The 109,597-nt window shown below is 54.3% G+C and carries 129 protein-coding genes and 2 pseudogenes (2 of these 131 cut by a window edge); 55 read left to right on the top strand and 76 right to left on the bottom strand.

The genetic code is table 11. The features are described from left to right. Together OXR04_RS03245 and OXR04_RS03240 are read right to left on the bottom strand one after the other, a co-directional pair. A protein-coding gene (locus OXR04_RS03245) for an ATP-dependent DNA helicase (protein WP_267369264.1) crosses the window boundary here: on the bottom strand, positions 1-570 show its 5' end (the start). 1,347 nt of this gene lie to the left of the window's left edge; only the first 570 of its 1,917 coding nucleotides appear in the window; the start codon lies at positions 568-570; the stop codon falls past the left edge of the window. A 653-nt stretch (positions 571-1,223) separates the two neighbouring features. Continuing rightward, complete coding sequence (locus tag OXR04_RS03240) at positions 1,224-1,391, bottom strand: hypothetical protein (protein ID WP_009089835.1); 168 nt, start codon at positions 1,389-1,391, stop codon at positions 1,224-1,226. A gap of 317 nt (positions 1,392-1,708) precedes the next feature. Here OXR04_RS03240 and OXR04_RS03235 point away from each other — a divergent pair, with 317 nt between their 5' ends. Further along, positions 1,709-2,068, top strand: coding sequence for a hypothetical protein (locus OXR04_RS03235; protein ID WP_009089833.1), 360 nt, complete (start codon positions 1,709-1,711; stop codon positions 2,066-2,068). A gap of 228 nt (positions 2,069-2,296) precedes the next feature. Here OXR04_RS03235 and OXR04_RS03230 read toward each other — a convergent pair whose 3' ends face one another. The 12 genes from OXR04_RS03230 to yecR all read right to left on the bottom strand — a co-directional run bounded on the left by OXR04_RS03230 (position 2,297) and on the right by yecR (position 15,716). Continuing rightward, positions 2,297-2,620: a phage repressor protein gene (locus OXR04_RS03230; RefSeq protein WP_267369263.1), complete on the bottom strand. Its 324-nt coding sequence runs from the start codon at positions 2,618-2,620 to the stop codon at positions 2,297-2,299. A gap of 2 nt (positions 2,621-2,622) precedes the next feature. Further along, positions 2,623-2,862 carry a hypothetical protein gene (locus tag OXR04_RS03225; protein WP_267369262.1) on the bottom strand — a complete coding sequence of 80 codons (240 nt, stop codon included), beginning with the start codon at positions 2,860-2,862 and terminating at the stop codon, positions 2,623-2,625. Positions 2,863-3,638: 776 nt separating this feature from the next. Continuing rightward, positions 3,639-4,859 (bottom strand): tail fiber domain-containing protein, encoded by a 1,221-nt coding sequence (locus OXR04_RS03220; RefSeq protein ID WP_267369261.1) that lies wholly within the window; start codon positions 4,857-4,859, stop codon positions 3,639-3,641. A 241-nt stretch (positions 4,860-5,100) separates the two neighbouring features. Continuing rightward, a complete protein-coding gene (locus OXR04_RS03215) occupies positions 5,101-6,060 on the bottom strand; it encodes a hypothetical protein (RefSeq protein ID WP_267369260.1) in 960 nt (319 codons plus the stop codon). Continuing rightward, complete coding sequence (locus OXR04_RS03210) at positions 6,060-9,194, bottom strand: phage tail protein (RefSeq protein WP_267369259.1); 3,135 nt, start codon at positions 9,192-9,194, stop codon at positions 6,060-6,062. The genes OXR04_RS03215 and OXR04_RS03210 overlap by 1 nt, the downstream gene beginning before the upstream one ends. Positions 9,195-9,203: 9 nt before the next feature. Further along, positions 9,204-9,728, bottom strand: a complete 525-nt coding sequence (locus OXR04_RS03205; protein WP_267369258.1) for a tail assembly protein — start codon at positions 9,726-9,728, stop codon at positions 9,204-9,206. Further along, positions 9,671-10,399 carry a C40 family peptidase gene (locus OXR04_RS03200; RefSeq protein WP_267369257.1) on the bottom strand — a complete coding sequence of 243 codons (729 nt, stop codon included), beginning with the start codon at positions 10,397-10,399 and terminating at the stop codon, positions 9,671-9,673. The genes OXR04_RS03205 and OXR04_RS03200 overlap by 58 nt, the downstream gene beginning before the upstream one ends. Continuing rightward, the gene (locus tag OXR04_RS03195; RefSeq protein ID WP_267369256.1) at positions 10,396-11,100 is read right to left on the bottom strand and encodes a phage minor tail protein L; all 705 of its coding nucleotides are present in this window, start codon (positions 11,098-11,100) and stop codon (positions 10,396-10,398) included. Before OXR04_RS03195 ends, OXR04_RS03200 begins: the two co-directional genes overlap by 4 nt. Continuing rightward, complete coding sequence (locus OXR04_RS03190) at positions 11,097-11,450, bottom strand: phage tail protein (RefSeq protein ID WP_267369255.1); 354 nt, start codon at positions 11,448-11,450, stop codon at positions 11,097-11,099. Before OXR04_RS03190 ends, OXR04_RS03195 begins: the two co-directional genes overlap by 4 nt. 11 nt (positions 11,451-11,461) lie before the next feature. Next, positions 11,462-14,833 (bottom strand): tape measure protein, encoded by a 3,372-nt coding sequence (locus OXR04_RS03185; protein WP_267369254.1) that lies wholly within the window; start codon positions 14,831-14,833, stop codon positions 11,462-11,464. A gap of 56 nt (positions 14,834-14,889) precedes the next feature. Further along, positions 14,890-15,288, bottom strand: a complete 399-nt coding sequence (locus OXR04_RS03180) for a hypothetical protein (protein ID WP_267369253.1) — start codon at positions 15,286-15,288, stop codon at positions 14,890-14,892. 104 nt (positions 15,289-15,392) lie between these two features. After that, a complete protein-coding gene (gene yecR, locus OXR04_RS03175; protein WP_267369252.1) occupies positions 15,393-15,716 on the bottom strand; it encodes a YecR family lipoprotein in 324 nt (107 codons plus the stop codon). 365 nt (positions 15,717-16,081) lie between these two features. On the opposite strand from yecR, the gene OXR04_RS03170 reads away from it, so the two are divergent. After that, positions 16,082-16,393, top strand: coding sequence for a DUF4236 domain-containing protein (locus OXR04_RS03170; RefSeq protein ID WP_267369251.1), 312 nt, complete (start codon positions 16,082-16,084; stop codon positions 16,391-16,393). Between the two features lie 91 nt (positions 16,394-16,484). Here the strand turns inward: OXR04_RS03170 and OXR04_RS03165 are convergent, their stop codons facing one another. Genes OXR04_RS03165 through OXR04_RS03095 form a run of 15 tightly spaced genes read right to left on the bottom strand, consistent with a single transcriptional unit; the run spans position 16,485 to position 27,278 of the window. Continuing rightward, positions 16,485-17,156 carry a DUF6246 family protein gene (locus OXR04_RS03165; RefSeq protein ID WP_267369250.1) on the bottom strand — a complete coding sequence of 224 codons (672 nt, stop codon included), beginning with the start codon at positions 17,154-17,156 and terminating at the stop codon, positions 16,485-16,487. Between the two features lie 49 nt (positions 17,157-17,205). After that, positions 17,206-17,949, bottom strand: coding sequence for an Ig-like domain-containing protein (locus tag OXR04_RS03160; RefSeq protein WP_267369249.1), 744 nt, complete (start codon positions 17,947-17,949; stop codon positions 17,206-17,208). A gap of 24 nt (positions 17,950-17,973) precedes the next feature. Then, positions 17,974-18,357 (bottom strand): hypothetical protein, encoded by a 384-nt coding sequence (locus OXR04_RS03155; RefSeq protein ID WP_267369248.1) that lies wholly within the window; start codon positions 18,355-18,357, stop codon positions 17,974-17,976. Continuing rightward, complete coding sequence (locus OXR04_RS03150; RefSeq protein ID WP_267369247.1) at positions 18,354-18,818, bottom strand: HK97 gp10 family phage protein; 465 nt, start codon at positions 18,816-18,818, stop codon at positions 18,354-18,356. The genes OXR04_RS03155 and OXR04_RS03150 overlap by 4 nt, the downstream gene beginning before the upstream one ends. 1 nt (position 18,819) lies before the next feature. Next, positions 18,820-19,170, bottom strand: coding sequence for a hypothetical protein (locus tag OXR04_RS03145; protein ID WP_267369246.1), 351 nt, complete (start codon positions 19,168-19,170; stop codon positions 18,820-18,822). Between the two features lie 3 nt (positions 19,171-19,173). Next, on the bottom strand, positions 19,174-19,344 hold the full coding sequence (locus OXR04_RS03140) for a hypothetical protein (RefSeq protein ID WP_267369245.1): 171 nt from the start codon (positions 19,342-19,344) through the stop codon (positions 19,174-19,176). Further along, complete coding sequence (locus OXR04_RS03135) at positions 19,344-19,742, bottom strand: hypothetical protein (RefSeq protein ID WP_267369244.1); 399 nt, start codon at positions 19,740-19,742, stop codon at positions 19,344-19,346. Before OXR04_RS03135 ends, OXR04_RS03140 begins: the two co-directional genes overlap by 1 nt. 59 nt (positions 19,743-19,801) lie before the next feature. Further along, complete coding sequence (locus tag OXR04_RS03130) at positions 19,802-20,098, bottom strand: hypothetical protein (protein ID WP_267369243.1); 297 nt, start codon at positions 20,096-20,098, stop codon at positions 19,802-19,804. A 9-nt stretch (positions 20,099-20,107) separates the two neighbouring features. Continuing rightward, complete coding sequence (locus tag OXR04_RS03125; protein WP_267369242.1) at positions 20,108-21,205, bottom strand: major capsid protein; 1,098 nt, start codon at positions 21,203-21,205, stop codon at positions 20,108-20,110. A 14-nt stretch (positions 21,206-21,219) separates the two neighbouring features. Beyond that, the gene (locus OXR04_RS03120; RefSeq protein WP_267369241.1) at positions 21,220-21,672 is read right to left on the bottom strand and encodes a hypothetical protein; all 453 of its coding nucleotides are present in this window, start codon (positions 21,670-21,672) and stop codon (positions 21,220-21,222) included. Then, positions 21,672-22,946 carry a hypothetical protein gene (locus OXR04_RS03115; protein ID WP_267369240.1) on the bottom strand — a complete coding sequence of 425 codons (1,275 nt, stop codon included), beginning with the start codon at positions 22,944-22,946 and terminating at the stop codon, positions 21,672-21,674. The genes OXR04_RS03120 and OXR04_RS03115 overlap by 1 nt, the downstream gene beginning before the upstream one ends. A 13-nt stretch (positions 22,947-22,959) precedes the next feature. Then, the gene (locus tag OXR04_RS03110) at positions 22,960-23,925 is read right to left on the bottom strand and encodes a phage minor head protein (protein ID WP_267369239.1); all 966 of its coding nucleotides are present in this window, start codon (positions 23,923-23,925) and stop codon (positions 22,960-22,962) included. Next, positions 23,876-25,219, bottom strand: coding sequence for a DUF1073 domain-containing protein (locus OXR04_RS03105; protein ID WP_267369238.1), 1,344 nt, complete (start codon positions 25,217-25,219; stop codon positions 23,876-23,878). Before OXR04_RS03105 ends, OXR04_RS03110 begins: the two co-directional genes overlap by 50 nt. An 18-nt stretch (positions 25,220-25,237) precedes the next feature. Next, positions 25,238-26,722 (bottom strand): DNA-packaging protein, encoded by a 1,485-nt coding sequence (locus OXR04_RS03100; RefSeq protein WP_267369237.1) that lies wholly within the window; start codon positions 26,720-26,722, stop codon positions 25,238-25,240. After that, positions 26,709-27,278 (bottom strand): terminase small subunit, encoded by a 570-nt coding sequence (locus OXR04_RS03095; protein ID WP_267369236.1) that lies wholly within the window; start codon positions 27,276-27,278, stop codon positions 26,709-26,711. The genes OXR04_RS03100 and OXR04_RS03095 overlap by 14 nt, the downstream gene beginning before the upstream one ends. A 23-nt stretch (positions 27,279-27,301) precedes the next feature. Here OXR04_RS03095 and OXR04_RS03090 point away from each other — a divergent pair, with 23 nt between their 5' ends. Continuing rightward, complete coding sequence (locus OXR04_RS03090) at positions 27,302-27,493, top strand: DUF2158 domain-containing protein (protein ID WP_267369235.1); 192 nt, start codon at positions 27,302-27,304, stop codon at positions 27,491-27,493. Then, positions 27,483-27,755 (top strand): hypothetical protein, encoded by a 273-nt coding sequence (locus OXR04_RS03085; protein ID WP_267369234.1) that lies wholly within the window; start codon positions 27,483-27,485, stop codon positions 27,753-27,755. Before OXR04_RS03090 ends, OXR04_RS03085 begins: the two co-directional genes overlap by 11 nt. Before the next feature lie 67 nt (positions 27,756-27,822). Here the strand turns inward: OXR04_RS03085 and OXR04_RS03080 are convergent, their stop codons facing one another. The 12 genes from OXR04_RS03080 to OXR04_RS03025 form a co-directional block, all read right to left on the bottom strand. Beyond that, positions 27,823-28,128 carry a hypothetical protein gene (locus OXR04_RS03080; RefSeq protein WP_267369233.1) on the bottom strand — a complete coding sequence of 102 codons (306 nt, stop codon included), beginning with the start codon at positions 28,126-28,128 and terminating at the stop codon, positions 27,823-27,825. A gap of 180 nt (positions 28,129-28,308) precedes the next feature. Then, on the bottom strand, positions 28,309-28,779 hold the full coding sequence (locus OXR04_RS03075; protein ID WP_267369232.1) for a lysis protein: 471 nt from the start codon (positions 28,777-28,779) through the stop codon (positions 28,309-28,311). After that, a complete protein-coding gene (locus tag OXR04_RS03070; RefSeq protein WP_276046963.1) occupies positions 28,763-29,272 on the bottom strand; it encodes a lysozyme in 510 nt (169 codons plus the stop codon). Before OXR04_RS03070 ends, OXR04_RS03075 begins: the two co-directional genes overlap by 17 nt. 3 nt (positions 29,273-29,275) lie before the next feature. Further along, positions 29,276-29,518, bottom strand: coding sequence for a phage holin (locus tag OXR04_RS03065; protein WP_267369231.1), 243 nt, complete (start codon positions 29,516-29,518; stop codon positions 29,276-29,278). 371 nt (positions 29,519-29,889) lie between these two features. Beyond that, complete coding sequence (locus OXR04_RS03060) at positions 29,890-30,513, bottom strand: hypothetical protein (protein ID WP_267369230.1); 624 nt, start codon at positions 30,511-30,513, stop codon at positions 29,890-29,892. Further along, positions 30,503-30,628, bottom strand: a complete 126-nt coding sequence (locus OXR04_RS03055; protein ID WP_154927763.1) for a YlcG family protein — start codon at positions 30,626-30,628, stop codon at positions 30,503-30,505. The genes OXR04_RS03060 and OXR04_RS03055 overlap by 11 nt, the downstream gene beginning before the upstream one ends. Then, positions 30,625-31,461, bottom strand: coding sequence for a phosphoadenosine phosphosulfate reductase family protein (locus OXR04_RS03050; protein WP_267369229.1), 837 nt, complete (start codon positions 31,459-31,461; stop codon positions 30,625-30,627). Before OXR04_RS03050 ends, OXR04_RS03055 begins: the two co-directional genes overlap by 4 nt. Further along, positions 31,458-32,036: a recombination protein NinG gene (locus tag OXR04_RS03045; protein ID WP_267369228.1), complete on the bottom strand. Its 579-nt coding sequence runs from the start codon at positions 32,034-32,036 to the stop codon at positions 31,458-31,460. Before OXR04_RS03045 ends, OXR04_RS03050 begins: the two co-directional genes overlap by 4 nt. Then, positions 32,029-32,214 (bottom strand): protein NinF, encoded by a 186-nt coding sequence (locus tag OXR04_RS03040; RefSeq protein ID WP_154927760.1) that lies wholly within the window; start codon positions 32,212-32,214, stop codon positions 32,029-32,031. Before OXR04_RS03040 ends, OXR04_RS03045 begins: the two co-directional genes overlap by 8 nt. 89 nt (positions 32,215-32,303) lie before the next feature. After that, positions 32,304-32,624 carry a phage protein NinX family protein gene (locus tag OXR04_RS03035; protein ID WP_267369227.1) on the bottom strand — a complete coding sequence of 107 codons (321 nt, stop codon included), beginning with the start codon at positions 32,622-32,624 and terminating at the stop codon, positions 32,304-32,306. A gap of 153 nt (positions 32,625-32,777) precedes the next feature. Next, a complete protein-coding gene (locus tag OXR04_RS03030; protein ID WP_267369226.1) occupies positions 32,778-33,071 on the bottom strand; it encodes a hypothetical protein in 294 nt (97 codons plus the stop codon). Then, complete coding sequence (locus OXR04_RS03025; RefSeq protein ID WP_267369225.1) at positions 33,064-33,519, bottom strand: YbcN family protein; 456 nt, start codon at positions 33,517-33,519, stop codon at positions 33,064-33,066. Before OXR04_RS03025 ends, OXR04_RS03030 begins: the two co-directional genes overlap by 8 nt. A gap of 119 nt (positions 33,520-33,638) precedes the next feature. Here OXR04_RS03025 and OXR04_RS03020 point away from each other — a divergent pair, with 119 nt between their 5' ends. Together OXR04_RS03020 and OXR04_RS03015 are read left to right on the top strand one after the other, a co-directional pair. After that, on the top strand, positions 33,639-34,256 hold the full coding sequence (locus OXR04_RS03020) for a hypothetical protein (RefSeq protein ID WP_267369224.1): 618 nt from the start codon (positions 33,639-33,641) through the stop codon (positions 34,254-34,256). Then, the gene (locus OXR04_RS03015) at positions 34,249-34,734 is read left to right on the top strand and encodes an NUDIX domain-containing protein (protein ID WP_267369223.1); all 486 of its coding nucleotides are present in this window, start codon (positions 34,249-34,251) and stop codon (positions 34,732-34,734) included. The genes OXR04_RS03020 and OXR04_RS03015 overlap by 8 nt, the downstream gene beginning before the upstream one ends. 94 nt (positions 34,735-34,828) lie before the next feature. Here OXR04_RS03015 and OXR04_RS03010 read toward each other — a convergent pair whose 3' ends face one another. The 7 genes from OXR04_RS03010 to OXR04_RS02980 all read right to left on the bottom strand — a co-directional run bounded on the left by OXR04_RS03010 (position 34,829) and on the right by OXR04_RS02980 (position 38,005). Continuing rightward, positions 34,829-35,053 carry a hypothetical protein gene (locus OXR04_RS03010; RefSeq protein WP_267369222.1) on the bottom strand — a complete coding sequence of 75 codons (225 nt, stop codon included), beginning with the start codon at positions 35,051-35,053 and terminating at the stop codon, positions 34,829-34,831. Further along, positions 35,050-35,202, bottom strand: a complete 153-nt coding sequence (locus OXR04_RS03005) for a hypothetical protein (protein ID WP_158001807.1) — start codon at positions 35,200-35,202, stop codon at positions 35,050-35,052. The genes OXR04_RS03010 and OXR04_RS03005 overlap by 4 nt, the downstream gene beginning before the upstream one ends. Beyond that, the gene (locus OXR04_RS03000; RefSeq protein WP_267369221.1) at positions 35,195-35,899 is read right to left on the bottom strand and encodes a replication protein P; all 705 of its coding nucleotides are present in this window, start codon (positions 35,897-35,899) and stop codon (positions 35,195-35,197) included. The genes OXR04_RS03005 and OXR04_RS03000 overlap by 8 nt, the downstream gene beginning before the upstream one ends. After that, positions 35,896-36,750: a replication protein gene (locus tag OXR04_RS02995; protein WP_267369220.1), complete on the bottom strand. Its 855-nt coding sequence runs from the start codon at positions 36,748-36,750 to the stop codon at positions 35,896-35,898. Before OXR04_RS02995 ends, OXR04_RS03000 begins: the two co-directional genes overlap by 4 nt. Then, a complete protein-coding gene (locus tag OXR04_RS02990) occupies positions 36,747-37,352 on the bottom strand; it encodes a GIY-YIG nuclease family protein (protein ID WP_267369219.1) in 606 nt (201 codons plus the stop codon). The genes OXR04_RS02995 and OXR04_RS02990 overlap by 4 nt, the downstream gene beginning before the upstream one ends. 34 nt (positions 37,353-37,386) lie before the next feature. Beyond that, positions 37,387-37,656: a CII family transcriptional regulator gene (locus tag OXR04_RS02985; RefSeq protein WP_267369218.1), complete on the bottom strand. Its 270-nt coding sequence runs from the start codon at positions 37,654-37,656 to the stop codon at positions 37,387-37,389. A 115-nt stretch (positions 37,657-37,771) separates the two neighbouring features. Further along, the gene (locus OXR04_RS02980; protein ID WP_110330457.1) at positions 37,772-38,005 is read right to left on the bottom strand and encodes a transcriptional regulator; all 234 of its coding nucleotides are present in this window, start codon (positions 38,003-38,005) and stop codon (positions 37,772-37,774) included. A gap of 114 nt (positions 38,006-38,119) precedes the next feature. Here OXR04_RS02980 and OXR04_RS02975 point away from each other — a divergent pair, with 114 nt between their 5' ends. The 18 genes from OXR04_RS02975 (at position 38,120) to OXR04_RS02890 (ending at position 50,082) form a co-directional block, all read left to right on the top strand. Continuing rightward, on the top strand, positions 38,120-38,800 hold the full coding sequence (locus OXR04_RS02975) for an XRE family transcriptional regulator (RefSeq protein WP_267369217.1): 681 nt from the start codon (positions 38,120-38,122) through the stop codon (positions 38,798-38,800). A gap of 516 nt (positions 38,801-39,316) precedes the next feature. Beyond that, a complete protein-coding gene (locus OXR04_RS02970) occupies positions 39,317-39,730 on the top strand; it encodes a helix-turn-helix transcriptional regulator (protein ID WP_267369216.1) in 414 nt (137 codons plus the stop codon). Further along, on the top strand, positions 39,720-40,121 hold the full coding sequence (locus tag OXR04_RS02965; RefSeq protein ID WP_267369215.1) for a hypothetical protein: 402 nt from the start codon (positions 39,720-39,722) through the stop codon (positions 40,119-40,121). The genes OXR04_RS02970 and OXR04_RS02965 overlap by 11 nt, the downstream gene beginning before the upstream one ends. 456 nt (positions 40,122-40,577) lie before the next feature. Further along, positions 40,578-40,871 (top strand): regulator, encoded by a 294-nt coding sequence (locus OXR04_RS02960; RefSeq protein ID WP_267369214.1) that lies wholly within the window; start codon positions 40,578-40,580, stop codon positions 40,869-40,871. A 3-nt stretch (positions 40,872-40,874) separates the two neighbouring features. Then, on the top strand, positions 40,875-41,177 hold the full coding sequence (locus OXR04_RS02955) for a hypothetical protein (RefSeq protein ID WP_267369213.1): 303 nt from the start codon (positions 40,875-40,877) through the stop codon (positions 41,175-41,177). Positions 41,178-41,287: 110 nt separating this feature from the next. Beyond that, complete coding sequence (locus tag OXR04_RS02950; RefSeq protein ID WP_267369212.1) at positions 41,288-41,581, top strand: hypothetical protein; 294 nt, start codon at positions 41,288-41,290, stop codon at positions 41,579-41,581. Positions 41,582-41,600: 19 nt separating this feature from the next. Continuing rightward, positions 41,601-41,852, top strand: a complete 252-nt coding sequence (locus OXR04_RS02945) for a hypothetical protein (protein ID WP_267369211.1) — start codon at positions 41,601-41,603, stop codon at positions 41,850-41,852. Between the two features lie 150 nt (positions 41,853-42,002). Next, entirely contained in the window at positions 42,003-42,140 is a 138-nt protein-coding gene (locus tag OXR04_RS02940; protein ID WP_267369210.1) for a protease FtsH-inhibitory lysogeny factor CIII, read from the top strand. Positions 42,141-42,252: 112 nt separating this feature from the next. Beyond that, positions 42,253-42,564, top strand: coding sequence for a hypothetical protein (locus tag OXR04_RS02935; protein WP_267369209.1), 312 nt, complete (start codon positions 42,253-42,255; stop codon positions 42,562-42,564). Further along, the gene (locus OXR04_RS02930; protein WP_267369208.1) at positions 42,564-43,382 is read left to right on the top strand and encodes a PD-(D/E)XK nuclease-like domain-containing protein; all 819 of its coding nucleotides are present in this window, start codon (positions 42,564-42,566) and stop codon (positions 43,380-43,382) included. The genes OXR04_RS02935 and OXR04_RS02930 overlap by 1 nt, the downstream gene beginning before the upstream one ends. After that, positions 43,379-44,278, top strand: coding sequence for a RecT family recombinase (locus tag OXR04_RS02925; RefSeq protein WP_267369207.1), 900 nt, complete (start codon positions 43,379-43,381; stop codon positions 44,276-44,278). Before OXR04_RS02930 ends, OXR04_RS02925 begins: the two co-directional genes overlap by 4 nt. A gap of 409 nt (positions 44,279-44,687) precedes the next feature. Then, positions 44,688-45,107 carry a hypothetical protein gene (locus tag OXR04_RS02920; protein ID WP_129062951.1) on the top strand — a complete coding sequence of 140 codons (420 nt, stop codon included), beginning with the start codon at positions 44,688-44,690 and terminating at the stop codon, positions 45,105-45,107. Between the two features lie 320 nt (positions 45,108-45,427). Next, positions 45,428-47,089, top strand: coding sequence for a methyl-accepting chemotaxis protein (locus OXR04_RS02915; protein WP_267369206.1), 1,662 nt, complete (start codon positions 45,428-45,430; stop codon positions 47,087-47,089). Between the two features lie 279 nt (positions 47,090-47,368). Beyond that, entirely contained in the window at positions 47,369-47,701 is a 333-nt protein-coding gene (locus OXR04_RS02910; RefSeq protein WP_267369205.1) for a hypothetical protein, read from the top strand. A 220-nt stretch (positions 47,702-47,921) separates the two neighbouring features. Further along, positions 47,922-48,230, top strand: a complete 309-nt coding sequence (locus OXR04_RS02905) for a hypothetical protein (RefSeq protein ID WP_267369204.1) — start codon at positions 47,922-47,924, stop codon at positions 48,228-48,230. A gap of 98 nt (positions 48,231-48,328) precedes the next feature. Next, positions 48,329-48,679, top strand: coding sequence for a helix-turn-helix domain-containing protein (locus OXR04_RS21560; RefSeq protein ID WP_267369203.1), 351 nt, complete (start codon positions 48,329-48,331; stop codon positions 48,677-48,679). Beyond that, a complete protein-coding gene (locus OXR04_RS02895; RefSeq protein WP_267369547.1) occupies positions 48,562-49,719 on the top strand; it encodes a site-specific integrase in 1,158 nt (385 codons plus the stop codon). Before OXR04_RS21560 ends, OXR04_RS02895 begins: the two co-directional genes overlap by 118 nt. A gap of 9 nt (positions 49,720-49,728) precedes the next feature. Then, positions 49,729-50,082: a RidA family protein gene (locus OXR04_RS02890; protein ID WP_267369202.1), complete on the top strand. Its 354-nt coding sequence runs from the start codon at positions 49,729-49,731 to the stop codon at positions 50,080-50,082. A 12-nt stretch (positions 50,083-50,094) separates the two neighbouring features. On the opposite strand, the gene OXR04_RS02885 is transcribed toward OXR04_RS02890, so the two are convergent. Continuing rightward, complete coding sequence (locus OXR04_RS02885; protein WP_267369201.1) at positions 50,095-50,289, bottom strand: YoaH family protein; 195 nt, start codon at positions 50,287-50,289, stop codon at positions 50,095-50,097. 110 nt (positions 50,290-50,399) lie between these two features. On the opposite strand from OXR04_RS02885, the gene pabB reads away from it, so the two are divergent. The 4 genes from pabB to OXR04_RS02865 all read left to right on the top strand — a co-directional run bounded on the left by pabB (position 50,400) and on the right by OXR04_RS02865 (position 55,669). After that, the gene (pabB, locus tag OXR04_RS02880; protein WP_267369200.1) at positions 50,400-51,779 is read left to right on the top strand and encodes an aminodeoxychorismate synthase component 1; all 1,380 of its coding nucleotides are present in this window, start codon (positions 50,400-50,402) and stop codon (positions 51,777-51,779) included. Further along, a complete protein-coding gene (locus OXR04_RS02875; protein WP_267369199.1) occupies positions 51,763-52,326 on the top strand; it encodes a CoA pyrophosphatase in 564 nt (187 codons plus the stop codon). Before pabB ends, OXR04_RS02875 begins: the two co-directional genes overlap by 17 nt. Before the next feature lie 185 nt (positions 52,327-52,511). Beyond that, entirely contained in the window at positions 52,512-53,876 is a 1,365-nt protein-coding gene (locus OXR04_RS02870; protein WP_046101949.1) for an L-serine ammonia-lyase, read from the top strand. 224 nt (positions 53,877-54,100) lie between these two features. After that, positions 54,101-55,669 (top strand): cyclic diguanylate phosphodiesterase, encoded by a 1,569-nt coding sequence (locus OXR04_RS02865; protein WP_058957301.1) that lies wholly within the window; start codon positions 54,101-54,103, stop codon positions 55,667-55,669. Positions 55,670-55,798: 129 nt separating this feature from the next. On the opposite strand, the gene OXR04_RS02860 is transcribed toward OXR04_RS02865, so the two are convergent. Beyond that, positions 55,799-57,379 carry a TerC family protein gene (locus OXR04_RS02860; RefSeq protein ID WP_046101951.1) on the bottom strand — a complete coding sequence of 527 codons (1,581 nt, stop codon included), beginning with the start codon at positions 57,377-57,379 and terminating at the stop codon, positions 55,799-55,801. A gap of 504 nt (positions 57,380-57,883) precedes the next feature. Between OXR04_RS02860 and manX the strand changes: the two genes are divergently transcribed. From manX to OXR04_RS02840, 4 genes are all read left to right on the top strand, one after another. Next, positions 57,884-58,846, top strand: a complete 963-nt coding sequence (gene manX / locus OXR04_RS02855; RefSeq protein WP_267369198.1) for a PTS mannose transporter subunit IIAB — start codon at positions 57,884-57,886, stop codon at positions 58,844-58,846. Between the two features lie 66 nt (positions 58,847-58,912). Beyond that, positions 58,913-59,713 (top strand): PTS mannose/fructose/sorbose transporter subunit IIC, encoded by an 801-nt coding sequence (locus OXR04_RS02850; RefSeq protein WP_009089820.1) that lies wholly within the window; start codon positions 58,913-58,915, stop codon positions 59,711-59,713. Between the two features lie 15 nt (positions 59,714-59,728). Beyond that, a complete protein-coding gene (locus tag OXR04_RS02845) occupies positions 59,729-60,574 on the top strand; it encodes a PTS mannose transporter subunit IID (RefSeq protein ID WP_009089819.1) in 846 nt (281 codons plus the stop codon). A 92-nt stretch (positions 60,575-60,666) separates the two neighbouring features. Then, entirely contained in the window at positions 60,667-61,125 is a 459-nt protein-coding gene (locus tag OXR04_RS02840) for a DUF986 family protein (RefSeq protein WP_009089817.1), read from the top strand. Here the strand turns inward: OXR04_RS02840 and rlmA are convergent. From rlmA to OXR04_RS02820, 4 genes are all read right to left on the bottom strand, one after another. Beyond that, entirely contained in the window at positions 61,122-61,931 is an 810-nt protein-coding gene (gene rlmA / locus OXR04_RS02835; RefSeq protein ID WP_265139193.1) for a 23S rRNA (guanine(745)-N(1))-methyltransferase, read from the bottom strand. The two genes, OXR04_RS02840 and rlmA, sit on opposite strands and share 4 nt — an antisense overlap. Positions 61,932-62,068: 137 nt before the next feature. Beyond that, complete coding sequence (cspE, locus tag OXR04_RS02830; protein ID WP_003852684.1) at positions 62,069-62,278, bottom strand: transcription antiterminator/RNA stability regulator CspE; 210 nt, start codon at positions 62,276-62,278, stop codon at positions 62,069-62,071. A gap of 649 nt (positions 62,279-62,927) precedes the next feature. Next, the gene (locus OXR04_RS02825) at positions 62,928-63,932 is read right to left on the bottom strand and encodes an MBL fold metallo-hydrolase (RefSeq protein WP_150029506.1); all 1,005 of its coding nucleotides are present in this window, start codon (positions 63,930-63,932) and stop codon (positions 62,928-62,930) included. Positions 63,933-63,950: 18 nt separating this feature from the next. Next, the gene (locus tag OXR04_RS02820; protein WP_009089811.1) at positions 63,951-64,223 is read right to left on the bottom strand and encodes a YebO family protein; all 273 of its coding nucleotides are present in this window, start codon (positions 64,221-64,223) and stop codon (positions 63,951-63,953) included. Positions 64,224-64,435: 212 nt separating this feature from the next. Between OXR04_RS02820 and OXR04_RS02815 the strand changes: the two genes are divergently transcribed. Next, entirely contained in the window at positions 64,436-64,672 is a 237-nt protein-coding gene (locus OXR04_RS02815) for a YobH family protein (protein WP_009089809.1), read from the top strand. Positions 64,673-64,702: 30 nt separating this feature from the next. Here the strand turns inward: OXR04_RS02815 and kdgR are convergent, their stop codons facing one another. After that, positions 64,703-65,494, bottom strand: coding sequence for a DNA-binding transcriptional regulator KdgR (gene kdgR / locus OXR04_RS02810; RefSeq protein ID WP_267369197.1), 792 nt, complete (start codon positions 65,492-65,494; stop codon positions 64,703-64,705). A gap of 183 nt (positions 65,495-65,677) precedes the next feature. On the opposite strand from kdgR, the gene OXR04_RS02805 reads away from it, so the two are divergent. After that, entirely contained in the window at positions 65,678-67,048 is a 1,371-nt protein-coding gene (locus tag OXR04_RS02805) for an MFS transporter (RefSeq protein WP_267369196.1), read from the top strand. 53 nt (positions 67,049-67,101) lie between these two features. Here the strand turns inward: OXR04_RS02805 and htpX are convergent, their stop codons facing one another. The 4 genes from htpX to OXR04_RS02785 all read right to left on the bottom strand — a co-directional run bounded on the left by htpX (position 67,102) and on the right by OXR04_RS02785 (position 71,588). Next, the gene (htpX, locus tag OXR04_RS02800) at positions 67,102-67,986 is read right to left on the bottom strand and encodes a protease HtpX (protein WP_009089804.1); all 885 of its coding nucleotides are present in this window, start codon (positions 67,984-67,986) and stop codon (positions 67,102-67,104) included. A 244-nt stretch (positions 67,987-68,230) separates the two neighbouring features. Further along, complete coding sequence (gene prc, locus OXR04_RS02795; RefSeq protein ID WP_009089803.1) at positions 68,231-70,270, bottom strand: carboxy terminal-processing peptidase; 2,040 nt, start codon at positions 70,268-70,270, stop codon at positions 68,231-68,233. 19 nt (positions 70,271-70,289) lie between these two features. Then, entirely contained in the window at positions 70,290-70,991 is a 702-nt protein-coding gene (gene proQ, locus OXR04_RS02790) for an RNA chaperone ProQ (RefSeq protein ID WP_009089801.1), read from the bottom strand. Positions 70,992-71,087: 96 nt separating this feature from the next. Beyond that, positions 71,088-71,588 carry a GAF domain-containing protein gene (locus OXR04_RS02785; protein WP_267369195.1) on the bottom strand — a complete coding sequence of 167 codons (501 nt, stop codon included), beginning with the start codon at positions 71,586-71,588 and terminating at the stop codon, positions 71,088-71,090. A 214-nt stretch (positions 71,589-71,802) separates the two neighbouring features. Between OXR04_RS02785 and yebS the strand changes: the two genes are divergently transcribed. The 3 genes from yebS (at position 71,803) to rsmF (ending at position 77,374) form a co-directional block, all read left to right on the top strand. Further along, the gene (gene yebS / locus OXR04_RS02780) at positions 71,803-73,047 is read left to right on the top strand and encodes a membrane integrity lipid transport subunit YebS (RefSeq protein WP_009089797.1); all 1,245 of its coding nucleotides are present in this window, start codon (positions 71,803-71,805) and stop codon (positions 73,045-73,047) included. Beyond that, positions 73,016-75,649: a PqiB family protein gene (locus OXR04_RS02775; protein ID WP_267369194.1), complete on the top strand. Its 2,634-nt coding sequence runs from the start codon at positions 73,016-73,018 to the stop codon at positions 75,647-75,649. The genes yebS and OXR04_RS02775 overlap by 32 nt, the downstream gene beginning before the upstream one ends. A 297-nt stretch (positions 75,650-75,946) precedes the next feature. Then, positions 75,947-77,374: a 16S rRNA (cytosine(1407)-C(5))-methyltransferase RsmF gene (gene rsmF / locus OXR04_RS02770; protein WP_267369193.1), complete on the top strand. Its 1,428-nt coding sequence runs from the start codon at positions 75,947-75,949 to the stop codon at positions 77,372-77,374. Between the two features lie 2 nt (positions 77,375-77,376). Here the strand turns inward: rsmF and OXR04_RS02765 are convergent, their stop codons facing one another. The 4 genes from OXR04_RS02765 to OXR04_RS02750 form a co-directional block, all read right to left on the bottom strand. Then, on the bottom strand, positions 77,377-78,024 hold the full coding sequence (locus tag OXR04_RS02765) for a metallophosphoesterase (protein ID WP_267369192.1): 648 nt from the start codon (positions 78,022-78,024) through the stop codon (positions 77,377-77,379). 110 nt (positions 78,025-78,134) lie between these two features. Then, a complete protein-coding gene (locus OXR04_RS02760; protein WP_267369191.1) occupies positions 78,135-78,347 on the bottom strand; it encodes a DUF1272 domain-containing protein in 213 nt (70 codons plus the stop codon). A gap of 126 nt (positions 78,348-78,473) precedes the next feature. Continuing rightward, entirely contained in the window at positions 78,474-79,823 is a 1,350-nt protein-coding gene (locus OXR04_RS02755) for an MFS transporter (protein ID WP_267369190.1), read from the bottom strand. A 134-nt stretch (positions 79,824-79,957) separates the two neighbouring features. Further along, entirely contained in the window at positions 79,958-81,988 is a 2,031-nt protein-coding gene (locus OXR04_RS02750) for a choline transporter (protein WP_009089785.1), read from the bottom strand. A 261-nt stretch (positions 81,989-82,249) separates the two neighbouring features. Here OXR04_RS02750 and betI point away from each other — a divergent pair, with 261 nt between their 5' ends. From betI to OXR04_RS02710, 8 genes are all read left to right on the top strand, one after another. Further along, the gene (gene betI, locus OXR04_RS02745) at positions 82,250-82,843 is read left to right on the top strand and encodes a transcriptional regulator BetI (RefSeq protein WP_009089782.1); all 594 of its coding nucleotides are present in this window, start codon (positions 82,250-82,252) and stop codon (positions 82,841-82,843) included. A gap of 14 nt (positions 82,844-82,857) precedes the next feature. Further along, positions 82,858-84,330 carry a betaine-aldehyde dehydrogenase gene (betB, locus tag OXR04_RS02740; RefSeq protein WP_140922912.1) on the top strand — a complete coding sequence of 491 codons (1,473 nt, stop codon included), beginning with the start codon at positions 82,858-82,860 and terminating at the stop codon, positions 84,328-84,330. 25 nt (positions 84,331-84,355) lie between these two features. Further along, on the top strand, positions 84,356-86,038 hold the full coding sequence (gene betA, locus OXR04_RS02735; protein ID WP_009089779.1) for a choline dehydrogenase: 1,683 nt from the start codon (positions 84,356-84,358) through the stop codon (positions 86,036-86,038). 427 nt (positions 86,039-86,465) lie between these two features. Beyond that, complete coding sequence (gene mdtJ / locus OXR04_RS02730; RefSeq protein WP_009089777.1) at positions 86,466-86,816, top strand: multidrug/spermidine efflux SMR transporter subunit MdtJ; 351 nt, start codon at positions 86,466-86,468, stop codon at positions 86,814-86,816. Further along, entirely contained in the window at positions 86,803-87,132 is a 330-nt protein-coding gene (mdtI, locus tag OXR04_RS02725) for a multidrug/spermidine efflux SMR transporter subunit MdtI (RefSeq protein ID WP_009089775.1), read from the top strand. Before mdtJ ends, mdtI begins: the two co-directional genes overlap by 14 nt. Before the next feature lie 199 nt (positions 87,133-87,331). Further along, the gene (locus OXR04_RS02720) at positions 87,332-88,474 is read left to right on the top strand and encodes an acyltransferase (RefSeq protein WP_140922910.1); all 1,143 of its coding nucleotides are present in this window, start codon (positions 87,332-87,334) and stop codon (positions 88,472-88,474) included. Positions 88,475-88,621: 147 nt separating this feature from the next. After that, positions 88,622-88,882 (top strand): hypothetical protein, encoded by a 261-nt coding sequence (locus tag OXR04_RS02715; RefSeq protein ID WP_009089772.1) that lies wholly within the window; start codon positions 88,622-88,624, stop codon positions 88,880-88,882. Between the two features lie 109 nt (positions 88,883-88,991). After that, positions 88,992-89,177: a hypothetical protein gene (locus OXR04_RS02710; RefSeq protein ID WP_009089771.1), complete on the top strand. Its 186-nt coding sequence runs from the start codon at positions 88,992-88,994 to the stop codon at positions 89,175-89,177. A gap of 79 nt (positions 89,178-89,256) precedes the next feature. Here OXR04_RS02710 and OXR04_RS02705 read toward each other — a convergent pair whose 3' ends face one another. From OXR04_RS02705 to iraP, 4 genes are all read right to left on the bottom strand, one after another. Further along, on the bottom strand, positions 89,257-89,394 hold the full coding sequence (locus OXR04_RS02705) for a hypothetical protein (RefSeq protein ID WP_009089769.1): 138 nt from the start codon (positions 89,392-89,394) through the stop codon (positions 89,257-89,259). A 214-nt stretch (positions 89,395-89,608) separates the two neighbouring features. Further along, positions 89,609-90,628: an alcohol dehydrogenase AdhP gene (gene adhP / locus OXR04_RS02700; RefSeq protein ID WP_009089768.1), complete on the bottom strand. Its 1,020-nt coding sequence runs from the start codon at positions 90,626-90,628 to the stop codon at positions 89,609-89,611. A 643-nt stretch (positions 90,629-91,271) separates the two neighbouring features. After that, on the bottom strand, positions 91,272-91,445 hold the full coding sequence (locus OXR04_RS02695) for a hypothetical protein (RefSeq protein ID WP_009089766.1): 174 nt from the start codon (positions 91,443-91,445) through the stop codon (positions 91,272-91,274). Between the two features lie 197 nt (positions 91,446-91,642). Further along, positions 91,643-92,005 carry an anti-adapter protein IraP gene (gene iraP / locus OXR04_RS02690; protein WP_033736214.1) on the bottom strand — a complete coding sequence of 121 codons (363 nt, stop codon included), beginning with the start codon at positions 92,003-92,005 and terminating at the stop codon, positions 91,643-91,645. A gap of 659 nt (positions 92,006-92,664) precedes the next feature. Here iraP and OXR04_RS02685 point away from each other — a divergent pair. Further along, complete coding sequence (locus OXR04_RS02685; protein WP_267369189.1) at positions 92,665-93,123, top strand: STM2901 family protein; 459 nt, start codon at positions 92,665-92,667, stop codon at positions 93,121-93,123. Beyond that, positions 93,117-93,416: a DUF1493 family protein gene (locus tag OXR04_RS02680; protein ID WP_167430743.1), complete on the top strand. Its 300-nt coding sequence runs from the start codon at positions 93,117-93,119 to the stop codon at positions 93,414-93,416. Before OXR04_RS02685 ends, OXR04_RS02680 begins: the two co-directional genes overlap by 7 nt. A gap of 30 nt (positions 93,417-93,446) precedes the next feature. On the opposite strand, the pseudogene OXR04_RS02675 reads toward OXR04_RS02680, so the two are convergent. Beyond that, positions 93,447-93,973 (bottom strand): annotated as a pseudogene (locus OXR04_RS02675) (Presumed portal vertex protein); the annotation flags it as partial. A 6-nt stretch (positions 93,974-93,979) separates the two neighbouring features. Here OXR04_RS02675 and OXR04_RS21555 point away from each other — a divergent pair. Next, positions 93,980-94,141: pseudogene (locus OXR04_RS21555) on the top strand (STM2901 family protein); the annotation flags it as partial. Then, positions 94,138-94,461 carry a DUF1493 family protein gene (locus OXR04_RS02670; protein ID WP_267369188.1) on the top strand — a complete coding sequence of 108 codons (324 nt, stop codon included), beginning with the start codon at positions 94,138-94,140 and terminating at the stop codon, positions 94,459-94,461. The pseudogene OXR04_RS21555 and the gene OXR04_RS02670, both read left to right, overlap by 4 nt. Before the next feature lie 925 nt (positions 94,462-95,386). Here the strand turns inward: OXR04_RS02670 and OXR04_RS02665 are convergent. The 4 genes from OXR04_RS02665 to copC form a co-directional block, all read right to left on the bottom strand. Next, positions 95,387-95,638 carry a bacteriocin immunity protein gene (locus OXR04_RS02665; RefSeq protein ID WP_267369187.1) on the bottom strand — a complete coding sequence of 84 codons (252 nt, stop codon included), beginning with the start codon at positions 95,636-95,638 and terminating at the stop codon, positions 95,387-95,389. Positions 95,639-96,784: 1,146 nt separating this feature from the next. Beyond that, a complete protein-coding gene (locus OXR04_RS02660; RefSeq protein ID WP_009089760.1) occupies positions 96,785-97,132 on the bottom strand; it encodes a YebY family protein in 348 nt (115 codons plus the stop codon). Between the two features lie 28 nt (positions 97,133-97,160). Next, positions 97,161-98,036, bottom strand: a complete 876-nt coding sequence (gene copD, locus OXR04_RS02655; RefSeq protein WP_267369186.1) for a copper homeostasis membrane protein CopD — start codon at positions 98,034-98,036, stop codon at positions 97,161-97,163. A gap of 5 nt (positions 98,037-98,041) precedes the next feature. Further along, positions 98,042-98,419, bottom strand: coding sequence for a copper homeostasis periplasmic binding protein CopC (copC, locus tag OXR04_RS02650; protein ID WP_111207760.1), 378 nt, complete (start codon positions 98,417-98,419; stop codon positions 98,042-98,044). Positions 98,420-98,570: 151 nt separating this feature from the next. On the opposite strand from copC, the gene OXR04_RS02645 reads away from it, so the two are divergent. Further along, the gene (locus OXR04_RS02645) at positions 98,571-98,804 is read left to right on the top strand and encodes a DNA polymerase III subunit theta (RefSeq protein WP_046101977.1); all 234 of its coding nucleotides are present in this window, start codon (positions 98,571-98,573) and stop codon (positions 98,802-98,804) included. Continuing rightward, the gene (exoX, locus tag OXR04_RS02640; RefSeq protein ID WP_267369185.1) at positions 98,801-99,472 is read left to right on the top strand and encodes an exodeoxyribonuclease X; all 672 of its coding nucleotides are present in this window, start codon (positions 98,801-98,803) and stop codon (positions 99,470-99,472) included. Before OXR04_RS02645 ends, exoX begins: the two co-directional genes overlap by 4 nt. Here exoX and OXR04_RS02635 read toward each other — a convergent pair. Continuing rightward, the gene (locus OXR04_RS02635) at positions 99,466-101,529 is read right to left on the bottom strand and encodes a prolyl oligopeptidase family serine peptidase (protein WP_009089752.1); all 2,064 of its coding nucleotides are present in this window, start codon (positions 101,527-101,529) and stop codon (positions 99,466-99,468) included. The two genes, exoX and OXR04_RS02635, sit on opposite strands and share 7 nt — an antisense overlap. Positions 101,530-101,645: 116 nt before the next feature. Beyond that, on the bottom strand, positions 101,646-102,302 hold the full coding sequence (locus tag OXR04_RS02630; protein ID WP_267369546.1) for a DUF533 domain-containing protein: 657 nt from the start codon (positions 102,300-102,302) through the stop codon (positions 101,646-101,648). Between the two features lie 167 nt (positions 102,303-102,469). Between OXR04_RS02630 and purT the strand changes: the two genes are divergently transcribed. Continuing rightward, positions 102,470-103,648: a formate-dependent phosphoribosylglycinamide formyltransferase gene (gene purT / locus OXR04_RS02625; protein ID WP_154928258.1), complete on the top strand. Its 1,179-nt coding sequence runs from the start codon at positions 102,470-102,472 to the stop codon at positions 103,646-103,648. 34 nt (positions 103,649-103,682) lie between these two features. Here purT and OXR04_RS02620 read toward each other — a convergent pair whose 3' ends face one another. Beyond that, positions 103,683-104,321, bottom strand: a complete 639-nt coding sequence (locus tag OXR04_RS02620) for a bifunctional 4-hydroxy-2-oxoglutarate aldolase/2-dehydro-3-deoxy-phosphogluconate aldolase (RefSeq protein ID WP_150029857.1) — start codon at positions 104,319-104,321, stop codon at positions 103,683-103,685. A 212-nt stretch (positions 104,322-104,533) separates the two neighbouring features. Continuing rightward, positions 104,534-106,009, bottom strand: a complete 1,476-nt coding sequence (gene zwf, locus OXR04_RS02615; protein ID WP_009089746.1) for a glucose-6-phosphate dehydrogenase — start codon at positions 106,007-106,009, stop codon at positions 104,534-104,536. Positions 106,010-106,373: 364 nt separating this feature from the next. Here zwf and OXR04_RS02610 point away from each other — a divergent pair, with 364 nt between their 5' ends. The 3 genes from OXR04_RS02610 to OXR04_RS02600 all read left to right on the top strand — a co-directional run. Continuing rightward, on the top strand, positions 106,374-107,252 hold the full coding sequence (locus OXR04_RS02610; protein WP_267369184.1) for a MurR/RpiR family transcriptional regulator: 879 nt from the start codon (positions 106,374-106,376) through the stop codon (positions 107,250-107,252). 107 nt (positions 107,253-107,359) lie between these two features. Next, a complete protein-coding gene (gene pyk / locus OXR04_RS02605; RefSeq protein WP_009089741.1) occupies positions 107,360-108,802 on the top strand; it encodes a pyruvate kinase in 1,443 nt (480 codons plus the stop codon). A gap of 84 nt (positions 108,803-108,886) precedes the next feature. After that, on the top strand, positions 108,887-109,597 hold the 5' portion of the coding sequence (locus tag OXR04_RS02600) for an MFS transporter (RefSeq protein ID WP_267369183.1). 522 nt of this gene lie beyond the right edge of the window; 711 of the gene's 1,233 nt are visible here — the first part of the coding sequence; it begins with the start codon at positions 108,887-108,889; the stop codon falls past the right edge of the window.

Raw genomic sequence — 109,597 nt, 5'->3', positions numbered from 1 at the left:
GTCCATGGCGCGCTTTCGCGCCTTCACCACAAAGCACTCTTTGTAACGCGGGCAGTCGGTGCCCAGGCAGTTATCGTTGGTGCTGGTGACCAGCGGCCAGACCGGGCTGTCTTCGGTCACGCCCGCGCAGCTGCTGATGTCGCCATCTTCGGTCTGTGATGACCAGCTGCGCAGCGTCACCAGATCGGTGAGCGCCTGCGCGGTGAGATCGCCACCCGCCATCGACTGCTGTTCCATGCGTTCCAGACAGAGGTAGTTAGAGCGGCCTTTCAGCAGTGCGGTTTTGCCTTTGAACTTCAGCGCCCTGACCATGGTAGGCAGATCGCGCCCATAGAGCTGATCCTGCAGCGCTTTGGATCCGGTCGAGACAATCACTTTTTTATTGGCCCGTAAGGCGGGTGCCAGGTAAGCGTAAGTTTTACCGGTACCGGTACCGGCTTCGACGACCAGTTCACCCTGCTCTTTTACGGCTTCAGAGACCGCCTGCGCCATCTCGCGTTGTGCTTCCCGCGGCTTAAAACCCGGGATACCCAGCGCCAGCGCGCCATCCACTGCAAAATCGTCTGCCACATACCCTCACTAAGAACGGCAAAAACACTGTAATTATGTCAGTATTGCACAGACAAAGCAAAATAGAGGTTTATCAATGAGTTATGCAGGGGCGGTCAGATCTCCTACAGCCTGCATGTCCTCCTGAACGTGCTGTTAACGCTTCCCCTGCGGCATAAAGTCACATCCACTGAGCGTTTAATTCGCGGTGTCCGTGAATGCCGGGAAGAAACGGAGAGGAAATAACAGAGTGACGACGGAAAAGAGGCGGGTTTCATTAACGTTGTGCGTACGCAGGATTATTTAAGCAGAGATTGAACGCTATTTTATTCGCGCATGAATCTGCTGCGGAAATAAAGAACCGCAAAACGGCGCACAGGCGGTTTTGCGGTGTTAGCAGAGGGGGCGACCGGTGTCAGACATCCCTTACGGTCGGATCGTCTTCCTCATCCTCTTCTTCATCTTCCGGGTAGATCTCAGCATCATCTGGCAATGGCTCATCGTAATCTGGACGTTCAGACATAATTACCTCCGGTGATAAATAGCAGCACTGCTATTTGATCTGATCATAGTTAACCGGCGCCGGAGGCCGCTGAGTTTCCTTGTGAACTGTGAGCCAGGCGTAAGATCGTTGTAACAGATTGAAAACGATCGCGAGGTGACGCCGCGCTGTGCTAGTGCCGGATATAAAACGCGCCCGCCAGCATGGCAATAAACAGCAGAGCAAAGGTGATAAAACCCTGCTTACTGCCTTTAGAGAGACCGACAAAGGCCGATATCACAATAAACAGCAGCGTCAGTGCGCCCGCCATCACCCAAAACAGATACTGCGTATTCGCCATGTGCTCATCCTCATCCAGTGGCGCGATATTTCGCTGATTTATACCATTTTTACGCCTGGCCTGTCCTGCATTCCCGCGCCTTGCCAGCCGGCTGCTGCCGCATTCCGTCCCCGCCTGCCCGCTAAAGCCTGTGACGCAGTCAGCAAAAGCAGAGGATAACAGCAGGAAATAACCGCCCGGATTATAATGATTAAATCGGCTTACCGTTGGGATGTGGCAACCCTAAGCTGACGTGCTGAGACTGGCTTAACGTTGTCTTCAGGCTGCGTTAAGCAGATGGCCTTAACCCGACTGCCTGACTCAGGCGGAGGATTGCTATGAATACTTTCCGCATCGGCTCTCTGACTGGCGTGCTGCTGCTCTGCAGCTGTCAGGCCCCCACCCCCGATCAGGCGCGTCTGCAGGAGCCCCTCTTTCAGGGCCAGAGCACCCGCACCGTTCCTCAACTCAGCGACTGCATTTATCGCGGCTGGTCCACGACCAGCGTGGTTGCCCGCGATGACACGACCCATACCCGGCCCGGCGGCAGTGCGATCAGCGTCTTTACCTGGGAGGATTCTATCTTTGCGGATGTCTCGCCTCACGGGCGAGGGGCAGAGGTCAAATATTTTACCACCTTCCGGATGGCACCTCAGGTGATGGCAGACAGGCAGGCGATTGTTAAGCGCTGCCTGTGAGGGGTGACAGCGATGCGGGGAATATGGCAGGCTAACTGCCACTTTATTCAGGGAGAAGCCGATGAGTATTACCCGTATTGACCCGGAACACCGTATGTCCGATGCGGCAACTCGCTTTTAAATCATACGGTTAACCGCATCCTGCCGCGCTCACACGTCCCATGATGCGAAAACATGCAAAGGCCTGTAAAGAGTTTCAAACCTTTGCGTGTCTCAAATCTGTCCCACTCAAATTGTCGGTCGGTACGACTCGTACACCGCCAGAATCTCGGCCGTCACCTTACCCAGCACGATAATCCCATCCAGCCCATTTCCCTCTAACGTCTCACCATCCTGAGTGATGATGCCTGTGCTGAACAATTTCCCCAGCTGCGGGTAATCGTCGAACTGGAATGCTACCGTGTCGCCCGGACGGGCCTGAAGCGATCGGTCTATCAGAGCGAATCCGCCCGGCGTTTCAATGCGGATCATATGGCCCGGGTGAGGTGCAAACAGCCTGTTGAGGTCGAGACGGCTCTCGACGTAATCCTGCGCCGGTGACTGAAATCCCATGACTACCTCACATATCCCATATTACGCAGGGCGTAGGTTCGGTTGTCACCGTTCTCTGTCGCCAGCTCCATGAACATGTTCTGTTCTCGCCGTATCCACTGGTTGCACTGCTGCAGCGTCCAGTGATGGTTTGCGGCCTCAAGCTTCGCCTGAAATGCGCTGGTTGTCACTATCTGCCGCCCCGGCCGGTCCAGCGTTATCGCCTGTACGAATGCAGGCTTTATCTCGTAGTCTCGCGGCACCAGTAATCCTCCTCTGATAAATACTGTATGGATAAACAGTAATATCGATCGATGGATTTGATCAAGCCGAAACGGGGAGCAAAATTGTAAAGCTGCGAATGGTGCTGAATTTATGCTCTATATTCCGGAAACTGCATAGTTTTGCATGGCAAACATACGTTTCGTGCTCACGCTTCGCTATTGCCACATTCATCACTATCTATTGGCCCGCAACACTGTATGGTGCGCCTGTCAGCGAATGCTGATACTGAGATTTTTCCTTTTTGTTCCAATTGATGCCTGCGTAACGCGGGCTTTTTTGCGTTCTGATTTCGTTGGGTAAATAACCATTAAAAGCGAGACGTGAAAGCTAAAGTTTTCCTGTGGGCTGGCGATACTAAGTCCGAGGCCCACCTCACTGATATGTATTGGTAAATTTTATGGTTGCCCACTTCTGGTGGGCTTTTTTTTTTGCACATAACCCAAAATAGTTACCGCCTGCGCTTGTTATATAAGCGCACTCCCCTACCATATGAACTGTTGTGTATAGGCCCGCGCTCCTACCGCTGGCTGAAGAGGCGCACGGCTGGCTCGCCTTAAACCTCGTCACAATTATGAGATGCCTCAAAAGAGTGTCATTGGCTCCACCACAAATTATGCCCGCCACCCGCCTCGGGGGTGGGTAATTTTTTGCCTTCCAATTGGTTCCTGTTCTGGTGATTACCTGCCCTGACAATACCCATCCCGCAGCCTGCTCAGAGAGGCGCGGCTAAGTCATTGCCCGGTCGCCGGGCTTTTTACTTATCATCTCCGCCAACAATACTCGCTTTGATTTCGTCGATGTGTTGGAGCGCTAAATCTGGCTGAGTTATAGCTAACTCGACCAGGCTGAAAAGCGATTTTATCGCCTCGGTGTGGTACGCCGCTGAAACGCCTGCAGTGTTAAGCGACTTGAAGTTTTCAATGACTTTCCCGTCAGAGAACTCTCTGCGACCTATATTGATCACCGCGGTCGGGCAGAAAGCCTCTACGTCCTGAGCAATGAGCCCCACTTCAGAATCCCCATCCAGCTTATCGTACGTACAGCCTCGCCATGAAAGGACTGCTCTCAGAGGATTTTTGACACATTGAATATTGCTTTTATGTCGCTCATCGGAACCATTTACCCATGAGCCTGGAGCATTAGCGTTGCCTGAGCCATAAAAATTCCAGTATTTAGATCCATAACCAGCCCAGTCCAGTGTAATAAGACCGTAGACGTTACTTCCTACCTGCTCACCGACACTGAGTGAGGTAAAGCCGCCTTTTGAGGATGTGTTAGCCCCTCGCCCCTTCATTGTTGATCTTAGTGCTGGAGCGTTGTTGTAAGCCCCTGTTGATCCTGATGGGTTTGCCGGGCCAACGATTTCAACAGTATTAACAACTGCGTTCAGCGCTGTTATATCGTTGTTATTTCCTGAAGCTGCTTTTCCGTTTAGCGTTGTCGTTATGGAATTCCAGGACGGACCTGAATACTGAGTGCCATCCGGCAAAGTGACAGTGATGTTACCTGCCGCGCTATAAACCTGCTGCCAGTTAGCTTTATCAAGATTTAGTCCGCGAATAGCTTTGGCAACATCAGCTGCCACCTGGGCGGTAATACCGACAAGAGCCGCATTAGGAACAGCGATCCACGCAATTCCTGATGCGGTCGGGCCATTGTATGCTGTTATCAGTGTCACGCCGGTAGCCGAGTTGACTGACTGCACACCGAGCGTATAGGTAACACCTCCCACAACAGCAACGATAAAATCGTTCGCCTTCAGCTCTGTTGTGAAGCTGGTACCTGAGCCTGTCACAGCCGTTGAGTTATTCGTTAATGCGATAGTGCCTGCTGGCATAGCGTTCTCCGGGCAATAAAAAACCCGGCGCGGTGGCCGGGTGTTATTTGGAAGGTTTCCAGTTATTTCAATTAAGCAAAGTGAAGCGAAGAATTTTATTAATTCACTTAATAAAACAATCAGTGCATGATTTATCATCAGCACATGATCTGAAAAGGACATTTAAATGAAAAAGATAATTACTATCATCTGTGCATCTGTGACTCTTTCTGCCTGCGTTTCAAACTCGCCACCCATCTGATATAATGAAGCTGTTATTTACAAGCAAAAGTATGATATTGCCGTATTCAAAATCGAGGACGGAAAATACCTTGCCGGTAAGCCTTTTTACACATGGACAGAAAAATCGCAATTTACTAACACTGAGTCATGCGACAGTCTAACCCCCTAAAGCCTGCCGATAGTAAGAGTCATATACGTTGCAGTAGATAAATCCCGGAGGACCGCATGAGTAACTCGGCGGCCTTCCCTGTGGAATTTGATAATTAGAAGAGGAATACAGATCTGCGCCGCTAGCCTCATAGTTACCAGAGCTATTCACTCCTCCACTGTAGCAGTTATAAAGAGTTACGCCTGAATTGGGAAATCCTGGATCATACGGCTGGCTAACCACTAGACAAACACCACAGGTTGATGCTACTGGCTGACCAGCGTTAGTAGTGGAGCCAGTCTGCATCTGGAGTGGCAAGCAGTTGCTGTGCCATACCATTTGCCCGTTGTTGTACATGAAAAACCCGCCAGATGGCACATTCACCATCATTTTGGCAAAAACATAGATTCGGGTAGCTGTCATCTGGTAGCCAAAGTTAGGCCTGAACTGCAGCGCCCAATATCCGTTCTGGTTTATCTCCGTCCACCACACATGATTAAATCCTGATGCCGCCAGACTCCTATGAAAGGCTATAAAGGGAATGCTTACCGGAACGTTTGTTTGCAGCACCTGACCAAAAGCGGGAGTAAGGTCGATAACCTGAACTAGGTTAAAGGGAGTGAATGTCGGGGCAAGCTTGAATATAGGAGGATTGACTGAATAATCGTTATATACAAATCCAGCATAGCTTAAGGTGGTGGTGGGAGTCGCCGTTACAATTAACTTAGATACGATATCTACTCCAGACCACGATACAGTCTGGCCGGAAACAGATACCGCATAGGTGATATTGCTTGTTCCTGCTGAAGTCCTTCCACCAATTATCGCTGCACTTATTGAGAACCCCGGCAAGCTATAGCTTTTGCTGCCAGAACCGGACACTGACGCCACGTCAGCAATGAAATTGTATGACATAGCGTTTACAGCATCAAATGAGGTGCCATTAATATAAGCCTGAAATCCTGCCATTACCTTTGAATCCCCATGGAGCACACCAACTGACCGCTTGCGTTGTACCAGGCAGCCCCTTTGTTATCCAGCACAAACTTACCCTGACCTGAAACTGGCCCATTAAGCTCAAAAGAACCATCTGATCTCATAATCGTCCCTGTTTGACCAGCCACATAATTTGACGAATACCATGAGCCAACCTTCGCGAGTGTAATCGACGCGTAGTTAATAAAGGCGTCACGAATAAACACCTGACCGTTAACCGCAGTAAATGCGAGCTGGTAAGTTCCGTTTGTAGTGTTGTAAATGCCAAAATTATCTGCACTGAATAAAGCAAATGACTGTGTCGTTCCTCCATTGCCTTCAACACCAAGTTGCATGCCAGCAACGTACTTATTGCCGTTACTGTCTATCTGAACTTTAACGCCCCACTGAGCAGAGAGCTTTCCGCTGAGGTCTGAGTAGGCGCTGGAAACCTGCTGCACGGATGCGGTGTTCTGGTCTGACTGAGCCTGAATCTGCTCAAACTTCTGAGCATAGGCACTGTCATTGTTGGCAACAGTCTGGCGAACGGAAATGATGTCAGCACGGTTGCGTCCATATGCTTCGAACTGGTGATCGATTGATGCATCAAGGTTCAGAGCGTTCTGCAGTATCCCTTCAATGTTCGTATCGATATTGGAGGTAAGGCGGTCGAATGCCTCTGACTCTCTTATCGCCTTATCGATATAATCAATCATGCCCGGGATGTCAGACGACGCCTGACCTGAGGCTTGCACGAAAGGCGAGACGCCAAACGCGTTTTTAGTCCTGACATACATGTAATAGGTATGGTCAGCCTTAAGGCCGTGCAGCGTCCACTGTGAAGCCCTGCCGAGAAACTGCGCTTCTGTCTCCACGGCGCCAATTGAGCTGGCCGGCACCTCTCCCGTGTACCAGAACTCAAATGTCGTATCTGTTGTTGCTGACACATTCATGACCGGAACGATATCGGCAGAGAAGATGCCCGGGGTCCACTGAATGAATGTTGGTGCTGAAGGTGCGCCAATCACAAGGCTGACCTGAGTCTCAGCCCCCTTCATCCCGTTCTCGTTACGTCCTCTCACGCCCAGCGTATAAATCCCGGCATCAAGCCCGTAGAAGTCATAACGGAACTGGTCAGTTTCGTACTGAGCGACGACCCTCCCGTCTGCGTTATAAACGTAGAGTTCGAAAACGATCTTCTTGGTCAGCGTCGCTGTCTGCCACGTTGCAGTAACCTGTACAGTTTCGCTATTAACGTTAATGATGCGCAGGTTTTCGATGTTCGGGACACGATATCCATTCAGGGTATCGTTAGGCGTTTCGAATACAGCGCCGTCATCCACGATGGCCTGTTTGTTCGGGTCATATAGCGTTGCTGAGATGCTGTAGACGGAGTTATTTTCGTCTTCAGATACTCCCATGACGCGAAACAGGCGCGTGGATACATCCCCTGTTGAGATGACAAATATCGTGCCGTCTTTGACCCAGCTTGGTGATGTTCGGAGTGTGATGGTGCGACCCGATACTGATGCGATGGAATAACGGGTGAATTTACCATCAGAACCCATGAGCGACATTGTGTCACCGCCGCCTGCCAGCGATGAAACATTGGCGTCTACAGTTATTACCGCGCCGCTGTGAGAGATGATGCGACCGCCAAGGCGGGTTGCGGCATAGTTGTTATCCATGACTTCAATGACATCACCCGGCATAAAGGCGATAGCATCCCGCGCCATCTTGAAGGTGACTTTCTTCGTTTCCCTCTTTGCGGTTTCAAGCAGCCACTTGCCGGCACGAAACGCCTGGCCGCGCGAGGTGCAGCCGAAAGCCTCAAGCGTTGTCTCGTTGTAGCCGTAACGGTCAATCATCTGGTCATCAGATACGTATTCTTTGACATGCTCCCATCCGTTGTATGGGTCAGTCCATGAGACAACCACGGCGTTAAAGCGCTCTGAGCGTTTCATAGAGCTGTAAGTGAATAGCCCGTCCACAACATTGGCATTGGTTACCGCTGCAACCGGGTCCTGCGGGTTGTCCAGCATGATTGAGAAGCGCATGCCGTCCCACAGGGCAATGCCCCGGAACATGCCCGCAATTTTGTCGAGAATATCCCGGGCGCTGGATTGCTCGGTAATGTAAGCGTTCAACGTGAAGCGGGGTTCTTTGCCGCCGTAGCCATCGTCGACAAGCTGATCACAGAACTGAGAAAGGACATAGAGACTGCCGTCATCAACGTCGATATAGCCGGCGCGCTTCGCAAGCCCATAACGTGTATTTTTCACCAGAGCGCGGAACAGCCATGCAGGATTATTGGTCCATGCGGATTTAAAGCCGCCGGTCCAGATTCCGGAATAGGTTCTGGCAATCGGGTCATAGTTGTCCGGCACGTCGACAATCAACCCGCGCAGGTGATAAGTGCGGGTCGGCGTGTCAGTGTACTGGTCACGGTCAATTACCGCGCCCGCTATGGCTGCATATGGATACGACAGGCTATCGTCGGTGATTTCAGTAAAACTGTTCCAGATAGTGCCGTTAGTCAGGAGGTCGCTTGAACTATCCGCAGTAACCCGGCGCAGCCGGATATCAAATGGTTTCTGCAGTGGAGCATCAATGATATGAGCCTCAAGGTACTCGCCTGATATTTTTCCGCTTATTGTGACCGTCTTCTGAATGCTCCATGAGCCGGCCGCTCCATTGCGCGTCTCGATGACCATGGTTACGGCGGTTTCATGCTGATTTCCCTTGGTGTCCTGCTCAACCAGCCCGGTTACTCCGATATTCATTCGCACCCTGGTCACATCAGTGTCGGTTACCGTGCGCACCAGAGGCGTGCTCTGGGTTACGTCTGTATTAACGACTGTGGTCGCTTCAATAGCGTCAAAGCCGGTAATCGGTGACTGATTTGCAGAGCCCGGACGCCATGCCACGCTGACACCGTTAATCGTGACGTTACCGCCTGCATCAGTTACGGGCGTCTTATTCAGCATGAATGAGGAAAGGTGGTTCTGGTCTACAGGTCCGTAAATCGGTCCTTCTGAGATGAGGTCGAGGACTTTGAGAAACTGCTTCGATTTGAGGTTATCGTCGATTAATTTTGGAGTGCTTCCGCCACCGCCGCCTGAGCTCATGCGTTCACCTTAGCTGATGGAAATATCCCAGTCCTGATTGTTACTGGTATCAATACCGAGAGAGATTACGTTGCTTCCAACCACCATTTCTCCAAGCAGCAACGGAACTGGCCTGCCCTGCCCGATTCGGTTCTCTGCACTGGTGAATGAGTTGTTGGTAATTGAGTTTGTGTCCTGGTCTGCTGAACTCTGCGTCTTCATGTGCGAAGTCATATAAAGCGAGTAAGCAACCGAGGCGACCGTGACGGCCACCATGATCCACACCGCGGCTACTGCACTGATTGACCCCTCGACGATCGGCACGAAGAGAACAGTCGCGCCGTCTTTAAGGTGCCTGTTCATATGGAATTCAAGGTTATCCTGTGACACGTCACCGCCATCGATGCGAAGCCGCAGTCGGGTTTTATAGAAATCGCGTTTGAATTCCGGACACTGAGCAAGCAGAAGGCGGAGGCCTTGAGAAGGTGTATCGACGTTCAGAGTGATTTGGCGGAAATGTCGTCGGAGATTCCCCGCAAATCTAAAGATGAGCATTGTTCATGCCTCCATATAGAGTGCGTCAGGCTTACATAGGCTTGCCGATAGGGTTCGCGGCGACTGAGGCGCCCAGCCAGTTCGTGATGGAGCACGGTGTTTTCTCCAAGCCAAAGCATTGCGTGGCAAGGGTCTGACTCAGGGAAGGCGCGCCGAATGATCACATCACCCGGCAGAATGTCGGCCGGATCAACTTCGTAAAATCCGTTGGCTGCCATATTCTTCAGGTAGAGGTTTTCACCTCTCACCCACCAACCGTTAGTGCGCTCGAAGTCGGGCAGATCGATGCCGCAGAGATGATAAGCGTCGCGAAACAGCGTGTAGCAATCCGTCACGCCGTGCTCAAACCGCCTGCCTAGCAAGTGCGGCACCGGCCGGAATTTGCGAAGGCACCCATCACTGGCTAACCACCAGTCGATGCCGGTAGCCAATTGAGCGCTACGGTCAGCAGCAGACAACGCCAGCTTTGTCTCAGGGTGGGAATGAAAAACGGCGGTGATTTCTCCCGCCGCTTCTGCTTTAAGCCAGTCTGTTTCGTCAATACGGAAGTTGCGCGCCGGATCGGGATGCGCATTGCGGCATCGCCACAGCTGCTGACCGTCAATAATCAGACCGCAGACCTCATCACCGGACGATGCTGCGTAAGTCAGGCATTCATTTTCAATCATCATGACACCTTCGCTGAGCCAGGATAACCGCCATAGGGCTTTGCACTCGGCTTCGGATACCGAAACTCACAGCCGCTCAGGTGCTTTGAGCATTTGTCTTTAGACATATCGGAGGTCGGGTTATCTTTTTCGTCGGCAACCGCTGGTCCGGAGTAGCCGCAGCCATCGCCGCGATAAACCCACTGGCAGACGTCAGCCAGGATGGTGCGGGCTGGGATAATCGCATTATCGCAGTCAACCGGCGTCGCGAGGTTGTAGGTAACCGTCTCAAACGTCTCTTCTGCCATTTCCTCAATGACGTAGCGCGACACGGCTTCCATCGTCGGATCGGCATCAGCATTACCGTTCGGGAAGTTCACTGCATCGAGATGCTTTACCAGAACCTGCCGCCGTGTCACCACCGCACCAAGCGCGTCGTCAAAGTCATGGTTGATGCCAGTAATCAGGCCAGAGATGTTCGCTACTTTCATCGTGGGGCGTGAATAGGTGCCCTCAGACTTGGTTTCAAACCCTTCGACGGCGATCGGATACGCTGAGTAAGCCCGGCCCTGCCATATCACATCGCTGTAATAGTCGTTCGTTCCCGCATGAAAGCGGATGATGTCACCGCCGAACAACTGAAGGTCTACTTCAAACAGGTCGAGCATCGCGCCGACACCGGCGTCAACGCTCTCGATTATGAGTTCTGCAGGAATGTCTCTCATCGCGGCACCTGCTCAAAGGTTGCGGTTAACTGATAAATGCTTCCCGTTTTCTGCAACGACCAGGAACGGCAAACGAATAGCTTCTGCACGCCCGTATCTGACGGCGTCCAGTAAAAGGACTCGACGGCCATCCTCGCCTTCAGAAATGCTTCGGCAGCTTTCGCCACGTTAGGTCGGGAACACTTCGCATCGTCATAGCCGACAAACGTCAGTGAGTAGCTGTCCATTAGCGGGTTTATGCCTTTGGTCTGGCGCTGCTCATAGCCGTCGCCAAGCTTCACCACCGCCACATTTGGCGCACGCGAAACCGTGAAGCCCTTTTGCGGGCTCCAGGAGAAAGTTTCTGGCATGGGATTTCCTGTTATTTACGCGGTTGAAGCATGCCGCCTGGGCGAGTGCTCTGGTCTTTAATTTGATAGAGCGCGACCTGCTTCATCATGCCAGCCATTTTTTGCATGGTAGCGTCGTCGATGCCGTTAGTAGTCTGGATGTTGAACGCAACGTTGAACACCGTGCCGCCGCCTTCACTCCCTGCGCTACCCAGATCGCTATTGCTGATAACCTTGCCGCTATCACCTGGAATCATGTACTGGCTGCCATTGCTGGCCTTGAAGATTTCTGGTTTACCACCCTCGCCTACACGATACATGCTGCTGGCGTTGACTGGCCCGCCATGCTCGCGGGCCCCGGCGATCGCCAATCCCTTTGAAGCCAGTAGCGCAGTCGAATAAGCAGTAGTACCGACTGAAGATGCTGTGCCCATTGTGGCGATTGAGGCGCTTATTGCCGCAGGTGCCCATGCTGATGCTGCTGCTGTTGCTTGTGCTGCTGTAGCGGCTAAAGATGCAGCTGCCGCCGCCTGGCCCATCAGCATATTTTTCACATACTGCAGGCCCATCTCAACTAGTCCGCTGACGACGCTTCCCAGAATGGTGGTACCTATGTTAGCAAACGCCTCACTCAGGCTTTGTGTACCATTCAGAAGACCGGTTATAGCATTTGTAGCCCCGCCCTGAAGAGAGTCAACTGCGTCAGCCAGAAGACTGTTAGCGGCGCTCTGGTTTTTATATATCTCCCATTGTGCCGCGATACGCTGCTGCTCGTACTCGGTGTTGGCCGCGTTCATTAGTTCCAGGCCCTGCTGTTCAGTCAGAATGCGCTGCTGAGTGAACTGTTGGATAAGGGCCAGCTTCTGCGCATTCTCGTTCGCCAGTGCCTGAACCGGGTCAACTGAACCGGCGGCCTGCTGCTGTGGTGTAACTGCCTGCCCTGCACGGATCTGGGCAAGTTTGGTTTGGTGATCTTGTTCAAGCTGCTCTGACGTGGTGTTGTACTGCTGCTGGCTGATTAGCAGGTTACCCTGGGCGTCCTTAGCGCTTTTTAGCATCTCCAGCTGTGATTTTTGAGCTGCATAATCAGCGTTTTCTTTCAGCTCTGGGATGGCATTTCGGGCCTTAATAGCAGCCGCTGTATCCCATACCGCCGCAGCATAGTCACGTGCCTGCTGAATCTGTTCGGAAGTTGCACCTTTGCCAAGTGATTGCTCTGCCCGCAGCAAGGCCTGCTCACGACTTAATTGCTGTGTCGAGGACGCTGCGAGTTCAGATTGCTGCTTGAGGCTGGTTAGCTTTTGAGAGACCGACTCAGCCTGAGACGCAGCTTTCTTACCTTCAGCCGTTGATGTTTTGCGGGCACTGGTGTTCCGCTCTGTCGCTGCATACTCATCCTGAAGCGCTTTTATTCTGCCGTTGTCTTTAATACCGGCGTCTTCAGCGTCATATTGTGCCTGCAGTCTGGCCCGCGCCTCACCCTCAAGTTTGGATAGTTCGAGCTTGCGCTTAGTTGATTTCTCAAGCTTCTCGACCTCCTTGCTGTCGCCGGTACCGCCTACTTTGATCGGACCGGTGTTGGCTGCCGTTGTGTTGGCCTTTGTAACGGCAGCAAGGTCAGAGACAAGCGCAGCAGCTTTATTGCTGACAACGTTGATCCCTTCCGCCTGTGCTGCCCAGCCATCAAGCCCAAGCATTGAATAGGTTTTCGCGCGACGGGAGAACATTTCAGCCGTACTGTTGAGGTCTGCGATTTGCTGCGTGACTGTCGGGACCTTGCCTGATAGCCGGTCAATAGCCGCAGTAATAGAGTCGATGACATGGACCATACCAGTGCTGGCGCCAGTAGCGTCATTGATCTGCTTAATCATCTCCTGAAATGAGATAGAGAGGCTGTTTGTAGCCTGGTCAACGGTGCGTGGGAGGCGGGAAAACTCCGCGTTGACCTTTCCTGTCTGGCTCATGATGGCGTTAAGGGCATCTTCTGCAGACAGCTTACCCTCAAGCATACGCTTGCGCAGTTCGCCGACTGAAAGACCGAGGCCAGCAGCCATCTGTCGCGCAAGTTCTGGCATCTGTTCAATGATGGAATTGAACTCTTCAGCACGCACCGTCCCGCCAGCAATAGACTGACCGAACTGACGCAGCGCGTTTGCCATTTCCTCTGAAGATGATCCACCAATGCGCCCTATTTTCTGAAGTGTGTCTGTCAGCGCCAGAATCTGGCCGTTAGTTGCACCGGCATTCTGTAACGATGATGTCAGCGTTTCCCACAGCTTCTCGGTATCTTTCAGGCTGGCGCCAGATGCAGAGGCAATTGACGCTAAAGCCTGAAAGGTAGCCGCCCCTTCTTTGGCGCTCGGAGACAAACGATCGATACGGGCCTGCAGTTGAGTCATGGCATCGGCGACTTCAAGAAATTGCTTGCCGTACTCAACAACCTGAGAGATGGCGATCGCTGACGCTATGGCAGAAAGGCCGGTTTTTAAACCGCCCATGATGCCAGCTGATTTCTGCTGCGAGGCATTGGCCTGATCTTGCGCCTGCTTCAGGTCATACAGCTTGCCAGCCAGCTCACCAATTTCTCTTCTTTGCGCTGCAGTAGCCGTAGACCCAGCCTGCAGGCGGGCGGCTAGCATAGCTGCGCTACGTGCCCCATTCTTCTGCTCTTCGTTCAGAAGTGCAATTTGCTGAGTGAGGTTTGAAGACAAAGACCGCAGCTTTGCAGCGTCGTTTGCCTGCTGAGCCGCCTGTTTAGATGCCAGCATTGTGGCGCGGGCAGATGCATCCTGAGCAGCCTTCATGTCATAAAGCTTGCCAGTAAGTTCGCCAATTCGATTCTTTTGATCCTGTGTCGCACCTTCCCCAGCTTTCAACTGGGCCGCGAGAATGGCCGCGCTACGGGAACCAGACTCCATTTCGGTGCTTAGCACCGAAACATCACTTTCTAGTGAGGAAATCGCAGACTGGGCGCGCTGAATGGCTGCTGTGTTTGCAGCAAGGGACTTTGCTGATTCAAGAGAAGCAGATTTTACGTCGAACAGCTTGCCTGCAAGGTTGCCGATTTCCTTTGTCTGCGCTTCTGATGCATCTCCTGCAGCCATCAATTGTGCAGCCAGAACCGTGGCACTGCGCGCGCCATTCTGATTAGCCTCTTCCAGAACAGCGATCTCGTTGCCGAGGCGCTCCATAATTTTCGCCGCCTGGCTGGCATCATCAGCAGCGCGCGCAACTGCCTTCCCAGTTTTTTGCGCAGAACGCTCAAGGCCATCCATGTTACCCGATGCTTTATCAGCGACCTTCCCCATAGCATCAAGCGCATCATTTGCCTGTGATGAGCCTTGCAGCAGCGGAGCAATATCAGCTCCAACTTCGTAGTAAATCTCTCCAACTTTTTCTGCCATCACGATCTCCGGGCAATAAAAAACCCGCGCTCGGCGGGCTGATGATTATAGGTGATTCATTTTCGGCAAAAAGTATAGTTATGACCGCAAAGTCTAATAGAATGCGCGCTATCGTCTGACCATAGGGATATTTCTTTGACGAATGTTTTGCCGTTTTTTGCGTCAAAGCTATAGGAAACAATGCCGCCGCTAATTGCTAAAGATTTTGATGGTGAGTCGGATCGCTGCTCAATGCCTTTAAAGGTAACAGTTATGTTATTAGTGTGATCGTTAAGGCGCTCGCTGATATGAGCATTTCCAACTGATTGAGAAATGCATCTTCCGCTTCTATCGCCACATAAAGCCATTGAGATTTCTTCTTTAGCAATCTCTATAGCCTGATCTTTAGATGGAGTTTTTTCGTAGCAACCAGTCAGTGCAACGGTGCCAATCAGCACCATCAATACCCTTTTCATTCCATTATCCCCAAAGCATGTTGTGGGATAAATCCTAGCATGGGGTGGCCGCAAGATGGTGCAAAGAAAAGCCACCCGGAGGTGGCTTAACTATGAATCTAATATCAGTTTTGTGAAGCTTTACCGCCCGTACACTGATATTCAACGGCAACATTCGTTCGTTCGCAGCCGTATGCTCCAACTTGAGCGCATTGGCTTGTTTGTCCACCAAATGCTTCAGCACCATCATAGCCCCATGTTTTGCATTTGCGGGCAGCCAGTTGAGCTGCCTGATTCAGGTCTACAACGGGCTTTTCAAACATCCCAAATTCATAGCCCATTTTTACTGTGCCATCAGCTTTACTGCCGCCCATGGGAACCATTTCTTTTTTTGCAGCACAACCAACCAGTGCGACCACCCCAAGAACGACCAGAACTATCTTTTTCATTTTATGTTTCCTGTGATTGCAATCGGAAATATCCTAACACTCAAAATTTACATTTCAATGAAAAATCAAAGTAATAACCCTTAACCTACTAATTTTAGTAGGCATAAGTGTGTTCAAACCCATAAGAACTGATCATATTTCAGGGTGTTAATTTAGGAATATTCTGATATGTTGATTGTGCAAGGATTACTCACACAATCAACTTTTAGGCAAATACTATGAAAAAAATTGCTGCATATTTAGCGTTAGTCAGCTTGCTGTTTATCTCTGCTTCCGCCTTAGCATGTCCTAAGGGTACGCATCCACACGGTGGAACAGGCTCCCATCATAAAGGCGGTTACTGCTCAGCAGATTGAGGGTGGATTATGGGATTCAGGTTCAGAAAAAGAATCAAAATCGCACCGGGATTACATCTTAACCTGAGCAAGAGCGGCGTTAGCGCTTCAATTGGCGGTAAAGGTGCGACCATAAATGTTGGAAAAAAGGGCGTTAAAAGCACTCTCGGTATACCCGGCACAGGTATCTCTCATACCGCGCAACTGGCAAAATTTTCCGCAACTGAAGCGGGAGCGAGCTCAGGTAGAGCGGATAAAGCAGCGAAGTCAGCTCTTTCGCAACTGTTTAAGCTGGCTATTTTGATAGCTATTGTGGCCTGGGTGAGCGGTGCTTTCAGATGATTATTCAGAGGCAAGCATCTAGATGCTTGCCTTTTTCATCAGAAGAAATCACGAGCAATGGATAAGCTAACTCGGCTCCGGCTGAATTCATTCACCCTTTTGCTAAGCGCCTCGCTTTTTTAGCCAGATAGTCATCAGCCACAGCGTCATACTCTTCTTTCGTGAAGCCGTTCTGCTCCGGGAATTTCGCTGCAAGCAGCATCTGAAACTCCGTCATCGTCAACTGCTCCGCTTCCTCGCGGCTTACTCCGAGGTGGGTGCGGGCAGCACTGATGTACTCGAAAGCGTTGAACTCAGAAGTAGCCTGGCCGCCCTCATGCTTCTGCAATTTTCGCACTTTAGCCTTGCCGATGATGCCGTGCTGAATCAGAGACTGTGCGATCAGAACCATGTCACTTACCGGCATAGCTCCTTTGCGGTACACAAACAGCCACTTTCCTGACTTTCCGGGGCGTAACTCTCCGATCAGATCAGTGATGTTTTCATCGCAGCAAGCTGACAGCACATTCATCGCTGAGTAGACCACATTCTTATTGAACTGTGGCCTGGCAATGTAGCTCATCAGCCACTGCGGGACGCCGCCGTAAGCGGCAATTGAGCGCTTAACCAACGAGGTGTATTCATCGTTGTGCAGGTCATAAAACGCTTGAACAATTGCAGCAGGTTCGCCAATTCGCATCATGTTTGAGAATGACGGCCTGAAAAAATAGTCACGTTCACCCAGCGATATCAGGCACTCGCCAATTTCTTTGTAAGGGGTCATACGCTCTCCATAAGCATTATCAGGGACAGCACGCTGCCCCTTGGAATGGTTACGAAGCGGTGACAGTAACCGCACAGGTGCCGGTAAAGTTGCCGTCGTTAGATTTGAACGTGATTGTCGCCGAACCCGCCGCTACTGCGGTGACGAGGCCGGTGCTGCTGACGGTCGCCTTCGATGCGTCTGAAGTGGTCCAGGTGCCGGTGCGATCAGTAGCGTTGGTCGGCTGAACTGCGCCGGTTAGTTGACGAGTAGCGCCAACGGCCAGGCTTGCCGTCGCCGGGGTTACTGTAACGCCGGTAGCAGCCACGGTCTCATCGGTATCGTTCACCTGAATGGTGCTCGCATCACCCACTTTGAACTCAGTGGTCAGTGACACGATGTCATTTGTGCCGCCGTCAGAGCTGAGCGCGGTGATGTTCATATAGCCGATGAAAGTTACCGGACCGTACTCCAGGCGAACCCAGATGCCAGGCTGGCGGCGGTTACTGATCTCGGTGTGGTAGTACTTGATGAAGCGGCCAATACCGTACTGGTCAAGCTTGTCTTTCTTACGCACTTCACCTTCAAAGCTGATGGTGAAATCCGAGTTGGTGACGATCGTCTCAACGTAGCCTTTACCGTCATCTGCATCACTGGTGACGCTGTTCGGGCTGAAGTCGAAACCCTTGCTTGTGCCAGCGGCTAGCGCTTTCCACTCCGACTCTTGCGGGAGCGCATCGCTGCAACCGTCAGCTACTTCAAGCACAACGGCGCCACCGAACAAACGTTCGTTGCTGTTCTGGCAATCTGCCATATTTCTATCCTCTTGGACGTTTAGTTAAGCGCCGAATGTGGCGACAAACTGGAGCCGATAGACCAGGCGGCCTTCGGTAGTTAGAACGGGAGCGGGAATGCCGCCGAGGTTTTCGAGGTAGCCAACGCACTCATCAGTCATGGGGTGCTGTTGCACGTAGTCAATGATGTTCTGTACTGTGGTATCAGCTGCGCCATTAGCGCCCTTTGCGCCGATCACGTCGACCATCACGTAATACTCAGCGCCGAGGCCATTTCGTACCGCTGAGCCGCCGTTAGGGCGGAAGACGATGAACGCTTCAGCAAGGTTCTCACTGTCCGACCAGACAAGTTGTTGAATTGTGAAACCGTCAGCCAACCCGGCATTGGCGAAGTAATTACGCACCCGCGTATGCATGGGAGGTGTCACAGTTTAAGCTCCTTCTTCATGACAGCATCAACGGTATCCTTAGCTTTCACGGCACCCTTCAGCAAAAACTGTGGCTCGGCGTTAGGGTCCCAGTAATTACCGACACCTGTGCCCCCACCGAACTCAACTGAACGCTTGGGTCCAAACTCAGAATGATTTGCTGTCCTGCCGAAATGAGCCCTTGGCTTGCCTTTCAACTTGCCCGAGGCGTTATGAACGGCCGCTGCGTAACTGGCGGTATAACCAATTCTCCCGATGATTTTACTGCCCTGCGGCAGCAATTCGGTGTACTGCGAATTGATGAGGGTTGACGTATCCCGCGGGGTAAGTATTGCCGCCTCGCTGCCAATAATTATCGTTGCGGATTTTAGGGCTCTGACAATCTTTCTGCCCTCAATATCATTGATCAGCGCATTCATGTTCCGCTGGGCTTGCTGGATGCCTTTAACCTTCACGCCCATGCTATACCCCCGTAATGATCGCGAAGTCATCCGCCACGCGGTCGAAAGTGTCTTCAAACCGTACAGCCTGCATCACCTCATCAGCGCCAGCCTTAAGCGGGTCAGGCTCATCAGATACGCCAATCAGGATGTAATCGCCGGTGTCTGCGCCAGAGAACTCAGTCCAGACCGTGTTTTTCACGACACGCTCCGCTCCGAGACTGCCCAGGCGTTTGCTCAGGCCGCCCTGATACCCGCAGTCAATCACTACTGGCGCGGCGAAACCCATCGGATCGCCCATCTCATTCTGACCAGCCAGTCGCTTCCAGAACGTCGCTTTGCCGGTGTAAGACCAACGCGCTAACTCTGACATGGGTTACTCCCTCCAGCTGATTACAGCGGGTTTCTCCGCAGCGATGCGCGGGCAGCTAATTACCCACTCACCACTGCTTTTCACGTAGCCGGTTGTCTGGCGACCGGTCGAGGTTTTCAGCCAGACTCGGTTGAAGGGCTTCGGCAGTCGTTGCGTCACAGGAATAAACGACATCAGCGACCTCCGCACATGCAGCCACCCTTAGCTACCCAGATGCCTGCGAAGGCCTTCTGAGCCGGATCGGGAGGAATCAGCGCAGTAGCGCAGCCATGTTTATCCAGGCCGCGCAGCAGGGATAACGAGCCTGACCAGCGATCGGCAAAGGACTGATAGCGGAATGACCTCGACGCACCAGACGGGGCTGACTGAGAGCTGATGTATCGATCGCCCTGCCCCAGCCCCATCATTCCTAACAGATACATCTGAATCAGTAAGGCTGTCGCCGGGGAGTAATTCGCGTCCAGGCACTCCTGAATGCTGTTGGCCTGCTCCACCAGCGCATCAAGGATGAAGTCCGGCAGCGTGATGCCAACTGACGCCAGATATTCTTTTGCCTGTTCTGTGGTGATCATGCTGACCTCGGCATAAGCTCTCCAGAGAGGGCGTAAAAAAACCGCCATTGCGGCGGCTGTTATTCAGCGGGGAAAAGCTTCTCAAGCTCGCCTTCAGGCAGTAGCTCCGCCAGCTTGTCAGCGCCGAGATTGCCTTTGTACTCGATTCCCAACTCAGTCAGACGCGCAGCGATTTTCTCTTTGCGGGCCTGCTTATCGGTAGTCGCACCTGGAGTAGCCGGAACGAGCTCAGCTGATGCTTTATCCGATAGCTTACGGACGTGGGATTTCAGCGCCGGATGCACTTTATCCAGCTGAACCACATCACCCTTTGCAACGCCGTGCCACGGCTTAATTACTTCGTATTTCTCAGCCATGATGGCTCCTTATGCCAGGTTTGCGCCGTAGACCACGCCGGACAGGCCTTCGCCGTCCTTCTTAATCTGCAGGCCTTCCGCAGACATGATCTGGAAGTTGTAGTTGCTCTGTGGCATTGGACGCGGTAGCGGCACAGTACCAACGGCCATACCAACCAGCGGAGAAATCACGTCCTGACGACGCTGGTAGCCGAAGAATTCATTTCCGCTAAGAGCAAAGGTCGGCGTGATTTCCTTGGCAGGAATGAATTTAGCGATCGCATCCAGCACGGTGCCGTTTACGAAGGCATTCGAGCCACTGCCAACTTCAATGGTGTAAGGCTTGGACATGTTCGCCCAGATTTCGGCGCTCACCCACAACTTGTCATAAGCAGCAACTTTATTGCGACGGGCATTGAGACCAAATGCGCCTGTTGGGCCAAAGAAGGCCAGCATCTGTGCTGGGGTGGCCGTAGTCAGATCGATGCTTGCGCCGCCAGCACCGCTTCCAAGGTTGATTTTGGATGTATTGCGGTGGTTGCGAATGCCCTGTCCTTTCATACCATCGACAGAAATAGCATCACTGCCGTTGAGGTAGTAGCCCACACGCTTTTTATGGAACTTGCGCAGCTTGGCAGCCTGAGAATCCAGAGCCAAATCGATACCAACAGTGCTCAGGCCTGCGGCATGTCGCCAGTTGACGCCATAACCAGCAGTGAAAACAGGGATCGGGTCACCATCGCTGTCATAGTCAATGTGGTCAAAGGAGTAAGGTGCCTGACCGTCAATGCTGATTGATACGTCATCAGCAATATCGCCCGATACGTTATAGAGTTTTGCCGTTTTGCCGATCGGCAGTACGGTCTGGACGCTCATCAGGTCGTTGATGATCTCCATGCCATCTTCCTGATCGCGCATCTGGATAATCTGACGGTCAATCTCAGCCCAGAATTCGCGGGTAAAGCCGCCAATGGCATTCGCTGCCAGCATTTCATGCGTCATACGCGTACGGAACGCGTTAACCATCATGTCGTGCTGAGCGTTGAAGATGTCACGGTTAGCCCACAGCTCATTCCAGTGTCCGCGCAGGCGGCTGTTAGCAGCCAGTGTTTCACGGGTAAAATACATTCTTATTCTCCTGATTAAGCGCCAGCGGCTGCGGCAACGGTGCCGACGCGCATACGCACGCGGATGAAATCTGTGGTGCTGGCCGCAATGGTGGCTTCGTCCTGGCTGTAGCCGATCACCGAGTCGGTGTCATCGGTAGCTTTGGTGAACTGGCCATTGGTGCCCAGTTTGATTGGGTCGTCCTTGCCGTAGGTGCCAGGCACACACAGCAGAGCCAGCTCGCGACCTTCTTCGACATAGTTTCCAACGGCAGAATCACCGGCTGGCACAGCTTCGGTGATGTTCAGACCCTGATGGTAAGCAACGTCGATAATGTAGAGGCGACCGGTCAGCGCGGTGGCCTGCGCAAACTCGTTGTCGCCGTTGATGACAGCCGCAGTGCCCGGCAGAAGAGCTGCGGCAGTGGCGCGGGTTTCGGTCTTATACAGAGACTGACCGTCGATATTAACGCGGCGATAGCGTGGCATTATGCAGCACCTCCGAAGTAAGCAACCGGATCAGGCGCGCCGGTTACAGGTGGGTTTGTGGCAGAGTTGGTGCCCAGCGGTGCAGCTTCTCCGAGCGACTTAAACATCGCATCCAGCGCTTCACCTGACAGAGCATTAGCGACGATTTCGCCATGTACTGCGGCGACAGCATCGCGCTTGGTTTTCTCTTCAGCGCGTGAGTTAGCAGTCAGGGAATCAGACAATGTTTTCTGGTTTGCCTGAATGCCTGCCAGTGCTTCGGTGATAGGCTTCAGTGACGCTTCGTTGTTGGCAGCGATAGCGCCGCTGACGATAGTGCCAATCTGTTCCAGTTCTTCTTTGGTTAAAGGCATATCGCCCTCCGTTTGGTGGTTTGTTGCAGGAGCATCCTGCTGTGTAAAAAGGGATTTAACTTTGTTGGCAACGATGGCGACCCATGACTCCTGCCGAGCGACTTTAGAGCCGGTATCGTCGAATGTGATCTTGCCGCCTTCGGTGGTGTAGCCGTAAACCTGCGCATCGCCACCGTTACGGATGACAATCGCCTGTGAATCGGTGAAGTCAGCAATCCACGCGTAATCATCCGGGCCGGTAGCAAACTTATCGCGAGCAGCTTGCTCAAGGCGGCGCTCACGTTCGCGGTAAGACTCGCCAATCAGCGCGCCAGAGTTGGATTGCAGCGTTTTCGCATGGTCCGCGTTAACCATCAGGCCAACACCCTGCTCAGGCTGTGCAGCACCAACCTCATGCAGCAGAATGGCGTCATGGTCCATTGCGTTGATTTTGGCTACCCACTCAATGCCCTGCGCCTTCTGCTCAGCGCTGGCATCCAGTTGGTCAAGGAACACAGCGACACTGGTATGAATTGGTGGTACGTCTTCGCCTCGTTCGATGGCGGCTACACGCTCAAGCAACTCCCGTCCGCCTTCGCTCTGCTTCGCTACAGTGGTATCGACCCACTTCTCCGCATAAACGCGGTTGCCGGACTTCTTAACGTTGCGATTCCATGCGCCAATGTGACCGGCGTTGATGCCTTCAGGTGAAAAGGCTGAGACAAACTGCCCGTCTACAGTCGGATGTCCTAGCGGCGCCAGCGTGCCTTCCAGCCCCTGATAATGAGCGTCGATTTCAGATGCCGGATACAGGCCGCCGTTCATCACAACGTTGGCTGGCAGTGTGTAGCTCGGCAGCACCAGATGCGGCCGGCCGTTGTACGTTTCCCGGCGAATAGCCTGACTGTTCACCTTGGTGGTGACATTGACCTGCATAGTCATGGTTATCTCTCGATTAAGCCGCGTGCTTATGGTCGCAGCAGTGATGTGATTTGTTGGTTGCCATGCGCTTGCCCCATGTATGGGTAAACTCTTTCTTGGCGATATCGATGACGGATGAATTGAGCGGAACGCCCTTCTCATCAACCAGCACAGTGACCTGGGAGCATTTGCAGTTAATCGCGTTGCCGTTGACGCTGTACCAGTCGCGCACCTCTTCCGAGGTATAGAGCTTGCCGTGGCGCAGAGCGTGCGTCTGGCGCGTTGTGGGGCTCAATGCAGACAGATGCAGCAGCATGACATTTAGCCCGAGATCATCACTGGCTGAGTCATGTTCATCCCAGCGTGCGCGGCGTAGCGCCGTCGTTATCTCGGTCCGGGCAATGCGGTTGGCACGGCCCTGTTCAATCCCGATCTGATCACGGATACGTCGGGCCACTTCTTTCGGGTTTTGCCCCCGCCCAATCCCATCCGTCAGCACGCGAGACAGATTCTGCTTAACGTCAGCCGACATCCCTTTCATCTCTTCAAAAGTACGCGCTCTTACCAGCACCAGCCGGTTTTGATACGCATCACTCAGAAGGATGTCCTGCACGCTGCCGCGATACGCCTCATAGGCTGCCGACTGCTGCGCGAGGTTAGCGAACTCCTGAGCCGTGCCGCGTTGATAGGATGGCGATACGTAATCCTGAAACAGCCATGGATTAAACTCGCCTCCCTGCAACAGGATTTCATCCACTAGCGAATCGCCGTTCTGCAACAGTATCGACAGCATGGTCGGGTCTAACTGGAAGGTGTAACGCTGGTTTACTGCGGGTTCTGCCGGGATGCGGTTGAGTAGTTCGATATAACGTGCGCTGATTTGCTTGAGGCGCTTGGCGTAATCGCGCATGGCACCGCGCTCAAGCCGGTCTACGCCGGTAGGGTCGAGCTTATTGGCCGGCAGTATCGCTGGCTTCGGCTTTCTCTTCAGTTTCGCCATCTTCCTCACTCTCCGGTAATGGCTCGCTGCCGCCCGGCTCATACCCTGCGGCCACGCGAATCTCATCCACAGTGAATACCTGCTCGCCAGAGGCCAAAGATGTCTGGTTGATGTTGCTCATCTTTACCGCGCTATCCAGCTTGTCAGATGGTGACTGCTCGTTGAGCTCATCCCAGACAATGCTGAACTTAGCCACCGGCTTGATAATCTGCAGGTAGGTGAGCCTGTCGACCATATCTTCGGCATCGAATGACAGGTCGCCGCGGCGTGACTGGCAGCGGCCATTGAAGTAAATCTGGTCTTCAGTACTCGCCCTCTCACCTGACTGATTCCCGACGATGATGCGAGAAGGCATATCAACTGATGAGCTGAACGTCTTCAGATTGACGTCATAGGTCGGTGACGGGTCAGATACCGCATTGACCATTGAGGTGACCTGAGCCCCCTGCGTAATCAGCAGCGTGTCGTTGCCGCGGTTAATCTCGCGTGCGGCTTCGTTATAACGCTCCTGCAGCTCATCAACCGTCACGCCGTACATTGATGCCAGATTGTTGAAATCGACTTCTTTGTCGAAGTTGATATTCTGCTGACGTGCTGCATTCTTCAGGAATGACTCACCCGAACCGCCCTCGACTTTCTCCAGGCTGACGCAGGCGTTGTACCCCGGTTCAAGAAATCCGATCGCATCCTCTGACATGTCGCCGATAATCAGCACGCGGTCTGGATGGATATTGCGTTGCGCGGTGCTGCCATCAGTAAGCGATTCGGTGTACTGCCACATGGTTATGGTGCCGGAATTGTCACGACCGCCAACTTTTAGCGCGCTGGCCCATACCGGTGTAATCTTTTGCAGCGCCCTTCCTTTGACGACTGGCTCATCCCATTTTTTGCTGTCTTTAACGTGCAGCAGAATGCCAGCCCAGCGGCCAACCAATCGACGCTTATCGGCTTCAGCAAATGCACGCCAGAATCGGTGGGTGAAAACCTGATTGCTGGCCTTCTCCCAGGCGGTTAGCTCCCGAGAGTCGTCAGACTGCTCACCTTCAATAACCTGTGGGTTAGTTCTCCAGCAGTTCGACACCAACTTATTTACCGCGCCGTGAGCAATACCGCCGCGACGGTAGAGCTTGTGCAGGTCATCAAACGTCAGGTCTTCTTTGAAACCGTATTCGCACCATGCGCTCTCACGTTTCGCATCAAGCCCCATGCCGGGGTTAAATGCCATGGCGCGCGCACGGGCAAGTCTGACGTCATTCAGCGCGTGATTGACGGCTAGTGTTAATTTGTCAGTCATGGTTTGTCCGTCGGTGGGTTACCTGCCCTGCAGGCGTTTTGGAATCATCATGCCCATAGGCTGAGCGCCACCTAATTCAGTGAGTGCGTAGACCATTGCATCAAGGCGATCGGGCGACTTTTTTGCAGTGGTTGGCACGTACTCCATCAACTGGTTTTCCAGCACATAGAGATTTCCACGGTTTGCCACTCGCCCCTGCTCATAAAGCGCTGATATTGGTTCGGCACGGGCATATTTACCTTTGCTGGCGTGAACACGGATAACGCGCCACTTAAAACCAGCATTCCGCAGAGTTTCCTCTGCCATGTCCCCGCCTTGGTTGGTTTCGATAACGATCGCATCAGCATCATGCTCTTCGTAGGCAAACATCGCCTTTTTCGCCCAGCCAGCTGGTGAGAACTTGCCGCTGTAATCCGCATCCACAGTGAATTGCTTTTTGTCTCCGGCGCCATAAGCGCTGGCAACCACAATTCCCGACTCATCGCTTTCTTCGCTATTGGTTGCCTGCGGGTCTATTGCGACGACTGTGCGCACCTTCTGATGCTTGATGTTGAGGGCATGAGACGCGCTGATCATCGCTTCGGTCCACAAAGCGCCTTCAGCATTGAATCGGCGAGGCTTCTGCATGTACTGCGCTTCGGCAGTGCGGCGATGCGAGAACAACGAGATGCGATGTGATTCGTTGTGCTTGAAAGGCCACAGCCAGCCATCAGGCAGGCCATGATCAATTGGTATGGCGTGAGTGTTATCCGGATACTGCTCGGTATAGCTTTGGCTGTTGTCGATCAGCACTGGCAAATTCAGGTGATGCCACTTTTCACCACTGCCACCACGCAACAGGTAGCCACTCAGGTCGTGGTAGTGGATGCGCTGCATAATCACGATCATCGGAGTTGTTTCAATCGCCAGGCGTGATTTGATGGTTTCGTTGAAGCGGTTGTTCACACCATCACGAACGGTTTCGCTGTAGGCGTCATCTGGTTTAACCGGGTCATCGATTATCAGCGCGCCCTGCCAGCCTGGCTCCATGTGACCGGCACGAAAACCCGTTACCTGACCAGCAGCTGAAGAGGCATAAACTCCGCCGCCAAACTCGTTCCACCACATTGCCTTACTGTCTGCGTCGTCGCGCAACTCCATCGGCCACATGCTCTGGTAGGCCTTCGACTTAATCATGCCGCGCGCGGTTGATGAGTTAAGCAGCGCCAGATTGTGCGAGTAGGATAGATGCATGAAGCGGGCACGATTGTTCAGCGTCAGACCGCGCCCCATCATGTTGATGGTGGCCAGCTCAGTTTTGGTATAACCGGGTGGGACATTGATGATCAGGCGTGTTATCTCGCCGCTGATTACGCGATCGAGCGTTTGCTGAATCACTTTGTGGTGTGGAGCGACAATCATCTTGCCGCCGGTGCGCTGCTTGAAGAAGTATCGGGCGTAGTACAGGCCATCCTCTTCACACTCTAAGCGGCGCGCATAGTTCTTCTGCTCAGCAGTCGTCATCCTCCAGCATCTCCCGCCGCGCAGCTTTGTATTCGTCTTTTGTCAGCGCCGCCACTTCAATCGGTCCGCCGTTCTTTCCGGTATGCTCGTGTGCTGCCTGCTCTTTAAACGCCATGACACTGATGTGTTTACCGAGCAGCTCAAGATTTTTCACCTTATCCGGCCACTTAATCTTCTTGAGGATGTTTTCCATCGTCGTGTCATCGAAGTTGGTGACGGTGGTGAGAATGTCCAAGCCACTCAGCGTTGTGCGCCATACCTTCGGCCACTCATGCACCATCTTCAGTCCGCCGTCATCCTTCAGGATGTCGAGGACGTCCATTTCATCAATCTCAACAAGTCGCCGAAGTACGTAATCTGCGTTTACCTCTACCCTTTCGTTGCGCTCTGATTTAAGGTCAATGATGCGTTGCGCAATGTCTGGTTTTGTGAGGTTCTCACTGCCAATCTTACGGGCGGTGTTATCGCTGTACCCCGCCCGAATGGCCGCTTGCGTGGCGTTCAAATCGATGAGGTACTCGCGACAGAACATTTCTTGTTTGTCGGTGAGTGCCATATTTTTCCTTAAAGGAGCAGAAAATGAGCAATTATAAAGTCGGCGATAAGGTTAGATTGAAATCAGGTGGTCCTGTAATGACAGTCCATGAGCTGGATGTCCGGCAGCCTCATCTCTATAGAGGCAACATGCGCTGCCAATGGTTTGCAGGTAAAAAGCTGGAAGAAGGTTATTTCCCATCAGGATCGTTAGAGGTCGCTGGAGATGACGAATAATAAGGACCAGGTTGTCAATTGGATGCTGGCTCAACTAGTCGCTGATGGTTGCTTATATCAGGATGATGTGGTCGATTATTTAGTAAAAACAAACTCAGAAGAACTTTTGGTTGAGAATGCCGATGGTAACTTAGCCATAGGCAGACAAGTCCTTAGCCTATTTCTTAAACACACAACCGAAAATGTCGTATGGGTCAAGCCACATCGTTATTGGCGTTACCGCGTCCCCGAAGATGAAGAGGGTCGTGAGGCTCGAGGTTAACAACGTTGGCGGCCGAGAGTCGATTAGGCCGCCATATTCACTCCAAGAAAAAACCGCCCGAAGGCGGTTATTCGTAATGTTGTGACCAGTGCTTACTGCACTCGTCTACCGCCGAGGATACATCCCTGCTCGCCCTCATCCCATAGTAGGTCTGAGTTCCTATATTGCTGGATGGGATGCCGAGGTGATTTAGTGAAATGTTATCTCCTGTCATCATCCATGTTTTTTGACCGCCTACATCCGCCTCTCTATAGACGAGAATGGAGTCGATGTTATTGGCCGAACTCCCGTCAGTCCTTAATATTTCGTATCGAGTGAGGCTGCCGTCTTTACTGCGGTAAACAAGCGTTCTTTCAACTGTTAACTTACCCATATAGCCCTCCTGTGTGTATTAGAAATCACGTTAGACAACAAAATATCCTAATGCAATCAATATTTTGCTTGACGTAATCGTCAATCCAGCTTCGCGACGCTTCACAGCGTGACTAACCGTGACACAGGAGATGGTATGGCGACCATCATCGGGCGCACTCACGAATGCGCTCTGTGGTGATCACTTCAGGCATTGCTCATTGATGTACTGCTGTAGACCGGCTATTTGCTTTCCGGCGAGTTCGATTCGACTTCTGAGAGTGAAATAATCCCGTTCAGCGGACTCAGTAAGTCCGGGGCTGGCTGCATCATCCATGCCGGCGGCGCCGGTGGCAGATTGTTTCGTGCAGGTGGCGTTGAGCTGCAACCGGCGCTTGCCAGAAGCAACGTCATCATGCAGCTGATCGATAGTCGCTTTAGCATCGGCTAACTCCTTCGTGTATTTCTCGTCGAGTGCGGCCACATCACGCTGGCGTGTCTGCATATCGGTGATAGTTTCATTGGCCTGCTTCAGGCTGCTAGAAGCGGTGTCGCGTTGCGCTTTGTAGTCAATGGCATTGCCGCGGTAATAGAGAGCGAACGCTACCGAGGTTGCTAAGAGCAGCAAAGCCATCAGGATGAGCCCAGCGAGCACTTTAGCCTTTAAGGTCATCAGCACTCTCCGCCAGGCACATTGAGCGCTCCATGTCGCGGCGGTTCATCAGTCCCCGCCATTTCTGCCCGCCTGCATAAATCCATCGACGCAGCTCTTCACACGCACCATCTACATCGCCAGAATTGAGCTTCTTCAGCAGTGAAGATTTGGAGAACGCCCCAGAGCCAACGTTGTAGGTGAAGCTATAGAGCGCAGCGCGCTGATATTCACCCAGTGGCACTTTGACCAGCCCATCTACCGACTTCTTGACCGGCTGCAGGTCATTCCACAGCAGGCGATCACATTCGCGGTCGGTGTACTTTTTGCCTTTGATGATGTCGGTGCCGGTGTGACCATCGCAGACAGTCCAGACGCCAGCCACATCTTTGTAAGGCTCGTACACCCTGCCCTCTACTCCATCCTTTCCACCGAGAAATACCGTAGCGATAGCCATAGCTCCGCCACCCGCGACAGCAATAAGCTTATTGCGCAGGCTGTTTGAGATAGCCATGGGCTAATCCTCGTTGATGTCTGTCACAGTGGGCCAGCGCTGAAGGGCTTTGATTTGCGCCAGGGTAGTCTTGCGCTTGTAATACCAGTTGATAGCAAGTGTGATCAGCGCGACCAGAATACCGGCCAGGACGCCTACAGCACTCCATTCATCGGGACTCAGCCGGGTCAGCAGACCATTAGCGATTGTCCCGGCAGATGCGCCATAAGCTGCGCCTGAAGCCAGTTTGCTCATATCGATACTCATAACACCTCCGTGATTACGGTCGGTGCTGCAGGTAGTCAGAAGAAAAGATCGCCCGCTGCCACACAGGAAAAGGTGAAAGTCGAGGTTGATTGGCAGGGGCGATAAACGAGAAAAGGCCGCTCTAATGGCGACCTTTTGGAATAGTTCAGTGATGTTACTTATCCGCTGCAGGGTATGCAGAGTTGCTTATCCCCTGCAGGGTATAGAAATAAAAAGCCCCGCCGACTGGTGAGGTCGCGAGGCCCTTTGGCATCCACAATTATGCAACTGACCGGTAAATCTGCGATCTGTTCGCTTCACTTCCCGATCATGCCGCTAATGTGCCAGGATACATGCCCCTTGTCTTTGCCATTTCGTGCTATTTCGTATATTTATGTGGCTACTTTAGAAATCTCCTTCTCCATTTCTCGCTTAATTGCGTAAAACATTTCTCCCTCAAGGATATCCATCGCCCATTCCATTCTGTTTCGGGCTTCCTTGGGTGAGATGGCGCAGTAATAAATCAGCGATGAGCCGATGTTTTGCACGCTCTTGCGTTTGCAGTAGCGTAATCTGGCTACGTTTCGAAGCGGGTTATCCTTACCGAACGTCTTGACCATGACTGATTCAACAAAGGCGGCATCATCGGATTCTTTGGCGAGAGCGATGATGTTTGCCGTTGATGACTGAGGGATAAGCAGGTCACGCGCCTTGCGGAATAGCTCTTCACCGCGCAGCCCCTCACAATGCAGCTGTGACACGATTTTCTCTATCTGCCTGCCCTTCTGCTCGCTCCATTCGCATCGCATCATCAGCCGGCCAATCACGTTCACCTCTGCACGGTCGTAATCTTCGCCGCCCAGGTGATCGCCCCACACACCCAGCAGATGACGTACCCAAGCCTGCTGTGATTTGTTGATGGTCTTCCAGCCGTTGCCGAATAACCGGCGCATGTCGGCCGCGCTACGTACACCTGAAAGCCTGACGATTTGCTGATAGTCACGCTCAATGCGCATGCTTAACCCCCATCATTTTCGCCGTGTTGCGGATTATCCGGTAGTTGATCTCATACATGCCGCGCATCTTGAGGATGCGTAGCCTGAGCCACTTCTCTCTGAGGTATTGGGTCATGCTGCCTCCATTGAAAAATCAAATCCCATCTGGCCGCCGAATGCTTCACAGCTTTCGGAGCAAGAGCCAGTGTCGTACTGACGCATAGATGTCATTCTTGAGGCGAGTTCGTCCCTGCTGGTATCGGAGAACAATGCGATCACCTGCTCCAGTGAGTTATTGCTGCGGTACATAACCTTGTCGGGCTTTAAGTCGAAGACTTGGAGGGTGTGGATGAAGCTCGCCGCAAGTTCTGGCTCGTCCTTGGCAGCCAGCGCTACTTTTTGGATGCTCTTTTTGATGCAGAAAACGCAGTTTCCTAGGTGCTCCTGTATTTCGAGATCGAAGGGCTGTCCCTGCCACCATTTAATTACGTCCTGCTTTTCGAAATCGCTAATCTCCGCTAGATATCGGATGCCGGGCTTGGGAGCTATGCGTTTTGGCTCGTCAATTCTCATTCCCAGCCATGTTGTGTAATTTCCCCGTCCGAATGTCTCATCGCAGTATTTGATGAAAGGCACTGTCTTCATCCGGTCAGTGCAGAACGCGCCGCCTACGTATGGGTGTCCGTACTTTCTGAGCATTCGCTTCCAAGGTTCAAGGTCTGGGCCGATTTGATCAATGGTGAGGATTTCGTAGGTGCTGGGCTTGTTCATTTCCGGGTTTGGAATTACCCGAAGGCAGGTGAGTCTGATTTTCCAGTGCTTGACGATGCTGCGGATAAACTCGTATGTCTTGGGGTGCTCTGCACCAGTGTCCATGAAGATAAATTCCGTTTCCGGATCTTGCTCTTTCATGAGGTGAGCCAGGTATGCAGAAGTGCGCCCGCCAGACAAGCTGACGACATTTTTCATGCTGCCTCTCTTTGCTTATTCAGTTCACGCAGAGCAGCCCTGTAACGCGCACGGATGCCGTCCAGCTCTTCTCTGGTGTATCGGTGAGGTTCGTTGTTTGATTCGAGCGCCAGAACGCGCTGAAGGCCGATTTTGGTGATGAGGTTGATGCGGTATGGACTGATGTTGCCTGACTGATGCGTATTGCACGCACTGCACTGGCTGTGAACATTGTCCTCGTTGAAACGTAACTGCGAAGCCGCTGCGGTTGTCCTGTAATGCCCTGCGTGATAGCTGACTGCTGTCGTGCTGCCACAGCTGATGCAGATATTTCCGTCCCGCGCCCGGATGTAGTCGTTGAATGCCCGCTGGGTCATGTTCGTCCAGTGGCTTAACGGTTTCACGTCGGCTTTGCGTTTGTTCCATGCAGCGCGCTGCTCTTTCTCCAGGCGCTTTTTCTTGCGCTCGGATATCTGGTTAGCGAGTTGAATGGCACATTTAGGGGAGCAGACGGTCTGGAGGCTATTTCGGGGGATATACTTTTCAGGACAGCATTTGCACTTCTTCGGCTTCGGCGGCTTGATGCCTTTAGCCATCACTTTCTCCTGTCATGTCGAAGTTCGGATCGGCCAGTAGCCATAGGTCGAGACAGCAACCACAGGCGTAGACTTCGGTATCCTGCAACTGAGTTCCACAGCCAGCGCACACAGAAGCATATGGCTCGCCAGCGCCAGTAGGCTGACTTGATTGGCTGGTCCCGTTCGTGGTCTTCATAGCGGCGATCTACCTCGCAGTTTTCGCAGTTAGCCCCGTAGTGATACTTGTCTTCTGAGGTAAGGATGGTGTGGCAGCGGCAGCAGCGTTCACTCATTGGCCGCCTCCTGCATAAGCAAAAAAGTAATCATCGCAGCGCGTAGAGGGTTGGATTGATACTCAATTCCATACAATCCCTCACAGCTTATGGTGTGGCACCATTGCGCAGCATCATCGCCGTCGAACTCTATACTTATTCTGTTTTTCTCGATGATTGGCCCGGCATCTGCCCATGAGTTGGAGGGTTGAAAAATGCTGCGGTCGTCGTCATCGCATTTAATCACGCACGTTCCGTTGTCATACCATTCACCCAGGCATGCTGCCGCAACAGCTTTGTTAATTTCGAAGTCTGTCATTTCGTTGTAATTCATCGCGCCCTCCGGAGCCTGTCCCATTTAGCCTGCAGCATCCCGCCGACATAATCGAAGGTACTTACCTGATTTGCTGAGGGGGTTTTGGTGGGTTTTCTGCGGCGTGATTTGGTGTGATAGATGGCGTGGTTTTCCATTCGTTCCCACAGGGATTTAGTGCGTCGCATGAGCACCTCTTACTGTTGCCAGCAGGCTGTCCAGCATCGCCATGTTGTAGCTGCGGCCAAAGCCCATGTTTACCGTTCCCATGCGGTACTGGTAATCGTGGTCGGTGTTGCCAAACCGCTGGCGTTTTATCTTGTTGCTGTCCGTCATGTCGTGAAGAGCTACAGCCACGTTTTTCCGCTTAGCTGAGGCCATCACGCAGGCGCGGTCGGTGATTTCTTTTGAGGTGTGCCATTCGCCATCAGACAGCACATCCAGAATTGCAGTGGTTAATTTACTCATCTTGTTTGTCCTTCAGTTTCTGGTACTCGGAGTCAGCGGGGATAGTTAGCGCCAGACCAAACTGCGCGCACCACCGTTCAACCTGATTCAGGAAGAAATGCATCTCACCTGTATCAAGATTGGATGTGTGCCGGGGTTCCCATGTGCTGACCTTCTCGCCGGTAACAAAGTCGGTGTATTCGACCTGCTCACAGCCCAGATAGGTTTTCTTGAGGTTCCGCTTTACCCACTCTGGCGTGGCGTCAGTGCGCCCGGACTTAATCAGGTATTCGCTGATTTCGCCGTACCACATGTGGGAGAGGGAGTTCTGATTGAGACTGCGTTTTTCTTTCCACGGCTTGAGGATTAGCCGGTAACAGTCGCCAGATTCGAGCAGGGGTTGAAGCTGCTGCCCGATGGAGTTGAAATTTGATCTGTGAAGCCTGATGCCCTCTTTTGGTATCTCCATAGGATTACTGATATGATTGGTAATTATGTAATTTAAGGTTATAAAAACCTTTCAACCATCGCACTTGAGTGCAAAAAATATCATAAGAAATATTTTGAAAGTTCAATTTAGGAGCTCCAATGTTAGTCACAAAAGATTTTCTGATGTCCGTTTATGAAAGATGTCATGAACACATAAAAGAGCAGTCTTCTAAAAGAGATCAAACTATTGCCTTCTATCTTGTTATCTTGTCTTTTTACATTGGATCATACGCATCTTTCACTAAAATGATTTCAAGCCAACATTCAGCTATTTTTCTGAATTTAGTTATTTGCATGATCGGCGGCATGACTATTAGAACTCTTTCTGGTTTACGCTCGTGGCATATGCAATACACTTACTCTGCGTTAGTTCTCAATAAAATCCTTTCAAGGGAAGATTTTGATCTCTCTACAATAAATCAGAAAATAAAAGATTTGTTCATTGAAAAAAACAATAAAGATAAAGATATGAGTTTTCGTACAATGCTAAAGGGTGTTGAGAATAGAGTTATATTTTGCATGATCCTTATATCTGGCTTTCCGGTAACCATCCTTGTTAAAGAAATCCTCTTATCATTAAAACTGAACGATCAGACAATAACCGCCACAGCTAAGATTTTATGTTATGTGATTTACGTAATTTTTTACCTCTATAACACGAGAAAAGTGATACGCAACTCATCAATAAAACCCACATGGATTGTCAATTTTGAATAAAATTATTTTCGAAAACAATATGCTATCAGTTTCAGTTGATAAACTGAGGTACCTTAAGCTACATCAAAAAAATGGTGGTGTTGTAATAATCCCCTCCTTCAAAAATAAACTTGCAATTATTCAACACTCTAGAAGTGGTGAGATTTTATATGAGTTTCCCCGCGGATTTCTTGAGTTTGGTGAAACTCACTTAACTGGCGGCGAAAGAGAACTGAAAGAGGAACTGAATTTAGAATCTTCTAACAGTTGTTTACTTGGACAGCTATTGACCGACTCAGGGTTAATCTCAGATAACATCCAAGCAATCCTTTGTGAAATAGATGATATAAGCCACCTATCCCTTCAAATAAATGAAGGCATCGTGGGCTGTAAATTCTACTCACGTGAAGAGATCTTTAATATGATAAAACAAGGTTTAATAAAAGATAACTTCACCCTATCATCCTTTCTGTTATTGATTACTAAAACCTCAGATTGAAATTGCTTGTGGCGATTGCTTGAAAAGATCCCTGCTCTTTGTAAGTTGAATTATTAAAGCGGAGGCATGAGTGCATATTACACTTTCCTGATAATTACTCATGCTGCGTTCCGATTTTATGATCCAACTGCTGCTCGAACTCAGCATCGACAATCAGGTCATGCGCTTCACGCGCCAGCATGTCGATAGCATTCAGGTGGGCCCGGAACTGTTCCGGCTTCAGGTCGCGCTTCTTCGCCAGGTCGATGATTGCCAGCTGCAGATTGCGGGCCTGACGAATCAGCGGTTGTGTGATTACCAGTTGAGTTACCTGTGTCATGCTGCGCTCTCCCTACCCTCAAGCCAGAAGAAAAACGCCCGGTCCACAACGGCATCCTGATAGCCAAGGTGTGATCGGGTCAGGTTGTGCTTGTCACCGTGTACGCTGCGATACAGGCGCTCAAAGCGGATGCGGTTCATCTCAGTCATGGCGGCCACCTTTCAGGCCAAAGCGGCGGCGAATGTCGGCAAGATGATCCAGTGCCTTTTCGTTACCGGTTGGGATGTGGAGTTGAGGAATCTGTTTGCGCGGTGGCGGGATGACCTCACCAGACTCAATGCGGCGGGACATCTTGCGCAGCTCATCGCCCAGGCGTTTGCGGCATTCCGCATCCGTCAGGTTGAATGAGCGCATCTGGTTGTAGACCGCTGTCACCATGTGGAAACAGGCCGGGCTTTCCCACGGAAACTCCTCGCTGCTGTCGTACATGCCACGATCCCGGCAGTACAGGCGGAACATGTCATACAGTTCTTCGTCGGCTGGCAAACCCGCGGCGCGATGTTCGCCCTGCTTGCACCACTCGATAAACTGGCCGGGCGATGGCAGGAACGGCGAACCACTGGCGCGGGCCAGCTTCATGCCTGCTGACAGCTGCTGCTTGTTGTGAATGCCGTTCTCCGCGAAAGCGGCAATCCACTGGCGTTTCGCTGCTGCTTCGTCGTTTGGATTGCGCCATGCCGTGCTTACCGATGCCGGAAACACCTGCTTCAGGTTCGAAAAGAGAGCATCGACAAGGCGCTCAACATCTTCATGCACTCCACGCTCAACCGGGCGCGGACCATCTCCTGCAATGCGAGCCAGTGCGCCTGCATCACGGTTCTGAATTGCTGATACGAGATTTCTCATAGGAATTCATTCTCCCAGGCTTCGCGGCTGTTCCAGTGCTGAGCGGGTTGCTGAACTGGAAGCTGCTTGCGAATAGGAAACTTCGGTTTGAACAGGCCTTGGTAGCCGTTCGCTATGCTGGCGTTGATGACGTCAACCGGATCGTGTCCGTTATCAAGACAGTCTTTCAGGACGCCAAAAGCCTTAGTGACGGTCATCTCAGTCTTAATTGGCTTTTTGGCCTCCTGTCGGTACTTCACCCATTCATGCCAAGCCTGTTGGTTAAGCCATTCAGGAACAGGTACCGATAGGGGGTCAAACTTCGATGATTCCCCCTTGGGGGATTTAGGGGGTAGTTTTTTTTTATCTGTCTTTGGAAGAATGTCTTTGGTGTTCCCTGATTTCGGGGATGCCTCTCCCTGATTCCGGGGATGGTTATCCCTGTTTTCAGGGATGGTTTTGGTATCCCTTTTTTCGGGGATGGTTACCGCAGCCACTGGCTTCTTGTAAGCCCATTTTTCCAAGTCTGTATTGATGCCAATATAGCGTGTCTGCCCTATGCGTCTCATCGTCAGAATCTGCCGCTCTGCAAGGTTGTTCACTGCTTCCGATGAGTGCTTAACGCTCAGGTCGGTTGTGTCGGCAATGAGGCTATTCGTTATCCTGTCCTCTTTTTTCGACCATCCATATGTCAGGCGGATAATTGAGTTCAGAACTCGAAATTCGCGGCCTGACAGCTCAACCTTGCAAAGTGCATCCTGAATCTGATTAGCCAGTCGCAGAAAGCCGTTTTCAAGGTCGGCCACATGACCTCCTGGCTTATCTGGTATGAGTTGTTTATTGATGAAATCAACACGTTTCAGGTTGCTCATTCAGGCACCTCCTCGTCAGCACCAACGAGACGGATACCGTTGTTATGAACAACCAGAGCGCCGCCATTCTCTGTCATTTTCTTAATCACAAGGCAACCAAGGCAGAGGACAATATCAACTACTTCTTCTCTGCCGCCGTAAGCACTAACACCTAGAGACTCAAGTGCTTCGTATGGGTCAGGTGTTTTAAAAGTGTCGAGAGAAACGAGGTTGTAGTAGCTGGATATTTGGTCAACATCTATCGCGCCGCCGTTAGGGATGACCTGATCACAAACCTCGTCAATCACTTCAATACTCGCTTTAAAAAACTCTCGGCCTTGATTAACCCGGTAGCGAGACAGGAGCTGGTGAATCTGTTTTTCATGCTCCCAAGGATTATTTGTTCTAAACCTACTGATAACGATGAATGGAGTTGGTACGCCAGTAGATCCGGATAACTCTTTCGCGCGCTTTTCCGGAGAAGTGTTTGTCATGCCGACTTTATAAACACCCGGCATGCTTTCATTAGCTAATACGTAAACCCATCCGCAAGGGGTAAACCCCTCAGGAATAGGCATTGATTCATGGGATGTTAATTTGAGAATGTCATTCAAATCTGCCATAATTACTCCTGTGAATTGATCCAGTCATTTCGCATCAGGCCTCTAGCGTTCCAGCGCTCGGGGCCTTTTCTTTTCCCATCGCAGCTGCAACCGCTTGCCTAGCTACTTCTGCAATCAGACTTGTTTCCCACACCTTCTCCAGCAGCACGAAAACCGTCGCCATATCGCGCAGGTTTAACCGGCTAACCTTCGATTCATGCCATCCGGCCTCATCAGCCAGAACGCGTTGCCCTTTGTGAGTCAGGCGGCTGCGTAATTCTGTTTCTACTTCGTTGATCAACTTGCTATTTCTTGCGTGTTCCATGATTGATAATTTCCATGTAGGTAAATGATTGCGTGACATTGCGGTGAGCAAATCACTTGGGTTTAAAAGTTCCCCGCGTTGGCGGCGGGCTAGATTGTGTAAAGAGCGGTGATTCTTAAGCTGCCGTAGCACGCTGTGGTGCAAAAACTAAGCTTTCCTTCTTCACCGGCGTGTAATCGGTGAATTTCTTTGTGGCTTCCTCGATTGCCTGGGCTTTACCTGGTGATGCTCGGCGGAATCCATATGCAATTTGGTCGAGGTAGCCAACAGATGTTTTCGCTAGTACAGCAAGGCTGATCCAGTCTTCAGCTGAAGATTCCTTGCGCCAGCGGAGCAGTTCATTACCCATTGGTGCCTCCTGTTTAACTTCAAAGCTAAGTTTAGCGTTATGCTAAATAACTAACAAGCAGTATTTAGCAAAATGCATATTTATCGCATTGCTAAATAGTGTGAGAATCAGGCCATGGAAAATAAAAGCGTCAGAAAAACCAATCTCAATAACCTCCTTAAGAGGCATCTTGAGAGCGATGGCAATACAAAGGCTGGATTCGCAGAGCTTTTGGGCATCAGTGCGTCCCAATTTAGTCAGCTGCTTGGGGAGAATAGTGTTAGGAACATCGGGGATAAGATGGCGAGGAAAATTGAAGTGGCTTTGAAGCTGCCCAATGCCTGGCTTGACTCCATCCACGAAGATCAGCCACAGGTTGACGCCAACGTTTCAAACCCTCGGGACTACAAGCCGACTGCACGCTACCCCGTTTTAAGCAAGGTTCAGGCTGGCGCATGGGATGAAGCCTGTGAACCCTATACGATTAAGGATGTCGATATGTGGCTTGAATCTGATGCACATACGCAAGGAGAGGCTTTCTGGTTGCAGGTGGAAGGCGATTCAATGACTGCGCCGATCGGCCTTAGCATTCCGGCAGGAACGTTCGTGCTGTTCGACACTGGGCGTGAAGCGATCAACGGTAGCCTGGTCGTGGCAAAGCTGACCGATGACAACGAAGCAACCTTTAAGAAGCTCATCATCGACGGCAGCCAAAAGTACCTGAAAGGGCTCAACCCTCAGTGGCCTATGGTGCCGGTTAACGGTAACTGTAAGGTACTGGGTGTGGCGATAGAGACTAAAATGAAATTAGTGTGAATTTTTTCATAAAGATTTCTGTACTATTACCGATACCATTTGAAAACATATTTAAGAACATCTTCATTCCCTTGTTAGAATGGAAAGGTTAACATATATATTAACTATGGAACGTTGATATGGTTCAGAGCGTATACAAAGGCGAGTGCCATACCGTAGTTCACTGTGTAGGAGCTCTTAAGACTTTAAAGATTGCCATCAAGAGTGTGACGCCTGCTAAGAAGCAAGCTTCGATGATGGCTTCACTGCAAGTCCAAATCGAGCGGCTCTCCTCCGGAAAAAGGAGCGCAGATCTCAGCGTTAGGAAGGAGGGAGTACTTCCTTCATACAAAGGAAAGCCTGCAAAAAACTTTTGGGCTATCAAACGGATTCCTATCAGGGGCTACTACTGGGAATCTGAAAGGATGTTTATGACGTACTTTATAAGTCATTACATTTACAAAGATTTTGACGATTTACACGATTCAGATGTCACTAAAGTATGCAACAATTGGGATCGAATCGAGAGAGGACAACATGACTGTTGAAAATTTTGATGAAGACTTCGCATTCCCCCACGTCAGTGAGGCTTTACTTGCTAGAGAAAGACTGATTTTCAATACTACAGAAGATCTGCTTCTTGCCATGCAGGATAGTGGTATGAGCCGTGCAGATATTGCAAAAAAAATGGGAAGGTCAAAATCTTTCATCACACAAGTTCTCGACGGAACCAGGAATCTTACACTCAAAACATTATCGGATATCACATTCGCTCTTGGTGCAGAGGTTAGGCTTACAATCACCAGAAATGGTAGAGATGTATCACATGCTATTGTGCCGGAAAGGCAGTGCTACGAAACCAAATCCAGCAATGTAGAAGCACCACGCAAAGAAACCATCAAGATAGTTATTGCTACTAAACATATGGATTATGTGCAAAATGTTGCTTGAGGAACTAAAGCTGATTGAAGCTGCTGCTACCGGAATTTCTTTTGAACACCATGTGCTCCAGTCAGGGCAAGGGCAGATCAAGATAGAGTATGGTGAGATCGAATTTGAGGGAGGTAACTCTTTAGTAAACGACGAATCCAAATCCACCCTCCATGTCAAAGTCGCACCATCCATCACTGGTTACAGGGAAGATGCTGAGGGCGCAGATTTTATATTAAAAATCAACATGCGATTGCTTTATGTTTATCCATCAAATCAAGAATTAACGGAAGAGTTCCTTCAAAAAAATAGTTGGTACTTTGGTTCATTTATCAGAACCTACTTCAAGTTCTACGCCGATGGCATCCTCAGTAACACAACGCTCCAAGGCATTCAGTTGGCTTATAACTGACACATATCTGAACTAGCCCGCCATTTCGCGGGCTTTTTTGTGCCTGAAATGTCGTGAAATGCAAATTGTTGAATGGTTATTTCCTTAATCATCACAGAGCACGTATCCTCACTGTCGTCAGCAGCTGCTGACAGATGGACTTGCCCCAATTGAACGAATTCAAGCCCGTGTAACGCGGGCTTTTTTGTGCCTGCAGATCCCACTTCGCAAAAATAAATCCCTTTCTAAATCATTTAGCTAAATCTCACACTCAAATTATTTAGCATTTTGATATTGCCATTCATTTAGCATAACGCTAAATTAAATCCCATCAGCAGGACGCACTACTCACCAGGACGGTGATGCTCTTTAACAACATTGCAGCGCTGACAAAGCGCCAACTAACCAAACGAGATGACTTTGGATTGTCTATCGGCTTACCAGTCGGCAGTACCAAAACCATCTCAGGAGGCAACCATGACAGTTATTACTTACGGTACATCGGTTAAAGAGAACGCCAAATCACGCCGCCATGCTCGTCGCCGTGCGGTGGCAATGGATCGTGAACGCATCGAATCAATCATTGACACAGTTTTCGGCATCGAGCCGGAGGTTGTGGCGGTTGAGGTTAAGCACATCAGCCGCATCGAGAAAGCTTGCTCCTCCCCTTCTCTGCGTGACAGGCATGAGAGCACATCACAGTGCTTACCGGAGATAGCTATTTTTGCAGCGGGCTATCGCAACTCAAAAGACATCGTAACGGCGAGGTGATTTATGCAAGCAATGGAAGTTCAGCGCGACGAGTATGGTTACTGGACACATCCAGAGTACGACGCTTTCTGCGACGGTAGAGAATCCATTTCAAGTGATGAGATGGATAAGTGGATGACTGAAAAAGGTCTTGAGTGGGGCGTTGAGTATCGTGATGAGGATGATATCGATCCGGACGATGACGGCGCTGACATCTCACCCTGGGAGCCATCGGGATTAAAGGGTGAGGGCTGGTTTGTTGGCTCAATCCATGACTCAGAAGACGGCGCTGTTTGTATCTGGCTCCGACACAAACAGGTCGATTAGGCGGCCTTTTTCACATCTGGAGGCACCATGTTAAGCGACAGTGATTATTGCATCGGCTGGATAGCCATTGGCGTGCTGATGGTGCTGGGGATTATAGCGGGAGGGAATGTATGAGTGAATTTAAGGGCACGCCGGGGCCGTGGGCCAGTAAAGATGTTCACATTTGCCAGCAGGATAAAGCTGGTCTGCAGATTGGATTTTTAATGACGTCTTCTGATGAGCGACGTAAGGAAGGCGCAGCTAATGCGCATCTGATAGCCGCAGCACCTGAGCTTCTTGAGGCGCTTCAGCTTTTAATGTCAGAACAAAGTGGCGGCGACAAATCATGCGGGCATAACGGATCCACATGCACGTGCCCATATGACAAAGCGAAAGCAGCAATTAGCAAGGCATTTGGCCAGTAACCACTACAGGAGAGAGAGGATGCCGATTGTTTACATCACGAAGTATGCGCTTACGACTGGGATAATTAAGGCTGAAGGCAGGATTTCGGATGACATGGTGGTTTACACCCCAAAGGGTGGAGGATTCAGACAGTATGCTCACGGAAAGGATTTTCATTTTACTGAAGAAGATGCGCGATCGCGTGCTGAAGAAATGCGAATCGCAAAGCTGAAGTCTCTAGACAGGCAGGCCAAGAAAGTTTCCGCAATGAAATTCGAAATAGTCGAGTGACACCGTAAAGCTGTCTGCCTAGACGGCTTTGAGGTGCTACGCACCAACGCTGAGATTTCAGCAGGATAGATAACCAGAACGTAACACACCTTATGGGGCCGCAATGGCCCCTTCTTTTTACACCAACCCTATCGAATCAAGGAACCCACGATGAACTATGCCATCGCGGGCGGCGCCATCGTGGGCGCTGCTCAGTTAAACGAATCACTGCTCGACACCATTACCCGCCGCCTCCGCACTGGCTGGCGCAACCTTATCGACACCCTAAACCACCCAGGGAGACCTTAATCATGAAATCACGTTACTTCACGAAGGCTCAGGAGCTTTCGAGAGAGGCTCACCTGTTTGGTGATGGCGCCAAGTGGGCGATGGCAATGCGGTTACTGCGGAGAGCAATGCAATGAGACTGAACAGAACGGCCCGGAATGAGGTGCAGGATATTGCTGACAGCCTGCCAGAAAGCGAGCTGGATCTTATTGCTGCTGAAGTCGATGCGCGGATGGGTCAGCACAAGACAAACCCGCTGATGCCAGCGCTGTGCGCCTTCCTGACGCGACATTACGGCTACCCGGCTATCGAGATGTTCGATGAAGACGACGAGCAGCATGAGGCCGCCGAGGCGTTTTTGCGTGAGGCGATGGTTCGGGTTGCGCGGCGTGAAGTGGCGATCGAAATCTACCGCAACAAACACGGAAATCAGGAGGCGGCGTAATGCAGCCTGGCATCTACTACGACATCAGCAACGAGGACTATCACGACGGCCCGGGAATCAGTAAATCGCAGCTGGATGATATAGCGATTAACCCGGCCATATTCCAGTGGCGCAAGGATGCGCCTGAAGACGGAGAGAAAAAGTCGGCGCTCGACATGGGAACGGCGCTGCATTGCCTGCTGCTGGAGCCTGAAGAGTTCGACAAGCGGTTTATCGTTGCTCCTGAGTTCAACCGCCGTACGACAGCCGGCAAGGAGGATGAAAAGCAGTTCCTGAAGGATTGTGCAAGCAGCGGCATGACAGTAATGGATGCTGAACAGGGACGAAAGCTGAAGCTGATGCGCGCCAGCGCCCTCGCCCACCCTGCGGCCCGATGGTTACTTGAAGCTGAAGGCCATCAGGAGGCATCAATCTACTGGAACGACGAGCAGACCGGCGAGCTTTGCAGGATACGCCCGGACAAATTCCTGTCGGGCCAGCCCGTTATCGTCGACGTGAAGAAGGTCGCTGATATCTCCCGCTTCGCCCGCCACGTTGAAGAGTTCCGCTACCACGTTCAGGACGCCTATTACCGCGAGGGCTTCAGTAAGCACTTCGGCGAGTATCCGCTATTCGTTTTCATCGCTGTCAGTGAGTCGATCGACTGCGGCCGCTATCCGGTGCGTACCTTTCAGTTGCAGGAAGACGATGTTGCCGTGGGCTACGACCTTTTTCGCCGAAACCTTGATACCTATCACGAATGCATGCTGTCCGGTAACTGGGGCGGCATCGAAGAAATTACACGCCCGGACTGGGCCAAGAAAAAGGATTACGCATGAGTAACGAAATCATCACAGCGCCGGTCAACGAGGCTGATACCAAGGCAGCCATCTTCAGCCCCAGCGGATTGCAGAAGCTGCAGGCTTTTGCGGAAGTCATGGCGCAGGGTAAAGCAACGGTTCCCGCTCACCTGTCTGGCAAGCCTGCTGACTGTCTGGCGATCGCACTGCAGGCCGCACAGTGGGGCATGAACCCGTACGCTGTGGCACAGAAAACGCATCTGGTAAACGGCACACTGGGTTATGAAGCTCAGCTGGTCAACGCGGTCATTACCAGCTCTACGGCCGTTAAGGGTCGTTTCAAATACGAGTACGGCGGCGACTGGGAGAAGTTTAAACCGGGTGCGGCCAACGTCTCTAACGAGCGCGGGCTGTCTGTGCGCGTCGGTGCAGTGCTGAAAGGTGAATCGGAAATCACCTGGGGTGAGCCGCTTTATATGGAATACGTCACCACGCGCAACTCCCCTCTCTGGAAGACGGCACCAAAACAGCAGCTGGCATACCTGGCCGTTAAGTACTGGGCGCGCCTGTACTGCCCTGACGTGATTCTCGGCGTTTACACGCCGGACGAGTTTGAGCCGGCGCAGCGCTCAGAACGTGACGTGACACCGGCACGTAGCCGTGCTGACCTGAATAACCTGATTAACAGCAAGCCTGAAACACAGCAGCCTGAGCGCGAAATCAACCCAGCGACGAATACCAGTGCAGCAGCGCGCACGCCGGATGAACTGCTGGCCGATTTTACCACTGCGGCCGCAGAAGCTGAAAACGCTGCAGGCCTTAACCGCTGCTATAAGTACGCGGCGCGCATGCTGGCGAGCGAGGATGAAATTCTTGAAAAGGCCACCGATGTTTATCTGCTTCGTAAAGCGGAGATTGAAGAGGCGCTTAGCTAATCACAGGAGAAGATATGCAATCACCTGAATACCGGCGGCGCGGGAATCAGTTAACCTTAGGCCGCCGCTGGTCACCCGATGAGATAGGTCTTCTTAAAGAGTTGGCAGCAACCATCCCACCAAAACTTATAGCCCGACAGCTCAACCGCTCATATGAATCTGTACGACAGCGCGCCAGTCGTAGCCGGATACGTTTTCTGGTAGAGCGAAGCAAAGCCAACGATGGCACTAAGCCAAATTTATGACACAAAAATACTGTACATATAAACAGTACTTAGCTTTCAAATTTCTTTGCTAAAGAGTAATGTGACTATGTAAGGCAAGAACATAACCTACTGACGGTAAATGATTTTAATTGATGTAGGCCAGTAGAAATCAATTTGGTAATTTCACATAAAAGGAATCAACTATGGCTGACACAACACAATTAGCACAACAAGCTATCGATAGCGTAAACCAGCTTAAGGAAATGGCTGATCAGGCGGGACAAAGCCAGGCAGCGTATGAAGAGCTGTATGAGGAAAATACACGCCTGAATTCCGAGGTAGATTCACTCAAAGAAAATCTTTCGGACTTGAGTGAGGTTTTCCATCAGAAAGTCATCGAAGAAGACGATTACCTCAGTTACGCGGAGGACATGCTGAAAGATATCAGCAACATGATCGACAATGGTGAGCTTAGCCCTCTTTCGATTGAAAAAGCAGAAACGCTACGCATGACTTTGTGGGTGGTGGCATCCATCCGAACCAGCAATCAAAATAACGATCCCCGCCGTCCGGGCGATTCGCCTAAGCGGACGCTGCGTCAGGTTGCCGGTTACGATGACTGATCTGATTAAAACCTTTAAGCCGCCTACGGGCGGTTTTTTTTATTGCCTGATATCTAACTATTTTCGCCGCGACATTGAGCCTGAAAGCGGCATTCAAACCTGAATGCTTACTTATCATCAGTCTCATTCACTTGATGCAGTATGGGAAGAATGGGGTTTAGTTTCCTCCTTGTGCTATCAGCAGACATTTCTATAACTCATCGCACTAATTTACATGTCTGAAATAACTTTCCCTGCTTTTTTGCCGATATATATGCTGCAGGTTTTCTTTTTCCCATATTTTACACAGCATCAGTAACTTACAATGGCAGGAATATGACATGACAATAACACAGCGATTGTTGCTCACCTTTTCACTTCTCTCTACTGCGTTGGTCGCGATGGTAATTGTGGCCGTCGTAGTTGCCGGTGGGTTTCAGTCCCGCTTTCAGTATGTGCAGGAAAACACCGTTCCCTCCATTATGGACCTGGGAAAGCTGACAGACGGCAGTAACTCCCTCATTATCTGGCTCTACCGGCATCAGAGCGCCACAGAGTCACGCAAACAGGCCGAAATCGAGAAAAAGATTGATGAAACTATTGGTAATATCAAATCACTGAATCAGTACTACCTGAATAACGACATATCAAACGAGCAGGATCGGCAACTGACCGAGGCGGCTTTTTCAACTATCAAACAGATTGAATCCTCACTTCCGGCGTTTCTTGCCGGCTCACGTGCGCAAAATGATGCTGTTTCGCTGGGCGCGCTTCAGAGCAATGATGGTATTGGAGAAGCGGTACGCCAGCTGATTGCAGGCTACAGGAAGCAGCTGCAACTGAATGTGGACATTGGTAAGAGCCTGCGGGAGCAAAACGACCGGATTTATCAGGTCACACTCTGGGGTCTGCTGGGAGGCTCAGCGCTGGCCATTTCAGTACTGGCTTTCTTTACGCTGAAAACTGTTTTCGCCATCCGGCGCCAGCTTAACGGTATGCGCAAGACCATGGAAACTGCTAGCGAGCGTCTTGACCTGTCCCTCAGGGCTGACGAGTCGCGGCGTGATGAAATCGGACTGACAGCTAAAGCGTTCAACCACCTGATTGAAAACGTCTCTGCCTCGCTGTTGAAAGTGGAGGCATCTGCACAGTCCGTTAGCTCTGCCTCGGCGCAGATATCGGCCGGTAATGAAGACCTTTCCTCGCGGACTGAGGAACAGGCGGCCTCCCTGGAGCAGACGGCAGCGAGCATGTCTGAACTCAGTGAAACGGTTCGTCAGACAGCAGAAAACACGGTTCTCGCCAGTCAGCTGGCGAAGAACGCCCGGGATATATCAGAAGACAGCGCCGGCCGGGTGCGCACGCTGCTGGGTACAATGGGAGACATCAGGGGCAGCTCTGCAAAGATTACGGATATTATTGCACTCATTGAAGGAATTGCTTTCCAGACCAATATTCTGGCGCTGAACGCTGCTGTAGAGGCCGCGCGAGCCGGAGAGCAGGGCCGGGGCTTTGCGGTCGTGGCGGGTGAAGTCCGCAATCTTGCGCAGCGGTCATCATCTTCGGCCCGCGAAATCAAAGAGCTCATCGAATCATCCATAAACTATGTGGAGGCCGGAGCGACCCAGGCTGAGGGCGTGGGTAATAATATCTCACGCATGAATGATGCCGTGCGGCAGGTCACTGACCTGGTAGATGAGATATCCGTTGCCGCCAGAGAACAGTCTCAGGGGATAGAGCAGGTTCATCTGGCCGTCAACCAGATGGATGATGTCACGCAGCAGAACGCAGCACTGGTTGAAGAGGCGTCGGCTGCATCATGTTCGCTGATGGAACAGGCAACCTCACTTAACCAGCTTGTCAGAGCTTTTACCCTGGTTCCGGCATCAAAAACGTCAGGTACTACTCGCACTGACGCAGTCCGTCAGGTACGTACGAAGACTGTATTGCGTTCTGCTCCGGCCGCTGTGACGGCGGGTGACGATAACTGGCAGAGTTTCTGATGAGCGTTGAAAAATAAAATGCCATCAGCACTCATGCGGGAAAGAATGCCGCCGATAGTGCTTATATCCCTTGCAGGGATTTACATAAAGACCTGAGACACTGTGTTTCTTTGGCTCCCATTCGGGGGCCATTTTTTTGACCTGCATTGTTTTTGACTTACCTGGCCTTTGCCATAACGGCGATTGCGGAGAGAAGACCAAGAAGGGTTTCTTCTGCTGCAGCGAGTGCCGGGAAGATTACGAGCGCATTGAGCGGGCTAAGCAGCAAAGGAGAGTAGCATGAGCATTGAATGGAATGGAGAAGGTTTGCCGCTGGTTGGGTGCGAGTGTGAAGTTAAGCGTGCGCTGGATTGGATGCCATGCAAAATCTTATTCATATCAGAGCACCACGTCGTCCTTAAGTCCAAGGAAGAAATTTGTTGGCAAACTCAATCATGCGAGTTCCGCCCCATGCGCACTGAAGCAGAGAGAAAGCGTGAAGAATTTGCAAAAGCACTTTGCGATCATCTGGACGACTTAACTGACTGGGATTCTCCTGTGGGCAAAGTTCATGCATTTGCTATTTTCGACGCCATCGCCGCCGGCAAAATCCCCCACATCACCCTGAAGTAACCCCCACCCACCCTATTCATTATTGCGCTCTAACAGGTCAGATCAAATCAGTCTGTTTTTTGGTGCTTTTCACACCTATGCGCTTGATAAATATAGTTAATTAAGGGTGATCAAAGTGAACATATGTAAGAACACTTGCAACCACCCAACTATATGTTTTTAAACAGCTAATTACCAAAACCTTCCATTTTTACGATCGCGCTTTGCGTGAGGAGTTGTTATGTCTGATGATGCACTTTATGCCTGGCTAAAAAGCGGCAATTACATGCCGCCTGAGTTCCGCGACTTCCATGACCAGAAAGATCTGTTCAAGGCCATGCACAACACAATACAGAATGCGAACGAGAATGGTAATGCACGTGACGGTCATATCTATGTCGTCGATACCTTTCTCTGGTACATGGCCCGCTGTGGGTACACGCTGCAGAGGTGCAGGAAAAGCCTTCCCTTTAAAGAATTCGATATAGACCTATCAAAGTACCGATCAGATCTGGCTGCAAGTATGAACTCAATTATGCCGCCGTCATGAACACCATCCACGACATCTCCCCCGGCGAGTTCCTCACATGGCTCGCCTTTTTTAATTTGCATCCTGCTAGCTCTGTGCTGGCCGTATAAGGAGTAGATATGGAAACCTATGCTCTGTCTATGGATGAGGCATGCGCGTTCCTCGGCATTTCCCGCCCCACCTGTCAGCAGTGGATTCGCACCGGCAGGCTGTTGGCAACGCGCAAAGACCCGTCCAAACCGAGGTCTCCCTACCTCCTCACCCGTCAGGCCTGTATTGCCGCTCTCAACAATCCAATGCACACTGTCGCTGTGAGCGCGGCAGATAAACATGAGGAGAAAAAATCATGTCGATCTTCCGCAGAGGTGAAATTTGGTACGCCAGTTTCACAACGGCGGGCGGAAAAAGAATTAAGCAATCTCTTGGCACGTCCGACAAACAGCAGGCGCAAGAACTCCATGACAAGCTGAAAGCTGACTCCTGGAGGCATTTGAAAATGGGCGAACCTGTCTCAATGACATTTGAGGAGGCATGCGTCCGTTGGGTACATGAAAAAGCAGAAAAGAAATCTCTCTGGGATGATAAAGATCAGATTTCGTTCTGGCTCCCCTTCCTGAAAGGAAGGCAGCTCAGAGACATCACGGAGCGGGAGATTTATTCAGCTGTAGCAAAGGTTGAAAATCGTAATCACCTGAACAGGTGGAAGAAGCAGGTCGCAGCCTGCATCAGGAAGGGGAAGGAGCCGCCAGTTTATGAGCCTAAACTGGCAACCCTTGGCACAAAGATCAAGCGACTGTCTTTCCTCAGATCCCTTCTGCGAGCAGCCGAGCGAGAATGGCGGGTACTGGAAAAGGCACCGCTGGTAAAAGTTCCGGTAGCTAAGGAGAGGCGCATAAGATGGCTGAAACCAGAAGAGGCTCAAAGACTAATCAGTGAGTGTTCTGAGCCACTGAAGTCCACGGTTGAGTTTGCTCTTTCGACAGGGTTGCGCAGGTCGAACATAACAAATCTCAAATGGGAGCAGATTGACCTGCAAAAACGTATGGCGTGGATTTATGCGGATGAAAGCAAATCAGGAAGGGCAATTGGCGTTGCCCTCAATGATACGGCCTGCGCAGTTCTGAGAAAGAACATTGGCAGGCATCAGGAGTACGTTTTTGTTTACGTGGAGACTAAGAAGGATAGTAGCGGAGAAACATTAAAGGTCACACGTCCAGTTAGCAGCAATGCAAATAAAGGATGGAAAGCGGCATTACGCAGAGCAGGCATTGAGGACTTCAGGTTTCATGACCTGCGGCATACCTGGGCTTCCTGGCTGATCATGTCCGGCGTGCCTATCTCTGTTTTGCAGGAGATGGGCGGATGGCAGACCATTGACATGGTACGCAGATACGCACACTTCTCGTCAGGTCATTTGTCCCAGCATGCGAAGCTGATTGATGATATTTTTATGAAGAATGTCCCAAATATGTCCCACTCCACTTTGAGGAATGGAACTCAAGATGATTAAGGTAATGATATGTCTAAAGAAATAATCAGAGTTGAGCCGGTAGAACATCGCATGTCCGAAGCCGTGATTCACAATGACACGATCTACTACACCAGCGTGCCGGAAAACCTGGACGCCGACGCCGAAGCGCAGACGGCCAATGCGCTGGCGGTGATTGATGCGATGCTGACGCGTCTCGGCAGTGACAAGAGCAAAATTCTTGATGCCACGCTGTTTCTGGTGGATAAGGCTGATTTCCCTGCCATGAACCGCGCCTGGGACGCCTGGGTCTCTCCCGGTAATGCACCGGTGCGCTGTACGGTTCAGGCCGGGCTGTTAAATCCAAAGTACAAAATTGAGATAAAAATTATCGCTGCACGTTAAGCAGAGCGGGCGTTATTCTTCTTCGTTTTCGTCATCTTCGTTGTCGAAGAGCGCCCGGATCTGCTCGCCCGAGTGAGTCTGCCGGATCTCCTGCGCCACCTGGGCGATGGCCTGACCACTCGATAAACCCCCTGCCATCAATTCCTGAATACGCTCGACGGCCTGCTGCTGCTGCTCATGAGAGAGCGCCGGTAATCCTGTAAACATGTTTTACTCCTGTATTGGGTCAGACAGTATCCCACGCGGAACTAACAGGTGCCAGTCAGGAAAAAATATGTCAGTCTGACCGCCTCTTTGCTTGCTGATTTTTCTGCCCGATGATTGTTGAAACCCTCACGCTTGATTATACCCCGGATGCGCTGACCCGGCGTTTTGCCCCCATTGCCCATCTGCCCTGGGCGATGCTGCTCTCCTCCGCCCAGGCCAGCCACAGCGATAACCGCTTTGATATTCTGACGGCTAATCCCCGCGCCACCCTGGTGACCCGCGGGGCGATCACCTCGATCAGCGATCGCAGCGGCACCCGTGAATCGGCCGCCGACCCTCTGCTGCTGGTGCAGCAGCAGTGCGATGCGCTGGGCGTGACGCCTGCCGCCAGTGAGACGCTGCCGTTTCAGGGCGGCGCGCTGGGTCTGTTTGGCTACGACCTGGGCCGCCGGTTTGAAACGCTGCCCGCCAGGGCCGAGGCCGACCTCATCACGCCCGATATGGCCGTAGGGATCTATGACTGGGCGCTGATTGCCGATCACCATCAGCAGACCCTGACCCTGGTGGCGCTGGAGGCGGCGCAGGCGCGGCTCGCCTGGCTGACACAGTGGCCCGCGCGTGAGGCGCTGCCCTTTTCACTGAAAAGCGGCTGGCGTTCTAATCTGAGCTACGCCGACTATGCCGCCCGCTTCGCGGCGGTTCAGGACTATATCCAGGCCGGTGACTGCTACCAGGTTAATCTGGCACAGCGTTTTCAGGCGGCTTATCAGGGAGATGAGTGGCAGGCGTTCTGTCAGCTGAATGACGCTAACCGTGCGCCGTTCAGCGCTTTTCTTCGCCTGCCGGAGAGTGCCATCCTCAGCCTGTCGCCGGAGCGTTTCCTGTCGCTGAATAACCGGCACATCGAAACCCGACCGATCAAGGGAACCCGGCCACGCTGCGCAGACCCGATAGCGGATGCGCAGCAGGCGGAGGCGCTGCGCCATGCGGAGAAAGATCGGGCCGAGAACCTGATGATCGTCGACTTACTGCGTAATGACATTGGCCGCGTGGCGCAGCCCGGCTCCGTTACCGTGCCGGCACTGTTTGAGGTGGAACCCTTCCCCGCCGTGCATCATCTGGTGAGTACGGTTCGTGCGCGGCTGCCCGCCTCTCTGCAGGCCACCGACCTGCTGCGGGCCTGTTTTCCGGGAGGCTCGATTACCGGCGCGCCCAAGATCCGGGCCATGGAGATCATCGATGAGCTGGAGCCCCAGCGGCGCAATGCCTGGTGCGGCAGCATTGGCTATCTCAGCCTCTGCGGGCGGATGGATAGCAGCATCACCATTCGCACCCTGATTGCCGAGGGCCAGCAGCTCTACTGTGCAGCCGGTGGCGGTCTGGTGGCAGACAGCGATCCGCACGCGGAATATCAGGAGACGCTGGATAAAGTGAGCCGGATCTTACCGGCACTGGAACAATCGGGAGGTTCAGTTGGCTCTGACGCTTGAGACTTTTCGCTGCCGCTTTCTGTTGCAGCAGCCGGCGCGCACGACGCAGCGCCTCTCTGGCCGGCACGCGGCAGTCCTCGTGCCCATCGTGGCGCGGCCTGAGCCGGGCCTGTTGCTGACACAGCGCTCGCACGCCCTGCGCAAACATGCCGGACAGGTCGCCTTTCCCGGCGGAATGCAGGATGACGACGACGCCTCGCTGATCGCCACAGCACTCCGCGAGGCCCATGAAGAAGTGGGCATCGAACCGCAGCAGGTCGAGATACTCGGTTCGCTGCCTGCGGTGACCAGCAGTACCGGCTTTCAGGTGACGCCGGTGCTGGGGATCATTCCGGCCAGTCTGCGTTTAACCCTCAACCCGGATGAGGTGCACAGCGCCTTTGAGATGCCGCTGGCTGAGGCGTTACGGCTCAGCCGCTACAGTTCGCTGGAGGTTCAGCGTGCCGGTGTCCGGCACCCGGTCTGGCTGTCACGTTATCAGGATTATCTGGTGTGGGGGATGACCGCCGGAATAATCCGCGCACTGAGCACGCAGATCGCTTTCTGACCCCTTTTTCCGCCCGATCCTCCCGGAAGCCCGTCAACTCCCTGCCGGGCCCCGCTATAATATTTTCTATCGGTTTTGATAAGTTTATTTCATGCGAAAAGCTGCTCTTTTCCGGTGCATGACCATTACTATTAGCGCCATAAACTGCCCCGGCAGAGTGAGAATAATTGTGAGGAGTGTCACCTGTGATTAGTGTTTTCGACATGTTCAAAGTGGGCATCGGCCCCTCGAGTTCGCATACTGTCGGCCCGATGAAAGCGGGTAAACAGTTTGTGGACTTGCTGTGCGAACAGGGAAAGCTGCAGGAGGTCACCCGAATCGCTGTAGATGTCTACGGTTCCCTGTCGCTGACCGGCAAGGGTCACCACACCGACATCGCCATCATTATGGGTCTGGCGGGCGAATCGCCGGATACCGTCGATATTGATGCGATCCCCGCCTTTATCAAAGACGTTGAGCAGCGTGAGCGACTGCTGGTGGCGAAAGGGGCACACGAAGTCGACTTCCCGCGCGAAGGCGGCATGGTGTTTCGCAGTGAGAATCTCTCGCTGCATGAAAATGGCCTGCGCCTGCTGGCTTTTGCCGGCGACCTGCTGATCCTGTCAAAAACCTACTATTCCGTGGGTGGCGGTTTCATTGTTGATGAAGAGCATTTCGGCCAGTCGGCGCTGGATGAGGTCTCGGTTCCGTGGCCGTTCCACTCTGCCAAAGATCTGCTGGCGCACTGCCGTGAAACCGGCCTGTCACTCTCCGGTCTGGTGATGAAAAATGAGCTGGCGCTGCACAGCCGCGACGAGATCCATGCCTACTTCGCCACGATCTGGCAGACGATGCAGGCCTGTATCGATCGCGGTCTGAATACCGAGGGCGTCCTGCCCGGTCCCCTGCGTGTGCCACGCCGCGCCGCGTCGCTGCGTCGCCTGCTCACCTCCTCAACGAAACACTCCAGCGACCCGATGATTGTGATCGACTGGATCAATATGTTTGCGCTGGCCGTCAATGAAGAGAACGCGGCGGGCGGCCGGGTGGTGACCGCCCCGACGAACGGTGCCTGCGGTATCGTGCCTGCGGTGCTCGCCTACTATGATCACTTTATCGAACCCGTAACGCCCGATATCTTCCTGCGTTACTTCCTCGCCTCGGGGGCGATTGGCGTTCTCTATAAGATGAACGCCTCCATCTCGGGCGCTGAAGTGGGCTGCCAGGGTGAAGTCGGCGTTGCCTGCTCCATGGCGGCGGCCGGGCTGGCAGAGCTGCTGGGCGGCAGCCCGGAGCAGGTCTGCGTGGCGGCTGAGATCGGCATGGAGCATAACCTGGGTCTGACCTGTGACCCGGTCGCCGGACAGGTGCAGGTGCCCTGCATTGAGCGTAATGCTATCGCCTCTGTCAAAGCGATTAACGCCGCGCGTATGGCCCTGCGCCGCACCAGTGAGCCGCGCGTCTCTCTGGATAAGGTTATCGAGACGATGTATGAAACCGGCAAAGACATGAATGCCAAGTATCGTGAAACCTCCCGCGGCGGTCTGGCAATTAAAGTACAGTGTGATTAAGCGAAACGTTTAAACGTTCAAATAACGTGCAAACGTAATCAAATCCGCATCCTGCGCTATCTCAGCGCAGGTTTACACGGTAGAGTATTTTCCGCGCAGCCGTCCGGCCTGCGCAGCTATCCAGACCCGCTTTTCTGCATTCCGGCCTCAATATTAATGGGGCCGTGCCGATATTAACCCCGATATTTTTTGCTTTTTTCTGGCTTTAGGGAAGGTGGATACTGATGTATATGGCCCAGCAATTTGTTGGACAATTCAGACGAAAGCGTTTGCTTATTGCACTGTCAATCGCCACCGTAGTGCTGATACTCACGCTGGCCTTTCGCTATATCGAAGAGAAGTCACGTATTGAGCAGCAGGCAATGGATTTTGCCGACAAAGCGATTATGCGCTTTGACCGGATGTTCTCGCCGCTGGAGGTATCCGCCAATAACACGTTGGGTCTGGTCGGCGTCCCCTGTCAGGACGTTCGCTTTCCGCTGATTGAAAAAATCTCTTCCCTGCAGACCGTCCGGGCGATTCTGCTGGTGGATAACGACAGCATCTACTGCTCCAGTATTTACGGGCCTCGCGCCATCCCCTTCAGCCAGACCTACCCCGATTTAGCTTTTAACAACCAGCGCATGACCCTGTCCACCGACCAATACCTGCTGAAAGGCTCGCCGGTTCTGCTGCTGTGGACCCCCAGAAGCCTCGATAACCGCGCCGGGATTCTGCAGGTAATTAACATCGAGATGATGAGCAACTATGTGCTCGAACCGCAGCTGCCCTGGGTGGAACGTGCCGTGTTCAACGTTAACGGCCAGAGTCTGGAGTATGGTAATCCCCTTATTGAGCCGACCGTACCCTCGGAAGATGAGGTGAGCTATGAGCAGGGCTCGCTGCGTTACCCCTTTACTCTGACGCTCTATGGCCCCTCACCGACCCGACTGGCGCTGGCAACCCTGCCCTCGCAACTGCCGCTGGCGCTGCTGCTCAGTCTGCTGATGGGCTACATTGTCTGGCTGGCGACCGCAAACCGGATGAGCCTGAGCTGGCAAATCAGTTATGGCATCACGGCTAATGAGTTTATGGTCTACTGTCAGCCGCTGATCAACAGCAGCAGCGGCGAGTGCGACGGCATTGAGCTGCTGCTGCGCTGGCATAACCCCCGCCAGGGCTGGATTGCACCGGATGTGTTCATCCCGCTGGCCGAACGTCAGAACCTGATTAAGCCGCTGACCCGCTTTGTGCTGAATGAGGTTGTCAGGCAGTTACCCCAGTTACCGGATGACCGCGACTTCCATATCGCTATCAACGTCGCTGCCAGCCATTTCCGGGACCGTGCCATCCTGCAGGATCTGCAGAACCTCTGGTGGCCCGCCAATCCGGTGCCGAAACTGGTGGTCGAGCTGACCGAGCGGGATGCCCTGCCGGTGGTCGATCAGTCGGTGATTGCGCAACTGCACGAGATCGGCGTGCGACTGGCAATTGACGACTTTGGCACCGGTCACAGCTCACTCTCCTATCTGAAGGATTTGCAGCCTGACGTGCTGAAGATCGACAAGATATTCACGGCGGCCATCGGCACGGACGCGATCAACGCGACGGTGACGGATATGGTGATTTCCCTGGCGCAGCGCCTGAACATCAGCCTGGTGGCCGAGGGAGTAGAAACGGCTGAGCAGGCCGCCTACCTGTGCGAACGCGGGGTGGATCATCTGCAGGGCTACTATTTCGCCCGCCCGATGCCGCTGGAGGACTTTCCGGCCTGGCTGACGCAGCACCGGCTGGAGGTGCGGCAGCCCTCATAACCGGACGCGTCGGAAGCGATGTGCCCTGGCGCTTTGCCGCACCAATAAAAAAAACAGCCGCGGCGGTCAGGCAGCGGCTGTCGGAGAGAGTCAGCGCGGAATCAGTAACAGACCGCGCATCGAAAAGCGTTACGCCTCTTCATCCTCATCGTGTGGCTTATCTTTGGTAACGCGCACCAGATCGATACGGTAGTCGGTCGCTTCGATAATCTGAAAGTGCAGCGGGCTGATATCGATCACGTCGCCCGGAAGCGGCAACTGCCCTTTCTGCGCAATCAGCAGACCCGCCAGCGAGGCGTGATCTTCGGTCGGATCGACCAGTTCATGGAAGTCGAGCAGCTGCTGCAGCGAGTGCAGATCGGTGCCGCCCTTCACTAACCAGCCATCCCCATCAGCCACGATCTCCGGCGTTTCATCTTCATCCGGGAATTCACCCGCAATCGCTTCCAGCACGTCCAGCGGCGTAATCAGCCCCTGCACGACGCCAAACTCATTGGTGACGATGACGAAGCTGCCACGTGCACGACGCAGCACGCCAAGCAGGTTAATCGGGTCCAGCGTTTCAGGCACCACGATGGTGGGCGTATTCGCTGCAAACGTCGCCACATCCACGCCATGCTCCAGCGCCACCAGCAGCTCTTTCGCCCGCACCACACCGATAATTTCATCCAGCTCGCCCCGGCAGACCGGGAAGAGGCTGTGAGGCGTATCCAGCAGCTGATCGCGAATCTCATCCAGCGGACGGTTCGCATCGACCCAGGAGATCTCGCCGCGCGGCGTCATGATGCTGCGAATCGAGCGGGACGCCAGCGTCAGTACGCCATTAATCATGAAGCGCTCTTCATCTTTAAAGGCTTCCTGCGGCATCGCCTCGGCCAGCGCAGACTCTTCGCTGCTGCCTGCATTGCTGCTGCTCGCCGTCTGCGCGCGGTTGCGACCGCCCATCAGGCGCAGAATCGCCTCTGCGGTGCGCTCACGCATCGGCCGGTTTGACTGATGGCGGATAAAGTTCCGGCGTGCAATCTGGTTGAACAGCTCAATCAGGATTGAGAAGCCAATCGCCGCATAGAGGTAGCCTTTCGGAATATGGAAACCAAAGCCTTCAGCCACCAGCGACAGACCGATCATCAGCAGGAAGCTCAGGCAGAGCACCACCACCGTCGGATGCGCGTTAACGAAGTTGGTTAATGGCTTGGACGCCAGCAGCATCACACCCATCGCAATCACCACGGCGGTCATCATCACCGGCAGGTGGTTCACCATACCCACGGCGGTGATAACGGCATCCAGTGAGAAGACCGCGTCCAGTACCACAATCTGTGTCACCACGGCCCAGAAACTGGCATAACCGCGGTTCCCGCCGCCCTCGAGCTGACGGTTCTCCAGCCTTTCGTGCAGCTCCATGGTCGCTTTGAACAGCAGGAACAGGCCCCCGGCCAGCAGGATTAAATCACGACCGGCAAAGCTGAAACCGCCGACGCTGAAGAGCGGCGTGGTAAGCGTAACCATCCAGGAGATCAGCGAGAGCAGACCCAGACGCATCACCAGCGCCAGCGACAGGCCGATCAGGCGCGCTTTATCACGCTGCTTCGGCGGCAGTTTGTCGGCCAGAATGGCAATAAACACCAGGTTATCGATGCCCAGGACGATTTCCAGTACGACAAGCGTCAGTAAACCCGCCCAGATTGAGGGGTCGAATAAAAATTCCATTATTTATGACTCCTGAACAGGGAAAAGAGTAAGCCGGTGTCTGGCGGCGCAGCGAGGCGTGACATCCGGGTCGTCGGGAAAACAGAGAAAACGCCGTCAGGCGAAAGGTGACGCGCCAGCAGGCGCAAAGAACAGATTAAGCGACGTCGGTGACGATCCATAAAGGTGGGCTGAAGCCCGACACTCCTGAGTAATAAACAGAAGGCTAATGTATCAGGTCGGTAAATGGCGTCAAAAAATTTTCTTATTTTTACAATCTGCAATGAGGTTGATCGTATGCATAAAACGATTCACTCGTTCTGCCGGGGGGTAAATAACTGACCAATGTCACAAAATTTATTTTTTCGATCACTAAAATAAATCGCGACCTAACCGCCTTAACGGTGTTAACCGATGATTTCTGGCGCTCAGCCAGTCATCGCCAGCACCCTGTTAAAAATAACCGAAACGATTCTGACAGGGCCATTTACTCAGATGAGCTTCTTTAGTGAACGGAGGTAGCACGTGACCATTGCGATTGTAATTGGTACTCACGGCTGGGCAGCGGAACAACTGCTTAAAACGGCAGAAATGCTGTTAGGTGAGCAGGAGAACGTCGGCTGGATAGACTTTGTGCCGGGTGAAAATGCAGAAACACTGATCGAAAAATATGAAACGCAGCTGGCAAAACTGGATACGACGCAGGGGGTACTCTTTTTAGTCGATACCTGGGGTGGCAGTCCGTTTAATGCGGCCAGCCGTATCGTGGTGGATAAACCGCAGTATGAGGTCATCGCCGGGGTCAATATCCCGATGCTGGTCGAAACGCTGATGGCGCGCGATGACAACCCGACGCTCGGCGAGCTGGTGGCGGTAGCGGTTGAGACCGGCCGTGAAGGCGTTAAAGCGCTGAAAGCCAAAGAGGAGGCACCCGCGCCCGCCGCCGTGAAACCGGCTGCGCCCGCACAGCCGGCTACGCCGATGGCCCCCGGCGACCATATGAAGATCGGGCTGGCGCGTATCGATGATCGCCTGATCCACGGCCAGGTCGCGACGCGCTGGACCAAAGAGACGAACGTTCAGCGCATTATTGTGGTCAGCGATGAGGTGGCAAAGGATCACGTCCGCAAAACCCTGCTGACGCAGGTTGCGCCGCCCGGCGTGACGGCGCATGTGGTCGATGTCGATAAGATGGTTCGGGTGTGGAATAACCCGAAGTATGGTCAGGATCGGGTGATGCTGCTGTTTACCAACCCCACCGACGTTCTGCGCGTGGTGGAACAGGGTGTCGATATCAGGACCGTCAACATCGGCGGGATGGCGTTCCGTCAGGGAAAAACCCAGGTCAACAATGCGGTTTCGGTGGATGAAAAAGATATCGCCGCCTTCCGCAAACTGAATGAACGCCATATCGAACTGGAAGTGCGTAAGGTTTCCAGCGATCAGAAACTGAGAATGATGGATCTGATTGCGAAAGTAAACGCGTAACAGAAGAGCTGCTGCGCCTGCGTTTCCGGGCTCATTTTCGCTATCCTGCTGAGGACAAGAAGTATGATGGAAATAACCTCGCTACAAATTATTCTGATTTTTATTGTTGCCTGTATTGCCGGCATGGGATCGATTCTGGATGAGTTCCAGTTTCACCGTCCGCTGGTGGCCTGTACCCTGATTGGTATCGTGCTGGGAGATATGAAAACCGGCATTATCATCGGCGGGACGCTGGAGATGATTGCGCTGGGCTGGATGAACATCGGTGCCGCCGTGGCCCCTGATGCCGCTCTCGCCTCCATCATCTCTACCATTCTGGTGATCGCAGGCGGTCAGAGTGTGGGAGCCGGTATCGCGCTGGCCATCCCGCTGGCCGCAGCCGGACAGGTGCTGACCATCATCGTACGAACCCTGACTGTCGCCTTCCAGCATGCCGCGGACAAAGCCGCAGAGAAAGGCAACCTCACCGCTATCTCCTGGATCCATGTCTCTGCCCTGCTGCTGCAGGCGATGCGTATCGCTATCCCGGCACTGATCGTGGCGATCTCCGTCGGCACCAGTGCGGTTCACGCCCTGCTCAGTTCGATCCCTGAGGTGGTCACCAATGGTCTGAATATCGCGGGCGGCATGATTGTGGTGGTCGGTTACGCCATGGTTATCAACATGATGCGCGCGGGCTACCTGATGCCCTTCTTCTATCTCGGCTTTGTCACCGCGGCCTTTACCAACTTTAACCTGGTGGCGCTGGGGGTCATTGGCGTGGTGATGGCGGTGCTCTACATTCAGCTCAGCCCGAAATACAACCGTGTAGCGGGGGCTCCTTCCGGCCCGGCGACCGCGAACGATCTTGATAACGAACTCGATTAAGGAACAGGTGATCACATGGTTGATATTACGAAAGTCGAAAAGAAACTGACACCCGGTGACGTTCGCGCCGTCTTTATGCGCTCGAACCTGTTTCAGGGATCGTGGAACTTTGAACGTATGCAGGCGCTGGGCTTCTGCTTCTCAATGGTGCCGGTGATCCGCCGTCTCTATCCGGAGAATAATGATGAGCGCAGGCAGGCAATCAAGCGCCATCTGGAGTTCTTCAACACCCACCCTTATGTGGCCGCGCCGGTGCTCGGCGTTACCATGGCGATGGAGGAGCAGCGTGCCAACGGCGCGCCTATCGACGACGGTGCCATCAACGGCCTGAAAGTCGGTCTGATGGGCCCGCTGGCGGGTGTCGGCGACCCGATCTTCTGGGGCACCGTGCGTCCGGTGTTTGCCGCGCTGGGTGCCGGCATCGCGATGAGCGGCAGCCTGCTGGGCCCTCTGCTGTTCTTTGTGCTGTTTAACCTGGCGCGCCTGCTGACCCGCTACTACGGCGTGGCGTATGGCTATCGCAAAGGGATCGATATCGTCAGCGATATGGGCGGCGGATTCCTGCAGAAACTCACGGAGGGCGCCTCGATTCTGGGCCTGTTTGTGATGGGCGCGCTGGTGAACAAGTGGACGCACGTCAACATCCCGCTGGTGGTGTCGCGTATCACCGACTCCACCGGTAAGACCACCGTTACCACGGTGCAGTCGATCCTCGATCAGCTGATGCCAGGCATCGTGCCGCTGCTGCTGACCTTCGGCTGTATGTGGCTGTTGCGCCGTAAGGTCAACGCGCTGTGGATTATCGTCGGCTTCTTTGCCATCGGTATTTTTGGTTACTGGATCGGCCTGCTCGGTCTGTAATCGCACCCGGCCGGGCGCGCTGGCGCCCGGCTTTTAAGCGAAGTGAGCTGAGCCACAACCGGCTGAGCTCACCCCGTTTGAGGCCAGATGTTATGTCATTAACTGATGCGCTTATCGCGCTCTGCATTGCCGCCCTGCTGCTGTTCGCCCTTTATGACGAGGTGATTCTGCCGCGTCGACGCGGGCCTGTCCGCTTGCGGGTCGCCCTGCAGCGACGGCACAAAATCGACAGCCTGATTTTCATCGGGCTGCTGCTGATTCTGCTGGGAAACAACATCAGCCATCACGGCCCGCAGCTCACCACCACCCTGCTGATGGTGCTGAGCTTTCTGGCGTTCTGGCTTTTCTGGCTGCGCAGGCCCACGCTGCTGATGAAGGCCGAAGGGTTATTTTATGCCGGTGTCTGGATTGATTACCGGCGGATTCAGGGCATGAATCTCTCTGAGGATGGCATTCTGGTCATTCAGCTGGAGCAACGCCGGCTGCTGATTGCGGTGCAGCAGCTCGACGACCTGGAGCGCATCTATAATACGCTGGTTGAGGCGCGCTAGTCGCGCTGCCACTGCGTCAGGGTAAAGTCGGCATCACAACTGAACGACTCGCTCTGCTGCAGCGTTTCCCAGACCGCCTCCCGCGCCCGCCACGCAAAAGGCGTCATCTGCAGCAGGGTCGTTGCGGCCCCGCCCGTCAGCGCCATCGGATAACGCAGCGTATGCTGCGCCACCTGCCGGAAGCCCGGGTAGGTTTTCTGCTCTGCCGTATGCAGCTGCACGTCGCGATAGATCAGGGCTTTGAACTGCTGCAGATGATGCGGTCCCGGCGTTACCGTCAGTACCGTGCCGCCGGGCTTCAGGACGCGAGCCAGTTCCGCTTCATTGCAGGGCGCGTAAATCCGCACCACGGCATCCAGCGAGCCATCGGCAAAAGGCAGACGCTGGCTGGAGGCCACGCAGAACCGCACCGCGGGATAACGCTTAGCGGCGAGGCGGATAGCCATTCTGGCCACATCCAGGCCATACACCTGTCCGCCTTCCCCTGCCGCCTCTGCCAGCGCAGCGGTGTAGTAGCCTTCACCACAGCCGATATCCAGAATCTGGCTCTCCGGCAGGTTCAGCACCGGTTGCAGCAGCGCGACGACCTGCTCACGCAGCGGCTGATAGTAGCCCGCCTGCAGAAATTCCCGTCGAGCCTGCATCATCTCTGCACTGTCACCTGGCTCACGCGACCGTTTATGCTGAACGGGCAGCAGATTGACATACCCCTCTTTCGCCTGATCAAACTGATGGCGATTCTCGCAGGACCAGCTGCGGGCATGGAAAGTCAGAGGAGAGTGGCAAAGCGGGCAAATCAACGACATAGGGGACTCCGGCATCAGATAACGCGGCGCAGTGTAACCTTATCGTTTACGCATCGGAAGCATAAAGAAAGCCCCGGCCGACCGGCCAGGGCTTTGAGAATCCATATCAGGGTGCGATGCACCGAGGCGGAGTCGAATCAGATAGCAGTGACGTTAACAGCTGCCGGGCCTTTCTGGCCATCCTGAATTTCGAACTCAACGCTCTGGCCTTCAGCCAGGGTTTTGAAACCATTGCCCTGGATTGCAGAGAAGTGTACGAACACATCTTTGCTGCCGTCTGCAGGGGTGATAAAACCAAAACCTTTAGACTCGTTGAACCACTTAACCTGACCTTTAATCTTTGCCATTTTGCAAATTCCTTTAGATGTTTATTTAGCCCGAAGGCTGTCTTACAGAAAAACCAGAGACGTTACTGCATGAGGCACTAATTAAGGTTCGGCAAGGAAGCGGTATTCAACGTCAACGTCTTTACTCGTACTTCTTCACTGAAGATGCCATGCATAAACAGAACTGTACCTCGTTTAACCCACGAATTGTTATCACATATCCTAAAAACAATGGCAAGCCATTTTTAAAGTCTCAGAGAGGCAGCACGCACAATTGCCAGAAGGCTCACACAGCCTGTTCTGTCGCGGCGCTAAAACCCGGCATAAATATAATGAACCCGCAGGTTCATTTCCTCCGGATGCCTTCTCGTCCGGGCTAACTCAATGGATACCATAAGAAATTAATATTTCACAAATATGGCAGTAAGCGAATTGATAAGCGAAGCGACAGGAAAGCGAAGCAGCAATAACCTGACGTTAATCCTGTACGACACTTTTTATTTGGTACAGGTATCTTCTCTCCTGCACCAAAAACAGGAAACGGCCCTGCGCTCTGCTCCAAATAAAAGCAGCCGCGCGAATCCGGCTTATTAAAAATTTAACCATCAATGTGATAAAAAAAGATTTCTGTTAAAAAAAGCCGGTGTAACCGTCTTCCCCGGCTCCAGGATTATTCCTGGGGTGGATTATTCAGGCTGCGGCTTTCGCCTATTCGCCAGGGCGCGAAGCTGCCCTGCTCCTCCTCTGCCCGCCGCAGTGCCGCAGCCAGTTCCTGCGGAGGCGCATCCAGTGCCTCATCAGCCAGTTCAAATACGCCCCAGTGGATAGGCAGCGTCAGCGGTCTGCCCGCCGCCTGCCAGAGTGCCACGGCCTGATCGGGATCCATATGCTGGCCTGCCATGAACCATTTCGGTGCATAAGCGCCAATCGGTAAGGCTGTCACGCTGAAGGGGCCAAGCCGGGCGGGGATCGCCAGCAGGCTGTCGCTATAGCCACTGTCACCGGAGAACCAGAAGCGCACGGAGGATGAACGTACGACCCAGCCGCACCAGAGCGAACGGTTGCGATCGCGGGGCGACCGCATACTCCAGTGACGCGCCGGAACCGCATCAAAACAGAGATCGCCCACCCTGACCTGCTGCCACCAGTCAGCCTGATGTACCTGCTGCACTCCCCGGGCGCGGCACCACGCAGCCAGGCCCAGCGGCACAACAAAGGTGGCCTGCGGGAAACGCCGGACAATCGCTTTGACCGTCGGCCGATCCAGATGGTCGTAATGATTGTGAGAAATCAGCACGACATCCAGATGCGGCAGGTCGGCAATGCTGAGCGGCGCGGGGGTTTTGCGCTGCGGTCCGGCAAAAGAGAACGGCGAGGCGCGGGATGAGAGGGCGGGATCGATCAGAATGTAACGTTGATTGAGCCGCAACAGCACGGCGGCATGGCCCAGCCACCAGAGGCGATCGTCACTGCCGCTGAGATCGGCGGGTTGCCACCACTCTTCAACAAAAGCGTCATAACCCTGTTGCGGTGGCATCGGAAGACCCTGCGCTTTTCGCTCCCGACGCCAGCGCCGGAGATCGCCAGGCTGACGCTCTTCCGGCTCTGGGTTACGGAAGCCCTCTGGCGTATGGTGCGCTTTACTGCTGTCATACCACGGATTCTTCCCGCTCATCCCGCCTCTCTGTTCTGATTAACGTTCCGGGATTAACCGGATAAAGTCGCGCTTCTCCCGCTCATCCTCGGGTTTTTTACTCTCCGCGCCGGGCTGCAGCTCAATCAGACGACGCAGCAGCTGATTCTGTTTTTTCTGCTCTTCCAGCAGGGATTCCAGCAAACGGATCTGCTCACCGGCTCGAACGCTGGCACGATTAACGAAGAACCAGGCGATAAACGCCACAATCAAAATGATGACCAGCAGGCCATAGCTGACCAGGGGGCCCGGATTTGCGGCTAACTCATTCATAACTGCCTCATAAAACAAAGTGAAAACGCCAGAACACGACAACCGCATATTCTACCTGTCGCCATCACAAAAGATAATGGGGTTAATGGCAAAGCAGAATTTGCCGTTTCAGTTATCTCTGATCGATTCCCGCCGAAAAGCCAGGCATGCTGCTATCATTCTGACCGGCAGCACCAGGTGGAGCGCTGAGTTACCTTTCACAAGGAGATACAATGAAACTGTTTATTCGCATGGTAGGCTTGCTGGCGGTGATCTGGCTGGCGATGCTCTTTACCGGTTATGGCGTGTTAACCGGCAGCACTAAGAATGCAGCGGGACTGGGCCTGCAGTGCAGCTATCTTACCGCACGCGGTGTGATTAACGCCCAGTATCTGCACACGGACAGCGGCGTGGTCGGCGTAACCGATTGTCCGCTGCTGAAAAAAAGCGGAGAAGTGATCGATAACTGATGAAAGCGCGGGCCGCATGGCCCGCGCTGTTCAGAAAGGATAGGTGTGAAAGCCCATTTCCGAGGAAATCGTACGCGCCGCCCGCTGCAGCATCTCCACATAATCCTGACGCGCCTCTTCTGAAAAACGAATCGTGGGGAAAGAGAGGCTGAGGCCGGCAATCACCACCCCGAAGCGATCAAAGACCGGCACCGCGAGGCAGCGTAACCCCTCCTCCTGCTCTTCATTATCTTCGCCATAACCCTGCGCCTTCACCTCGTCCAGCGCCGCCAGCAGAGCTTCCGCGCTCATCAGCGTATTCGGCGTGCTGCGTCTGAACTCTACCTGCCGCAGAATCTCTTCCGTTTCCTCCCGGTCGCGCCAGGCGAGCAGCACCTTGCCAATCGCGGTGGAATAGAGCGGATTGCGGCGACCAATGCGCGAATACATGCGCAGGTTATAGAGCGAGTCGATTTTATGGATGTAGACAATGCTCTCCTCTTCCAGCGCGCCCAGATGCACGGTCTCACGGGTCAGACGCGACAGCTCCCGCATCTGCAGATCCGCGCTGCGGATCAAATCGACATTCTGCAGCGCTTTCGCCCCCAGCTCGAACAGTTTGAGCGTCAGGGAGTACTTTTCGCTCTCACCTTCCTGGGTGACATAGCCCAGCGTTTTCATGGTTTGCAGAAAACGGTAGACCGTGCTTTTTGACATCATCACGCGCTGCGCCAGCTCAGTGATGCTGTGGTCGCGCTCTTCACCCAGCGCCTGCAAAATGCCAAACACTTTCAGCACGGAGGAGACGGAATCGGGCTGTTTGCCATTTTCAGCAGAGGACATCGCGCACCTTGTTCAATCAGTTACAAAAATAAGACGGAACGCCAGTATAGAGTGCCGCAGCGGAAAGCGGCAATGGTTTCACCCCGGTGTCGCCGGTCACGCGATCTTTTTCACCTCCGGACGCTGCAATTTCGCGTCAACTTCATTAGCATGATGATATTCACCCTCTTTAGTAATTAACCTATGACACTCTCCCCTCCTCAGGATGGTTTACCCGGCACTCAGCGCTATATGGCAATTATCACCATCGCGCTCGGACTCACGATGGCGGTATTAGATGGCGCGATCGCCAACGTGGCGCTGCCCACCATCTCACGTGAACTGAACGCCAGCCCGGCGCAGTCCATCTGGATAGTGAACGCCTATCAGATCGCGATTATCGTCTCGCTGCTGTCGCTCTCCTTCCTCGGTGACATGCTGGGCTATCGTCGCGTGTATCAGACAGGGCTGGCGCTGTTTATTGTGACGTCGGTCTTCTGCGCCTTCTCCACCTCACTCACCATGCTGACCTGCGCCCGCGTTCTGCAGGGTCTGGGCGGCGCGGCACTGATGAGCGTCAATACCGCCCTGATACGCATTATCTATCCGCAGCGCTATCTGGGGCGCGGTATGGCCATCAACTCGCTGGTGGTGGCGGTTTCGACGGCGGCGGGCCCGACGGTGGCGGCCGCCATTCTGTCGGTGGCGAGCTGGAAATGGCTGTTTCTGATTAACGTCCCGCTGGGTGCCGTGGCACTCTGGCTGGCGCTGCGGACGCTGCCCGATAATCCGCAGAAAGCCACTACGCAGAAATTTGATGTGCCCAGCGCCATCATGAACGCCCTGTTCTTTGGGCTGATCATTTCCGCATTGAGCGGTTTTGCGCAGGGTCAGAGTCACCTGCTGGTGCTGTCGGAAGTAATCGGGCTGCTGGTTGTCGGGTGGTTCTTCATCCGTCGCCAGCTCGCGATGACGGTGCCGCTGTTACCGGTTGACCTGCTGCGTATCCCGATTTTCAGCCTGTCGATGGGGACGTCGGTCTGTTCGTTCTGCGCGCAGATGCTCGCCATGGTGTCGCTGCCCTTCTTTCTGCAAAACGTCCTGCAGCGTGATGAGGTGGCCACCGGTTTACTCCTGACGCCCTGGCCGCTGGCCACCATGGTGTTTGCGCCGATTGCCGGCCGGCTGATTGGGCGGGTGCACGCCGGGCTGCTGGGGGGCATCGGTCTGGCGATGTTCGCGCTGGGGCTGTTTCTGCTTGCCTGGCTGCCGGTTAATCCCGGCGACGGCGATATCATCTGGCGCATGATGCTGTGCGGTGCCGGTTTCGGGCTGTTTCAGTCGCCCAACAACCATACCATTGTCACGTCAGCGCCCCGTCATCGCAGCGGCGGTGCCAGCGGCATGCTGGGTACCGCGCGTCTGCTGGGTCAGAGTGCGGGTGCCGCGCTGGTCGCGCTGATGTTTAATCTGTTTGATGAGCAAGGCACGCACGCCTCGCTACTGCTGGCGGGCAGTTTTGCCGCCGTGGCGGCGCTGGTCAGCGTGTCACGGATGACGCAGAACCGCGCCTGAGGGCAGAAAAAGAAAAGGCGACCCGGGGGTCGCCTTTTTTATGCCGCTCAGGGCTATTTCAGATACTGGCCGCTGCGCAGGGCTTCAATACGCTTGTCCAGCGGGGGATGCGACATAAACAGCTCGCTGAACGACTTGCCTTTGCCGTTGATGCAGAACGCCATCATGCTGCTCGGCTCCTGCGGTTCATAGCTGGTTTTCAGACGCTGCAGCGCGGCAATCATCTTCTCACGGCCGACCAGCTTCGCGGAACCGGCATCGGCGTGGAACTCGCGGTGACGGGAGAACCACATGGTGATGATGCTGGCAAGAATACCGAATACCAGCTCCAGCACCATCGACACCGCAAAATAGACCAGCGGGTTGCCGTTGCTGCTCTCTTCGCCATCGTCACGGTTGCCGGACATGAAGCCCGCCGCGATCTGCGCCAGAATACGGGACACGAAAATCACGAAGGTGTTCACCACACCCTGAATCAGGGTCATGGTGATCATGTCGCCGTTCGCGATATGCGACACTTCGTGCGCCAGAACCGCTTCAGCCTCATCGCGGCTCATGTTCTGCAGCAGACCGGTTGAAACCGCCACCAGCGAGGCGTTACGACGTGCACCCGTGGCAAAGGCGTTGATGTCAGGCGCGTGATAGATCGCGACCTGTGGCATCGCAATGCCCGCCTGTTGAGCCTGACGGCCGATCGTCTCCATCAGCCAGCGCTCCGTTTCATTGCGCGGCTGTTCAATCACTTCACCACCCACCGATCGCAGTGCCATCCACTTCGACATCAGCAGTGAAACAAACGCACCGCCGAAGCCAAACAGGCCTGCCATGATCATCAGGCCCTGGACACTGCTTGACTGGATCCCTGTCAGGCTGAGAATCAGCCCGAATACCAACATCACAGCCAGGTTGGTCATCAGGAAAAGAGCAATACGCATCATAATCGTTAATCTTCCTCAGTAGTTCACGCGCCTATACGCGGATAGATATCCTATGTGCATTGGGCCGCTTTTCAAGCGACCTTAACGTTTAAGTGCCTAAAAAGACATAACTTTACATTTTGTCACGCCTGCTGCGCCGACCGTCACGCTGGCACGATTACAGCGGCTAATGATTACGGCGTAATGGCCCTCCCGCAGGCAAAAAAAAGCACCGCCAGGCGGTGCTTTTTCTCATAGCCGCGGGTTATTTCGCCGCGGGCGCTTCCGGCTGGGATTTCTCCAGCTGCGCCAGATCGTTCGCAATCTTCACCGTCTCATCGAGGTAAGGATCGGGCTCTTTATAATCTTTCGGCAGCTCGTCCAGGTTTTTCAGCGGTTTTTTGCCTTCGGCCTGATAACGCGCGTTGATACGCTCCAGACGTAACGCATCATCTTCGTGATTCTCTTTCTCGCGCTGAGCAAGGTTGAGCGACACAATGTTGCGTTTATCTTTCAGGGCATTGAAACGCGCAATGTCCTTCATGATGTACTGGAACTCACGATCCTGGGCAATACGTTCAGCGTGCTGCTTCGTCAGCTGCGCCACCAACGGTTTGACGTCGCCGGTTTTGACGTAGGTCGCCGCTTTGATGCTGTCCCACGGCAGTGCGTTATCTTCGAACTTCTCACCGGTTTCAGCCGCTTCCACCCCGGTTGGCATCAGCAGATCGGGCGTGACGCCTTTACGCTGTGTACTGCCACCGTTAATCCGGTAGAACTTCTGAATGGTATAGGAAACGGAGCCTAACGCCGGCCACTCCGGACGCAGCATCTGATCGTAGATGCGGTTCAGAGAGCGATACTGCTGCACGGTGCCCTTCCCGAAGGTCGGCTCGCCGACGATCACTGCACGCCCGTAATCCTGCATCGCCGCAGCGAAGATCTCAGAGGCGGAGGCGCTGAAACGGTCAACCAGCACCACCAGCGGCCCTTTGTAGTAGACCACGCCGTCGTTGTCGCTGTCTTCACGCACCCGACCATTGTTGTCGCGCACCTGAACAACCGGACCACTCGGAATAAACAGACCGGAGAGCGATACCGCTTCGGTCAGCGCACCGCCGCCGTTGGTCCGCAGATCGATCACGACGCTGTCAACGTTCTGCTTCTGCAGCTTCTGCAGCTGAACCTTCACGTCATCGGTGAGACCGACATAGAAACCAGGAATGTCGAGCACGCCCACTTTCTGTTTACCGACATTCTTGATGCTCATTTTGACGGCGCGATCTTCCAGACGGATTTTCTCACGCGTCAGCGTCACGGTGCGGGTTTTGGTGCCCTTACCGGCTGGCAGGATCTCAAGGCGCACTTTGCTGCCTTTTGGTCCTTTGATTTTCGCCACCACGTCATCCAGACGCCAGCCGATCACATCTTCCATCGGCTTGCCGGGCTGACCGACGCCGACGATGCGATCGCCCACCGTGATGGATTTACTTTTCGCTGCCGGTCCACCCGCAACCATCGAGTTGATGACGGTGTAGTCGTCATCCATCTGCAGCACGGCACCGATCCCTTCCAGAGACAGGCTCATCTCGGTGTTGAACTGCTCGGTGTTACGTGGCGACAGGTAGCTGGTGTGCGGATCGATTTCGCGGGCAAAGGCGTTCATCACCAGCTGGAAAACGTCCTCACCGTTGCTCTGGGCGAGACGGCGAATCGCGAAGTTATAACGCTTGGTCAGAACGTCGCGAATCTCCTGGTCGGTTTTACCCGCCAGCTTCAGGCTCAGCTGGTCATATTTGACCTTGGCATCCCACAGAGCATTCAGCTCGGCTTCATCTTTCGGCCAGGGAGCCTTGCCACGGTCAATGTCGATGGTGTCATTGCCGCTGAAGTTCATCGGACGCGCCAGCACCGTCAGCGCATACTGATAGCGCTCAAAACGGCGTTTCTGCGCCAGATTATAGAGATCGTAAAAGAGGTCCAGCTTGCCACTGCGCAGCTCATCGCCGACGGTGGTTTTTTTGCTGGCAAACTGCGCCACATCCGACGCCAGCAGCACGTTGTGGCTGTAGTCGAGCATGTTCAGATAGCGATCGAAAATCTTCGCTGAAAAGTTCTGATCCAGGTCGAACTGGCGGTAGTGGGAACGGGTGAAGCGTGAGGTGACGCGCTCACTGACCGTCGGGTCCTGCGGGTCTTCGTGAAGCTGGGGGATCTGATCGGCGCGGGTGATATTCTCCGCGCCGAACGTTGGGCCTGCTAACAGCAGGCCCGCAATAAGTCCAACTTTGAAAAGGGTGTTCATGCCGGGGTTAGCCTCCGTTTCAGAACTGCAAGTGTTCTGCGCGCACAATCATTGCCATGCCGGAAGCGAGCTGGACCCGAACGCCGTCTTTCGATACTTCAAGAACGGTAGCGTCCATCGCACTTTTGCCTGCTTTAACTTTAATACTCTGGCCGGGTTGCAAAGTTGAGGTATCAGTGATGGGTCGGGCTTCCTGCTCCGGACGTGGGGCTGGTTTGCGATGCTGTGAGGCGGTCGCACGCGGTGCAGCAGTCTGCGGACGCGGTTTGCGTGCGGCGTCGCCCTCGGCAGGCTTACGTGCAGCAGGCTTGCGCGCGCGACGCGGTGCCGCGCCCTCTTCGCTTTCACCCGCTTCACGACGGGCGGCACGTTGCTGATCGCGCTGTGCCTGCACACGCGCTTTCGCTTCTTCAAGCTGCTTACGCGCATGCTCGACGTGCTGCTCATCCAGCACGCCACAGGCGTTACCGTCGAGATCGACACGGATAGCACCGGCTTTGATGCCGTAGAGATAACGCCAGCTCGACGTATAAAGACGCAGCGCGGAACGCAGCTGTGTTTTGCTCAGGCTCATTTCGCCCTGAACACGCTCGACCAGATCCTGAAAGATACCGATTTTGAGCGGACGCGCTTCACCTTCAGCGCTAAAGCAGTGCGGAAAGCGCTCCGCCAGAAAAGTGATGACTTCTTTACTGCTATTCAACTTAGGTTGATTTTCCATGAAATTTCCTGATTACAACGGGTTTGCCGACCAGCGCAGGCATGAACAGGCGACATTATAATGACAACATCGCTAAATGCCATGTGATCCAGTCGATTAGCTGCGCGTCAGCTGCAGATATTTTTCTAAGTCGCTGTTCGCAAGCACTTCACAAAGCCCATCAGTCAGTGTGACCAGCCCTGATTCGTCATCGCTGTCAAAACGATTGTAATCCACGCTGTCGATGTCCAGCACCCCAACCACAGTGCCATTCACTTTCAGAGGAATCACAATCTCAGCGTTGCTGGCAGCGTCGCAGGCGATGTGGCCCGGGAAGGCATGCACATCATCCACGCGTTGCACTTTCTCTTCTGCCAGCGTCGTGCCACACACACCTTTACCGACCGGAATGCGCACACAGGCGATTTTGCCCTGGAACGGGCCCAGCACCAGCGTATCGGCTTCCGTCAGCAGGTAGAAACCTGCCCAGTTCACGCCATCGAGACGTTCATACAGCAGCGCGCTAAAGTTTCCCATCGCGGCGAGAAACGCCGTTTCGCCCGCCAGCAGGGCTCGCATATCGCGATTTAGATCGGCGTAAAAGGCAGTTTTGTTCATTATTCAACCGTTACCAATGACATCTGAACGGGTTTATTGAGACCGTTCGTTAAAAATAAGTTTTAATTATCCAGAGCGACAAGGTGAATCATAGCGTTAGTTACTATAACCTTAGCATTCTGTGGATCGAAGCGTGATGCCCGAGACAGGCACACAGACAATGTCTTAATGACCGATATCTGTTACTTCTGACGAGCGAAAATTGCACCACCCTATGAAAATTCACGCTATCAGCCAGACATTGCCTCACGCACGTTATCAGCGTTGCCCGCAATGCGATACCCTTTTTTCCTTACCGGATGTGAAATCGCATCAGGCGGCCTACTGTCCGCGCTGCAACGCCCGGATAGTCAGCGGTCACGACTGGTCGATGACACGTCTGATGGCTATGGCCGCCACCATGATGGTGCTGATGCCGTTTGCGTTTTCCCTGCCGCTGGTGGATATCCGTCTGCTGGGTATGCGCATCAATGCCAGCGTGCTGGAGGGCGTGATTCAGATGACGCAGCAGGGGGATGTCCTGACGGCGTCAATGGTGGCCTTCTGCACCCTGGGCGCGCCGATCACCCTGGTGGCCGGCATCTGCTATCTCGGTATCGGTCACCGGCTGGGCATGAACCTGCGGCCTGTGCTGCTGATGCTGGAGAAGCTGAAAGAGTGGGTGATGCTCGATATCTACCTGATCGGCATTGCCGTGGCGTCGATTAAGGTGCAGGACTATGCTTCGCTGGAGATTGGGTATGGGCTGGCGGCTTACATCGCCCTGACGGTGCTGAGCGTGCTGACGCTGATCCATCTCAATATGGAGCAGCTGTGGGAGCATTTCTACCCGCAGCAGCCCGGCAATATGGCGCGTGACGAGATGCAGGTCTGTCTGAACTGTCACCATACCGGCCTGCCGGACGAACGGGGGCGATGCCCGCGCTGTCACACGCCGCTCGACTTCCGTCGCCGCCACAGCCTGCAAAAATCCTGGGCGGCGCTGATTGCCTCGATTGTGCTGCTGATCCCGGCGAACCTGCTGCCTATTTCCGTGGTGTACCTCAACGGTTCACGGCGTGAAGACACTATCTTCTCGGGCATTCTGTCGCTGGGTGAAGGCAATGTGCCAGTCGCCGCGATTGTGTTTATCGCCAGTATTCTGGTGCCCTTTACCAAAGTGCTGGTGATGCTGACTCTGCTGCTCAGCATCCATTTCCGCTGTGAACAGGGGCTGCGCACCCGCATCCGGTTACTGCGGTTTGTCACCTGGGTTGGCCGCTGGTCAATGCTGGATCTGTTTGTCATTTCGTTAACCATGTCGCTGGTCAATCGCGATCAGCTGCTGGCTTTTACCATGGGACCGGCGGCGCTCTTTTTTGGCGCCGCCGTTATCCTGACCATTATGTCTGTTGAGTGGCTGGACAGCCGCCTGCTCTGGGATGCACATGCAACAGGAAACGCCGACTACACCGACTAACGCCACGCTGCGCAATAAGCGTAAAGTTTCGCCCTTCTGGCTGCTGCCGATTATTGCGATGCTGATCGCCTGCTGGCTGCTCTGGACCAACTACCAGGAGCGCGGCACCACCATCACCATCAATTTCCAGACGGCGGATGGGATTGTGCCGGGCCGTACCCCGATCCGTTATCAGGGTGTGGAAGTGGGCACCGTGCAGGGCATTAATCTCAGCGACGACTATCGCCGCATTCAGATCAAAGCCAGTATCAAGAGCGATATGCGCGACGCGCTGCGCGAAGACACCCAGTTCTGGCTGGTGACGCCGAAAGCCTCACTGGCTGGCGTGTCGGGACTGGATGCGCTGGTCGGCGGTAACTATATCGGGATGATGCCCGGCAAAGGGAAACCCAGCGAGGCCTTTACCGCCCTCGATACCCAGCCGAAATATCGGGTGAACACCGGCGAACTGCTGATCCATCTGCATGCCCCCGATCTCGGCTCGCTCAACACCGGTTCGCTGGTCTACTACCGCAAGATTCCGGTCGGCCGGGTCTATGACTACAACATCAACAGCAAATCCGACGGGGTGGCGATTGATGTGCTGATTGACCGCCGCTTCACCCATCTGGTGAAAACCAACAGTCGCTTCTGGAACGTCTCCGGCGTCAATGCTGACGTCAGCCTGAGCGGTGCCAAAGTGCAGCTGGAGAGCCTGGCGGCGCTGGTGAATGGCGCGATTGCCTTTGACTCCCCGGAAAATGCCGGAGAGGCCAAAGCGGAGCAGAACTACCGGCTCTATCCTGACCTGGCGCACAGTCAGCGCGGCGTGCTGATTACCCTGGATCTGCCCAACGGCAATAACCTTAAAGCGGGCAGCACGCCGCTGATCTATCAGGGACTGGAGGTCGGCACGCTGACTAAGCTCAACCTGCAGGATGGCGGCAAGGTGACCGGCGAGCTGACGATTGATCCGTCGGTGGTCGGTCTGATGCGCAGCGGCACCCGCATTGAGATGCACAGCCCGAAAATCAGCCTGACCGATACCAGCCTCAGTGCGCTGCTGACCGGTAACACGCTGGAACTGGTTCCCGGCGAAGGTGAGCCGCAGCAGCATTACACCGTGCTGGCGTCAAATGAGACACTGCTGCAGAAACCTAACGTGCTGACGGTCAGACTGAGTGCGCCGGAGAGCTACGGTATCGATCAGGGGCAGCCGCTGATGCTGCACGGCATGCAGATCGGTCAGGTGATGTCGCGCTCTCTGGATGAGAATGGCGTCAATTTTGTGGTCGCGGTGAATCCTGAGCATCGCAGCCTGGTGCACGGGGACAGCAAATTTATCGTCAACAGCCGGCTCGATGTGAAATTTGGTCTCGACGGAATGCAGGTGTTAGGTGCCAGCGCCCGTGAATGGGTCGATGGTGGCATCCGGCTGGAGCCGGGCAGGAAAGGCGAGCCGAAAACCGCCTATCCGCTGTTTGCCGATGCGGAAAAAGCGGAAGAAGGCATTACCGGTGATGGCCCCTCCACCACCCTGACGCTGACCGCCAACAGTCTGCCTGACGTGCAGGCGGGTTCGGTAGTGCTGTACCGCAAGTTTCAGGTCGGTGAGATTGTGAAAGTCACGCCGCGCGCTGACGCCTTTGATATCGCGGTGCACATCCAGCCGGAGTATCGCAAGCTGCTGACCAGCGAAAGCGTCTTCTGGGCCGAGGGCGGCGCCCGCGTCAGTCTTAACGGCAGCGGCCTGACAGTTCAGGCATCGCCGCTTAACCGGGCGCTGAAAGGTGCCATCAGCTTCGACAACATGACCGGTGCGAAGTCGGCCAAAGGGGTCAAGCGTGTGCTCTACCCGTCTGAAACCGCCGCCCGTGCGGTGGGCAGTCAGATTACCCTGCACACCTATGACGCCAGCAAGCTCTCAGCCGGGATGCCAATTCGTTACCTGGGCATCAATGTCGGCCAGGTGGAGTCGCTTTCGCTCAGTAAAGATAACAATCAGGTCGTCGCCAAAGCGGTGCTCTATCCCGAATATGTGGATGATTTTGCCCGCCTCGGCAGCCGTTTCTCGGTGGTCTCTCCAGAGATTTCCGCAACGGGGGTGAATCATCTGGAAACGCTGTTGCAGCCTTACGTAAACGTGGACCCGGGCAAAGGCGGTGCCGTGCGCACCTTTGAGCTGCAGGAGAGCACCATTACCGATTCGCGCTACCTGAATGGCCTGAATATTTACGTTGATGCCACCGAAGCCGGTTCCCTGTCGCTGGGCACCCCGGTGCTGTTCCGCGGCGTGGAAGTGGGCACCGTGACCGGCACGTCGCTGGGCAATATGGCGGATCGCGTGCAGATTGCCCTGCGTATCAGCAAGAAGTATCAGCATCTGGTGCGGAATAACTCGGTGTTCTGGCTGGCGTCCGGCTACAATCTCGACTTCGGTCTGATTGGCGGCGTGGTGAAAACCGGCACCTTCCAGCAGTTTATTCGCGGCGGCATCCAGTTTGCCACCCCGCCAACGGTGCCGCTGGCGCCGCAGGCGACGCCGGATAAACATTTCCTGCTGCAGGATGAAGCGCCGAAGGATTGGCGCAACTGGGGAACGGCGATTCCGTCCCCGCGCTAAGTCAGGTCAGGCGGGCAGTCTGATGCTGCCCGTATAGCTGCTTTGTACCGCAGGCTCAGGGAGCAAACGCCCTCCGCAAAGACGCAAAAACCGCCATCCCTGGCGGGCTCAGCGCGGACCATCCCTGGCCCGCTATGCTTTACTCCGGGCGTATGCTCCCACCGCTTCATCTTTCCGCGGCCTGTATGCCTCTGCTCAAAACCGCGCCAGACTTATTAATCCTGAGACGGGCAGCCTGGCTGCCCGTTTCCTTTCTGCATGGTACACTGCCGCCTTTGCCTTAACTGGAATGTGCCCGTGTCAGATGCTGCTTCGCTTTTCCCCGCCGATTTTCTCTCTTTAATGCGCCAGAGCCTGCCCGATGAGGCCAGCTTCGCGCAGTTCCTCGCCATCAGTCAGCAGCCGCTGCGCCGCACGTTGCGGGTGAATACCCTGAAGATCAGCGTGGCTGACTTCCTGCGTCTCACCGCTGACTATGAGTGGCAGCTTACGCCGGTGCCATGGTGCGAAGAGGGATTCTGGATCAGCCGGGAAGATGAGAGCCTGCCGCTGGGCAGCGTCGCGGAACACCTCAGCGGCCTGTTCTATATTCAGGAAGCCAGCTCCATGCTGCCAGTCACCGCCCTGTTCGACGCACAGACCGCGGTCAGCGCCGTGATGGATATGGCGGCGGCACCGGGTTCAAAAACCACCCAGATTGCGGCCCGGATGGGCAATCAGGGGATCATTCTGGCCAATGAATTCTCCTCCAGCCGGGTGAAAGTCCTGCACGCCAACATTACCCGCTGCGGCGTCACCAACAGTGCGCTGACACATTTCGACGCCCGGGTTTTTGGTCCTGCGCTGCCGGAACAGTTTGACGCCATCCTGCTTGACGCCCCCTGCTCAGGCGAAGGGGTGATGCGGAAAGATCCCGATGCCCTGAGAAACTGGTCGCTGGCCAGTACAGAAGAGATTGCCGCCACCCAGCGCGACCTGATCGACAGCGCCTTCCATGCCCTTAAACCGGGCGGCACGCTGGTCTACTCGACCTGCACCCTGAATCAGATCGAGAATCAGCAGGTCATCGCCTGGCTGCTGCAGCGTTACCCCGACGCCGTGGAGATCCTGCCGCTCAACGAACTGTTTGCGGGGGCGGAGCAGGCCGCGACGCCAGAGGGTTATCTGCACGTTTTCCCGCAGATGTTCGACAGCGAAGGCTTTTTTGTGGCCCGGTTGCGCAAAACCGCGTCGGTCGATCCGCTGCCTGCACCGGGCTATAAAGTCGGCAAGCTGCCCTTCTCGCACGTCAGCCGCAAGCTGGAGAGCGACATCATTCAGGCCGCCGCTGCCGTCTCACTCCGCTGGGACGATTCGCTGGTGCTGTGGCAGCGTGATAAAGAGATCTGGCTGTTCCCGGCGGCTGTCACCCCGCTGCTGGGCAGAGTGCGTTTCTCAAGAATTGGCCTCAAGCTGGCTGAAACCTTCGCGAAAGGCTATCGCTGGCAGCATGAGGCGGTCATCGCGCTGGCGCAACCGGATGCGAAGCACGCCTTCGAACTGACGGCAGCAGAGGCAGAAGAGTGGTATCGCGGGCGGGATATCTATCCGGAAAGCGAACCCGCCGGTAATGAGATGATTGTCACTTATCAGCAGCAGCCGCTGGGGCTGGCAAAGAAAGTCGGCAGCCGTATCAAGAACAGCTACCCCCGCGAGCTGGTGCGGGACGGGCGTCTGTTCCGCTGAAGTCACTGCAGCTGAACCATCGTCAGATGATGGCCAAACACCGCACCGGTGTCGATGTAGTGCAGGTTGGCCACCGTCAGCGGCTCCTTCAGCGGCGTATGACCAAAATAAAAGGCATCTGCCCCGCGGATGCCGCTTTCTGCGCCGGCCTGAAGCGCCTCCAGCCGCTGACGACTCCAGACCACCTGCTCCCAGTCCAGCGGTTTATCCAGGGCGTACTCCGCAGCGGGGTAATCCGCATGGGCAATCACCACGGTGCGCGCTCCCAGCTGTAAATGCACGATCAGCGGCAGATCGCGACAGCGCAGCAGCGCGTGACGCGCCGAAATGATGGCACTGCCGCGCAGCCGCCAGAACCAGCCGCCGCCGTTCATCTGCCAGCGCTGCTTTTCGTGACCCTGTAACGCTGAAAGGGCCATCTCCTCATGGTTGCCCTTCACGCTGCGAAACCAGGGCTGCTTCAGCAGCGCCAGGCACCCCAGGCTGTCGGGCCCGCGATCGATGAGATCACCCACGGCAATCAGCAGGTCCTGCTGCGGATCAAACTGATGCTGCTGTAACCGCGCATCCAGTTCAGCGCGGCAGCCGTGCAGATCGCCCACGACCCAGATATGCCGCCACGCTGACCCCTCCAGAAACTGGTAAGACATTGCTCCTCCGCCTGCGTCGCTTAAGCCTCTGCACAGTATAGCCAGATCTGCTTCTGCACCGACACAAGCAACGGCAGCGCGGTGGGAAAGCGGGCAGGCCCCGTGGCAGATCAGGGGCGCGTTTTCGCCGGATACGCCTCCAGCTTCTCCGCCGGACGCACCGGGCGGCGCACCATCTCTCCGCTGCAGTTGGGGCAACGATGCTGCAGGTGTTCGGCACACTCCGCACAGAAGGTGCATTCAAATGAGCAGATCCGTGCCGCCAGGGAAGATGGCGGCAGGTCACAGTCACAGCGTTCACAGCTGGGGCGAAGTTCAGGCATGGCGGCACTCCTGTCAGGATGATGCGTCAGCTTCGCGCGTGGCGTCCCGGCTGTCGAGTCAGCGGAGAGACAAAGTGGGGTCAGATCGGGACATTCTGCCATAAGGGTGCAGACTGTGGCCCGGCGCTAGAGTTGCGTCTTATCCGTGGCGCGGTCGTCCGGCTCTTCCCCGGCTTCTGGCTGCTCTTCAGATTCATCGCTCTCATCTTCCGGCTCCTGACCGCCCATTGACGCCTGGATCACCTCCTCTTCCAGCGTCGGGTTCAGGGCCGCACCCAGCGGTGAGGTTGCCAGGCTATCAGGCATCACCACATGCGGCAGCGGCACTTCGGTTGTCGGCAGCGGACGTGGCGTTCGCACATAGCTCAGCCCGCCCGTCACCAGCGCACAGACGGCGAAGAAGAGATAGAGCATATTACTGCCCAGCGGCTGCATCAGCGCCCCTACCACCAGCGGCCCGATGCTGGCACCAATCCCAAACGCCATCAGCAGACAGGCGGTTAGCGACACCCGTCGCTCGGGGGCAACCTGATCGTTCGCCAGCGCAACCTGCAGCGGATAGAGCGCGAACTGCATCATGCTGGCCACAAAGGCGATGCCTATCATCCAGTGGAAGGTAAGATGCGGCAGCATAATCAGCGGCACGCAGGAGACGGCAAACAGCAGCGCGATGATAAATAACAGCCGCTGACGATCGTAGCGGTCGGAAAGCCAGCTCAGCGGGAACTGTGAAACCAGACCGGCAAAAATCGTTAGGCTCATAAAGTAGCCGGTCTGACTGGTGGTGAAGCCTTTGCTGCTGCCGTAAACCGGCGCCAGCCCGTAAAACGCCCCGATCACCATGCCGGTTACCAGCGTGGTGCCGAGCAGTTTGGGAATGGTGCGGATAAAGTAGCCCAGCTCCATCGGCGCGGGGGTCATAGGCCTGACATGGGTACGCGTGGTCAGCGCAATCGGCACCAGACAGAGCGCGAAGCAGAGTGCCACGATCAGCAGGGTACTCACGCCAAAGCCACTCTGCAGGCTCAGCACCACCTGACCGCCGCTCAGCCCCAGATAGGTCGCGACCATATATAAGCCGAAAATCATGCCGCGCTGAGAGGATTCCGCCTGGTCGTTGAGCCAGCTCTCCAGCACCATGTACTGGCACATCATGCAGAGCCCGATGATCAGACGCAGAAACACCCACAGCGGAATAAAGTCGGTCAGCCCGTGGCCAATCACCGAGGCGGTAATGATCCCGGCACAGGCGACATAGGCGCGAATATGGCCGACGCGGGCGATCAGGTTGTGCCCGACTTTGCCTCCAATCACCAGACCAATATAGTTTGCCGCGATGATGGCACCGATAAGTGCCCCGTTCACCTGCTCGCTCGCCAGCCGGAGTGAAACATAGGTGGTCAGCAGACCGGAGCCCAGCAACATCAGCAGCGTGGTGGTGTAGAGCGGCAGAAACGTACTGAATATTTTTCCCATATGACTCCCTGTCTACACCTTCAGGCATCAGGCCAGTTAAGCCCTAAAGATAGTCGATATCCGCGTCCGGCGCGGCATTGCCTGCCGCTGACGGCAAAAAAAAGCCCGCCCGCAGTGTGCGGGCGGGCCTGGCGTCAGGCGCTCGGGAAACTGATATTGCTGCCCGGTGCCTCACGGTTGAGATGGATGAAGTTCAGGTGCCGCTCGTACTGATCCAGAATGTCGATGATCACCTGCTCTTTGCTGTAGTCCATCAGGTCGTTACCCTGGCTGCCCTCCATCAGGAAGGTTTCCAGCCGGTAGTAGGTCGATTTACCGCTGCGGGCGCGATAGGTAAAGCCCGGAATCGAGTACTGCTGCGGCCAGACCTGATAGATGAAGTCCTGCTCTTCGCCCAGATGCACGCGCAGATCCAGATAGCCGATCGGGTTGGCCGCATCCGGCGCAACGCTCTCCAGCGACACCCGACCACCCCGCAGCTCCAGCTCTTTCGCGACCTCTTCCATCGCCGGATAGATGGTTTTTTCCATCATCTGCTGGGTATAGCGCGACCCCGGATAGTTCATCAGCCGCGACAGGCGCTTTTTCCAGGTGCGGCGATCCGTAGCGTGGGCCAGGTAGGGCGCGGTGTCACGCGTGGCGCTGGCGCGACGGTGATCTTCAATCTTCAGCGATTTATAGAGCCCCGCCATCACAAAGAAGATCACAAAGCTGAACGGCAGACCCATGATCACCGTGGTGTTCTGCAGGGCCGAGATGCCGTTCGCCATCAGCATACTCAGGGTCAGAACCCCGATCGCCACCGACCAGAAGATACGCAGCCAGTTGGGCGCATCGCTGTTGATGTCTTTGAGACGTGAGGTGAAGTTCCCCAGCACCAGCGAACCGGAGTCCGCAGAGGTGACGTAGAAGAGCATACCGGTGATCGTCGCGACAGAGGCGCTGAGTTTAAAGGCCGGATACTGCGCCAGCAGGCTGTAGAAGCCACGCTCTGCATGATTCATCACCTCCTGAGCAAAGCCCGCATTACCATGAATAATCTGATAGAGCGCGGCGTTACCAAACACCGACAGCCACAGCAGCGTAAAGGTGAAGGGAATGATCAGGGTGCCGAGCACGAACTCGCGGATGGTACGACCGCGTGAAATACGCGCCAGGAAGAGGCCGACAAAAGGCGACCAGGCCACCCACCACGCCCAGAAGAAAAGCGTCCAGCTGTTCATCCATTGCGTCGGACGATCAAAGGCAAAGGTGTTGAGCGTCATGCCCATGAAGCGGTTGATGTAGTCCCCCACGTTCAGCACCAGCGCATTCAGCAGAAATTCGGTGTTGCCGAAGAACAGCACGAAGAGGATCAGCCCCAGCGCCATCACCACGTTGAGCTCGGAGAGGATACGGATACCTTTATCCACGCCGGATGTCACCGAAATGGTGGCGATCACCACCGAGAGGATGATCAGCGCGGTCTGCGCGGTCAGTCCTTCCGGGATATCAAACAGCACCTTCAGGCCATAGTTAAGCTGCACCACCCCAATGCCGAGCGTGGTCGCAATACCGAAGATCGTGCCCACTACCGCGGCGATATCGACGGTGTGACCAATCGGGCCATTGATGCGTTTGCCGAAGATGGGATAGAGCGCGGAACGGATGGTCAGCGGCAGGTTATAGCGATAGCTGAAGTAGCCCAGCGCTATCCCCATCAGCGCATACATTGACCAGCCGGTCAGGCCATAGTGAAACAGCGTCCAGACCATCGCCTGACGGGCCGCCTCCAGCGTCTGCCCCGCCCCTTCCGGCGGCTGCATATATTGCGTCACCGGTTCAGCCACCGAGAAGAACATCAGGTCGATCCCGATCCCGGCGGCAAACAGCATGGCGGACCAGCTGAGGATGCTGAATTCCGGTTTGGCGTGCTCCGGCCCCAGCTTGATTGAGCCAAAGCGCGAACAGGCCATGTAGAGCACAAAGACAATGTAGAGCGTGGCAGCCAGCATGTAGTACCAGCCGAAGGTGGCGGAGACCCAGTTAACCGCCTTGAGGATCCAGCTCGCGGCCAGTTCACTGTAGAGAATCGTCACAAGTGAAAACGTCAGAATCAATCCGGCAGAGGTATAAAATACAACGGGATTGAGTCTGTCTTTTTCACCGGCAGGTGGATTATTCATCGATTACCTCTGGTTAATATCCTGAAAATACGCAATGGATAACATTTGCCGCTCACGGGGTGTTCAGGCCGTGCGGCCTCCTATCGTTCTGTCACTTCCTGTTTAAGCGTAACGGCTGACAGTGAGCTTAGCACTCATTGCCGTTTCGCTTACGCTACATTTAAAGAACACTACACTAACAAAGTTTCTTTTTATATTGAACGTGCAATCAAAAAAAGTTTAAATAGGGGTTCAATTTGAGGGCGGAGCCGGAGCGGAGCTATGCCAAAAGTAGGGATGCAGCCGATACGACGTCGGCAACTGATTGATGCGACCCTGAGTACGATTAACGAAGTTGGAATTAATGATGCCACTATCGCCCAGATCGCCCGGCGGGCGGGGGTCTCGACCGGCATCATCAGTCACTACTTCAAAGATAAGAACGGCCTGCTGGAAGCCACAATGCGTGATGTGACGCGGCAGCTGCGCGAAGCGGTTCTGACGCGGTTACGGCCGCTGGCCGATGCCCCGGCTGAACAGCGACTGTGTGCCATCGTTGACGGGAATTTTGATGAAACCCAGGTGCACAGCGCCGCGATGAAAGCCTGGCTCGACTTCTGGTCAAGCAGCATGCATCAGCCCCAGCTCAACCGCCTGGAGCGGGTCAGCAGCCGGCGGCTCTACTCCACCCTGGCGGTGGAGTTCCGGCGTCAGCTGCCGCTGGAAAAAGCGCGTCTTGCCGCGCATGGCCTGGCCGCCCTGATAGATGGTCTGTGGCTGCGCGCAGCGCTGAGCGGTAAGCCTTTTGACCCGGTCATCGCCCGCACACTGACCACCCAGTTCATCCGTCAGCAACTGGCTGGCGAGCACGAATAACGGAAGGAGAAAACATGTCCCGATTCAACGAGCAGAAACTCTACATTGATGGCGCTTATGTGGCCGCAGCGTCTGGCGAAACGTTCCAGACGATCAATCCGGTCAACGGCGACGTACTGGCAGAGGTTCATGCCGCCGGCCAGGAAGATGTCGATCGCGCCGTTGCTGCCGCCAGAAAAGGCCAGAAGGTCTGGGCCGCGATGACCGCGATGGAGCGTTCGCGCATTCTGCGCCGCGCCGTCGATATTCTGCGTCAGCGTAACGATGAGCTGGCAGAGCTGGAGATGCTCGACACCGGTAAACCTTACAGCGAAACCTCCGCTGTCGATATCGTCACCGGTGCAGACGTACTGGAATATTACGCCGGGCTGATCCCCGCCATCGAAGGCCAGCAGATCCCCCTGCGCGACACCTCTTTTGTCTACACCCGCCGCGAACCACTGGGCGTGGTGGCCGGGATTGGCGCCTGGAACTACCCGATTCAGATCGCCCTGTGGAAATCTGCGCCTGCGCTGGCCGCGGGTAACGCGATGATTTTTAAACCGAGTGAAGTGACCCCGCTCACCGCCCTGAAACTGGCGGAAATCTACAGCGAAGCGGGCCTGCCGGATGGGGTCTTCAACGTGCTGCCAGGCCTCGGCGCAGTCACCGGTCAGCTGCTGACCGAACATCCGGGTATCGACAAAGTCTCCTTCACCGGTGGCGTCGTCAGCGGCAAAAAGGTGATGGCCAATGCCGCAGGATCAACCCTGAAAGAGGTCACCATGGAGCTGGGCGGTAAATCTCCGCTGATCGTCTTTGATGATGCCGACCTCGATCTGGCCGCCGACATCGCCATGATGGCGAATTTCTACAGCTCCGGTCAGGTCTGCACCAACGGCACCCGCGTCTTTGTCCCGGCGTCGCTGAAGGCAGCTTTCGAGGCAAAAATCAGCGAGCGCGTTGCCCGCATCAGGGCTGGCGATCTGCGCGACCCGGCCACCAATTTTGGTCCGCTGGTCAGCTTCACTCATCGCGACAACGTGATGCGTTACATCGAATCGGGCATCGCTGAAGGCGCACGCGTGCTGTGCGGCGGCAAACGCCTGACCGGCGGCGACTTCGATCAGGGGGCCTGGGTAGCTCCCACCGTCTTCACCGACTGCCGTGATGAGATGAAGATTGTGCGTGAAGAGATCTTCGGACCGGTGATGTCGATCCTGAGCTATGACAGCGAAGAGGAAGTGATCCGCCGCGCCAATGACACCGAATATGGCCTGGCTGCCGGAGTGGTGACGCAGGATCTCAACCGTGCGCACCGCGTCATCCACCAGATTGAAGCCGGCATCTGCTGGATCAATACCTGGGGTGAATCGGCCGCAGAGATGCCGGTCGGAGGCTACAAGCACTCCGGTATTGGCCGTGAGAATGGCCTGATGACCCTACAGAGTTACACCCAGGTGAAGTCAGTGCAGGTTGAGCTGACGCGTTTTCAGTCAGTCTTTTAATCACCCTTAACCTGAGGAACGATGAATGGAATTTGATTACATTATTATCGGCGCTGGATCCGCAGGAAACGTTCTGGCTACCCGTCTGACCGAAGAGAGCAACGTCAGCGTCCTGCTGCTGGAAGCGGGCGGCCCGGATTATCGTTTTGATTTCCGCACCCAGATGCCTGCGGCCCTCGCCTATCCGTTGCAGGGCAAACGCTACAACTGGGCCTATGAAACAGAACCTGAGCCTTACATGAACAACCGTCGCATGGAGTGTGGCCGTGGTAAAGGCCTGGGCGGCTCGTCGCTGATTAACGGGATGTGTTACATCCGTGGTAACGCCATGGACCTCGATAACTGGGCCAGCGCGCCGGGGTTAGAGGACTGGAGTTATCTGGACTGCCTGCCCTACTACCGCAAAGCGGAGACCCGCGATATCGGTCCGAACGACTTCCACGGCGGTGACGGCCCGGTCTGCGTCGCAACGCCAAAAGCGGGCAACAACGTGCTGTTTGAAGCGATGATTGAGGCGGGCGTGCAGGCGGGCTATCCGCGCACGGATGACCTCAATGGCTATCAGCAGGAAGGATTTGGCCCGATGGACCGCACCGTGACGCCGCAGGGACGCCGCTCCAGCACCGCGCGCGGCTATCTCGATCAGGCTAAAGGCCGCGCCAACCTGAAGATCATTACGCATGCCACCACCGACCGTATCCTGTTTGACGGTAAGCGTGCGGTGGGCGTGGAGTTTCTGCAGGGCGACAGCAACACCCTGAACAAAGCGACCGCACGCCGTGAAGTACTGCTCTGTGCCGGGGCTATCGCCTCGCCGCAGATCCTGCAACGCTCTGGCGTCGGTTCGCCCGAACTGCTGAAGCAGTTTGATATTCCGCTGGTTCACGACCTGCCAGGCGTGGGTGAAAACCTGCAGGACCATCTGGAGATGTATCTGCAGTATGAGTGTAAAGAACCGGTCTCCCTCTATCCGGCGCTGAAGTGGTGGAATCAGCCTAAAATCGGCGCAGAATGGATGTTCAATGGCACCGGTGTCGGCGCCAGTAACCAGTTTGAAGCCGGTGGCTTTATCCGCAGCCGTGAAGAGTTCAGCTGGCCGAACATTCAGTATCACTTCCTGCCGGTGGCGATTAACTACAACGGTTCCAATGCCGTTGATGCCCACGGCTTCCAGTGTCACGTCGGCTCGATGCGTTCGCCCAGCCGTGGTCATGTGCGCCTGAAATCACGCGATCCGCGCCGCCATCCGGCGATTCTGTTTAACTACATGTCGCATGAGCAGGACTGGCATGAATTCCGCGATGCGATTCGCATCACCCGCGAGATCATCAACCAGCCCGCGCTGGATAAGTATCGCGGCCGTGAAATCAGCCCGGGCATTGAATGTCAGACGGATGAGGAGCTGGACGAGTTCGTGCGTAACCACGGCGAAACCGCTTATCACCCGTGCGGCACCTGTAAAATGGGCAACGACCCGATGGCGGTCGTCGATGGTGAAGGTCGGGTGCATGGCCTGCAGGGATTACGCGTTGTGGATGCGTCCATCATGCCGCTGATCATCACCGGTAACCTGAATGCCACCACCATCATGATCGGTGAGAAGATTGCCGATAAGATCCGTGGACGCGAACCGCTGCCGCGCAGCACTGCGGCCTACTACGTGGCCGGAGAGGCGCCTGTGCGCACCACCCCACAGCGCAGCGACTAAATAGTTACAGTGTCACTCTAAATCTCGCCGGGCATCTTATTGCCCGGCTTTTTTTTATCCCCCATCCCATGCCACACATTGTTTTCCGTTAACCTGCATCTGCAAATCATCAAACCTTAATCAAAATCAAACAAAGCAGCATCTGCTGTTGATTTCACGATATGCCGGATGCTATAAATCCTGCGTGTAGATAACCGGAGGCACTTTCCGTCCACTGATGAGAAGCAACAATGTGGATGCGTTGTAAACTTTATGCGCAAACTTTTTGTGTTTTATTCCCTGATTTCCCCTGCTTTCCTTTCCGCCCGGAACGTCGCTGATAAGCACTGGCGTAACGCCCTCTAGTCCCCTTCCGCTTCGATATGGTTCTGAGTCTGCACGCAATCACGCGTGGCAGGTCGTCATTAATTCGTTGCTGGAGATCCCCATGTACGCCTGGGTTTTATTATCACTTGCTATCGTGACTGAAATAATCGGTACGCTGTTTATGAAATGGTCCAGCCTCAGCGGCAGCCAGTATGGCTACCTGATGATGCTGGCTATGATTGCCTGTTCTTATATTCTGCTGAGTTTCGCCATCAAACATATCGCCCTGGGCGTGGCTTATGCCCTGTGGGAAGGTATCGGCATCCTGCTGATTACGCTGTTCAGCGTGCAGCTGTTTGGCGAGTCGCTGTCACCGCTGAAAATTGGCGGCCTGATGACACTAATTGCTGGAATCGTCCTGATCAAAACCGGCACCGAATCATCAGCGGAGGTTAACCATGGTCATCACTGATTTTGTCCATGCGGCCTGGCTGGCACTCGCCATCCTGCTGGAGATTGCCGCCAATATATTCCTTAAATATTCTGATGGATTCAAAAAACGTCTATTCGGGCTGCTTTCGCTCTGCTGTGTGCTACTCGCGTTCAGCGCGCTTGCTCAGGCGGTGAAAGGGATCGACCTGTCGATAGCCTATGCGGTCTGGGGTGGCTTTGGCATTATCGCCACCGTCGCGGCGGGCTGGGTACTGTTTGGTCAGCGACTGAACCGCAAAGGCTGGGCTGGCCTGAGCCTGCTGCTGGCCGGTATGCTCCTGTTAAAACTGGCCTGACAGAGGTCCCGGGCTGTAATAATGGTTAAGGGTGTGCGGCTGCGCGCCCTTAACTTTCTGTGCGTTTTTACCCTTTTCAAGTTGATTTTTTCAGCATTCTCTTCTTCAGATTCCTCTTACTTTTGTAAAGGGCCGTTTACATATCTGTTGCCTTGAGGCTTAGTGAGCGCCGAAGGTCGGATAAAAACGAGGAAGAGTTATGTCTGCAACACGAGGTTGGTCAACTGAGCTTGAGGGATTACGCGGCATCGCCTCTCTCTGGGTACTGGTAGGTCATATCAGCCTGCTGATTCACTGCCATATCACACTGATTTCATCCCCTGGCATCGGTGTCGATCTGTTTATTCTGCTTTCGGGCTACCTGATGGCGAAAAACTATGTCGAGCGACAGCAGAAAGAGCCATGGCAAAGCGCCGCAACGATCAAAAAGTTCTGGATCCGTCGCTTTTTCCGCATCGCGCCGCTCTACTATCTGCTGTTAATCATCGCCCTGATTTACGGGCCGTGGTTTGGCGAGATGCGTGACACCATCGCGCATTTCTACTCCGGCACGGCAACCGAGTCGTCACGTTACACCGACCAGTCGCTCGCAAATGTGCTGACCCACTTCAGTTTCCTGTTCGGCATGCTGCCCGAGTACGGGTTTAACACCGTACTGCCTGACTGGAGCATCGGGCTGGAGATGCAGTTCTATCTGCTGTTCCCGTTCATCATGCTGGTGACGATGCGGTTTGGCTATGCCGCCTCCCTGATCGGTATCATGGTGCTCTGCTGCGCCGGACGCTATCTGCTGGCCGATTATTATGAGGCGTTTGAGATGCCTTCGATGATCCTGATTAAGCTGAACATGTTCCTGTCGGGCATGCTGCTGGCAGAAGCCATTCGCCGCAAATCGCTGCTTTACGTCGCCTTTGCGCTGCTGGGACCGGTTGCCAGCGTGGCAATGGGTCTGGGGTTCATCAAGCTGCAGGTGATTATGGAAGCGCTGATGATCGTCGGTATGACAGCCATTCTCTGGCAGTATCCACAGGGCAGTCGGATGGCGCAGCTGATTGCTCTGCCGCGTAAGCTGCTGAACAACCGTCTCAGCACCTGGCTGGGCGACGTCTCGTTCTCGGTCTACCTGCTGCACCTGCTGATTGTCATTCCATTGATCGCGCTGCTGCTGAATCACACGGATATCGAATTCAAAAGCGATCTGACGCGTTTTCTGATTGTCTGCGTCTCCGCCATCCCGGTGACCTATGCGCTGGCGTCGCTGCTCTACAAATATGTTGAGAAGCCCGGCATCCGTATGGGTAAACGCGTTCTGGCCCCGAAGCTGGCTGACCAGACCAGCTGAGTGACAGATGGATCCAGAAGCCCCGTTCGCGGGGCTTTTTTATGGCCTGCGATGGCGTGACCAGGAGGGAACCACGTCTTACGTCCTGCACACCTGCCGGAGTGAACTACACTTTCCCGGTCAGCAATCCGACGGAGAGGAAAATCTATGCGCATTCAGCATCTGCTGTTGTCCAGCGACGGTGGCGCGTTAATCATCGAAGCCGATCAACTTGAAAGTGAGCTGGTGATCCCGCCCCATCTGCAGACCGCCACCGGCGGCGAAGCGGACAGCGATACCGGCCATCGCGTCGCGGTGACCCGGCATTACTGCAAAGGACGCTACTACGCTGTCGCCCTCGATCGTCATGCGGCCAGTAACGAGATCGATGATGTGATCGACCTGCTCCATCCCGCACCGCTGGATTAAACCCTGTCATCAGCCCTGACAAGCGCGGCAGCACGCTGTTCGCCATGCCGGATGGCACGCGACCGACTGCCCGCTCTCAACGCGTTATAGCATCAGAAGGAGAAGCATCATGCAGAAGAAAAAGTGGTTTGTGTCTTACGTCATTAAGCCGGAAGGTGAACATCACGTCACCACCCACGCCTTTATCGAAGGGGATGATGTGGAAGAGGCGCTGGAACAGTTTATGTTCGAAACGAAAAAAAGTCTGTCACTGGACACGGAAGAGCTCACGCTGCTTTCGGTCAGTCTGGTGTAACCCGGTATTCCGCCTCACAGGTGTGGGCTGGGGGTTATCTGTTTATAATATTGATGATTTTCCCTGGTGCCGCATTCAGTTACTTAGTGGGGTAAGGCCAGGCGTGGTCCATACCTGTTGAGGACAAAATCCCGGTGATCGCCAGATACGCCAGTATCAGGACAAACAGCACAATGGCTGCAATTTCAATGGATTTAAGCAGATGATGTTTCGCCATAAATAACCCTCCTTCAGTTGTGTGTAATCCGACATCATCTCTTAAACTATAATGTTACCGGTAAAGTGCAAGCCAAAAAAACATCATGAAACATAAAGCAGTGCTTATTAATGTTTTAACCCAGGCGGTAACTGCACAACCCGTGGCATTTAACACTTCAGTCACAAAAAAGCCCGCTCAGGGCGGGCTTCAGCATCAGGTAAGGTACTTCTGATCAGGCAGAGTGACCGGTGAAGTCGATCACCATCCTGCCGCGAATTTTGCCGTGGATCATCTCATCGAAGATGTCGTTCACCTCGCCAATCTTTCTTTTGGTGACTTTAGGCACCACTTTTCCTTCCGCCGCAAACTGGAAGGCTTCCGCCAGATCGTTGCGGGTGCCGACCAGCGATCCCACCACCTGAATGCCATCAAGTACCAGACGTGGGATATTCAGGCTCATCGCTTCCGGCGGAAGTCCGACTGCCACCACCCGTCCCCCGGCTCTGACCGCATCTACCGCCGAGTTAAAGGCCGCTTTGGCCACGGCGGTCACGACGGCCGCGTGCGCCCCGCCGGTTTTTTCCTGAATAAAACGCGCCGCGTCTTCACTGGCGGAGTTCACCACCAGGTCGGCACCCATCTCTTTCGCCAGCGCCAGCTGGCCGTCGCTCACATCAATGGCGATCACTTTGGCGTTAAAGACATTTTTAGCATACTGCAGAGCGAGATTACCTAACCCGCCGAGACCATAAATCGCCAGCCACTGGCCCGGTTTGACCTCAGAGACCTTCACCGCTTTATAGGTGGTGACGCCGGCGCAGGTCACGCTGCTGGCGGCAAAAGGGTCCAGCCCCTCGGGAACCTTGACCGAGTAGTCTGCAACCACGATACACTCTTCAGCCATACCCCCATCGGCGGTATAACCCGCATTAACCACCTCCCGGCAGAGCGTTTCATTACCGGAGTTACAGTATTCACAGTGACCGCAGCCCTTGAAGAACCAGGCCACGCTGGCGCGATCGCCCGGCTTGAGAGAGGTCACATCCGGCGCAACCTCTTCAACAATCCCGATACCTTCGTGACCCAGCGTGACACCGGTTTTATCGCCGAAGTCCCCGTTCTTCACATGCAAATCGGTATGGCATACACCACAGCATTCCATCCTGAGCCGTGCTTCGCCGGTTTTGAGAGGACGCAGTGTCTTCTCAACAACTTCAACCTGGTGTTCACTATTTGCTATTGCCGCTTTCATAAACGTTCCTCCATTTGATTGAACGTTCAGAATAAGCCAAACGGCCGTGATAACAAGCTGACCGTTGAGCTTTGGGTGCGAGCCAGTGAGGTTGTGTTGCATTTTGTGAAGGCGGTGCCACATGCGTGGCACTTATGCATGCCAGCGATGGATGCCGCTGTCAGACGACGCTGCCGGCGGCGGGCCCATATGCTGAGAGGGGTTCCGGACAGGCGGGGGGCCCATATGCCGGGATGCCGCTTGCGGCGGCCCCATGTGCTGCGACGCATCTGGCATAGCCGATTGGCCATGATGATGCCAGTCAGAAGCGTGACCATAATGATGATGACCACCTTCCGCCATCACACAGCCGGACAAAGCTGAACTTGCCAGCGCAAAAATCAGACAGGGTATAACTTTTTTCAAAAACATAACGCATCCTGGTTGAATATCACCGCCTCAGGGTACGTCTGCTTTTTTATACGTGGAATAAACGTATTTACGCGTTTGCGGAGGCTCGCAGAGTACATTGACTGTGATCAACGTGAAGCGATTACGGATGAGGTTTTGCGGTGCTTCTGACCCTGCTACGTTACGACAATGTGTCCTCTTCGGGTGGTTCCCGGGCTAAGAATCAGGGCGGATTACACGCAGGACGTTATCACTATCCGCGACTGTATCGGATATAGAGATAAGAAATTGTGACAACCCATGCAACACTGAGCAGCGTTGCATGCTGCGGCACAAAGCTAATGAAGAGATAGATGCCCGCCACAATAACGGCAATAGCAATCCAATCTGAAAAAGAGTGAAGCAGCCACAATAATGCACGTTTCATGGGTGTCTCTGATTGCGCTGCATAACGTTCCTTTGATAATGACAGAGCCTTTTTTGCCCTGTCGCTTCATTTAACGCCCTGCCCTGCACTGGAAATATCTCACCCCGGGTGACGGCCTGTCTGAAAGGGTTCTGAGAGCGTTACACAACGAGAAATGGAACTGAAAAGCCCGCGCGCGGCGGGCCAGGGGCAACGAATCAGTTATCTTCCTGAAGAAGCTGCGCGGGTGAGGTCACCCCGGCCAGTTCATTGAGTGCCTCATGATTGATTTCTTCATCTGCGCCATCAACCGCGCGGGAGATAATCAGTAAATCCTGAAGTTCGCTTAAAAGAAGCGCCGCATCAGACTTGAGCATTTCATCTGAGTCTGCGGAGTCAATTACCGTGTTGATCGCCTTGTTCGCGCCCTCGATCATCTCCGTTACGCCGCCCTGCTTACTTACCGCGAGCACCAGCGCACTGATCAACAGAGACTGCGCCTCAACGCGCGCGGTGAGTTGTTTGGTGCTTGCATCTATTTGTGAAATCTTGGCAAGCATACTTAACACAACATTCTTCATGGTATATCTCCCTGTTAAACCAGCATTTTATGATTCCGCGGGCAGGCTGAAAATATCATTATTCTGAAAGTTGGTGATTTTAACAGCGGTAATGCCTGTGAGTTAAGGGTGTTTCTGGTCTTCCGTGCGCACATTGAAAACTGAAATCTACGTGCAGCAGGACGGGACTGGCTGGATAAAACGCATGACAGGCAGACTGAATAGAGTAACCTTCTGGTCAGCGCGATTACTTTTGCAGAGGATGATATGGAGAGAGCTGATTGCTTAAAAAGATCGACAGGACAGGATTAGCTACGCCGTAATTCAGATCGACTATCGTAAATGACCTAAAACCCGTCCGCCACATACCAACATTTTTTTGCAGCATCTGGTCCTCTTCTCAGCGGCACCCGCTTTGATGCCCTTTCGAGGCCTCTGACCACATGGATTACAAACATTGTGCAACGCTGGCAGGCGTGGCGGGGATAGCATTACGCGCGATGGGTACAAACATGTATTCGGAGGCCGTGTCAGCGGCCTACCCACGCGTGCAGTTGTTTAGTGAGGTATCAAACACAGCAGGGCCCAAGAACTTCGTAAAATGGGTCTTAGAGCAGCAGATGATGTATGGCAATATGGTAAAGTTTTGACCAGTACGGTTAACCATGTAAGGGAATAATATGGATACAACTGAGCAGTTAAACGGGACTTACTTCTATGGCGGGCTTACCAACCTTTCTCCCGGAGAGCTTTATTTCTGGATTATGATTGATATGACCGCCGAGCACTTCAGCGGTGCAAAAGATATCATCGCGATAGCTGCCATTTACTCGGGACAAAATACGATTGACGTCTCAGGGAAGCTAAAAGGGGCGTGGAAAGGCACCTCTTATGCTTCGGTCTATTCTCGTAAACTGTTACGCGATTACCGTCTTCCTTTCAGATTACCCACATGGATACAAAACCCAAAAAAACCTCTTCAAATTAGAATGTTAATGACTCACAAATTGGGTACGTTCGTCGGTCGCACAATTCCGGTTTTGGGATGGGTTATTATGGCCGCTGATGTAGCGGAGATAGGCTGGAAAACTACGGTAAAATACAACCTTATTGCTCATAAGGACGACAGGATATGGTAGGTGAGGATATAGAGAAGGCTGTGTTTGCGCTGGTTGAAGATTATAACGGCAGAAGTTTGTTCACATTAAGACGTTATAAGCTTGAACTCGACACTGATCTGAACAATGACTTTCGCATGGATCCCATTGACGCTTATGAATTGCTTGAGCGATATGCTGACAGTTTTAGCATTGACCCCGGCACCATCACTTTTACCAACTATTTTCCGGAAGATTTCACCGCACCACATGATCCGCTTACTATCCGCCTGCTAGTTGAGTCTGCACAGGCCGGAAGATGGTTAGGTAAATAACTAACGCCTGCATATGCAGGCGTTATATCTTTAGTTTGTTGCTGCCGCTTCCAGCGAATAAGGGCGAAACGTGAACACCTCTTCTCCCGGCCAGTTATTAATTTCCTTCATTCGTTTCTGCAGCGGTTCATAAACACCTGCGCCGCCTTCACTGCATCTCTGAATCCACCTGAGTTGTCCGGAATAATTCCCATCATCTGAGGCGGCAGGCGGTGCGCACTCAACAGGTCGTCGCGGCTGGCTTTCCTGATGTTAAAGAAATCGTTTCTCGTTGCGACTTCACTAAGCGGCAGAATCTTGATGCCGTTGGGTGCGTACATGAACAGGTTGCGGATGTTACCCAGCCTTTTAGTGTCGCGCATCGCCTGACGCATCCGGTCGACATCGCTGCTGCTCTGCGCCGCTGAGGTCATGTAGATGATGTAACCGGCATGCGCGCAGTTCTGATAATACTTGCAGCGGAACAGCGTCGCCGCATCATATTGCCAGGCAGAGTTAAGCGCGCTGAGATATTCTGGCAGGTCGTACAGCTTCCGGTTAACATCCGGCTCCAGCAGTTGAAACGCGGGCTGAAGATTTTTTGAGTGAATAACCACGGGACATTTATAGGCAGGGCCGTACCAGTTGTGGGATGGCTGATTCTGGCAAATGATGTGTCACAAATCAGTTTCCGCACCGTCCATCGCTATAACCTGATTGTGAGGCCGGAGGATAAAATCTGGTGAATAATATTACATCAACTCCTGATGCGGTGCGTGAATACATTCTGCGAGAGCTGCCGCTGGTGACAACGCTCTTCTTAAAAAAGATTCAAATTGGTGACGACGACATTCTGCAGGAACTGTTTGAAGCAGACGATATAACAGATATGGCAGAGTCGTTTTTTCGCGATTTTAATATTCACCCAGCTGGTTTTACGCCCGCCGCTTATTTCCCCTGGAAAATCCGTCCTTTTTTCACCCGCGCACCGGTAGAGCAGGATAAATCCCCGCTGACGATACGCATGTTTATGGATTCGGCCGCTGCCGGGCGCTGGCTTTTTTAGTGCCTGTCAGCGGGCAGCAGATTTGCTCGTTGCGTCAGAGTCCACACAGTGACAGCGGCGTGATTTCCTTCCCAGACACCTGACTGCAGCAGCCCCTCAAAGGAGAACCGCTACATGGCACGGGATAATCATTATGGCGTGCGGATTACCGGGGGGTAAATCATCGTGCTGTAACGTACTCCCGGACATTCCGGCATTAGGGTGACGATTCGTTATGCATACTTCGCGCCCGACCATCTTTAGATGCTATTCGCTGCTATCCGCTGGCGTTAATGGCAAAAAAATGGCGACACCGAGTGCAGCTGAGTAGAAGAGAATAAAACAGGATGGCGTTTAACTTTTAGGTTTTAATCCAGGTGACCTGCTCCCCATTGATTAACACACCGCGAGTTTACTATACCCACTCCAAGAAAAAACCGCCCGTGGGCGGTCATTTATCAGGGTGGGATTCGAACCCACGTTCATGCAGTATCGGCCACGTGCACCACTGCCTGATGTAGCTCATGTCACGCTTTGTCCCGTCAGAGCTTTCGCTCGGCCATCTCGCGCACCTGACTTACAAATCATAACCCAGTCCAGTGAGTTATCAAAGCACGGTAAGCCGACTCAATGGCCCACCAATCTGGTATCGCCATATTTACTCCAAAAAAAAACCGCCCGTGGGCGGCTTACTAAAACGTTCTGTACTCATCCATGTGGTAAAGATCGATAAATTTCTCGTCTGTACCACCAAATATTTGTGTGATTGACTCACCAACCCTATCAGCAACGATTACATGGTTTCCATTCGTTCCTGGCATGTAAGATGCTTTCACATCATGATTTAAATGGTGTCTGAACTGTGCGCGCAAATAACTATCATTGAATGATTCCCACAATTTGGCAATGCATCATCAGGCGCACTCGCAAATGCGCCTTGTGATGACTACGCCTTGAAATCGGCCAGTCCCTGACCTTTGCGCCACTCTCTCACTGTCGTAACAACCTTCTCGGGATTCAGGTCGTCGTCAAAATTGTAGTAAATCAGGTCTGAACCCTCTGGATGCTCACTGACAGCAATAAAATTCTCCAGCAATTCGTCTTGGTACTTTTCACCACCTTGGGCACTGAAAATTTCCGCTACTAACGCTGTAAACTCGACTTCCGTGTAATCCTCAAATTTTGTCCTTAACTTCATTGCGACCTACTCCTATGTGGTGGAGTTCATCTTACTCTTTTTGCTCTGGAACGTACTCTATCTTGAGCACGTCATCCAGCGCGAGGTATACCCAAGCACTATTTTCCTGAGCAATACCGATAAAGCCATTCATCATCTTCGGCTAAGACCTGCTCATCAGGCCTTAATGCGTTTCACCGGATTTAGTGGTGACGGTGATGCGGTAGTTGTCTGACATTGAGAGCCTCTTTATCCCCTCGGATATATTGCTATCAAATAATATAGTCCGTGGTGATGGCAATACTATGTTTACCTTAGCAAAACCAAGGAGGTGATATGTTTCCTTTCTCAACACATTCAAGCGGCTCATAAGCAATCAGCAGACGGCGCTGACCGTCGAGCCAGAGTATTCAGATGAACAGCTTTTGCAGTGGGCCAGTGGTTGCATGTTAGAAGGTTTGCCAAATGAATTTTATGAGGCGAGAGTTTCTGGCTTCCGTAACATTATAAGCTGGCGGTTCCACTTAGCCTTGAGCTGAAAGAAACGGGACTTACGCTTGAAGCTGTAATAGAAGAGTGCCGGAAGGGCAATCCATCAGATAGCCTGATTTACTCATCAGTCCGCCGCGGTGGCAGAAAGCCTGGGGCGGTTTCACCAGATACGCTCACCGGTGCATTTGCAGAAGCGCGTGAAATAAGCGGAATTAAATTTGGCCCTGACCCGCCGACATTGCATGAAATCAGAAGCCTTGCCAGCCGACTTTATGAATTGGAAAATGGAAAGGATTTTGCGAAAAGATAACTTGGCCATAAAAATTTTTCTATGCCTAAAAGGTATCTCGATTCACGCGGTCAGGAATATGTGATGGTTTAAATTGGATATGGTGATTTCGGGAAATTTCGTTACCACCAACAAAAATACCATACAAATCAACCAACCAAAAAAAGACCGAATACGATTCCTATATTCGGTCCAGGGAAATGGCTCTCAAGGAGCCGTGCGCTAAAAGTTGGCATTTATGAAGGCGATAACGCCTTGCAACTTAAGATTAGAACAGCGCGGAGGAATTGCCAGCTGAGGCACCGCACAGGGCCATAAACAGGATCAGTTTGTGATCGCAACGGCAAAAAACAGTCGGGCGCAGCGTGATGCTGCACCCGGCAGGCTTATTTACCGCACAGCGCCTGAGTGCGCTCAACAATCGGCTGCAGGCTCATCATCTGGCCCGGATGCGCTTTATCCTCGCTCTGGATCACGCTGATCGGCTGTGCTTTCACCTGGTTGCTTTTAAACAGTGCATCCGCTTTGTCGTTCAGCGGGTATTGCATCAGCGTGCTCGGGTTGATGGCAAACATGGCACCGTCTTTCTCGCAGGTCAGCATCACCTCTTCACGATTAAACGGCCACTTATCTTTACCAATCTCAAAGCGGCTGACGGTAATGATTTGTGCCGCCAGCGCCTGGCCGCATACAGATAATAACAGGATTGCGGGGACCACTTTCTTCAGCAACATAACTGCCCTTTTCTCTCTTAAATCACATTCAGGCTGGCGACAGCGTGGCAAACACGCTGACCAGCCCAACCACGCCACACGCCAGCAGCAGTTCGAGCTGCGTCATGCGGATAAATTTTTGCTGGGTGCCGCTACCCGCGACGCGGAAACGCGGCACCAGCCAGTAACGGTTAAGCAGCGCCACTCCCACCATCAGGGCCACCAGCAGCACTTTCCCCAGCAATAACAGACTATAGCGGGATTCGTGCCATGTCAGCGGCCAGCCCAGGATCATCAGGCTGTTCACCCCGCCGGTCAGCAGCGTTAACGCGACCGCCAGATGACCGTAGCGCGAAAAGCGCATCATGGTGCGGATCGCATCGGTGCGGCGATCAATCTGGCGCGCTTCGCGCATCAGCAGCAGAAGCGGAACAAGTCCCCCGGCCCAGAACGCTGCCGCAATCAGGTGCAGCGCATGGTTGATCTGATGCAGCAGGCCAGGCCAGCCTTCCCGCATCGCGGCATGCCCCGTCAGGGCCATGTCGGCCAGTTGCAGCACGCCTGCCAGCAGTAAGGCCTGCTGGCGCAGTTGCGCGGTCAGTAACAACGCCGACACGGCGAGCACGCTGAACACGATTTCCCACTGCCACACCGCGCCGAAATGGGTGCCCAGCACAGCCAGCCAGACGTCAGGCTGAAGCAGATTGGCGCTGTCGCCACTCATCAGCACATTCTGGCAGGCCAGCATCGCCAGCGCGCTGATCAGGGCCAGCCACGCACTTCCGTTTACCAGCGGATTAAGTCGCCGCGCCAGTTGTGGACGATAACGTTCTGGTGCCAGCAGCGCGCTGTAGCAGGCGCTGGCGGTCAGCAGCATCACGGCCGCAAAATGTAGCGCGCGCAGCGCTGGCCAGAGGGTCGTCACGACGCTTACTGCACGCTGAAGCGGTAGCTTCCTGCGGTTTTATGTCCATCCACCGACAGGACATGCCAGTTAACCTGATAGTGCCCCGCTTTCAGTGGCTGAGGCAGGCTGACAATCAGCCGATCTTTGTGGCCGGACGCTACGCGCGCCTTCTCCGTCGCAACAGGCTTCTGATGATCGTCAAGCAGCGTAACGCCGCTGAACGCGGGCTCAATCTCTTCAGTGAAAGTCAGCGTCAGCACATCGGTAGCGGTCGTTACTTCTGCTTTGGCCGCCGGCGTGGATGCGCGGAGATGGGCATGCGCAGCGGCCAGCGAGCTGAATGCCATCGCACCGGCTGCCACCAACGTAATAACCATGCGGGAAATGTGTTTTTTCTGCATCAGATCATCCTTTTAGCCGCCGCCAGGGCGATAAACGAGGCAAAAGGATACGCTGCTGCATTTGCACTGTCGAGGCCAGCAATGCGATCCTTAATCCTTGATTCAGACCGGCGAAAACATTACTTTTGCCCCCTGTCATCAGGAGAATATTATGAGCCATAACCTTGCCCTGCTGTCCCAGGACGAGAAAGATAAGTTAAACGTCGATTTAGCGGCTGCGGGCGTGGCGTTCAAAGAGCGCTATAACATGCCGGTGGTTGCTGAGATGGTGGCGCAGGAGCAGCCCGAAGCGCTGCGTGACTGGTTTCGTCAGCGTCTGATGCATTACCGCCAGGCGTCACTGAGCCTGTCACGCCTTCCTTACGAACCGAAGATGAAGCAATGATGTTTCGCGTCATAGATACCGAAACCTGCGGCCTGCAGGGTGGCGTGGTGGAAGTGGCCTCCGTCGATGTGGTCGATGGCCAGATTGTGAATCCGATGAGCGATCTCATCCTGCCTGATCGTCCCATCAGCCGTCAGGCGATGGCCGTGCACCGCATCACCGAAGCGATGGTGGCCGGAAAACCGACCATCGAAGAGGCGATTCCGCGCTACTACGGCAGTGCCTTCTATGTGGCACATAACGCCAGCTTTGACCGCCGGATGCTGCCGGAGATGTTTGGCGAATGGATCTGCACCATGCAGCTGGCGCGTCAGCTCTGGCCGGGCATCAAATATGGCAACCAGGCCCTGCGTCATTCCCTGAAGCTGGATGTTACCCCGCCAGCCGATCTGCATGCGCACCGCGCGCTCTATGACTGCTATGTGACGGCGGCCCTGCTGATCCGCATTATGGAGACTTCGGGCTGGAACGCCTCCGAGATGATTGTGCGCTCACAACCGGCGGCCCAGCGCGACGACATTCTGCCTTTCGGCAAATACCGTGGTCAGGCGATTGCGGTGGTGGCGCGCAAGGATCCGGGCTATCTGAAGTGGATGCTGGACAACGTCAGCGATCTGCGCCCGCCACTGCGGCAGGCGCTGCGTAAATACCTGATCGAGCCTCAGTAATCCTCTGCCGGGGGCAGGGTGCCCTGCGCCAGCCCCAGCAGGAAGGCATACTCCATCGCGATCCCTTCATAGGCTTTAAAGCGCCCCGATTTGCCGCCGTGTCCGGCATCCATATCGGTGCAAAGCAGCAGCAGATTATTATCGGTTTTCATCGACCTCAGTTTCGCTACCCATTTGGCAGGTTCCCAGTACTGAACCTGCGAATCGTGCAGGCCGGTGGTGACCAGCAGATGCGGATAGGCTTTTGCCTCAATGTTGTCATAGGGGCTGTACTGGCGGATGTAGCGGTAGTACTCCGGATCGCCGGGATTGCCCCACTCATCATATTCGCCGGTCGTCAGCGGGATCGACTCATCGAGCATGGTGGTGACCACGTCCACAAAAGGAACCTGCGCCACAACGCCATGGAAGCGCTGCGGTGCCATGTTGATCACCCCGCCCATCAGTAAGCCGCCTGCGCTGCCGCCCATGGCGTAGAGACGTTCCGGATGCCCTATCCCGCGCGCCACCAGCGCATTGGTCACGTCGATGAAATCCGTGAAGCTGTTCATTTTGTTCAGCAGGCGACCGCCGTCATACCACTGCTGCCCCAGCTCCCCGCCGCCGCGCACCTGAATCAGGGCAAACACAAAGCCGCGATCCAGCAGGCTCAGACGGCTGACGCTGAAATCGGCATCCATGCTGCTGCCATAGGCGCCGTAGCCATAGACCAGCATAGGATTCTGGCCGGGCTGATAGTGTCTGCGATGATAAACCAGCGACACCGGCACTTCGGTGCCATCGCTGACTTTTATCCAGTGGTGCTCGCTTTTGTAATCATCGGCGTTGAACCCTTTGACCGCGCTCTGCTTCAGGATGCGGCGCTCGCCCGTGTCCATATCCAGCTCAAACAGCGTGGTCGGTGTGGTCATTGAGGAGTAGCCGTAGCGCAGTTTGCTGGTGCGCGGCGTCGGATTGTAAGCCAGCCAGGTGACGTAGGTGGGATCGTCAAAGGCGATGCCACTGGTTTCGCCGCTGGCCCAGTTAATCTGGCGCAGGCTGGTCAGGCCGCGCTGGCGCTCTTCAACCACCAGCCAGTCGCGGAACAGCTGGAAATCTTCCATCACCACATTTTCACGCGCCGGGATGAGCGTCTCCCAGCGGGATTCATCCAGATAACGGCTGCGATAGAGCCCAAAGTTTTCGCCTTCCCGGTTAGACCGGATAAAGAACTGATGCTCGTAGTGATCGATGCTGTATTCATGATCGCGGCGGCGCGGCAGAAACACATGCGGCTGCGCATCAGGGAAATCAGCATCGATCAGCTGAATCTCGCTGGTGTTAGTGCTGTAGAGCGCAATCATGATGAACTGCTTTGAGGTGGTCTTGTGGACGCTCAGATGATAGGTGTCATCCTGCTCTTCATAAACCAGCTGATCATCAGACTGCGGCGACCCCAGCTCGTGTCGCCAGACCTGATAAGAGAGCAGCGTCTGCGGGTGTTTCCGCACGTAGTAGAGCGTGCGGGAGTCGTTACCCCAGGCGAAGCTGGAGGAGGCGTTGCTCAGCACTTCAGGATACCAGCTACCGCTCTCAAGGTTGCGGAAGCGGATGCCATACTGGCGGCGCGAGAGAAAGTCCTCGGCCAGCGCCATCACGCGGTTGTCCGGGCTGATATGCAGCGCGCCCATGGTGTAAAAGTCGCTGTGTGACGCGCGCTGGTTGGCATCCAGCAGCAGGGTCCACTCCGCCGACTCCTCGCTCGCCGCAGGCTGACGGTAATAGGCCGGATACTCATTGCCGCTCTGATAACGACTCTGATAGCGGTAGCCGTTTTTGACATAGGGCACTGAGTGATCTTCCGGTGGCAGCCGATCGATGATCTCTTTTAATACCCGGTCCTGCAGCGGCTGCTGCGACGACATGACTTTTTTGCCGTAATTATTTTCGGCACGCAGGTAATCAAGCACTTCGCTGTTTTCGCGCTTATCGTCGCGCAGCCAGTAATAGTTGTCGACGCGCGTCTCGCCATGCAGCGTCATTTCATGAGGAATTTTTTTTGCAATGGGAGCTTTCATCCATCCGTCTCCGTGAACGTCATGATCTGTAAGCGTAACACTTAAGTGGCGGGAAGCCAGGGGGCAGCGAGGAAGCGGCGGCAGGCGGGGCCTCTTCTGAGGCCCGCCAGGAGAAGTTAACTGGCCAGAAGACGGGCTTTTTCGGCCTGGATATCCTGCTGAATGCCGTCGCGGACATCCTGAGGGATTTTCAGCGCGTCACCCAGCGCAGAGAGGTAGCTGCGTTCCATGAAATGATCGACGTCAATGGCGGCGCAGCTGAGGAAATAGAGCTCCAGCGCCTCTTCCTCGTTCTTCACGTCAGCGGCCAGCCACTGCGGATCCAGCGGGCGATTCATCGCTTTCTGGATCAGCTTTTCCGCATCCTGACCGTAGCCGGACTGATGAATATTCTGCTCAATAGCGGCACGCTCCTGATCGTCGATGTGTCCGTCGCTTTTGGCGGCAAACACCAGCGCCGTGACCAGACGCTCAGCGCGCAGATCGACCGGTGTCTGCGACACGCCGAAGTCCGGTTCATTCTGATGCGCGTCGCTGACCCGCTGTTTGTATTTGTTCCACAGTACCGCACCCGCCGCCGCCCCGCCGCCGATAATCAGCGCCTGGCCGCCATATTTCGTCAGCAGTTTGCGGGAAGACTTACTGCTGATCAGCATTGCGGCCAGCCCCCCCAGCGCGCCTGGTGCCAGCATATCGCTCAGGCCTCCGCCCGATTTACCGTCACCGCCCTTCTTCGCCAGTACCGACTGAATCTGTTGCAACCAGTTGTTCATCATCCGCTCCTGTTCACGATGTCAGCCTGCTATCCTGGCGAAAGGGTTGTCAGGAAACGTCAGAGCGGGAAAAGTAAGGCAAATGGCGGCGTTGTATGGACGAAGGGTGAGAACGCAAACGTTTTCGTTTATACTTGCGCGCGAATTTTGACTGCTTAGGTGAATGTATGACAACTCTCGGAACGGCGCTGCGTCCGGCGGCAACACGTGTGATGCTTTTGGGTTCGGGTGAACTGGGTAAAGAGGTGGCGCTGGAGTGTCAGCGTCTGGGTGTGGAAGTGATTGCGGTCGATCGCTACCCGGATGCCCCGGCCATGCACGTGGCGCATCGCAGCCATGTGATCAACATGCTGGATGGTGCGGCCCTGGCTGCGTTAATCGCGCAGGAGAAACCTGACTTTGTGGTGCCGGAAATTGAGGCTATCGCCACGGATACCCTGGTTGAGCTGGAGCAGCAGGGCCAGCGCGTGGTCCCTACAGCCCGTGCCGCACGGCTGACCATGAACCGTGAAGGGATTCGTCGCCTCGCTGCGGAAGAGTTATCCCTGCCGACCTCACGCTATCGCTTTGCCGACAGTAAAGCGCGCTTTGACGAAGCCGCTGCAGAGATTGGCTTTCCGTGCATCGTAAAACCGGTCATGAGCTCCTCCGGCAAAGGCCAGAGCTTTATCCGTGACGCCAGCCAGCTTGACAGCGCCTGGGACTATGCGCAGCAGGGTGGCCGCGCCGGAGCCGGTCGCGTCATCGTAGAGGGCGTGGTTAACTTCGATTTTGAAATCACCCTGCTCACCATCAGTGCCGTTGACGGCATCCATTTCTGTGCGCCGATTGGTCATCGTCAGGAAGATGGCGACTACCGCGAATCCTGGCAGCCGCAGCAGATGAGTGATGTGGCGCTGCAGCGGGCCCAGGAGGTTGCCGCGCAGGTGGTCAAGGCGCTGGGTGGCTATGGTCTGTTCGGCGTCGAGCTGTTTGTCTGTGGCGATGAGGTGGTGTTCAGTGAAGTGTCACCGCGTCCCCATGATACCGGCATGGTCACGCTGATTTCGCAGGATCTGTCAGAGTTTGCGCTGCACGTGCGGGCATTCCTGGGTCTGCCGGTTGGCGCAATTCGTCAGTATGGTCCGTCCGCCTCGGCCGTTATCCTGCCGCAACTGACCAGCCAGAATGTGCAGTTCGTCAACGTCGAAGCGGCGCTGGGTGCCGGTCTGCAACTGCGCCTGTTCGGTAAGCCGGAGATCAGCGGTCAGCGTCGTTTAGGCGTGGCGCTGGCGAGCGGTGAGACGACGGATGAGGCCATTGCGCGTGCCGTTGCCAGCGCAGCAGCGGTGACGGTTCAGGGGTAACAGCGTGCGGTGAGCAGACGCTCACCGCTTCAGCTTACTTCGCGCCTTCAACGGCTTCACGCGCCAGGCGGGTGATGCGATCCCAGTCGCCCGCTTCCAGCGCATCATTCGGCACCAGCCAGGAACCGCCGATGCAGAGCACGCTTTTCAGCGCCAGATAGTCACGGTAGTTTGTCGGAGAGATGCCGCCAGTCGGGCAGAAACGGACCTGCGGGAAAGGCCCGCCAATGGCCTGCAGCGCTTTGACACCGCCATTCGCCTCGGCCGGGAAAAACTTAAATTCGCGCAGACCGTAGTCCATTCCGGTCATGAGTTCAGAGACGGTGCTGATACCCGGAATCAGGGGAACTGGCCCTTCCACCGCGGCCTTCAGCAGTGATTCCGTAATCCCCGGACTGATAACAAACTGCGCGCCGGCATCGGTCACCTGCTGAAGCTGCTGCGGATTGATGACGGTTCCTGCCCCCACAATCGCCTCCGGTACCTCTTTGATCATCGCACGCAACGCCTCCATCGCGACGGGCGTGCGCAGCGTCACTTCCAGCACCCGGACACCGCCCGCCACCAGCGCTTTTGCCATCGGCACGGCATGTTCCAGCTTATTCACGACGATGACCGGCACCACAGGCCCGGTGGTCAGAATCTGTTCAGCACTCATCTTCCAGTTTTTCATCAGTTCCCCTTGATTAATAACACCGGGATAGCAGCCCGGTCACGGAGCCTCGGCTCCTGCCCTGTAATGATGACACTACCATACATGATCGGCTTCCGGAGCGTCCATTACCCTGCTCTCATTTTGAAACAGCAGTTCAGTTTTATCTGCCTGCGCCAGTCGGATGACGGGCAAAAAAAAAGCCCGCGTTGCGGGCTTCTTCATCACTACCGTTACTCAAACTCGTTCCAGGAACGGCCATCGCGGGTGATCATCGCGACGGAGGCCACCGGACCCCAGGTGCCAGCCTGATACGGTTTGGATGAGTCACCATCCGCAGCCCAGGCGTTGATGATGGAGTCGACATAGGTCCATGCCGCTTCAACTTCATCGCGACGCACAAACAGCGCCTGAATCCCGCGCATGCTCTCCAGCAGCAGACGCTCATAAGCATCGGCCAGGTGCGACTGGTTAAACGTCTCAGAGTAGCTCAGATCCAGCTTGGTGGTCTGCAGCTTATGCTTGTGGTCGAGACCTGGCACTTTGTTCAGGATTTCGATATCCACCCCTTCGTCCGGCTGCAGACGAATGGTCAGCTTGTTCTGCGGCAGCTCTGAGTAAGAGTCTTTAAACAGGTTCATCTCAGGGTTTTTGAAATAGACCACGACTTCAGAACATTTGGTTGGCAGACGCTTACCGGTTCGCAGGTAGAACGGAACACCCGCCCAGCGCCAGTTGTCGATATCGACGCGAATCGCCACGAAAGTTTCGGTCGCGCTCGATTTGTTGGCGCCCTCTTCCTCCAGATAGCCCGGGACTTTTTTACCCTGTACAAAGCCGGAGGTGTACTGACCGCGCACGGTTTTCTCACGCACGTTGGTCTGATCGATGCGGCGCAGCGAGCGCAGCACTTTAACTTTCTCATCGCGGATGCTGTCTGCGCTGAGATCGGACGGCGGTGACATGGCGATCATGGTCAGGATCTGCAACAGATGGTTCTGGATCATGTCACGCATCTGGCCCGCTTTGTCGAAGTAACCCCAGCGCCCTTCGATACCCACCTCTTCGGCCACGGTGATCTGCACGTGGTCAATGGTGCGATTGTCCCAGTTGTTCACGAAGATGGAGTTCGCGAAGCGCAGCGCCAGCAGGTTAAGCACCGTCTCTTTGCCCAGATAGTGGTCAATACGGAACACCTGGCTCTCATCGAAGTATTCGCCAACGCTGTCGTTGATCTCCTGTGAGGTTTCCAGTGAGGTGCCGAGCGGCTTCTCCATCACAACACGCGCCGGTTTGGCGTTCAGTTTCGCCGTGCCCAGTCCCTGACAGATGGCACCAAAGGTGCTTGGCGGCATGGCGAAATAGTTGATGGTGGTGCGGTTTTTCTGATCGAGCATCTTGCCCAGTTTAGGGAAGTGCGTGGTGTCGTTGACATCGAGGTTGCAGAAGTCGAGACGGTTGCTGAGTTTATCCCACAGCGCTTCGTCAACTTTCTCCTTCATGAAGGTTTCCAGCGCTTCACGTACCACTTTGGTGTATTCCGCTTTGTCCCACTCAGCACGTCCGACACCAATAATGCGGGTTTCCTCATGGATCTGACCCGCTTTCTCTAACTGGTACAGTGAAGGCAACAGTTTACGGCGTGCAAGATCGCCTTTGGCACCGAAAATCACCAGATCGCATGCCTGGGCTGTTTGTGTTACCGCCATTTTCCTCTCCTCGTTGCAGGATAGTCCGGTGGTGATGCATCCTCTGCCACCGGGTCCAGGTTATTATTTTCTTTCCGCACAATGTACTTTTTTCCCTGCGCCAGGTAAACCGACTCGCCGGGCTAACCGCATTAACTCTGTACCGGATAAGCAAAACCGGTGTGATGACGCGTGCGGATTGTCGGTTTTTTCTGTATCCGGGGGTGTCAGTGAAATTTGCCCGGGGTCAAAGTATCCCAAAAAAAATGCAAATCGGCTTGTCCGTCACTGCGCCCGCCCCCCGCTGACGCGATATAGTCTCTGTTAATCAGCTCTGACGACAGGGATTTCTGAAATTGCTAAAAATGATAATGGTCATCGGCTTATGAACATGCTGGAAAAAATTGAGGTGCAGCTCGCTTCGCTGAGTAAAGCGGAACAGAAAGTCGCCCGGCAGATTCTGGCGGCGCCGCAGGCGGCGATGCACGCCAGCATTGCCACTCTGGCACGCGAAGCCTGCGTCAGTGAGCCTACGGTAAACCGCTTCTGCCACCGTTTAGGCGCACGCGGTTTTCCCGACTTTAAACTGCAGCTGGCGCAAAGCCTGGTACAGAGCAGCAACTGGGTGAGCCGGGGTGTGGAGGAGGATGACAGCGTGGAGAACTACAGCCACAAAATCTTTGACTCCGCGCTGGCAGGTCTGCAGCGGGTTCGGGATCAGCTGGAGAGTTCGCGGCTGCAGCAGGCGGTCACTCAGCTTGCGCAGGCCGATAAAGTCGCTTTCTTCGGTCTGGGCGCCTCCGCCGTGGTGGCCCATGACGCCTTTACCAAATTCCTGCGCTTTAATATTCCTGTCATCTGGTCTGACGATATTGTGATCCAGCGCATGAGTTGCATAAATAGTCGAGCCGGTGACGTTTTTGTTCTCATTTCACATACTGGGCGCACAAAAAATATGGTAGAACTGGCTCGCCTGGCCCGTGTAAACGGTTCCACCGTTATTGCCATCACCTCTCCCGATTCACCCCTTGCCGATGAAGCCGCCATCGCTTTAGTGCTTGATGTCCCGGAAGATACTGATGTTTATTTGCCGATGGTGTCGCGCCTGGCGCAGTTGACCGTGATCGATGTGTTAGCGACCGGCTTTACCCTTGAACGGGGTGCGCCGTTCCGCGAAAACCTGAAGCGCGTAAAAGAGGCGCTGAAAGCGTCGCGTTACGAAAAGCAGTCTCCAGGGAAAGAGGATGCACCGCAAAAAAATTAACATCACATTTACAATGTGAGTCGTATCACACGCTGTCGATCATATAGAATAGATAACCATGCTGTGTCCACTGATCCGGACACGCTTAAATGTTTACGGAGTCCCCGATGTCAAGACGTCTCAGAAGAACCAAAATCGTTACTACCCTCGGTCCGGCCACCGATCGCGACAATAATCTTGAAAAAATCATCGCGGCGGGCGCGAACGTTGTACGACTCAATTTCTCTCACGGCACGCCAGAAGATCATCAGCTTCGTGCGGATAAAGTGCGTGAGATTGCCGCTAAACTGGGCCGCCATGTTGCGATCCTTGGCGACCTCCAGGGACCAAAAATTCGTGTTTCGACCTTCAAAGAAGGCAAAGTTTTCCTGAATATCGGCGACCGCTTCCTGCTGGATGCCACCCTGGGTAAAGGCGAAGGCGACAAAGAGCGGGTGGGGATCGACTATAAAGGCCTGCCGGAAGATGTGGTGCCAGGCGATATCCTGCTGCTGGATGATGGCCGCGTGCAGCTCAAAGTGCTGGAAGTTCAGGGCATGAAAGTCTTTACCGAAGTCACCGTGGGTGGCCCGCTGTCGAACAATAAAGGCATCAACAAGCTGGGCGGCGGCCTGTCGGCGGAAGCCCTGACTGAAAAAGATAAGGCGGACATTATTACCGCCGCCAGAATCAAGGTCGATTATCTGGCCGTCTCCTTCCCACGCTGTGGCGAAGATATGAACCTGGCGCGTCGTCTGGCGCGTGAAGCGGGTTGTGATGCCCGTCTGGTCGCGAAGGTTGAGCGTGCTGAGGCGGTCGCCAGCCAGGAAGCGATGGATGACATCATTCTCGCCTCTGACGTGGTGATGGTAGCCCGTGGCGACCTGGGCGTCGAAATTGGCGACCCGGAACTGGTCGGCATTCAGAAGGCGTTGATTCGCCGCGCCCGCCAGCTTAACCGCACCATCATCACCGCGACACAGATGATGGAGTCGATGATCACCAATCCGATGCCGACCCGTGCCGAAGTCATGGACGTGGCCAACGCCGTACTGGATGGCACCGACGCCGTGATGCTCTCCGCGGAGACCGCCGCAGGCCAGTATCCGGCTGAAACCGTCTCGGCGATGGCGAAAGTCTGCCTGGGCGCGGAAAAGATCCCGAGCGTTAACGTCTCCAAACACCGTCTGGACGTGCAGTTCGATAACATCGAAGAAGCGATTGCGATGTCATCCATGTACGCCGCGAACCATCTGCAGGGCGTGACCGCGATCATCACCATGACCGAGTCGGGCCGTACGCCGCTGATGACCTCGCGCATCACCTCAGGCCTGCCGATTTTTGCCATGTCACGCCATGAGCGCACGCTGAACCTCACCGCGCTCTATCGCGGCGTCACCCCGGTCTACTTCGACAGCAACAACGACGGTGTGGCTGCGGCACACGATGCCGTCAATCTGCTGCGTGACAAAGGTTTCCTGGTATCCGGCGATCTGGTCATCGTGACGCAGGGTGATGTGATGGGTGCCACCGGCACGACCAATACCAGCCGCGTGCTGCGCGTGGATTAATTAAGCCCGGATTGACATTGTCAGTGTAGAATCAGTAACGCGACTGCCAGCCAGTCGCGTTTTCTTTTCTGACAAGGAGGCCAGATGGCCCGTTTTCACCCCATCAGCCAGCTGACCGGCCGGATTCTGCTTTTCCCTCTGGCATTAGTGCTGTTTGAGTTTGCCACCTATATTGCTCACGACATGATCCAGCCGGGCATGCTGATCGTCACCAGCGAATTTGCTGTCGGCCCGGAGTGGGTCTCCACCTCACTGACCGCCTACCTGATTGGCGGCGTGGTACTGCAATGGCTGCTTGGCCCGCTCTCTGATAAGTTTGGCCGCCGCCCGGTGATGCTCGCCGGCATCCTGTTTTTTGCCATCGCCTGTATCCTGACCAACTGGGTCAGCTCCATTGAGGAATTTGTCAGCCTGCGCTTTATTCAGGGCATCAGCCTCTGCTTTATTGGCGCAGTGGGTTATGCCGCGATTCAGGAAGCCTTTGATGAGGCGCTGGCGGTGCGCATGATGGCGCTGATGGCCAACGTGGCGCTGCTGGCTCCCCTGGCCGGCCCGCTGGCCGGTGCAGCCTGGCTGACCGTCGGCAGCTGGCGCAGCATGTTCTGGCTGTTTGCCGCCTGCAGCCTGGTGGCGTTTGCGGTGCTGTGGCGGGTCATGCCCGAAACCGCGGGCGACCGCAGTCACTCTGTCGCCCTGCCCAGCCTGGCGCGCAACTATGGCCGGCTGATGAAGGATCGGCTGGTGATGTCCGGCTCTTTTGCCATCGGCATGGTCTTTATCCCGATCCTCACCTGG

The sequence above is a fragment of the Pantoea sp. GM_Pan_3 genome, from assembly GCF_026541045.1.
GTDB lineage: Bacteria > Pseudomonadota > Gammaproteobacteria > Enterobacterales > Enterobacteriaceae > Pantoea > Pantoea anthophila.
This window is presented reverse-complemented; position numbering and strand designations above follow the sequence as displayed.

What these genes read in the sequence shown, in the direction of transcription:
- OXR04_RS02915 (WP_267369206.1), top strand. Translation starts at nt 45,428, where the DNA reads ATGACAATAACACAGCGATTGTTGCTCACCTTTTCACTTCTCTCTACT.
- OXR04_RS02760 (WP_267369191.1), bottom strand. Translation starts at nt 78,347, where the DNA reads ATGCCTGAACTTCGCCCCAGCTGTGAACGCTGTGACTGTGACCTGCCG.
- OXR04_RS03240 (WP_009089835.1), bottom strand. Translation starts at nt 1,391, where the DNA reads ATGGCGAATACGCAGTATCTGTTTTGGGTGATGGCGGGCGCACTGACG.
- OXR04_RS02685 (WP_267369189.1), top strand. Translation starts at nt 92,665, where the DNA reads ATGGATACAACTGAGCAGTTAAACGGGACTTACTTCTATGGCGGGCTT.
- OXR04_RS03115 (WP_267369240.1), bottom strand. Translation starts at nt 22,946, where the DNA reads ATGACTATGCAGGTCAATGTCACCACCAAGGTGAACAGTCAGGCTATT.
- OXR04_RS02665 (WP_267369187.1), bottom strand. Translation starts at nt 95,638, where the DNA reads ATGAAGTTAAGGACAAAATTTGAGGATTACACGGAAGTCGAGTTTACA.
- OXR04_RS02705 (WP_009089769.1), bottom strand. Translation starts at nt 89,394, where the DNA reads ATGGCGAAACATCATCTGCTTAAATCCATTGAAATTGCAGCCATTGTG.
- OXR04_RS03210 (WP_267369259.1), bottom strand. Translation starts at nt 9,194, where the DNA reads ATGAGCTCAGGCGGCGGTGGCGGAAGCACTCCAAAATTAATCGACGAT.
- OXR04_RS03035 (WP_267369227.1), bottom strand. Translation starts at nt 32,624, where the DNA reads ATGAATTACAACGAAATGACAGACTTCGAAATTAACAAAGCTGTTGCG.
- OXR04_RS03030 (WP_267369226.1), bottom strand. Translation starts at nt 33,071, where the DNA reads ATGAGTAAATTAACCACTGCAATTCTGGATGTGCTGTCTGATGGCGAA.
- betB (WP_140922912.1), top strand. Translation starts at nt 82,858, where the DNA reads ATGTCCCGATTCAACGAGCAGAAACTCTACATTGATGGCGCTTATGTG.
- OXR04_RS02945 (WP_267369211.1), top strand. Translation starts at nt 41,601, where the DNA reads ATGCCGATTGTTTACATCACGAAGTATGCGCTTACGACTGGGATAATT.
- OXR04_RS02905 (WP_267369204.1), top strand. Translation starts at nt 47,922, where the DNA reads ATGTCTGATGATGCACTTTATGCCTGGCTAAAAAGCGGCAATTACATG.
- OXR04_RS02720 (WP_140922910.1), top strand. Translation starts at nt 87,332, where the DNA reads ATGTCTGCAACACGAGGTTGGTCAACTGAGCTTGAGGGATTACGCGGC.
- OXR04_RS02960 (WP_267369214.1), top strand. Translation starts at nt 40,578, where the DNA reads ATGACAGTTATTACTTACGGTACATCGGTTAAAGAGAACGCCAAATCA.
- OXR04_RS02845 (WP_009089819.1), top strand. Translation starts at nt 59,729, where the DNA reads ATGGTTGATATTACGAAAGTCGAAAAGAAACTGACACCCGGTGACGTT.
- OXR04_RS03070 (WP_276046963.1), bottom strand. Translation starts at nt 29,272, where the DNA reads ATGGCTATCTCAAACAGCCTGCGCAATAAGCTTATTGCTGTCGCGGGT.
- OXR04_RS03220 (WP_267369261.1), bottom strand. Translation starts at nt 4,859, where the DNA reads ATGATAAATCATGCACTGATTGTTTTATTAAGTGAATTAATAAAATTC.
- proQ (WP_009089801.1), bottom strand. Translation starts at nt 70,991, where the DNA reads ATGGAAAATCAACCTAAGTTGAATAGCAGTAAAGAAGTCATCACTTTT.
- OXR04_RS03135 (WP_267369244.1), bottom strand. Translation starts at nt 19,742, where the DNA reads ATGATCACCACAGAACAGGCAAAAGAATATCTGGCGTCAGTTGGCATC.
- betI (WP_009089782.1), top strand. Translation starts at nt 82,250, where the DNA reads ATGCCAAAAGTAGGGATGCAGCCGATACGACGTCGGCAACTGATTGAT.
- kdgR (WP_267369197.1), bottom strand. Translation starts at nt 65,494, where the DNA reads ATGTCCTCTGCTGAAAATGGCAAACAGCCCGATTCCGTCTCCTCCGTG.
- OXR04_RS02755 (WP_267369190.1), bottom strand. Translation starts at nt 79,823, where the DNA reads ATGGGAAAAATATTCAGTACGTTTCTGCCGCTCTACACCACCACGCTG.
- zwf (WP_009089746.1), bottom strand. Translation starts at nt 106,009, where the DNA reads ATGGCGGTAACACAAACAGCCCAGGCATGCGATCTGGTGATTTTCGGT.
- OXR04_RS03020 (WP_267369224.1), top strand. Translation starts at nt 33,639, where the DNA reads ATGTTAGTCACAAAAGATTTTCTGATGTCCGTTTATGAAAGATGTCAT.
- OXR04_RS03230 (WP_267369263.1), bottom strand. Translation starts at nt 2,620, where the DNA reads ATGGGATTTCAGTCACCGGCGCAGGATTACGTCGAGAGCCGTCTCGAC.
- OXR04_RS02865 (WP_058957301.1), top strand. Translation starts at nt 54,101, where the DNA reads ATGTATATGGCCCAGCAATTTGTTGGACAATTCAGACGAAAGCGTTTG.
- OXR04_RS02980 (WP_110330457.1), bottom strand. Translation starts at nt 38,005, where the DNA reads ATGGGTAATGAACTGCTCCGCTGGCGCAAGGAATCTTCAGCTGAAGAC.
- OXR04_RS03060 (WP_267369230.1), bottom strand. Translation starts at nt 30,513, where the DNA reads ATGCGCATTGAGCGTGACTATCAGCAAATCGTCAGGCTTTCAGGTGTA.
- OXR04_RS02610 (WP_267369184.1), top strand. Translation starts at nt 106,374, where the DNA reads ATGAACATGCTGGAAAAAATTGAGGTGCAGCTCGCTTCGCTGAGTAAA.
- OXR04_RS03010 (WP_267369222.1), bottom strand. Translation starts at nt 35,053, where the DNA reads ATGACACAGGTAACTCAACTGGTAATCACACAACCGCTGATTCGTCAG.
- OXR04_RS03125 (WP_267369242.1), bottom strand. Translation starts at nt 21,205, where the DNA reads ATGTATTTTACCCGTGAAACACTGGCTGCTAACAGCCGCCTGCGCGGA.
- OXR04_RS02885 (WP_267369201.1), bottom strand. Translation starts at nt 50,289, where the DNA reads ATGTTTACAGGATTACCGGCGCTCTCTCATGAGCAGCAGCAGCAGGCC.
- OXR04_RS02940 (WP_267369210.1), top strand. Translation starts at nt 42,003, where the DNA reads ATGAACTATGCCATCGCGGGCGGCGCCATCGTGGGCGCTGCTCAGTTA.
- OXR04_RS03040 (WP_154927760.1), bottom strand. Translation starts at nt 32,214, where the DNA reads ATGAAGACCACGAACGGGACCAGCCAATCAAGTCAGCCTACTGGCGCT.
- OXR04_RS02930 (WP_267369208.1), top strand. Translation starts at nt 42,564, where the DNA reads ATGCAGCCTGGCATCTACTACGACATCAGCAACGAGGACTATCACGAC.
- OXR04_RS02620 (WP_150029857.1), bottom strand. Translation starts at nt 104,321, where the DNA reads ATGAAAAACTGGAAGATGAGTGCTGAACAGATTCTGACCACCGGGCCT.
- OXR04_RS02965 (WP_267369215.1), top strand. Translation starts at nt 39,720, where the DNA reads ATGTTGCTTGAGGAACTAAAGCTGATTGAAGCTGCTGCTACCGGAATT.
- OXR04_RS02715 (WP_009089772.1), top strand. Translation starts at nt 88,622, where the DNA reads ATGCGCATTCAGCATCTGCTGTTGTCCAGCGACGGTGGCGCGTTAATC.
- pyk (WP_009089741.1), top strand. Translation starts at nt 107,360, where the DNA reads ATGTCAAGACGTCTCAGAAGAACCAAAATCGTTACTACCCTCGGTCCG.
- OXR04_RS02710 (WP_009089771.1), top strand. Translation starts at nt 88,992, where the DNA reads ATGCAGAAGAAAAAGTGGTTTGTGTCTTACGTCATTAAGCCGGAAGGT.
- OXR04_RS02660 (WP_009089760.1), bottom strand. Translation starts at nt 97,132, where the DNA reads ATGTTGCTGAAGAAAGTGGTCCCCGCAATCCTGTTATTATCTGTATGC.
- betA (WP_009089779.1), top strand. Translation starts at nt 84,356, where the DNA reads ATGGAATTTGATTACATTATTATCGGCGCTGGATCCGCAGGAAACGTT.
- OXR04_RS02860 (WP_046101951.1), bottom strand. Translation starts at nt 57,379, where the DNA reads ATGGAATTTTTATTCGACCCCTCAATCTGGGCGGGTTTACTGACGCTT.
- OXR04_RS02985 (WP_267369218.1), bottom strand. Translation starts at nt 37,656, where the DNA reads ATGGAACACGCAAGAAATAGCAAGTTGATCAACGAAGTAGAAACAGAA.
- OXR04_RS02840 (WP_009089817.1), top strand. Translation starts at nt 60,667, where the DNA reads ATGTCATTAACTGATGCGCTTATCGCGCTCTGCATTGCCGCCCTGCTG.
- OXR04_RS03180 (WP_267369253.1), bottom strand. Translation starts at nt 15,288, where the DNA reads ATGAAAAGGGTATTGATGGTGCTGATTGGCACCGTTGCACTGACTGGT.
- OXR04_RS03195 (WP_267369256.1), bottom strand. Translation starts at nt 11,100, where the DNA reads ATGAGAGACATTCCTGCAGAACTCATAATCGAGAGCGTTGACGCCGGT.
- purT (WP_154928258.1), top strand. Translation starts at nt 102,470, where the DNA reads ATGACAACTCTCGGAACGGCGCTGCGTCCGGCGGCAACACGTGTGATG.
- OXR04_RS02815 (WP_009089809.1), top strand. Translation starts at nt 64,436, where the DNA reads ATGAAACTGTTTATTCGCATGGTAGGCTTGCTGGCGGTGATCTGGCTG.
- cspE (WP_003852684.1), bottom strand. Translation starts at nt 62,278, where the DNA reads ATGGCAAAGATTAAAGGTCAGGTTAAGTGGTTCAACGAGTCTAAAGGT.
- OXR04_RS02935 (WP_267369209.1), top strand. Translation starts at nt 42,253, where the DNA reads ATGAGACTGAACAGAACGGCCCGGAATGAGGTGCAGGATATTGCTGAC.
- yebS (WP_009089797.1), top strand. Translation starts at nt 71,803, where the DNA reads ATGAAAATTCACGCTATCAGCCAGACATTGCCTCACGCACGTTATCAG.
- OXR04_RS03165 (WP_267369250.1), bottom strand. Translation starts at nt 17,156, where the DNA reads ATGACCCCTTACAAAGAAATTGGCGAGTGCCTGATATCGCTGGGTGAA.
- OXR04_RS02645 (WP_046101977.1), top strand. Translation starts at nt 98,571, where the DNA reads ATGAGCCATAACCTTGCCCTGCTGTCCCAGGACGAGAAAGATAAGTTA.
- OXR04_RS02825 (WP_150029506.1), bottom strand. Translation starts at nt 63,932, where the DNA reads ATGAGCGGGAAGAATCCGTGGTATGACAGCAGTAAAGCGCACCATACG.
- OXR04_RS02995 (WP_267369220.1), bottom strand. Translation starts at nt 36,750, where the DNA reads ATGAGCAACCTGAAACGTGTTGATTTCATCAATAAACAACTCATACCA.
- OXR04_RS03130 (WP_267369243.1), bottom strand. Translation starts at nt 20,098, where the DNA reads ATGGCTGAGAAATACGAAGTAATTAAGCCGTGGCACGGCGTTGCAAAG.
- OXR04_RS02920 (WP_129062951.1), top strand. Translation starts at nt 44,688, where the DNA reads ATGGCTGACACAACACAATTAGCACAACAAGCTATCGATAGCGTAAAC.
- OXR04_RS03075 (WP_267369232.1), bottom strand. Translation starts at nt 28,779, where the DNA reads ATGACCTTAAAGGCTAAAGTGCTCGCTGGGCTCATCCTGATGGCTTTG.
- OXR04_RS02970 (WP_267369216.1), top strand. Translation starts at nt 39,317, where the DNA reads ATGACTGTTGAAAATTTTGATGAAGACTTCGCATTCCCCCACGTCAGT.
- OXR04_RS03110 (WP_267369239.1), bottom strand. Translation starts at nt 23,925, where the DNA reads ATGGCGAAACTGAAGAGAAAGCCGAAGCCAGCGATACTGCCGGCCAAT.
- OXR04_RS02775 (WP_267369194.1), top strand. Translation starts at nt 73,016, where the DNA reads ATGCAACAGGAAACGCCGACTACACCGACTAACGCCACGCTGCGCAAT.
- OXR04_RS02990 (WP_267369219.1), bottom strand. Translation starts at nt 37,352, where the DNA reads ATGGCAGATTTGAATGACATTCTCAAATTAACATCCCATGAATCAATG.
- htpX (WP_009089804.1), bottom strand. Translation starts at nt 67,986, where the DNA reads ATGATGCGTATTGCTCTTTTCCTGATGACCAACCTGGCTGTGATGTTG.
- copC (WP_111207760.1), bottom strand. Translation starts at nt 98,419, where the DNA reads ATGCAGAAAAAACACATTTCCCGCATGGTTATTACGTTGGTGGCAGCC.
- adhP (WP_009089768.1), bottom strand. Translation starts at nt 90,628, where the DNA reads ATGAAAGCGGCAATAGCAAATAGTGAACACCAGGTTGAAGTTGTTGAG.
- pabB (WP_267369200.1), top strand. Translation starts at nt 50,400, where the DNA reads ATGATTGTTGAAACCCTCACGCTTGATTATACCCCGGATGCGCTGACC.
- OXR04_RS02955 (WP_267369213.1), top strand. Translation starts at nt 40,875, where the DNA reads ATGCAAGCAATGGAAGTTCAGCGCGACGAGTATGGTTACTGGACACAT.
- OXR04_RS03005 (WP_158001807.1), bottom strand. Translation starts at nt 35,202, where the DNA reads ATGACTGAGATGAACCGCATCCGCTTTGAGCGCCTGTATCGCAGCGTA.
- OXR04_RS03145 (WP_267369246.1), bottom strand. Translation starts at nt 19,170, where the DNA reads ATGTCAGAGTTAGCGCGTTGGTCTTACACCGGCAAAGCGACGTTCTGG.
- OXR04_RS02950 (WP_267369212.1), top strand. Translation starts at nt 41,288, where the DNA reads ATGAGTGAATTTAAGGGCACGCCGGGGCCGTGGGCCAGTAAAGATGTT.
- iraP (WP_033736214.1), bottom strand. Translation starts at nt 92,005, where the DNA reads ATGAAGAATGTTGTGTTAAGTATGCTTGCCAAGATTTCACAAATAGAT.
- OXR04_RS03085 (WP_267369234.1), top strand. Translation starts at nt 27,483, where the DNA reads ATGACGAATAATAAGGACCAGGTTGTCAATTGGATGCTGGCTCAACTA.
- OXR04_RS02635 (WP_009089752.1), bottom strand. Translation starts at nt 101,529, where the DNA reads ATGAAAGCTCCCATTGCAAAAAAAATTCCTCATGAAATGACGCTGCAT.
- OXR04_RS02910 (WP_267369205.1), top strand. Translation starts at nt 47,369, where the DNA reads ATGAGCATTGAATGGAATGGAGAAGGTTTGCCGCTGGTTGGGTGCGAG.
- OXR04_RS03235 (WP_009089833.1), top strand. Translation starts at nt 1,709, where the DNA reads ATGAATACTTTCCGCATCGGCTCTCTGACTGGCGTGCTGCTGCTCTGC.
- mdtI (WP_009089775.1), top strand. Translation starts at nt 86,803, where the DNA reads ATGGTCATCACTGATTTTGTCCATGCGGCCTGGCTGGCACTCGCCATC.
- OXR04_RS03090 (WP_267369235.1), top strand. Translation starts at nt 27,302, where the DNA reads ATGAGCAATTATAAAGTCGGCGATAAGGTTAGATTGAAATCAGGTGGT.
- OXR04_RS03045 (WP_267369228.1), bottom strand. Translation starts at nt 32,036, where the DNA reads ATGGCTAAAGGCATCAAGCCGCCGAAGCCGAAGAAGTGCAAATGCTGT.
- OXR04_RS03140 (WP_267369245.1), bottom strand. Translation starts at nt 19,344, where the DNA reads ATGTCGTTTATTCCTGTGACGCAACGACTGCCGAAGCCCTTCAACCGA.
- OXR04_RS02680 (WP_167430743.1), top strand. Translation starts at nt 93,117, where the DNA reads ATGGTAGGTGAGGATATAGAGAAGGCTGTGTTTGCGCTGGTTGAAGAT.
- OXR04_RS02820 (WP_009089811.1), bottom strand. Translation starts at nt 64,223, where the DNA reads ATGAATGAGTTAGCCGCAAATCCGGGCCCCCTGGTCAGCTATGGCCTG.
- prc (WP_009089803.1), bottom strand. Translation starts at nt 70,270, where the DNA reads ATGAACACCCTTTTCAAAGTTGGACTTATTGCGGGCCTGCTGTTAGCA.
- OXR04_RS03100 (WP_267369237.1), bottom strand. Translation starts at nt 26,722, where the DNA reads ATGACGACTGCTGAGCAGAAGAACTATGCGCGCCGCTTAGAGTGTGAA.
- rlmA (WP_265139193.1), bottom strand. Translation starts at nt 61,931, where the DNA reads ATGTCGTTGATTTGCCCGCTTTGCCACTCTCCTCTGACTTTCCATGCC.
- OXR04_RS03170 (WP_267369251.1), top strand. Translation starts at nt 16,082, where the DNA reads ATGGGATTCAGGTTCAGAAAAAGAATCAAAATCGCACCGGGATTACAT.
- OXR04_RS03120 (WP_267369241.1), bottom strand. Translation starts at nt 21,672, where the DNA reads ATGCCACGCTATCGCCGCGTTAATATCGACGGTCAGTCTCTGTATAAG.
- OXR04_RS03025 (WP_267369225.1), bottom strand. Translation starts at nt 33,519, where the DNA reads ATGGAGATACCAAAAGAGGGCATCAGGCTTCACAGATCAAATTTCAAC.
- OXR04_RS21560 (WP_267369203.1), top strand. Translation starts at nt 48,329, where the DNA reads ATGGAAACCTATGCTCTGTCTATGGATGAGGCATGCGCGTTCCTCGGC.
- OXR04_RS02785 (WP_267369195.1), bottom strand. Translation starts at nt 71,588, where the DNA reads ATGAACAAAACTGCCTTTTACGCCGATCTAAATCGCGATATGCGAGCC.
- OXR04_RS03065 (WP_267369231.1), bottom strand. Translation starts at nt 29,518, where the DNA reads ATGAGTATCGATATGAGCAAACTGGCTTCAGGCGCAGCTTATGGCGCA.
- OXR04_RS02890 (WP_267369202.1), top strand. Translation starts at nt 49,729, where the DNA reads ATGTCTAAAGAAATAATCAGAGTTGAGCCGGTAGAACATCGCATGTCC.
- OXR04_RS03080 (WP_267369233.1), bottom strand. Translation starts at nt 28,128, where the DNA reads ATGGGTAAGTTAACAGTTGAAAGAACGCTTGTTTACCGCAGTAAAGAC.
- exoX (WP_267369185.1), top strand. Translation starts at nt 98,801, where the DNA reads ATGATGTTTCGCGTCATAGATACCGAAACCTGCGGCCTGCAGGGTGGC.
- OXR04_RS03215 (WP_267369260.1), bottom strand. Translation starts at nt 6,060, where the DNA reads ATGGCAGGATTTCAGGCTTATATTAATGGCACCTCATTTGATGCTGTA.
- OXR04_RS02765 (WP_267369192.1), bottom strand. Translation starts at nt 78,024, where the DNA reads ATGTCTTACCAGTTTCTGGAGGGGTCAGCGTGGCGGCATATCTGGGTC.
- OXR04_RS03185 (WP_267369254.1), bottom strand. Translation starts at nt 14,833, where the DNA reads ATGGCAGAAAAAGTTGGAGAGATTTACTACGAAGTTGGAGCTGATATT.
- OXR04_RS02850 (WP_009089820.1), top strand. Translation starts at nt 58,913, where the DNA reads ATGGAAATAACCTCGCTACAAATTATTCTGATTTTTATTGTTGCCTGT.
- mdtJ (WP_009089777.1), top strand. Translation starts at nt 86,466, where the DNA reads ATGTACGCCTGGGTTTTATTATCACTTGCTATCGTGACTGAAATAATC.
- OXR04_RS03105 (WP_267369238.1), bottom strand. Translation starts at nt 25,219, where the DNA reads ATGACTGACAAATTAACACTAGCCGTCAATCACGCGCTGAATGACGTC.
- OXR04_RS03095 (WP_267369236.1), bottom strand. Translation starts at nt 27,278, where the DNA reads ATGGCACTCACCGACAAACAAGAAATGTTCTGTCGCGAGTACCTCATC.
- OXR04_RS03150 (WP_267369247.1), bottom strand. Translation starts at nt 18,818, where the DNA reads ATGGGCGTGAAGGTTAAAGGCATCCAGCAAGCCCAGCGGAACATGAAT.
- OXR04_RS03205 (WP_267369258.1), bottom strand. Translation starts at nt 9,728, where the DNA reads ATGCTCATCTTTAGATTTGCGGGGAATCTCCGACGACATTTCCGCCAA.
- OXR04_RS03190 (WP_267369255.1), bottom strand. Translation starts at nt 11,450, where the DNA reads ATGCCAGAAACTTTCTCCTGGAGCCCGCAAAAGGGCTTCACGGTTTCG.
- OXR04_RS03050 (WP_267369229.1), bottom strand. Translation starts at nt 31,461, where the DNA reads ATGAAAAATGTCGTCAGCTTGTCTGGCGGGCGCACTTCTGCATACCTG.
- OXR04_RS02805 (WP_267369196.1), top strand. Translation starts at nt 65,678, where the DNA reads ATGACACTCTCCCCTCCTCAGGATGGTTTACCCGGCACTCAGCGCTAT.
- OXR04_RS03000 (WP_267369221.1), bottom strand. Translation starts at nt 35,899, where the DNA reads ATGAGAAATCTCGTATCAGCAATTCAGAACCGTGATGCAGGCGCACTG.
- OXR04_RS03160 (WP_267369249.1), bottom strand. Translation starts at nt 17,949, where the DNA reads ATGGCAGATTGCCAGAACAGCAACGAACGTTTGTTCGGTGGCGCCGTT.
- OXR04_RS03200 (WP_267369257.1), bottom strand. Translation starts at nt 10,399, where the DNA reads ATGATGATTGAAAATGAATGCCTGACTTACGCAGCATCGTCCGGTGAT.
- OXR04_RS03055 (WP_154927763.1), bottom strand. Translation starts at nt 30,628, where the DNA reads ATGACCCAATACCTCAGAGAGAAGTGGCTCAGGCTACGCATCCTCAAG.
- OXR04_RS02750 (WP_009089785.1), bottom strand. Translation starts at nt 81,988, where the DNA reads ATGAATAATCCACCTGCCGGTGAAAAAGACAGACTCAATCCCGTTGTA.
- OXR04_RS02630 (WP_267369546.1), bottom strand. Translation starts at nt 102,302, where the DNA reads ATGAACAACTGGTTGCAACAGATTCAGTCGGTACTGGCGAAGAAGGGC.
- OXR04_RS02925 (WP_267369207.1), top strand. Translation starts at nt 43,379, where the DNA reads ATGAGTAACGAAATCATCACAGCGCCGGTCAACGAGGCTGATACCAAG.
- OXR04_RS02695 (WP_009089766.1), bottom strand. Translation starts at nt 91,445, where the DNA reads ATGAAACGTGCATTATTGTGGCTGCTTCACTCTTTTTCAGATTGGATT.
- yecR (WP_267369252.1), bottom strand. Translation starts at nt 15,716, where the DNA reads ATGAAAAAGATAGTTCTGGTCGTTCTTGGGGTGGTCGCACTGGTTGGT.
- OXR04_RS02975 (WP_267369217.1), top strand. Translation starts at nt 38,120, where the DNA reads ATGGAAAATAAAAGCGTCAGAAAAACCAATCTCAATAACCTCCTTAAG.